The 115,343-nt window shown below is 48.6% G+C and carries 111 protein-coding genes and 1 tRNA gene (1 of these 112 cut by a window edge); 75 read left to right on the top strand and 37 right to left on the bottom strand.

Annotated features, from left to right (window positions below; genetic code table 11):
* The first annotated feature begins 97 nt into the window (after window positions 1-97).
* Window positions 98-484: a VOC family protein gene (locus EXY25_RS03300; RefSeq protein ID WP_114336440.1), complete on the top strand. Its 387-nt coding sequence runs from the start codon at window positions 98-100 to the stop codon at window positions 482-484.
* Window positions 485-559: 75 nt separating this feature from the next.
* Here EXY25_RS03300 and EXY25_RS03295 read toward each other — a convergent pair whose 3' ends face one another.
* The 5 genes from EXY25_RS03295 to EXY25_RS03275 form a co-directional block, all read right to left on the bottom strand.
* Window positions 560-1,111 (bottom strand): GNAT family N-acetyltransferase, encoded by a 552-nt coding sequence (locus EXY25_RS03295; protein WP_114336441.1) that lies wholly within the window; start codon window positions 1,109-1,111, stop codon window positions 560-562.
* 162 nt (window positions 1,112-1,273) lie between these two features.
* A complete protein-coding gene (locus EXY25_RS03290) occupies window positions 1,274-2,362 on the bottom strand; it encodes a lipase family protein (protein ID WP_130565695.1) in 1,089 nt (362 codons plus the stop codon).
* 147 nt (window positions 2,363-2,509) lie between these two features.
* Complete coding sequence (locus EXY25_RS03285) at window positions 2,510-3,097, bottom strand: DUF4234 domain-containing protein (protein WP_130565694.1); 588 nt, start codon at window positions 3,095-3,097, stop codon at window positions 2,510-2,512.
* A 102-nt stretch (window positions 3,098-3,199) separates the two neighbouring features.
* Complete coding sequence (locus EXY25_RS03280) at window positions 3,200-3,550, bottom strand: DUF4870 domain-containing protein (protein WP_114336447.1); 351 nt, start codon at window positions 3,548-3,550, stop codon at window positions 3,200-3,202.
* A 175-nt stretch (window positions 3,551-3,725) separates the two neighbouring features.
* Window positions 3,726-4,706, bottom strand: a complete 981-nt coding sequence (locus EXY25_RS03275; RefSeq protein ID WP_130565693.1) for an endonuclease/exonuclease/phosphatase family protein — start codon at window positions 4,704-4,706, stop codon at window positions 3,726-3,728.
* A gap of 219 nt (window positions 4,707-4,925) precedes the next feature.
* Between EXY25_RS03275 and EXY25_RS03270 the strand changes: the two genes are divergently transcribed.
* Complete coding sequence (locus EXY25_RS03270) at window positions 4,926-5,348, top strand: biotin/lipoyl-containing protein (RefSeq protein ID WP_114336449.1); 423 nt, start codon at window positions 4,926-4,928, stop codon at window positions 5,346-5,348.
* A gap of 45 nt (window positions 5,349-5,393) precedes the next feature.
* Window positions 5,394-5,615 carry a hypothetical protein gene (locus EXY25_RS03265; protein ID WP_114336450.1) on the top strand — a complete coding sequence of 74 codons (222 nt, stop codon included), beginning with the start codon at window positions 5,394-5,396 and terminating at the stop codon, window positions 5,613-5,615.
* 311 nt (window positions 5,616-5,926) lie between these two features.
* On the opposite strand, the gene EXY25_RS03260 is transcribed toward EXY25_RS03265, so the two are convergent.
* The 8 genes from EXY25_RS03260 to rsxA all read right to left on the bottom strand — a co-directional run bounded on the left by EXY25_RS03260 (window position 5,927) and on the right by rsxA (window position 12,010).
* Complete coding sequence (locus EXY25_RS03260; protein ID WP_114336451.1) at window positions 5,927-6,463, bottom strand: flavodoxin; 537 nt, start codon at window positions 6,461-6,463, stop codon at window positions 5,927-5,929.
* Window positions 6,464-6,769: 306 nt separating this feature from the next.
* Entirely contained in the window at window positions 6,770-7,033 is a 264-nt protein-coding gene (locus EXY25_RS03255) for an RnfH family protein (RefSeq protein ID WP_199405132.1), read from the bottom strand.
* A complete protein-coding gene (locus tag EXY25_RS03250) occupies window positions 7,033-7,716 on the bottom strand; it encodes an electron transport complex subunit E (protein WP_114336453.1) in 684 nt (227 codons plus the stop codon). The genes EXY25_RS03255 and EXY25_RS03250 overlap by 1 nt, the downstream gene beginning before the upstream one ends.
* The gene (gene rsxG, locus EXY25_RS03245) at window positions 7,713-8,339 is read right to left on the bottom strand and encodes an electron transport complex subunit RsxG (protein WP_114336454.1); all 627 of its coding nucleotides are present in this window, start codon (window positions 8,337-8,339) and stop codon (window positions 7,713-7,715) included. The genes EXY25_RS03250 and rsxG overlap by 4 nt, the downstream gene beginning before the upstream one ends.
* Before the next feature lie 8 nt (window positions 8,340-8,347).
* Entirely contained in the window at window positions 8,348-9,349 is a 1,002-nt protein-coding gene (locus tag EXY25_RS03240; protein ID WP_114336455.1) for an RnfABCDGE type electron transport complex subunit D, read from the bottom strand.
* Complete coding sequence (gene rsxC, locus EXY25_RS03235; protein ID WP_130565692.1) at window positions 9,349-10,857, bottom strand: electron transport complex subunit RsxC; 1,509 nt, start codon at window positions 10,855-10,857, stop codon at window positions 9,349-9,351. Before rsxC ends, EXY25_RS03240 begins: the two co-directional genes overlap by 1 nt.
* A gap of 9 nt (window positions 10,858-10,866) precedes the next feature.
* The gene (locus EXY25_RS03230) at window positions 10,867-11,403 is read right to left on the bottom strand and encodes an RnfABCDGE type electron transport complex subunit B (RefSeq protein WP_114336457.1); all 537 of its coding nucleotides are present in this window, start codon (window positions 11,401-11,403) and stop codon (window positions 10,867-10,869) included.
* Window positions 11,404-11,425: 22 nt separating this feature from the next.
* Entirely contained in the window at window positions 11,426-12,010 is a 585-nt protein-coding gene (gene rsxA / locus EXY25_RS03225; protein ID WP_114336458.1) for an electron transport complex subunit RsxA, read from the bottom strand.
* A gap of 407 nt (window positions 12,011-12,417) precedes the next feature.
* Here rsxA and nifL point away from each other — a divergent pair, with 407 nt between their 5' ends.
* From nifL to EXY25_RS03180, 9 genes are all read left to right on the top strand, one after another.
* Window positions 12,418-13,980, top strand: a complete 1,563-nt coding sequence (gene nifL, locus EXY25_RS03220) for a nitrogen fixation negative regulator NifL (protein WP_165419239.1) — start codon at window positions 12,418-12,420, stop codon at window positions 13,978-13,980.
* 2 nt (window positions 13,981-13,982) lie between these two features.
* Window positions 13,983-15,551 carry a nif-specific transcriptional activator NifA gene (gene nifA, locus EXY25_RS03215; protein WP_114336460.1) on the top strand — a complete coding sequence of 523 codons (1,569 nt, stop codon included), beginning with the start codon at window positions 13,983-13,985 and terminating at the stop codon, window positions 15,549-15,551.
* A gap of 174 nt (window positions 15,552-15,725) precedes the next feature.
* The gene (gene nifB, locus EXY25_RS03210) at window positions 15,726-17,033 is read left to right on the top strand and encodes a nitrogenase cofactor biosynthesis protein NifB (protein ID WP_165419238.1); all 1,308 of its coding nucleotides are present in this window, start codon (window positions 15,726-15,728) and stop codon (window positions 17,031-17,033) included.
* On the top strand, window positions 17,033-17,314 hold the full coding sequence (locus EXY25_RS03205; RefSeq protein ID WP_130565689.1) for a 4Fe-4S dicluster domain-containing protein: 282 nt from the start codon (window positions 17,033-17,035) through the stop codon (window positions 17,312-17,314). The genes nifB and EXY25_RS03205 overlap by 1 nt, the downstream gene beginning before the upstream one ends.
* Window positions 17,311-17,973, top strand: coding sequence for a nitrogen fixation protein NifQ (locus EXY25_RS03200; RefSeq protein WP_114336463.1), 663 nt, complete (start codon window positions 17,311-17,313; stop codon window positions 17,971-17,973). The genes EXY25_RS03205 and EXY25_RS03200 overlap by 4 nt, the downstream gene beginning before the upstream one ends.
* A gap of 42 nt (window positions 17,974-18,015) precedes the next feature.
* Window positions 18,016-18,741: a molybdate ABC transporter substrate-binding protein gene (gene modA / locus EXY25_RS03195; protein WP_130565688.1), complete on the top strand. Its 726-nt coding sequence runs from the start codon at window positions 18,016-18,018 to the stop codon at window positions 18,739-18,741.
* Window positions 18,738-19,424 (top strand): molybdate ABC transporter permease subunit, encoded by a 687-nt coding sequence (gene modB, locus EXY25_RS03190; RefSeq protein WP_114336465.1) that lies wholly within the window; start codon window positions 18,738-18,740, stop codon window positions 19,422-19,424. The genes modA and modB overlap by 4 nt, the downstream gene beginning before the upstream one ends.
* Window positions 19,415-20,512, top strand: coding sequence for a molybdenum ABC transporter ATP-binding protein (gene modC, locus EXY25_RS03185; RefSeq protein ID WP_130565687.1), 1,098 nt, complete (start codon window positions 19,415-19,417; stop codon window positions 20,510-20,512). Before modB ends, modC begins: the two co-directional genes overlap by 10 nt.
* Window positions 20,513-20,623: 111 nt before the next feature.
* Window positions 20,624-21,094, top strand: a complete 471-nt coding sequence (locus tag EXY25_RS03180; RefSeq protein ID WP_114336467.1) for an Mpo1 family 2-hydroxy fatty acid dioxygenase — start codon at window positions 20,624-20,626, stop codon at window positions 21,092-21,094.
* 72 nt (window positions 21,095-21,166) lie between these two features.
* Here EXY25_RS03180 and EXY25_RS03175 read toward each other — a convergent pair whose 3' ends face one another.
* Window positions 21,167-21,766 (bottom strand): Maf family protein, encoded by a 600-nt coding sequence (locus EXY25_RS03175; RefSeq protein WP_130565686.1) that lies wholly within the window; start codon window positions 21,764-21,766, stop codon window positions 21,167-21,169.
* A 124-nt stretch (window positions 21,767-21,890) separates the two neighbouring features.
* Between EXY25_RS03175 and yceD the strand changes: the two genes are divergently transcribed.
* The 17 genes from yceD (at window position 21,891) to EXY25_RS03090 (ending at window position 36,628) form a co-directional block, all read left to right on the top strand.
* On the top strand, window positions 21,891-22,397 hold the full coding sequence (yceD, locus tag EXY25_RS03170; protein WP_205695389.1) for a 23S rRNA accumulation protein YceD: 507 nt from the start codon (window positions 21,891-21,893) through the stop codon (window positions 22,395-22,397).
* Between the two features lie 20 nt (window positions 22,398-22,417).
* Window positions 22,418-22,585, top strand: a complete 168-nt coding sequence (gene rpmF, locus EXY25_RS03165) for a 50S ribosomal protein L32 (protein ID WP_114336470.1) — start codon at window positions 22,418-22,420, stop codon at window positions 22,583-22,585.
* Between the two features lie 15 nt (window positions 22,586-22,600).
* Window positions 22,601-23,632, top strand: coding sequence for a phosphate acyltransferase PlsX (plsX, locus tag EXY25_RS03160; protein WP_114336471.1), 1,032 nt, complete (start codon window positions 22,601-22,603; stop codon window positions 23,630-23,632).
* Window positions 23,633-23,636: 4 nt separating this feature from the next.
* Window positions 23,637-24,587, top strand: coding sequence for a beta-ketoacyl-ACP synthase III (locus tag EXY25_RS03155; protein ID WP_130566037.1), 951 nt, complete (start codon window positions 23,637-23,639; stop codon window positions 24,585-24,587).
* Between the two features lie 43 nt (window positions 24,588-24,630).
* Window positions 24,631-25,560, top strand: a complete 930-nt coding sequence (gene fabD, locus EXY25_RS03150; protein ID WP_130565684.1) for an ACP S-malonyltransferase — start codon at window positions 24,631-24,633, stop codon at window positions 25,558-25,560.
* 18 nt (window positions 25,561-25,578) lie between these two features.
* On the top strand, window positions 25,579-26,325 hold the full coding sequence (gene fabG / locus EXY25_RS03145) for a 3-oxoacyl-ACP reductase FabG (RefSeq protein WP_114336473.1): 747 nt from the start codon (window positions 25,579-25,581) through the stop codon (window positions 26,323-26,325).
* A 161-nt stretch (window positions 26,326-26,486) separates the two neighbouring features.
* Window positions 26,487-26,723, top strand: a complete 237-nt coding sequence (gene acpP, locus EXY25_RS03140) for an acyl carrier protein (protein ID WP_114336474.1) — start codon at window positions 26,487-26,489, stop codon at window positions 26,721-26,723.
* Between the two features lie 75 nt (window positions 26,724-26,798).
* Window positions 26,799-28,037, top strand: a complete 1,239-nt coding sequence (fabF, locus tag EXY25_RS03135; protein ID WP_114336475.1) for a beta-ketoacyl-ACP synthase II — start codon at window positions 26,799-26,801, stop codon at window positions 28,035-28,037.
* A 65-nt stretch (window positions 28,038-28,102) separates the two neighbouring features.
* Complete coding sequence (gene pabC, locus EXY25_RS03130; RefSeq protein WP_165419237.1) at window positions 28,103-28,927, top strand: aminodeoxychorismate lyase; 825 nt, start codon at window positions 28,103-28,105, stop codon at window positions 28,925-28,927.
* Window positions 28,924-29,934 carry an endolytic transglycosylase MltG gene (mltG, locus tag EXY25_RS03125; RefSeq protein WP_130565682.1) on the top strand — a complete coding sequence of 337 codons (1,011 nt, stop codon included), beginning with the start codon at window positions 28,924-28,926 and terminating at the stop codon, window positions 29,932-29,934. Before pabC ends, mltG begins: the two co-directional genes overlap by 4 nt.
* Window positions 29,935-29,936: 2 nt before the next feature.
* Window positions 29,937-30,593 carry a dTMP kinase gene (gene tmk, locus EXY25_RS03120; RefSeq protein WP_130565681.1) on the top strand — a complete coding sequence of 219 codons (657 nt, stop codon included), beginning with the start codon at window positions 29,937-29,939 and terminating at the stop codon, window positions 30,591-30,593.
* Entirely contained in the window at window positions 30,575-31,516 is a 942-nt protein-coding gene (locus EXY25_RS03115; RefSeq protein WP_130565680.1) for a DNA polymerase III subunit delta', read from the top strand. Before tmk ends, EXY25_RS03115 begins: the two co-directional genes overlap by 19 nt.
* Window positions 31,509-32,381 (top strand): DUF6279 family lipoprotein, encoded by an 873-nt coding sequence (locus EXY25_RS03110; RefSeq protein ID WP_130565679.1) that lies wholly within the window; start codon window positions 31,509-31,511, stop codon window positions 32,379-32,381. The genes EXY25_RS03115 and EXY25_RS03110 overlap by 8 nt, the downstream gene beginning before the upstream one ends.
* 20 nt (window positions 32,382-32,401) lie before the next feature.
* Window positions 32,402-33,412, top strand: coding sequence for a beta-N-acetylhexosaminidase (gene nagZ / locus EXY25_RS03105; protein WP_130566036.1), 1,011 nt, complete (start codon window positions 32,402-32,404; stop codon window positions 33,410-33,412).
* 81 nt (window positions 33,413-33,493) lie between these two features.
* The gene (gene ycfP, locus EXY25_RS03100; RefSeq protein WP_114336481.1) at window positions 33,494-34,039 is read left to right on the top strand and encodes an alpha/beta hydrolase YcfP; all 546 of its coding nucleotides are present in this window, start codon (window positions 33,494-33,496) and stop codon (window positions 34,037-34,039) included.
* A gap of 70 nt (window positions 34,040-34,109) precedes the next feature.
* Window positions 34,110-35,402, top strand: a complete 1,293-nt coding sequence (locus EXY25_RS03095; RefSeq protein WP_114336482.1) for an NAD(P)/FAD-dependent oxidoreductase — start codon at window positions 34,110-34,112, stop codon at window positions 35,400-35,402.
* Window positions 35,402-36,628: a hypothetical protein gene (locus tag EXY25_RS03090; RefSeq protein ID WP_130565678.1), complete on the top strand. Its 1,227-nt coding sequence runs from the start codon at window positions 35,402-35,404 to the stop codon at window positions 36,626-36,628. Before EXY25_RS03095 ends, EXY25_RS03090 begins: the two co-directional genes overlap by 1 nt.
* Window positions 36,629-36,644: 16 nt before the next feature.
* Here the strand turns inward: EXY25_RS03090 and gloA2 are convergent, their stop codons facing one another.
* The 6 genes from gloA2 to EXY25_RS03060 form a co-directional block, all read right to left on the bottom strand.
* A complete protein-coding gene (gene gloA2 / locus EXY25_RS03085) occupies window positions 36,645-37,058 on the bottom strand; it encodes an SMU1112c/YaeR family gloxylase I-like metalloprotein (protein ID WP_130565677.1) in 414 nt (137 codons plus the stop codon).
* 85 nt (window positions 37,059-37,143) lie between these two features.
* Window positions 37,144-38,622: a CsiV family protein gene (locus EXY25_RS03080; RefSeq protein ID WP_130565676.1), complete on the bottom strand. Its 1,479-nt coding sequence runs from the start codon at window positions 38,620-38,622 to the stop codon at window positions 37,144-37,146.
* Window positions 38,619-42,128: a transcription-repair coupling factor gene (gene mfd / locus EXY25_RS03075; RefSeq protein ID WP_130565675.1), complete on the bottom strand. Its 3,510-nt coding sequence runs from the start codon at window positions 42,126-42,128 to the stop codon at window positions 38,619-38,621. Before mfd ends, EXY25_RS03080 begins: the two co-directional genes overlap by 4 nt.
* A complete protein-coding gene (locus tag EXY25_RS03070) occupies window positions 42,125-43,012 on the bottom strand; it encodes a carbon-nitrogen hydrolase (protein ID WP_130565674.1) in 888 nt (295 codons plus the stop codon). The genes mfd and EXY25_RS03070 overlap by 4 nt, the downstream gene beginning before the upstream one ends.
* A gap of 25 nt (window positions 43,013-43,037) precedes the next feature.
* Window positions 43,038-44,078 carry an agmatine deiminase family protein gene (locus EXY25_RS03065; protein ID WP_130565673.1) on the bottom strand — a complete coding sequence of 347 codons (1,041 nt, stop codon included), beginning with the start codon at window positions 44,076-44,078 and terminating at the stop codon, window positions 43,038-43,040.
* A complete protein-coding gene (locus EXY25_RS03060; RefSeq protein ID WP_114336488.1) occupies window positions 44,075-44,644 on the bottom strand; it encodes a PilZ domain-containing protein in 570 nt (189 codons plus the stop codon). Before EXY25_RS03060 ends, EXY25_RS03065 begins: the two co-directional genes overlap by 4 nt.
* 101 nt (window positions 44,645-44,745) lie before the next feature.
* Between EXY25_RS03060 and EXY25_RS03055 the strand changes: the two genes are divergently transcribed.
* From EXY25_RS03055 to lolE, 3 genes are read left to right on the top strand one after another with little or no spacing between them, the layout of a single operon-like run.
* Window positions 44,746-45,987, top strand: a complete 1,242-nt coding sequence (locus tag EXY25_RS03055; protein ID WP_114336489.1) for a lipoprotein-releasing ABC transporter permease subunit — start codon at window positions 44,746-44,748, stop codon at window positions 45,985-45,987.
* Window positions 45,980-46,666, top strand: coding sequence for a lipoprotein-releasing ABC transporter ATP-binding protein LolD (lolD, locus tag EXY25_RS03050; protein ID WP_114336490.1), 687 nt, complete (start codon window positions 45,980-45,982; stop codon window positions 46,664-46,666). The genes EXY25_RS03055 and lolD overlap by 8 nt, the downstream gene beginning before the upstream one ends.
* Complete coding sequence (gene lolE / locus EXY25_RS03045) at window positions 46,666-47,904, top strand: lipoprotein-releasing ABC transporter permease subunit LolE (protein ID WP_338068549.1); 1,239 nt, start codon at window positions 46,666-46,668, stop codon at window positions 47,902-47,904. Before lolD ends, lolE begins: the two co-directional genes overlap by 1 nt.
* Here the strand turns inward: lolE and EXY25_RS03040 are convergent.
* On the bottom strand, window positions 47,901-48,416 hold the full coding sequence (locus EXY25_RS03040) for a DUF2062 domain-containing protein (protein WP_130565671.1): 516 nt from the start codon (window positions 48,414-48,416) through the stop codon (window positions 47,901-47,903). The two genes, lolE and EXY25_RS03040, sit on opposite strands and share 4 nt — an antisense overlap.
* Window positions 48,417-48,462: 46 nt before the next feature.
* Here EXY25_RS03040 and EXY25_RS03035 point away from each other — a divergent pair, with 46 nt between their 5' ends.
* The 5 genes from EXY25_RS03035 (at window position 48,463) to EXY25_RS03015 (ending at window position 54,770) form a co-directional block, all read left to right on the top strand.
* Entirely contained in the window at window positions 48,463-50,793 is a 2,331-nt protein-coding gene (locus tag EXY25_RS03035) for a DNA internalization-related competence protein ComEC/Rec2 (protein WP_130565670.1), read from the top strand.
* A 33-nt stretch (window positions 50,794-50,826) separates the two neighbouring features.
* On the top strand, window positions 50,827-52,569 hold the full coding sequence (gene msbA / locus EXY25_RS03030) for a lipid A ABC transporter ATP-binding protein/permease MsbA (protein WP_130565669.1): 1,743 nt from the start codon (window positions 50,827-50,829) through the stop codon (window positions 52,567-52,569).
* On the top strand, window positions 52,569-53,579 hold the full coding sequence (gene lpxK, locus EXY25_RS03025; protein WP_130565668.1) for a tetraacyldisaccharide 4'-kinase: 1,011 nt from the start codon (window positions 52,569-52,571) through the stop codon (window positions 53,577-53,579). Before msbA ends, lpxK begins: the two co-directional genes overlap by 1 nt.
* On the top strand, window positions 53,566-53,754 hold the full coding sequence (locus tag EXY25_RS03020; RefSeq protein ID WP_130565667.1) for a Trm112 family protein: 189 nt from the start codon (window positions 53,566-53,568) through the stop codon (window positions 53,752-53,754). Before lpxK ends, EXY25_RS03020 begins: the two co-directional genes overlap by 14 nt.
* Window positions 53,755-54,074: 320 nt before the next feature.
* The gene (locus tag EXY25_RS03015; RefSeq protein WP_114336497.1) at window positions 54,075-54,770 is read left to right on the top strand and encodes a hypothetical protein; all 696 of its coding nucleotides are present in this window, start codon (window positions 54,075-54,077) and stop codon (window positions 54,768-54,770) included.
* A 68-nt stretch (window positions 54,771-54,838) separates the two neighbouring features.
* Here EXY25_RS03015 and EXY25_RS03010 read toward each other — a convergent pair whose 3' ends face one another.
* Window positions 54,839-56,122, bottom strand: a complete 1,284-nt coding sequence (locus tag EXY25_RS03010) for a citrate synthase (RefSeq protein WP_114336498.1) — start codon at window positions 56,120-56,122, stop codon at window positions 54,839-54,841.
* 460 nt (window positions 56,123-56,582) lie between these two features.
* On the opposite strand from EXY25_RS03010, the gene sdhC reads away from it, so the two are divergent.
* The 11 genes from sdhC to uvrB all read left to right on the top strand — a co-directional run bounded on the left by sdhC (window position 56,583) and on the right by uvrB (window position 70,899).
* Window positions 56,583-56,957 (top strand): succinate dehydrogenase cytochrome b556 subunit, encoded by a 375-nt coding sequence (gene sdhC / locus EXY25_RS03005; RefSeq protein ID WP_114336499.1) that lies wholly within the window; start codon window positions 56,583-56,585, stop codon window positions 56,955-56,957.
* Window positions 56,951-57,301, top strand: coding sequence for a succinate dehydrogenase, hydrophobic membrane anchor protein (sdhD, locus tag EXY25_RS03000; RefSeq protein WP_114336849.1), 351 nt, complete (start codon window positions 56,951-56,953; stop codon window positions 57,299-57,301). Before sdhC ends, sdhD begins: the two co-directional genes overlap by 7 nt.
* Window positions 57,298-59,064: a succinate dehydrogenase flavoprotein subunit gene (gene sdhA / locus EXY25_RS02995; RefSeq protein ID WP_130565666.1), complete on the top strand. Its 1,767-nt coding sequence runs from the start codon at window positions 57,298-57,300 to the stop codon at window positions 59,062-59,064. Before sdhD ends, sdhA begins: the two co-directional genes overlap by 4 nt.
* Before the next feature lie 15 nt (window positions 59,065-59,079).
* On the top strand, window positions 59,080-59,793 hold the full coding sequence (locus tag EXY25_RS02990) for a succinate dehydrogenase iron-sulfur subunit (protein ID WP_114336501.1): 714 nt from the start codon (window positions 59,080-59,082) through the stop codon (window positions 59,791-59,793).
* 114 nt (window positions 59,794-59,907) lie between these two features.
* Complete coding sequence (gene sucA / locus EXY25_RS02985) at window positions 59,908-62,721, top strand: 2-oxoglutarate dehydrogenase E1 component (RefSeq protein ID WP_130565665.1); 2,814 nt, start codon at window positions 59,908-59,910, stop codon at window positions 62,719-62,721.
* A gap of 23 nt (window positions 62,722-62,744) precedes the next feature.
* Complete coding sequence (gene odhB / locus EXY25_RS02980; RefSeq protein WP_114336503.1) at window positions 62,745-63,941, top strand: 2-oxoglutarate dehydrogenase complex dihydrolipoyllysine-residue succinyltransferase; 1,197 nt, start codon at window positions 62,745-62,747, stop codon at window positions 63,939-63,941.
* Between the two features lie 95 nt (window positions 63,942-64,036).
* Window positions 64,037-65,206: an ADP-forming succinate--CoA ligase subunit beta gene (sucC, locus tag EXY25_RS02975; protein ID WP_130565664.1), complete on the top strand. Its 1,170-nt coding sequence runs from the start codon at window positions 64,037-64,039 to the stop codon at window positions 65,204-65,206.
* Entirely contained in the window at window positions 65,203-66,075 is an 873-nt protein-coding gene (gene sucD, locus EXY25_RS02970) for a succinate--CoA ligase subunit alpha (RefSeq protein ID WP_114336505.1), read from the top strand. Before sucC ends, sucD begins: the two co-directional genes overlap by 4 nt.
* A 155-nt stretch (window positions 66,076-66,230) precedes the next feature.
* Window positions 66,231-66,740: a TlpA family protein disulfide reductase gene (locus EXY25_RS02965; RefSeq protein ID WP_165419235.1), complete on the top strand. Its 510-nt coding sequence runs from the start codon at window positions 66,231-66,233 to the stop codon at window positions 66,738-66,740.
* Window positions 66,741-67,561: 821 nt separating this feature from the next.
* Entirely contained in the window at window positions 67,562-68,893 is a 1,332-nt protein-coding gene (locus tag EXY25_RS02960; RefSeq protein WP_130565662.1) for an MATE family efflux transporter, read from the top strand.
* Window positions 68,893-70,899, top strand: coding sequence for an excinuclease ABC subunit UvrB (uvrB, locus tag EXY25_RS02955; protein ID WP_130565661.1), 2,007 nt, complete (start codon window positions 68,893-68,895; stop codon window positions 70,897-70,899). Before EXY25_RS02960 ends, uvrB begins: the two co-directional genes overlap by 1 nt.
* Here uvrB and EXY25_RS02950 read toward each other — a convergent pair.
* Together EXY25_RS02950 and EXY25_RS02945 are read right to left on the bottom strand one after the other, a co-directional pair.
* Window positions 70,883-71,851: a DUF3080 family protein gene (locus tag EXY25_RS02950; protein ID WP_165419234.1), complete on the bottom strand. Its 969-nt coding sequence runs from the start codon at window positions 71,849-71,851 to the stop codon at window positions 70,883-70,885. The two genes, uvrB and EXY25_RS02950, sit on opposite strands and share 17 nt — an antisense overlap.
* A gap of 44 nt (window positions 71,852-71,895) precedes the next feature.
* A complete protein-coding gene (locus EXY25_RS02945; protein WP_130565659.1) occupies window positions 71,896-73,263 on the bottom strand; it encodes an MATE family efflux transporter in 1,368 nt (455 codons plus the stop codon).
* Window positions 73,264-73,293: 30 nt separating this feature from the next.
* Here EXY25_RS02945 and EXY25_RS02940 point away from each other — a divergent pair, with 30 nt between their 5' ends.
* Entirely contained in the window at window positions 73,294-73,911 is a 618-nt protein-coding gene (locus EXY25_RS02940) for a riboflavin synthase subunit alpha (RefSeq protein WP_130565658.1), read from the top strand.
* Between the two features lie 51 nt (window positions 73,912-73,962).
* Here EXY25_RS02940 and EXY25_RS02935 read toward each other — a convergent pair whose 3' ends face one another.
* Both EXY25_RS02935 and hxpB read right to left on the bottom strand, forming a co-directional pair.
* Window positions 73,963-74,166, bottom strand: coding sequence for a CPXCG motif-containing cysteine-rich protein (locus tag EXY25_RS02935; protein ID WP_114336513.1), 204 nt, complete (start codon window positions 74,164-74,166; stop codon window positions 73,963-73,965).
* A 55-nt stretch (window positions 74,167-74,221) separates the two neighbouring features.
* On the bottom strand, window positions 74,222-74,923 hold the full coding sequence (gene hxpB, locus EXY25_RS02930; RefSeq protein WP_130565657.1) for a hexitol phosphatase HxpB: 702 nt from the start codon (window positions 74,921-74,923) through the stop codon (window positions 74,222-74,224).
* Window positions 74,924-75,148: 225 nt separating this feature from the next.
* Here hxpB and thrS point away from each other — a divergent pair, with 225 nt between their 5' ends.
* The 5 genes from thrS (at window position 75,149) to EXY25_RS02905 (ending at window position 79,115) form a co-directional block, all read left to right on the top strand.
* Window positions 75,149-77,077 carry a threonine--tRNA ligase gene (gene thrS, locus EXY25_RS02925; protein ID WP_130565656.1) on the top strand — a complete coding sequence of 643 codons (1,929 nt, stop codon included), beginning with the start codon at window positions 75,149-75,151 and terminating at the stop codon, window positions 77,075-77,077.
* The gene (infC, locus tag EXY25_RS02920) at window positions 77,074-77,631 is read left to right on the top strand and encodes a translation initiation factor IF-3 (RefSeq protein WP_407642894.1); all 558 of its coding nucleotides are present in this window, start codon (window positions 77,074-77,076) and stop codon (window positions 77,629-77,631) included. Before thrS ends, infC begins: the two co-directional genes overlap by 4 nt.
* A 70-nt stretch (window positions 77,632-77,701) precedes the next feature.
* Window positions 77,702-77,899: a 50S ribosomal protein L35 gene (rpmI, locus tag EXY25_RS02915; protein ID WP_114336517.1), complete on the top strand. Its 198-nt coding sequence runs from the start codon at window positions 77,702-77,704 to the stop codon at window positions 77,897-77,899.
* A 14-nt stretch (window positions 77,900-77,913) separates the two neighbouring features.
* Complete coding sequence (gene rplT, locus EXY25_RS02910) at window positions 77,914-78,267, top strand: 50S ribosomal protein L20 (protein ID WP_114336518.1); 354 nt, start codon at window positions 77,914-77,916, stop codon at window positions 78,265-78,267.
* Window positions 78,268-78,335: 68 nt separating this feature from the next.
* Window positions 78,336-79,115 carry a TatD family hydrolase gene (locus tag EXY25_RS02905; RefSeq protein ID WP_114336519.1) on the top strand — a complete coding sequence of 260 codons (780 nt, stop codon included), beginning with the start codon at window positions 78,336-78,338 and terminating at the stop codon, window positions 79,113-79,115.
* A gap of 39 nt (window positions 79,116-79,154) precedes the next feature.
* On the opposite strand, the gene EXY25_RS02900 is transcribed toward EXY25_RS02905, so the two are convergent.
* Complete coding sequence (locus tag EXY25_RS02900; protein WP_130565655.1) at window positions 79,155-80,792, bottom strand: hypothetical protein; 1,638 nt, start codon at window positions 80,790-80,792, stop codon at window positions 79,155-79,157.
* 308 nt (window positions 80,793-81,100) lie between these two features.
* Entirely contained in the window at window positions 81,101-82,528 is a 1,428-nt protein-coding gene (rsmF, locus tag EXY25_RS02895; RefSeq protein ID WP_130565654.1) for a 16S rRNA (cytosine(1407)-C(5))-methyltransferase RsmF, read from the bottom strand.
* Window positions 82,529-82,614: 86 nt separating this feature from the next.
* On the opposite strand from rsmF, the gene EXY25_RS02890 reads away from it, so the two are divergent.
* Genes EXY25_RS02890 through EXY25_RS02880 form a run of 3 tightly spaced genes read left to right on the top strand, consistent with a single transcriptional unit; the run spans window position 82,615 to window position 84,923 of the window.
* Window positions 82,615-83,844, top strand: a complete 1,230-nt coding sequence (locus EXY25_RS02890; protein WP_130565653.1) for a nucleoside recognition domain-containing protein — start codon at window positions 82,615-82,617, stop codon at window positions 83,842-83,844.
* Window positions 83,845-83,903: 59 nt separating this feature from the next.
* A complete protein-coding gene (locus EXY25_RS02885; protein ID WP_114336523.1) occupies window positions 83,904-84,161 on the top strand; it encodes a YebG family protein in 258 nt (85 codons plus the stop codon).
* Window positions 84,162-84,167: 6 nt separating this feature from the next.
* The gene (locus EXY25_RS02880) at window positions 84,168-84,923 is read left to right on the top strand and encodes a Nif3-like dinuclear metal center hexameric protein (protein ID WP_281275285.1); all 756 of its coding nucleotides are present in this window, start codon (window positions 84,168-84,170) and stop codon (window positions 84,921-84,923) included.
* 11 nt (window positions 84,924-84,934) lie between these two features.
* On the opposite strand, the gene EXY25_RS02875 is transcribed toward EXY25_RS02880, so the two are convergent.
* Together EXY25_RS02875 and EXY25_RS02870 are read right to left on the bottom strand one after the other, a co-directional pair.
* Window positions 84,935-85,690 (bottom strand): ElyC/SanA/YdcF family protein, encoded by a 756-nt coding sequence (locus EXY25_RS02875; protein WP_130565652.1) that lies wholly within the window; start codon window positions 85,688-85,690, stop codon window positions 84,935-84,937.
* Window positions 85,691-85,734: 44 nt separating this feature from the next.
* Window positions 85,735-86,463 (bottom strand): type 2 periplasmic-binding domain-containing protein, encoded by a 729-nt coding sequence (locus tag EXY25_RS02870; RefSeq protein ID WP_130565651.1) that lies wholly within the window; start codon window positions 86,461-86,463, stop codon window positions 85,735-85,737.
* 258 nt (window positions 86,464-86,721) lie between these two features.
* Here EXY25_RS02870 and EXY25_RS02865 point away from each other — a divergent pair, with 258 nt between their 5' ends.
* Window positions 86,722-88,452: a glycoside hydrolase family 36 protein gene (locus tag EXY25_RS02865; RefSeq protein ID WP_130565650.1), complete on the top strand. Its 1,731-nt coding sequence runs from the start codon at window positions 86,722-86,724 to the stop codon at window positions 88,450-88,452.
* On the opposite strand, the gene EXY25_RS02860 is transcribed toward EXY25_RS02865, so the two are convergent.
* The gene (locus EXY25_RS02860; protein ID WP_130565649.1) at window positions 88,442-88,963 is read right to left on the bottom strand and encodes a hypothetical protein; all 522 of its coding nucleotides are present in this window, start codon (window positions 88,961-88,963) and stop codon (window positions 88,442-88,444) included. The two genes, EXY25_RS02865 and EXY25_RS02860, sit on opposite strands and share 11 nt — an antisense overlap.
* Before the next feature lie 249 nt (window positions 88,964-89,212).
* Window positions 89,213-89,289 (bottom strand) — tRNA-Val (locus tag EXY25_RS02855).
* Between the two features lie 241 nt (window positions 89,290-89,530).
* On the opposite strand from EXY25_RS02855, the gene pheS reads away from it, so the two are divergent.
* The 11 genes from pheS (at window position 89,531) to EXY25_RS02800 (ending at window position 100,636) form a co-directional block, all read left to right on the top strand.
* Window positions 89,531-90,511 (top strand): phenylalanine--tRNA ligase subunit alpha, encoded by a 981-nt coding sequence (gene pheS, locus EXY25_RS02850; RefSeq protein WP_114336529.1) that lies wholly within the window; start codon window positions 89,531-89,533, stop codon window positions 90,509-90,511.
* A 21-nt stretch (window positions 90,512-90,532) separates the two neighbouring features.
* The gene (gene pheT / locus EXY25_RS02845; protein WP_130565648.1) at window positions 90,533-92,914 is read left to right on the top strand and encodes a phenylalanine--tRNA ligase subunit beta; all 2,382 of its coding nucleotides are present in this window, start codon (window positions 90,533-90,535) and stop codon (window positions 92,912-92,914) included.
* A 2-nt stretch (window positions 92,915-92,916) separates the two neighbouring features.
* The gene (gene ihfA, locus EXY25_RS02840) at window positions 92,917-93,216 is read left to right on the top strand and encodes an integration host factor subunit alpha (RefSeq protein WP_114336531.1); all 300 of its coding nucleotides are present in this window, start codon (window positions 92,917-92,919) and stop codon (window positions 93,214-93,216) included.
* Window positions 93,217-93,437: 221 nt separating this feature from the next.
* Complete coding sequence (locus EXY25_RS18995) at window positions 93,438-93,635, top strand: DUF2517 family protein (RefSeq protein ID WP_114336532.1); 198 nt, start codon at window positions 93,438-93,440, stop codon at window positions 93,633-93,635.
* A gap of 218 nt (window positions 93,636-93,853) precedes the next feature.
* Complete coding sequence (gene phrB, locus EXY25_RS02830) at window positions 93,854-95,284, top strand: deoxyribodipyrimidine photo-lyase (RefSeq protein ID WP_130565647.1); 1,431 nt, start codon at window positions 93,854-93,856, stop codon at window positions 95,282-95,284.
* Window positions 95,268-95,693 carry a nuclear transport factor 2 family protein gene (locus EXY25_RS02825; RefSeq protein WP_165419233.1) on the top strand — a complete coding sequence of 142 codons (426 nt, stop codon included), beginning with the start codon at window positions 95,268-95,270 and terminating at the stop codon, window positions 95,691-95,693. Before phrB ends, EXY25_RS02825 begins: the two co-directional genes overlap by 17 nt.
* A complete protein-coding gene (locus tag EXY25_RS02820; protein ID WP_130565646.1) occupies window positions 95,690-96,418 on the top strand; it encodes an SDR family NAD(P)-dependent oxidoreductase in 729 nt (242 codons plus the stop codon). The genes EXY25_RS02825 and EXY25_RS02820 overlap by 4 nt, the downstream gene beginning before the upstream one ends.
* Complete coding sequence (locus tag EXY25_RS02815) at window positions 96,415-97,662, top strand: NAD(P)/FAD-dependent oxidoreductase (protein WP_130565645.1); 1,248 nt, start codon at window positions 96,415-96,417, stop codon at window positions 97,660-97,662. The genes EXY25_RS02820 and EXY25_RS02815 overlap by 4 nt, the downstream gene beginning before the upstream one ends.
* A complete protein-coding gene (locus EXY25_RS02810) occupies window positions 97,659-98,396 on the top strand; it encodes a DUF1365 domain-containing protein (RefSeq protein WP_130565644.1) in 738 nt (245 codons plus the stop codon). Before EXY25_RS02815 ends, EXY25_RS02810 begins: the two co-directional genes overlap by 4 nt.
* 65 nt (window positions 98,397-98,461) lie before the next feature.
* A complete protein-coding gene (locus EXY25_RS02805) occupies window positions 98,462-99,670 on the top strand; it encodes a class I SAM-dependent methyltransferase (RefSeq protein WP_246019509.1) in 1,209 nt (402 codons plus the stop codon).
* Window positions 99,671-99,742: 72 nt separating this feature from the next.
* The gene (locus tag EXY25_RS02800; protein ID WP_130565642.1) at window positions 99,743-100,636 is read left to right on the top strand and encodes an ABC transporter substrate-binding protein; all 894 of its coding nucleotides are present in this window, start codon (window positions 99,743-99,745) and stop codon (window positions 100,634-100,636) included.
* On the opposite strand, the gene sbcB is transcribed toward EXY25_RS02800, so the two are convergent.
* From sbcB to EXY25_RS02785, 3 genes are all read right to left on the bottom strand, one after another.
* Entirely contained in the window at window positions 100,624-102,039 is a 1,416-nt protein-coding gene (gene sbcB / locus EXY25_RS02795; protein ID WP_130565641.1) for an exodeoxyribonuclease I, read from the bottom strand. The genes EXY25_RS02800 and sbcB overlap by 13 nt on opposite strands.
* A 191-nt stretch (window positions 102,040-102,230) precedes the next feature.
* Window positions 102,231-103,808 carry an AbgT family transporter gene (locus EXY25_RS02790; RefSeq protein WP_114336851.1) on the bottom strand — a complete coding sequence of 526 codons (1,578 nt, stop codon included), beginning with the start codon at window positions 103,806-103,808 and terminating at the stop codon, window positions 102,231-102,233.
* 194 nt (window positions 103,809-104,002) lie between these two features.
* Complete coding sequence (locus tag EXY25_RS02785; RefSeq protein WP_130565640.1) at window positions 104,003-104,803, bottom strand: CPBP family intramembrane glutamic endopeptidase; 801 nt, start codon at window positions 104,801-104,803, stop codon at window positions 104,003-104,005.
* Window positions 104,804-105,204: 401 nt separating this feature from the next.
* On the opposite strand from EXY25_RS02785, the gene EXY25_RS02780 reads away from it, so the two are divergent.
* The 6 genes from EXY25_RS02780 (at window position 105,205) to EXY25_RS02755 (ending at window position 113,625) form a co-directional block, all read left to right on the top strand.
* Window positions 105,205-105,624, top strand: a complete 420-nt coding sequence (locus EXY25_RS02780; RefSeq protein ID WP_114336552.1) for a CBS domain-containing protein — start codon at window positions 105,205-105,207, stop codon at window positions 105,622-105,624.
* A gap of 61 nt (window positions 105,625-105,685) precedes the next feature.
* Window positions 105,686-109,546: an ATP-dependent RNA helicase HrpA gene (gene hrpA, locus EXY25_RS02775; protein ID WP_207232094.1), complete on the top strand. Its 3,861-nt coding sequence runs from the start codon at window positions 105,686-105,688 to the stop codon at window positions 109,544-109,546.
* Window positions 109,531-110,001: a GNAT family N-acetyltransferase gene (locus EXY25_RS02770; RefSeq protein WP_130565638.1), complete on the top strand. Its 471-nt coding sequence runs from the start codon at window positions 109,531-109,533 to the stop codon at window positions 109,999-110,001. Before hrpA ends, EXY25_RS02770 begins: the two co-directional genes overlap by 16 nt.
* A gap of 138 nt (window positions 110,002-110,139) precedes the next feature.
* Window positions 110,140-110,859 (top strand): YebC/PmpR family DNA-binding transcriptional regulator, encoded by a 720-nt coding sequence (locus EXY25_RS02765; protein WP_114336555.1) that lies wholly within the window; start codon window positions 110,140-110,142, stop codon window positions 110,857-110,859.
* Between the two features lie 202 nt (window positions 110,860-111,061).
* Entirely contained in the window at window positions 111,062-112,045 is a 984-nt protein-coding gene (locus EXY25_RS18945) for an OmpA family protein (protein WP_114336556.1), read from the top strand.
* Window positions 112,046-112,173: 128 nt separating this feature from the next.
* The gene (locus EXY25_RS02755; protein WP_130565637.1) at window positions 112,174-113,625 is read left to right on the top strand and encodes a tetratricopeptide repeat protein; all 1,452 of its coding nucleotides are present in this window, start codon (window positions 112,174-112,176) and stop codon (window positions 113,623-113,625) included.
* Here EXY25_RS02755 and EXY25_RS02750 read toward each other — a convergent pair.
* Window positions 113,585-114,757: a rhomboid family intramembrane serine protease gene (locus EXY25_RS02750; protein ID WP_130565636.1), complete on the bottom strand. Its 1,173-nt coding sequence runs from the start codon at window positions 114,755-114,757 to the stop codon at window positions 113,585-113,587. The two genes, EXY25_RS02755 and EXY25_RS02750, sit on opposite strands and share 41 nt — an antisense overlap.
* Window positions 114,758-114,917: 160 nt before the next feature.
* A protein-coding gene (gene rne, locus EXY25_RS02745) for a ribonuclease E (RefSeq protein WP_130565635.1) crosses the window boundary here: on the bottom strand, window positions 114,918-115,343 show its 3' end. The gene runs 2,520 nt beyond the window's last position; only the last 426 of its 2,946 coding nucleotides appear in the window; the start codon falls outside the window, past its right edge; the stop codon is at window positions 114,918-114,920.

Genomic DNA, 115,343 nt, shown 5'->3' with positions numbered 1-115,343 from the left:
TGATGAAACCTATCACGGTTAAACATTCAATGTGTCGTTGTACTAAGTGCGGTAAGTTGGCTACGGTATATATTCAGTTAACACAAGGAGGCCGTATATGTTCAGTCACGTTTTTTTGGGTGCGAATGATCTTCAGGAATCGAAGCGTTTTTACGATGCTATTTTAGGCGCGATGGGGTATGAGCCAGGCGTGATCGATGAAAAGGGACGTTGCTTCTATTTCACCGATAGTGGTGTGTTTGCCATCACTAAGCCGATTGATGGGGAACCTGCTTGCCATGGCAATGGCACCACCATTGGTTTTGCAGCAAAAAGCCCTGAACAAGCGGATGCCTGGCATGCGGCTGGGATCGCTAATGGCGGTGTCACTTGTGAAGATCCGCCGGGGATACGGGAAGGTTCTATTGGTCAGCTTTATTTGGCTTATCTAAGGGATCCCGCGGGCAACAAGCTGTGTGCCTTGCATCGTTTGCCTAAAGATTGATCGTTCGTCCACCGAACAGAAAAAGGCAGGCCATCATAGGCCTGCCTTTTTGTTATCAGAACGGTTATTCAGTGTTTAGCGCACGGTGGGGCAGGCCAATTCGAAGTACTGATTATTATTGAATTCGAACTCCTGGATCACGTCCAGCTTCGCTTTGCGTACATGGGCGGCATAAGATCTGGGGTTAATCTTATTGATAAAGGTGACCAGTATTGGATAGCGCGTCGACATCTGCTGCAATGCGAACTCGAAAATTTGCTCGAAAACACCTTCGCCACGGACTGATTTATCGACACAGACCGGGCCGTACTGGTACGAGTTATCAACACTGAGCACCTGTTCGTTGTAGGTCAGCGAAGGTAGCCCTTTGATCATGTGCGCAAACATCGGCCATTTAGACCAAAACTGCCAAGAAGCTGCCATGGCATAGGCGACGACTTCACCCTCTTTTTCTGCAATAAACAACCCACGCTCCTGTGTGATTAGTTGGGTCATCTCTTCTTTAGTGAATGGCGTGGTGACAAAACCATCCTTCTTATCCTCTTCGGCGATGGAATCTACCTGATAGCGAAAATGAAGGGACAATACGTTGTCGATATCGGCTAACTCGGCACATCTAAACTGCATCTTGATTGTTCTCGTCAGGGCGTTGGTAAATGAAACGCCAGCGATAATATCACTCCCTTAGCGGCGCGACGATCTGTGCTTTGAGTTTTGCTTAGGATTTAAGCAAAACTCAATAGTAGCTAGAGTAGTGTGCCGACAAGCATCACTACTCTAGCTAAATGACTACACAGAACAGGCCGGACAGATCGGATCGCCGCCTGCTCCGGTCATATAGCCCCCCGCACAGCTGGCGGATTGACAGGCTATACAGTGGGCAGCGCCAATTTTACTGAGATCTAAACCGAGCAGTTGCGCTTCAGCCAGTTCCGGCGTGGCGTCCTCAGATAATGCTGGATCAGCGGCGAGTTCTGCCAGCGTTTGATAGTGATCACCTAGGCCAAACAGGGCTGCCAGTATTTGTACAAAGCGATATTCCGGGATCGCCTGATAGTTATCTATGCCAACCACATCACCACTTGACGTAACAAAATCTAGTTTCCCGAGCGAGCTATAATCCCAGTTTTGGGTGGAGTGCAGGGCTGCGCATATTTTGGGGAAGTAATGACAAAACGCTTTTCCTAGTTTCGTATCGCCAATCCCCTTGAACAGGTCGACAAATTCTTGTGTCGGCGGCAAAAACGGTACTAGGTCTAAGTAGTTTTCAAGCCGAGTGACAGGCAGAGCCATGGGATAGTGGGTAACAAAATTGGTATCTCCGGGATGGGGAGATGCGAAGGTGACGACTTGGGTGGCGATGATATTCTCACCTAACATTAATCGTGCCGCACCTAGTGAAGCTAACGGCCCGCCTTTGCTGTGTCCGGTAACGTAAATGGGTGCTGAAGGGTATTTTTGTTGCAGTAATTCCACTGCGGTAACGACGTCTTCCCATAGGGTATTTAGCGCGGCCCAAAATCCTGAGTGCACTTTACCGGGCAATGGTGGGGCGGAGACTGGGGCAGAATCCACAATGTCTTGCCACCAATCCTCTAGGCTGGCGACTGTCCATGCCGGCGGTAAGGTGCCCCGGAAGGCGATGATAATCCCATCCTGATTAATTCCAACCAAGCAGGCGTTGATCTTTGGCCCGGATCCCCCGCCGGATTTTGTTGCTGAAATTGCGGTGGGTGGTGCGGTCCAATTTACTGCTGGATCGTAAATGGCTGGCGCGATGTAGCTGCCAGTTTTACTACTGATACCGTAAGCACAATTACAGGCGCAAGCGAGTCGAGAGAAAAGCGTTGGGGCAGTGTTAGCCGTAGGTGATGACATCCGTTTGTCCTTATTAATCCTTGTGTGTGAACTATAGGCTTAAGACAAGGTAGGACATTTTACAAATAGCCATTGGCTATAAGCGCCGTGTTTCCTATTAGCTAAGGAAACTAAAACCGACAGCATTGGCTGTCGGTTGGGAGGGTGTTACTGCGCTGAAATGATATTCAACGTGATCAACAATCCGAAAATAACCAAAAACCAAAGCAAGGCACCGAGGAACAACCAAAGACAATTAAAAACAGTGAGGGTGCGATTTGAATTTGCGGCGGGGTCATTGCAAGCGATATTTGCCCTGATCTGACCTTGTAGCAGTGCCCAGCAGATAATAGGGATAAATGCCAAGCTTGAATATGCCAATAGTGGCACAACAATCTCATTGCTTGCCAATTTGTCTAAAAGCCGACCAAGTATGGTCAACACCACAAAAACGGTAGCCGCAAAGCTTAGCGACTTACGGGCTGGATGGTTACCTTGTTGGTACTTATCGTCAATAACGCCAAACAGGGCATGGGTGAAGAAAATGGCGAATATAGCCCGAGGGATTGGCCAGATGTTGTCGTTATTGTGTTTTTTAAACAGACTCCAATGCTTATAAAACCAGTAGATAGAGTAAAAACCTAGGGTACCAATAAAAAGGATGACAAACTTTAACGGTGATACGACGTAGAACTCTTGGGACACTTCCGTGTTTGTATTGGAGATCTCTGGTGCTGCATTGAGAACCTCTTCCATCTCAATTTCCTCATTTTGATTTTTGTCTGTGTATCTGCCGAAAGTTGGTGACGTTAAAAACCGACAGCATTGGCTGTCGGTTTGACGTGTGTGGCAAACAGGTTATTTGATCAAACGGATCGCAAAGGGGACACGGAATGGCTTGCCACTCGATGCCGCGATAGCTCCCATGATACAAAATACTAAATGACAAATACCCACGACTGGCATCAGTAAAGCGCCGATCACGACAATCACCAAAATGGCTGATAACAGGTAACCGATTGCAGCAGTAATTGACCAGTTCAACGCTTCTTTTGCCTGATCCTGCAGGTACGGATCATCTTTCTTGATGAGGTAAAAAATAAGGCCCGGAATAAAGCCAAAAAAGATCGTACCGATCCATGTCAGTAGCGCCATGTTTTTAGTGTCTTGAGAGATCTCTGCCTCTACTTCTGTTATTTCGTCACTCATTTGATTTCCTTTCTTGTATTCCCGATGGTGGCTTGCATTGTATTTCGCAATCAGCACCACTGATTTGTCATTGCTACCTGCTTTACTCTAAAGCCTGTTTGAAATCATATCTATAACCTTATTAGTTGTGAGTTCAAACATTTGCACGCCAATGTCCGAAAAATCAGCTTTCTGGCTATAGATTAAACGTGGCAATAAAAGGTGCGTGATCTGATTCGGGATACTTGCTGTCATAAGAGAATGGCAAACTCTCGTCATGCAGGTTTTCGTTGTGTATCTCTGCGCTGATAAAGCAGGTTAACAACGACTGTGAAATGAGCATATGGTCGAGTAGGTTTTTCTGGCCGTGGTGTAGATGGCTAAACTTTGTTGAATCGGCGATATTTCTGCTGCAAGAGATCAACACGCGGTCCCGAAGGTTTAGGTTGTTGGTATTTTCCACTGCGCCGGTCATCGCCTCGATCGGCACTTCGCCAGGCGCGGCGTTAAAATCACCGCACACTACTATTTTTGCGTCAGGATCGGCATCGAATATCTGATCTACCAAAATACGCGTTTCAAGCGCTTGCCCCACGCGTTTTATTGATGACAGGAAATAGCCCTCAGCCCATCCTGCCGCGCTATGCCAGCTAAAGCCGTTCTTTTGACCTGCAACATTGGATGCCAGTCTAGATTTTAAATGCAGGTTAATCATGTGAAGTTTAGAGCCATCGGGCAATAGCAATTTGGTATGAAGAATAGGGCGTTCCCAGCTCAGATCTTTGGCTTCCATTTCTGGTGGGTTAGCGGTGACTTTCCGATACGACAGCTTGGCGATGTGGTCATTGCGATATTGATATTCGGCCTCAATTTCAAATTTAGAAAGGATCACTAAATTGCGTTTGTCGTAGGGCGTGTTTTGGGTTTTGGTAAATGCCCGATGATAGTGTTCGTATTGGGTGCCTGCCAACACGGTATCAAGCGCAGATAAAACTCGGCTTGGATTATGACTGGTATGGGCGGATGTTTCCTGACCATGAACTTCCTGTAGACAAATAATATCTGCGTTGATGCGCTCGAAAGCAGCTTTAAGAATTGGCACGCGTTGATTCAGACTGGGATTAGTTTCGTCTGCTGGCGTATCTAAATTTTCAACATTAAAGGTTGCGATCCGCATGACGGCATCCTTGTGCCTTAGTGCCGATGATTACTCAAACTATAGATCCCTCGTCTGCCTTTTGGTTGACTTGTATGCTTTGCATAGTCAAATTAAGGCGGAAGAGGTGCACCTGCAAGCCAGTTTTGACGCTGATTACCTGCAGTACAAAGCGCGTGTGCGTAGATCGATTTAGCTCCTGTTTAAGAAAGTGGTTATTTAACGTTGAAGGACTAACGCATGGAAGTCATTGTTCCGGAACTCCCTGAAAGCACTACGTCCGCAAAGGTTAGTGCGTTGAATGTCCGTTGCGGAGATTCGGTTGGCTCCGATCAAATACTCGCAGAGATAGAAACCGACAAAGTTATATTGGAAATCGTCGCTCCAGCAGCTGCAGTGGTAGCAGGGATAAATGTGTCCGCGGGTGACTTTGTCGAATCTAAGCAGCTTTTATTGGTGCTTTCTGATGTGGTTGAACATGGATCCGTTGATCTGCTAGAGGCAGATTCAGTGGATGTGCGTCAGGGCATCTCAGTAAAGCTCGAGCAAGAATACCAGCAAAAGAGCGATTCAAAAGGTAACCGGCAAGGCCACGGTTTGGGTATGATGCTGTTGGGTACCATGGTTATTGGTGCCATGTTAATTATTATTGGGCTGCAATAATCTTGTGGCTAATTCTAAGTGGAAAATGAATCAATTGAGTGACGGATGTTAAGTAGAAAGTTAGTCACCGCAGGTGTCATCATTGGGGGCCTGGCCGCAGCCTTGGTCATGTTTATCGCATGGCAATACAGCCCTCAGTGTGAGTTTGATTGTGAGGGCAACGTCGATTGGCGCAACCTGTTGATGCTGGGCGGCGTGAGCTTTTTGCAGGTATTTGTGTTTGTTGTCTGTTTGGTACTTTTTATTCGGGCGATTAAACGCTTGTAACGTGCTTGTCCTCTCTTTGAGTCAATCATCAGTTTCGCTAAGCCCTTAGATTAGGTGGGATTACACGGGGTTTAGTCGATGAACTAGAGTGTCGGTTTTGCTAGATAGCGACGTGTAGTGAGGATGGATGGTAGCGAGAACGGACTTAACGCCATCGCCTCGATTGGCAGCGGTGCTTTGTTCCCGTATGGCGTTCAAGTTGTCAGCCATGGCATGTTGAATAGCTATTGATAGAGCGTTCTGTCCACCAAGCGGCGTCAAAAACGAGTGAAGGCCGCTATAGCGGCCTTCACTTAGGGCTTAGTTGGCAACTAAACCAATTCACTTTCCAACTGTGCTAACCAGGTGGCCACACGATCAGCGGTCAGATCGCTTTGATTGTCATTATCGAGTACGAGACCGACAAAACGACCATCTTCATCAACCGCTTGTGATTCATTAAAGGTGTAGCCATCTGTCGGCCAACTACCGATGACTTCTGCACCACATTCATCGACGGCGTCGTAAAGCTCGCCCAGGGCGTCAACGAATTCGTCTGGGTAGTTCACTTGATCGCCTAATCCATAAAGGGCGACTTTTTTTCCTTCCAGATCCAGCTCGTCGAAGTTGGGCATAAACTCTTCCCAGCTTTCTGTCTGACACTCTGACGACAATCCGGGCAGCTGCCCTTCACCTAGGGTGGGAGTGCCGAGGATCAAAACATCGTAGCTGAGCAGGGTGTCTGCATCGATACGGTTAATATTGAGTGGTTTATCGGCCACCTCTGCGCCCAAACTGTTGAATATCTGCTTGGCGACTTTGCGTGTATTGCCGGTGTCGGTTCCGAAGAAAATGCCTACTTTTGCCATGGTCTGAGCTCCTTAAATGCCTGCCAAAAGGCAGCAAAAACATATCTAACTATGATATTGCAATAAGGTTGCCATGCTTGTTGTGAATATAACTCATTGAATTTATTGGTGGAGTGACTGATGTTGGTACGGCTGATGTGGCATTGTCATACGACATTGTCGGAAACAAGACAGTGGTCGTGTGGGAGCAAACATTTTGCCAAGATACGCTTTGGCAAAGTTGCTGCGCGGTCTGAGATGACGACGGCAAAAAAAGGGACGCTTTGACGCGCCCCGACTGCTCAAACTATGACGGTGTAGATTGGATTATTCGTCGTCATCATCGTCTTCCGGTGGAAGCCAAGTGGTAGGGCGATATATCTCCACTCTGTCACCTTCCACCAGTCGTGTCTCTAGCGTGGCTAGCTTGCCGAAAATACCGACTTTCTGTTGGTCTAGCTGGATCTCGGGAAACAGCTCCTGCAGGCCAGAGCGGTTAATCGCGCTGATCACGGTCGCATATTCAGGCAGATCTAGATCCATCCACACCTGTTGTTCAGGCAGAGCGTAAGCGATACTGATACGCATCATTAACCTCCTTCTACGGCAGTGACGAGTTTATTCTTGGCTGCTTTTCTCGCCGCGATATGTTGTTCGAGTAAACGTTTCGCGGACAACATGCCACCTAAGATCAGGAAGCCGCCGGGGGGCAGGATCAGCAGCAGGATGCCACGATAATCGGGGATAATGACCATCTCTAGAAACGCAAAATGTTTTCCAAGCAGCAAACTGGCGTTGGCAAATAAGGTGCCGGCGCCAAATAGCTCTCGAATGCCACCCATCAATACCAGCACCCAGGTAAACCCCAGTCCCATCGCCAGCCCGTCGGCTGCCGCGGGTAGTATGGCATTACGACTGGCAAACGACTCGACGCGGCCAAGAATGGCGCAGTTGGTAACGATTAATGGAATAAACAGCCCTAACACTTTATGTAATGGGTGAAGCCAGGCATTGAGCAGTAGATCTGTAATGGTAACCAGCGTTGCGATCATCAGAATATTGACCGGAATACGCACCGCACGGCTTATCAAGGGGTTAAACAGTGAGGCCAGTACGTTGGCTGCAACCATCACCACCAGTGAGGCCAGGCCTAGCCCCAAACCATTGGTAGCACTGGTTGTCACCGCCAGCAAAGGACACAAAGCTAAACTTTGTCCCAAAACCACATTATTGTTCCAGAAGCCGTCGGCAAAGATTTTACGGTAATCACTCATGGCGTTTCCTCCGTTGGGGAGAGATCTTGCTTGAGGGGGAGATCTTTAAGTGCGCGATGAACGCCGTTAACGATCGCTCTTGGGGTTATGGTGGCACCGCTGAATTGGTCGAATTCGCCGCCGTCTTTGCGAACGGCCCATTGCTCGTCACCTGTATTGCCAAGTGAATGGCCGTCAAAAGCGAGTATCCAGTCACTTTTGGCCAGTTCGATTTTGTCCCCTAGGCCAGGCGTTTCAGCATGGGACAGCACTCTTACGCCAAGGATCTCGCCCTGAGGATCGGTACCGATCAGCAGTGAGATGGCACCGGCATACCCCATCGATTCTGTTTTAAGTACATAGCCTGTGACTTGGCCTTGTGCATTCATTGCGGTGAACATGGCGTAGTCGTGGCCTTCGGTACTGAAATGCTGTTCTGATTTAAGGATGTCGTTTTGATATCTTTCTAAAGGCATTACTTGCGCCAACCCTGCTAACTGATCTTCCTCTGCGCGCATGGCGATTGCCGGCGCGGTCAGCAGGTTTGTCAGCAGCAGGCATAGTGTGGCCGTGCCCGTAGCACCGGCGAGCAGTGCCGTTTGATAGCTGAGTGTGTCACGCATTTTTTCGATACAAGGCAACATAGGTCCTCCTAGACACTCAAGCGGCTGCGGGTACCAAAGATCTTCGGCCGCAGGTAGTGGTCGATGATTGGTGTGGTGGCATTCATGATGAGTACGGCAAAGGCGACGCCTTCCGGGTAACTACCAAAGCAGCGGATTAACCAGATCAACAGGCCGCAACCTATGCCAAATACCCATTGCCCTTTAGGACTGGCGGGAGAAGTGACCATGTCGGTTGCGATAAAGAAGGCGGCCAGCATGGCGCCTCCAGAGCAAATATGGGTGAGGGCAGACGCATATTCGCTGGGGTTAACCAGATGGGCGATAGCGGCGGGAACTGCCAGACCAAGTATTAACGCTGTAGGCAGAGGCCAACTGATGACACGGCGCCATAACAAAAATAGCCCACCGCAAGCCAATAATACTGCGCTGGTTTCGCCCAAACTTCCGGCATGATTACCTAGCAGCAGTGCCTTCGCTGAAACCCCAATGTTGCTGTGTGCAGCCAAGGGGGTGGCGGCGCTGACACCATCAATACCGTTACCAAGCCAGCTGTCGGTGAACGCCAGTCCTTCAGGAGTCATCAGTGGAGCCGCTGTTTGATTCCATGACGTGAGTTCGACAGGGAAACAGATCAGTAGCATTACCCGCGCCAGCATTGCAGGGTTGAACAGGTTTTGCCCCAGTCCACCGTAGATCTGCTTGCCTACCATAATGGCGAACAGAGAGCCGCTGAGCGCGACCCACCAAGGTGTTGATGGCGGCAAGCTCATCGCTAGCAGCCATCCAGTGAGCATGGCTGAGCCGTCGACGGCACTGTGCCAAGGTTTGTTTTGTGGAAGCAGGCACACTGCTTCACAGATCACTGCGCTAACGCAGCAAACTAACCACACCTGAAATGCTGGCAAACCGAACAGATAGAATCCGTACAGCGTAGCGGGCGTGAGCGCGAACAGCACCAGAAACATCAGCTTGGTGGTGCTTTGGTTGCTGTGACTATGGGGACCGGAAACCGCTGCAAATTGCACCATTATGATTCTCCTGTGGTTTTACTGGCTCTGGGGGCACGTTTGCGCCGTGGAGATTTGGCTGCTTTTGCTGCCTTCGCTGCTTTTTTCTCTGCCGCCTCTTTCGCTAGCCGCAGTTGGCGTGCCTCGGTTAATTGCCGTGCTTGGCCAGATTTGTTGGTCATGGCGCGTTGCGCATTGAGTGCACCGCGGGCGTGTTGGAAATACTGCACCAATGGGATATTCGATGGGCAAACATAGCTACACGCTCCGCAGAGCAGGCAGTGATCTAGGCCAAACTCCTTGGCCCCCTCAAAGTCTGATACGCGGCTATGGGCGGACATCTGAAATGGCATTAGCCCCATCGGGCAGGCATTGACGCAGCGGCCACAGCGCACACATTCGTGACTCTGCTTCGGGCGGACTTCCTCTTCGGATAGCGCCAGTAAGCCGCCAATGCTCTTATCGATAGGAACAAATGGCGATGGCAGCGCTTGCCCCATCATCGGCCCTCCGGCAACCAGACGTGCGGCTTCCATTTTTAAGCCACCACAAGCAGCTAATACTTGTGATACCAATGCGCCAATTGGCACAACAATATTGGCTGGCTGTTCGACGGCTCCCCCAGAAACAGTGATCACCCGTTCAATGAGTGGTCGTTGATAGCGCACGGCGTGGAATACGGCTCGCGCAGTGGCGACGTTATGCACCAGCACTCCAATGCTGGTACTGAGCTGTCCGGCGGGTACTGCTTTGCCTGTGACCGCTTTGATCAGATGGCGTTCTGAACCCATGGGGTAGAGGCTAGGTACTGACTGAATGCTGACCTGTTCTGCTTCGCTACAGGCGCTGGTGAGCGCTGCTAATGCCGCGGGTTTATTGTCCTCAATGGCGATAATGGCCTGCTTGCAGCCAATGGCTTTCACCATCAACTCTACGCCGGTAACAATTTCAGGCGCGTATTCGCGCATTAGACGATCGTCACAGGTTAGATAGGGTTCGCATTCACCGCCGTTAATGACTAGCGTGTGAACCCCATTCTGTGCTGCGAGGCGGAGCTTGATACCGGTCGGGAACCCTGCGCCACCAAGCCCAACCACACCGGCCGCTAACACCCGTCGAATAATGGTTTCAGGTGATAGTTCAAATGGATTGCATGGCTCATGGGGGATCCCCCAGCGCGGATCGTCATTGGCATCAATCACCAAGGTTGCGCCTTTCAGCCCCGAGGGGTGGGCGGTGACATGGGGTTTAATTTCCCGTACTACGCCATTGACTGGGGAGTGCAGGGGAACACTCATATCACTGGCACCCTTGGCCACTAACTGGCCTTTGTAAACGGTTTCCCCTTCATTGACGATGGTATGCAGCATGGAGCCATTGCGCTGCTGTAGCCCGAGAAACACCTGCTTTGGGTGGGGCATCGTGGTAATCGATGAGTGCTGCGACAGCTCTTTATAGCCAGTGGGATGAATACCACCACTAAAGGGTTTGCGACTCAGGGAAAAACCTAGCTTATCGAATGAGAACATGGGCCACTCCTAGGCAACGTTGGGTTTCGGCCATTGCCATGTGTGGATGGCGGGGGTCACTGGTTGCATGGTTAAGCAATCTTGTGGGCAAGCTTTTTCGCATAGGCGACAACCGGTGCAGACCTGGCTAATGACGGTGTGCATCTGTTTGCTAGCGCCGACGATGGCGTCAAACGGGCAGGCTTTGAAACAACGGGTACAGCCAGAGCACTGACTTTCATCTATGTAGGCTACCCACTGGGTGTCATCGCCTTTGGCGGTGAGGTCTACGCCGAGTAGTTTGGCAATACTGGCCGCCAGGCTATTGCCTCCGGGTGGGCAGCAGTCAGGTCCTAGCGCACCAGCGACCATTGCCTCTGCGGCCTGACGACATCCAGGCTCGCCGCACTGGCCGCATTGACCCCCAGGTAATAACGCTTCGAGGTCATCTACACGGGAATCACTTTCTACTTTAAATGCCCGTGATGCCCAACCCAACAGAGCACCCAGCAGGGCACCAAGGGCAATGAAACAGCTAACAGATATGATCAATGTAAAAAGGCTCATGGTTAACTCCTTTAAGCTGTTGTTAGCTTGCCTTTACCATGCCGGCGAAGCCCATAAAGGCCATCGACAACAGACCTGCAGTAATAAAAGCGATAGGTGCCCCTTCGAATACTGCGGGTACTTTCGCTAATTTCAGTCGCTGCCTGAGTCCAGCAAACAGCACAATCACCAGAGTGAAACCGAGGGCAGAGCCAAGCCCGTAGACCAGAGTTTCGGTAAACGACATCTGCTCCTGAACGACTAGTAGTGCCACGCCAAGTACGGCGCAGTTGGTGGTAATTAGGGGAAGGAAGATCCCTAGGGACTGGTAAAGCGCGGGACTCATCTTCTGTATATACAACTCGGTGAACTGCACCACTGCTGCGATCACCAGAATAAATGCCAGGATCCGCATCACGCCTAAATCGAGGGGCTGCAACAGGGTGCGTTCAATCACCCAGGCTGATATTGCAGCGAGGCAGAGAACAAACGTGGTGGCCAATCCCATCCCTAGCGCGCTGTCGATTTTGTTGGATACCCCCATAAAAGGGCAGAGGCCGAGAAACTTAGCTAGCACCACATTGTTGACCAGTGCTGTACCGACCAGCAGTAGGAAATAGTCGCTCATAGCAGGGCTCCTGTTTAGATGAAGAAAACACAGAGATACCCAAAACCGGATTAGGGGGAACGTTGGGTACCACCTACTGCGTTCGTTGAAACCAATCGCTTGGCCTACTGACAGCTCCTTATCCCCTCTGCATGGGCTGTGCCATTGCTCGGCGTGCATCATCAAAGTGCGTTTTTCCCTTTGCTGGTGCGGTGTTAACTGGGGATATGAATAGAACGGCCCATCGATAGGCGTACTAAATGCGACAAATCTTAAGGTTAATTTGTGTGGGTTTGTCACAAATCAAACAAAGGCTTCTTTAGCTAAGCCCTTGCATACCTTGGCACCGAGATGGGAACGGTGATTGCAGTTAGGGATAACCATGAGCGATGTCGGTGACCTCGCACTTATGTGTGGTGGAGGAAAGGATGAGCAAACAGCAAGAAAGTGCGGTGATAGATATGACTCCGTTTTTTAATGGCGAAGTGGGCAGCGAAACAGCCGTTAGCCAATTCATTCAAACCGTAGAACAGGCGCCGATGGCGATTTCCATCACCGATACGGATGCCAATATTCTCTACGTAAACCCCTGGTTTTGTCAGACCACTGGCTATGGGTTGCAGGAGATTAAAGGTGAAAACCATTCCATCCTGAGTTACCGAACAACCCCTGCAGAGGTTTATCAAGGGTTGTGGAACCAGTTAAAGAAAGGGCGCAGCTGGCAGGGACGGTTAATTAATCGGCGCAAAAATGGTGAACGCTATTTGGCCGATGTGATCGTAACGCCCTTGACCGATGGTGAAGGTGAAACGACCCACTTTCTGGGGATCCACCGGGATGTCACCGAAACCCACGAATTGACCACCAAGCTGATCAATCAAAAAACCTTGGTTGAGGCTGTGCTCAATGCCGCGCCAGTGGCCATTGCCCTACTTGATGAAAACCAACAGGTTGTGCTCGATAACTTAAGTTACAAAGCGTTGGCAGCAGATTTTCAACAAGAGCCGGCGAAACAGATCATCGCCAAATTGAAAGAGGAACTGGGTGAAAATGCCACCGAGCAGCTGCGCACACGGCGCTTTGTTGAAGGACACAGTCTGAGCTTGGAGTTAAAGCAGTCTCGGGGCGAGCGCTGGTTCTACTGCAAGTTGTCGGGGTTCTCTGCGGCAGACAGTGGCGTGGATGATTACTTTGCGCCCACCGCCAGCGATTATCTGGTGTTGACCATCAGCGAACACACCAAAGAGAAGCGGCATCAGGAGCAGCAACGGGTGTCGGAACTGCAGAGGATGACGGCTGAGTCGGAAATGATGCATGTAATGCAGGAGACGTTACATGCTGCTATCCACCAGATGCAGGGGCCGATAAATATGATTGAGGCGGCAGTCACCGTGCTTACTGGCCGTTCCGGTAAATGTCCGGGGTTAGAAGCGATGGAGATGGCGCTCAAATCTGGCGCCGATGCCGTTGACCAGCTGCGTGATGCATTGCCGGATAGACCACAAGAGGCGCAGCAGCCGGTAAATATTAATCAGCTGGTACATGATGTGGCGGCGTTGAGTACCCAGCGACTGTTAAAAACTTCGATTCCGATGCAGCTCAAGCTGACCGCTACGCTGCCTTCAATTAATGGCCAACCGAGCCGGTTACGTGTGGCGATTAAGCAGCTGCTGGACAATGCCATCGACGCTATCGAGTTTGGTAAGCCGCAAAGCCGTGAGATCGAAATCCAAACCTATATGGACGATGAGTCCGTGGTGGTGCTGATTGATGATAGTGGTCCCGGTGTGCCACAAGCCAACAAAATCAAAGCGTTTCAACCCTTTTATAGTACCAAACCTGTTGCTTCAAACGGCGCCCGTGGCGTGGGTTTGAGCATAGTACAACAGGTGATGAATGAGCATTGTGGCTCCACGTTACTGCAGCGCAGTCCTTTAGGGGGCTGCCGAGCCGTTATCAGTTTACCGCGACGTGAAAGAGACAGGAGTTAGCCATGGATACGCTATTAACTCGACCGGAAAAAATTGCGGAAAAGCATCTTTCTGCGCTGTACAAAGTTAGCAGCCTGTTAGGCAATAGTCTCGACTATACGCAGACGGTAAGTCAGGTATTGCAGGTGCTTCATGATGACGCGCTGTTAAGCCATGGCATGTTGGCGCTACTGGACAGCGAAAGGGAAATGCTGGTGATCGACGCTTTGCATTCACCGGAACAAGACGCCAATCAACAGACTGGCACAGTGCGATATCGCGCTGGTGAAGGGATCATTGGTAGTGTGGTGAGTCAGGGGCAACCGATTGTGCTGGCCAGAGTATCTGATGATCTGCGATTTGCCGATAAGCTAGCACTGTATGCGCTTGATAAACCGTTTATTGCTGTGCCGTTGAAGCAGCGTGATGGCACGGTACATGGGGTATTAGCCGCGCAGCCAGAACTCGCCAGTACCGAATTGTTGGAGCATTTCACACGACTGGTAGAGATGATCGCCACGCTGATCGGTAAAAATGTGCTATTGGCAAAAAATGTCGCCGAGCAGAATGACAACCTGGTCGCTGAGCGTGATCGTTTGCGGCGCAAAGTGCGCGGCAATTACAGCTTCGACAATATGGTTGGCCATACCCGTTCAATGCGCAAGATATTTGAGCAGGTGCGCTTGGTATCGAAATGGGACAGTACCGTATTGGTGCGGGGTGAGTCAGGCACGGGTAAGGAATTGATCGCCAATGCCATTCATTATAACTCGCCACGAGCAAACGGGCCTTTCGTTAAGTTGAACTGCGCTGCACTGCCAGACAACCTGTTGGAATCGGAACTGTTTGGTCATGAGAAGGGGGCGTTTACCGGGGCGGTAAAGCAGCGTAAAGGTCGATTTGAGATGGCCGATGGCGGCACCCTGTTTCTTGATGAAGTGGGGGAGATATCAGCAGCGTTTCAGGCCAAGCTTTTGCGGATCCTGCAGGAGGGAGAATTTGAGCGGGTTGGCGGTACGCAAACGTTAAAGGTTGACGTGCGTATTGTTGCGGCAACTAACCGTAATCTTGAAGATGAGGTGCGTGCCGAACGGTTCCGGGAAGATCTATATTATCGACTCAACGTGATGCCTATCTACCCGCCACCGCTACGGGAGCGTATTGAAGATCTGCCGGAGTTGACCAAGTTTCTGATTGAAAAACTGTCCAAGGTACAAAACCGTGAGCTGTCGGTGACCGATGGCGCGATCCGTACCATGATGGGATATCACTGGCCAGGTAATGTCCGTGAGCTGGAAAATATGCTGGAGCGGGCGTCCATCATGAGTGAAGAGGGCAGTATCGATCAGGATTTGATCATGCTTGGCGGCGTTGATGCGCCGATGAAACTCTCTTCTTCTGCGCCTAACTTGACTGCCACTTTAGCTAAAACGGACCTGGAAGATCCTGAAATAGATGAACGTGAGCGGGTGGTTGCTGCATTGGAACAGGCGGGTTGGGTGCAAGCGAAAGCCGCGCGCTTGCTGGATATGACTCCAAGACAGATCGCTTACCGAATACAAACGATGAATATCAGAATGCGACAACTCTAATGTCAGGTACCTCACAAATGTGATGTTTGTGAGGTACATCACTCTCGAGTCCTTTCTTAACTTATTGAAAAATAACTATTAACGTGTTGGCGGGTCCTTTGCATTAGCTTATGTAAGTGAATTGACTGAAACGGATGGGTGACCTAGTCACCAGGATGTATGTGGAGGACTCAGATGGGCGAGCTGCTAGCAACTCAACAAGCGAAGATTGAAACGCACCCTTGTTATTCAAAACAGGCACACCAGTACGCGCGTATTCACCTCCCGGTAGCGCCCGCCTGTAACATTCAATGTAACTACTGTAATCGTAAGTTTGATTGCAGTAATGAGTCTCGTCCGGGCGTTGTCTCAAAACTGATGTCACCAGCGGAAGCGGTGGCTCGCTATCAAAAAGTGAAGATGCGGATCCCAGAAACCCGTGTCGTTGGGATCGCTGGGCCTGGTGATCCGTTGGCTAATCCAAAGTCGACCATAGCTACCTTGAAAGCGGTGGCAGCGCTACAACATGAGCTGCACCTGTGTGTCTCAACCAATGGCTTAAATCTGCTTGATCACGTTGATGACCTAAAGGCGGTGGGTGTAGACCACCTAACCATCACTATTAACTGTATCGACGCTGATATAGGCAGCAAGATCTATCCCTGGGTCTATTTTAACCATAAACGTTTACGTGGTCGTGTAGCGGCACAAACGCTGATTGACCGTCAGCTGGCTGGTTTAAAAGCGGCGGCGGACCTCGGCATGTTGGTGAAGATCAACACCGTACTGATCCCGGGGGTCAATGATCATCACGTTGCGGCAGTCGCGCAAGAGGTGAAACGCCTAGGCGCTATGTTGCATAACGTTATGCCGCTGATCGCAGAAGCGGAACACGGTACTTACTTTGGTTTAATGGGGCAGCGAAGCCCGACTGAATCTGAGATTGCCGCGGCTCGTGAAGCGGCGGGGCAGTCGATGGAGCAGATGAGCCATTGTCAGCAGTGCCGCGCTGATGCCGTAGGTAAGCTGGGGCAAGATTGTCATGCGGACCTTGATGATGACGGGTCTAGCGCGTGTGGCACTAGCGCTTTGCCGGCGGCAGAGCGATATATTGCCGTGGCCAGCCAGAGCGGCGTGCTGATTGATCAGCATTTCGGCCATGCTACGCATTTTCAAGTCTATCAACTGACTCAAGCGGGCATCGTCAGGCAGCCAGATCGCGATGTCGATCAATACTGTTTGGGTAGCACCGAGTGTGATGATGAATCCCTTAACCAACAGCAGCGTATGTCCACTTTGATCAGTAGCCTTGAGGGGTGTGATCAGGTGTTGTGCTCCCGTATTGGAATGGGGCCTTGGCAATCTTTAGAGCAGCATGGTGTCACCCCATCTACCGATTATGCAATGCAGGCTATTGATGAGGTGTTGGCAATTGAATGGCAACGGTTCTGTGAAAATTCAACACAGGGGACGGTGAGCAGTGAGATAGGGGAGGTGTGCTAATGGCTTTCGAAATCACTGCAAGTTGTATCGGCTGCAATGCGTGTAAGCTGGTTTGCCCACAAAAAGCGATAACGGTAGGGCCTAAGCAGTACGCAATTTTACCGCATCGTTGTAATGAATGTGTCGGGCACCACGCTGATCCGCAATGCGCCAGTATCTGTCCGGTTGAAACTGCCATCGTTAATGCTGAGGGACGAGCGCTGAATCCGCCCGGTAGCCTAACTGGGTTGCCTGATGAACGTAAAGTCGTCGCCTTGTCAAAAAGGAGAGCGCGCTTATGACCGCCAATACGATAGCTTTCTCATTCTCTTGGGGTAGCCTGCTTTCCCAACACCACCAAGCGCAGGTAAAGGACGATAAGAATTGGGCGTGGGCACAAGCTAATGCCTGGTCGCAAGCGAACCGCGATTTTATCAATCAAATTATTAAGGCGCAGCTAACGGGAAAGAGTGGTCTACCGTACGGCTTAGGTATGGCGATGGCTGCTTATCGGGACGTATTAAGAACCCAAGTCGATAAGCGCCTATTGGCGTTAGACCAAAGGTGGCGAGAAAACGAATGGCCTATGCTGCGGGCGCGGTCTGAGCTGCTTAATTCGTTGCACAATTCGCGCCTAGAAGAGCGGAATCAGTTGGCTCAATTACTGCTGGCACATGCCGATGAAGCGATCCCTGGTGCGGAGGTGATCGCCTTGGTTGTGGCTAGCGCTTGTCTTGATAAGGCGCATCTATGGCGAGCATTAGGAATGACTAGCCGAGAACAGCTACGTTATCTGCTAGAGCATAACTTCCCGCAATTGGCAGCAAATAACACCGAAGATATGCGTTGGAAGAAGTACTTCTACCGTTGTCTATGCCAGGGGGAAGGAGATTATGTGTGTCGCGCGCCTAGCTGTGGCGAATGTCAAAGCTATAACGAGTGCTTCGGACCCGAATTGTAATGGCGTAATTTTTCTCTGTGTTGGTTATTTCAGGGGGCGTAGATGCGCATATTGTTGATATTCTTGTGGTTAATTAATGGCTCCGTTGTTGCTGAAACCATCGTTATTCGAGTGGCCGTGGCTGCCAACTTTAATGCCACCTTGCAGCAAATTGTGGCTAATTATGAAACTGAAACCGGAACTAAGATCGAGATCAGTGTTGCCTCCAGTGGTGTGCTCTATCAACAGATCGTCCACGGTGCACCTTTCGACCTCTTTTTGTCTGCCGATGCTGTACGACCTGCCGCTTTATATGAGCAGCAACTTGCCTTGGGCAAGCCATTCACCTACGTACGTGGCGCTTTGGCGTTCTGGTGCCCAACGTGCGAAAGACTGAGCTTGGATACCGTTGCCAGTTGGCGCGCGCGGGTGGCAATGGCAAACCCCAATACAGCCCCTTATGGTGCTGCAGCTGCAGAAGTTGTGCGACATCTGCACTGGTCGTCAACGATACCTCCCGCCGTTGGCAATAGTGTCTCTCAAGCCTATCAATTTATCGCTACAGGTAATGTCGCTGGCGGTTTCGTTGCTTATTCACAGGTGATTGATCAGCCGAGTCAGGCGATAAAGCTACCTGTTGAGTGGTACACGCCAATTGTGCAACAAGGGGTGGTATTAAAGCGCAGTCAATATCCTGAGCAGACCAATGCATTTGTTAATTATCTACTAAGTCAGGGACAGCGAGAGGTGTTAAAAATGGGCTATTTGGCTACGGACGTTGTGCTATGAGCGCGGCGGACTGGCAAGCGGTCATATTAACCCTGAAGCTGGCATTACTGACGACGGTGACCTTGATGCTAATCGGCCCTATGTTGGCCTGGTGGCTGGCGCGCAAACGTTCATTTATCGCCAGTTGTGTTGAGGCGGTAGTGGCCCTGCCACTGGTGTTGCCGCCGACCGTATTAGGTTTCTATCTGTTATGGGCTTTTTCGCCGGTTAACGGTTTCGGTGCGCTGTGGTTGCAGTGGTTTGGCAGCCCGTTGGTGTTCAGCTTTACCGGATTGTGGTTCGCTTCCATCATCTATTCATTGCCGTTTGTTGTGCAGCCGCTGCAGGCGGCTTTTAGCAATTTAGGTAAGGACTATTTAGAAGCGGCGGCCACCATGGGGATGGGTGGGACAGAGCGATTTTTTCGTATTGTTGTACCCTTGACCCTGCCCAGTTTTGTGATTGCGGCCGTGCTGGGTTTTGCCCATACCGTGGGTGAGTTTGGTGTGGTGTTGATGATTGGCGGCAATATTGCGGGTGAAACCCGCGTGTTATCGATCGCGCTGTTCGATCATGTCGAGATGTTGGATTTTAATGCCGCACATCGTTTGGCTGGGCTGTTGCTGATATTTAGTATCGCCGTATTGGTACTGGTCTATGGCTTGATGAAACGGCGTCAGCAGAGGTTATTACCATGCAGTTGAATATGGCGGTAAGTCTGCAACGTGGTGACTGGCATAGTGCTTATCACCTTAATACTGAACTGTCGGGTATTACTGGGCTGGTGGGCGCGTCAGGGGCAGGGAAAACGACCTTACTGCGGCTGCTTGCTGGATTAGAGTCAACAGCGAAAGGCTGCATCTCCCTCGCTGATAGGGTGTTGCTTAGTGCCGAAGAGCAGTTAGCGAGTGAACAGCGTCACATCGGCTTTGTGTTTCAGGACAGTCGTCTGTTTCCTCATCTAACGGTCGGCGGTAATCTGCAGCTGGCAGCTAAACGGGGTTGCCTAACCCCAGAGCAAGAGTTTGATCTGCTTGGTGAGTTGGGAATACTGAATTGGACAGACAAATACCCACGACAACTTTCAGGAGGGCAGCAGCAGCGGGTTGCTCTTGCCCGTGGCCTGTTGCAAACACCTAAGTTACTGTTACTCGATGAACCTATGTCTGCGCTTGATGTGGCAACCCGTCGTCAGCTATTACCTTTACTTCGCCGCATCGCCTGTGAGTGGTCTTTGCCGATGCTGTATGTCAGCCATTCCACTGAAGAGATCTGCGCGGCTTGTGATCAAGTGGTGATGATCGACCACGGCAAGGTGGTAGCGAAAGGGGATCCACTCGTTCTGTTTTCTACGCCAGAATATAGTCGTTACCTTGATAAGCAGCATCAAGGGGCAGTGCTATTTGCCACGGCAAAATCCTACGATCCTCACGATCAACTGATGCGATTGCGTTTACATGATGATGGACCTGCCGCGTATTGGCTGACGGCTCCGCTGCCTGAGGAGGTATTGGGTGAGACGGTCACTCTCCGTATTCCCGCCAATGAAGTTGTGTTGGCATTGCGGCCACTAGCGCAATCGAGTATTCAGAACTGTGTGCCGGTGACCGTGCTGGAGATCTCGGAGCAGGGGGGAGCTGAAGCACTCGTGAAGGTTTGCCTTGGGGCGTCGCCGTCGGCGCAGTCACTGCTTATCTCGTTGTCCAGACGCGCATTGCGCCAACTAAAGCTGGTGGCGGGGCTCTCTCTTTACGCACATATCAAAGCGGTTAACCTGATTAAGATTGATTAACGCTGTTTTACCATTACATTTCGATAGCTGCACTGATTAGACCTCTGCTGGAAATATGAGCAGAGCCTGTTAAGCTTGGCCAAAAAAACAATAATAAAAAGGCGAGCTATCATGTCTAAATCTTTGAAGCAGTGGCTAAATGAATACGGCGTGAGCCATAAAAATCCAACCAATAAGGCGATTCACTGGGTCGCTGTGCCTACCATCTATTTTACTGTGTTAGCAATGTTATGGTCGATCCCTGTACCTTGGGATGGCGCTCTGTTGCCTTGGTTGAACTGGGGCTCATTAGCGATGTTGCCGGTGTTTGTGTTCTATTGGCGATTATCCTTATCCCTCGCGATCGGTATGCTAGTGATGACGTTATTGATGTGCGCAGCGCTGCTGGGTTATCAGACGTGGGTGGAGTTCCCCCTGTTTTATAGTGCCGCGATCGTTTTTGTGATCGCTTGGATCTTTCAATTTATTGGTCACGAAATTGAAGGTAAGAAACCCTCGTTTTTTAAGGATCTGCAGTTTTTGTTGATAGGTCCGCTTTGGGTGATGCATTTCCTTTACCGTCGCTGGCATTGGCCAGTGTAGATGGCAGGCAGGTAGGTAGCACTCGCCCTTGGTGATGATAGTTGTAGAAGGGCGAGTCAATCAGTTAACTAGTTAATGTTGTTTTGCCGCTTCTGCCAGCAGATCGACACCAAACTCTTTCAATATCGATGTCAGTGAAATCAGCGGCAGGCCAACCAAAGTATTGGGATCTTTGCCACTGAGAGAGTCAAACAGGGTGATCCCCAGCGCTTCACTTTTAAAGCTGCCAGCACAGTTGTAGGGCTTTTCTACCCGAAGGTAGTTCTCTATCTCAGCGATGCTGAGGTGGCGAAATCTAACCACAAAGGGCTCTACTATCGAGATACAGACGCCGGTGGCTGATTCGTAGACCGCTAACCCGGTGTAAAAAGTCATCTCTTTACCGCTGGCTTGTTGCAGTTGTTTCACTGCATTCTCATGAGTGCCAGGTTTGCCAAGGATCTGATTATCGATCACAGCCACTTGGTCTGAGCCGATAATTAATGCATCGTCAAACAGTGACGATACCGCCGCTGCTTTCTCTTCAGCGAGGCGTTCGACCAGTGCTGTCGGGGCTTCCCCATCCTGAGCTGATTCGTCAATATCTGGCGATGCGCAGGTGAAAGGGACGGATAATTTCTCTAATATCGCTTTTCTAAAAGGGGAAGTTGAGCCGAGTACTAAGGTTTTCATAGTTTCTTTTTTACGCTGATCACTGTTACCGCCTAGTATACGCCCGATTATTCTTCTACTTAAAACCTCATTTTCCTTTGACTCTGGGGTATTAGGTCATTATCATTCGCGCCCTATGCGAAAGGTGAAGTTACCCGTACGTCTAGATCCCATACGAAATTCGCAAAAGCGAACCTCGTATGATGGAGAAATAGACGCAGTACGTTTTAGTCGGCTCAGTGAAATGGCTCCGTTGTTGGCGCCGGTTTCTGTGGCGCTTAAATGCGGGATAGACGCGCAAGGCCTGGCAGTGGTGGATGCTTCCATTAAAGCTAGCCTGACACTCACATGTCAGCGTTGTAACGAAACCTTTGAACAGGAGTTTGAAGTTCATTCGCAGTTTTGCCCGATAACGGCGAAAGTGAATGTGGATGAACTGCCTGATGCTTATGAGCCAGTTGAACTTGATGAAAATGGTGAAGTTGAACTGCACACTCTGGTTGAAGATGAACTGATGTTAGCTGTACCGATTGTGCCTATGCATGACGATGCGGATTGTCCTCAGTCTTCGAAAACCATGGTGTTTGGTGAAATAGAGCCTGCTGATGAGCGTCCAAACCCCTTCGCTATACTGAATTCGTTAAAAAAGTGATTAACTGAGGAGTAGGGCAGATGGCCGTACAAAAAGTTCGTAAATCTCGTTCCAAGCGTAACATGCGTCGTGCCCACGACAGCCTGACTGGACCAACTTTGTCTGTAGATGCGACTTCAGGTGAAACTCACCGTCGTCATCACGTGACAGCTGACGGTTTCTACCGTGGTCAAAAGGTTGTCGGTTAATACCGAAGGCCTATTTTGTCACATCTAACCCTAGCGTTAGATGCCATGGGGGGCGACCATGGCCCCTCTATTACAGTGCCTGCAGCTTTGCAGGCATTGCATTCTCACCCCCACCTTAAGATCCAGTTGTTCGGCCTCGAACAAGAACTCACGCCCTTATTAGATAAGTCATTACCCGCAACTCTCACTGATCGTATCTCTATTCATCATGCTGATGACGTTGTTAGCATGGGTGATAAACCGTCATTCGCGCTGCGTAATCGGCGGCAGTCTTCTATGCGTCTGGCGCTAAACGCGGTGGCTGATGGTCACGCTGATGCTTGCGTTAGTGCGGGGAATACCGGCGCGTTGATGTCGATGGCCAAATTTGTCTTAAAGACTCTGCCTGGTATTGAGCGTCCCGCATTGATTGCTGCTTTGCCAACCGAAGTTGGCAAGCGGGTACATATGCTCGATTTGGGCGCGAACATTAATTGCGATAGTGAAACACTGTTTCAATTTGCTTTGATGGGGCATGTATTAGCGCAACAAGTTGAACAAATTGAACGCCCTAAAATCGCTTTGCTGAATATCGGTGAAGAGGAAACCAAGGGTAATGATCAGATTAAACAGACAGCACAATTACTGTTAGACAGTGACGATATCCATTTTGTTGGCTATATAGAAGGCCGAGACATTTTTACTGGTAACGTCGATGTTGTGGTTTGTGACGGTTTTGTCGGTAATGTTTGTTTAAAAACCTGTGAAGGGTTAAGCCAATTCATCATCAAAGAGTTTAAGCGTCGCTTCAAACCTAAAGGTTGGCTAAAATTTCTGCTACCTTTTGTTTTACCGACGCTTTCTCGGATGTTAAAAGGGATGAACCCCGACCAGTACAATGGCGCAAGTCTGTTAGGATTGCGCGGCATCGTGGTCAAGAGCCACGGTAACGCCGATCTTAAGGCGTTTCAGCACGCGATAGATGAAGCAATCGTGGAAATGGAACGTCAGGTGCCTAAGCGCATCAAAGATCAACTCGAAGCCGCTCTGCTGGATAAACATTGTTAATATGATGTACAGCAAAATTTCTGGAACAGGCAGTCACCTGCCTGAGCTTGTTCGTACCAATGCCGATCTTGAAGAGATGGTAGATACCACTCATCAATGGATCGTTGAACGAACAGGTATTATCGAACGTCGTATCGCCGGCCCTGATGAAACTGTCGCAACCATGGGTGCAGAAGCAGCCAAAAATGCGCTTGAAGCTGCAGGGTTAACGGCTGATCAACTCGATATGATTATCTGCGCAACGACAAGTGCAGAACACGCCTTCCCGTCGGCCGCATGTGAAATACAGCGGATCCTAAACGCGCCACCTATGCCTGCATTTGATGTGGCGGCGGCCTGTGCTGGATTTAGCTATGTATTGAGCGTGGCAGATCAATTTATCCGCACAGGCCAAGCAAAGAATATCTTGGTGATTGGTGCTGATGTCCTCAGTCGCATGGCTGACCCGGAAGATCGTGGGACTATCATCTTGTTTGGTGACGGTGCGGGGGCTGCGGTTCTGACTGCTAGTGAAGAGCCGGGTATCTTGTCTACTCACATCAACGCCGATGGCCGTTATGGAGACTTGCTGAAGATCCGCAATATGCGGCCTGGGCAAGAGGATCATGATTGGCTATTCATGAAGGGCAATGAGGTGTTTAAAGTAGCCGTCACTAAGCTAAGTGAAGTGGTTGAACAAACACTCAAAGCCAATAACCTGGATAAGCAGGAGTTAGATTGGTTGGTTCCTCACCAAGCCAACCTGCGAATTATTCAGGCAACAGCCAAAAAATTGAAGATGTCGATGGATCAGGTGGTGGTTAATCTACACAACACCGGGAACACATCTGCGGCATCTGTACCTGTCGCGCTCGATGAAGCCATCAGAGATGGTCGGATTAAGCGCGGCGAACTTCTGCTATTGGAAGCCTTTGGCGGTGGTTTTGCCTGGGGCGCGGCACTGGTTCGTTATTAAACCCATTATTCATTGATGTGAATGGTAGTTAGGTGAAGAGATTATGAGCAATAAGTTTGCATTTGTATTTCCTGGTCAGGGTTCTCAAACCGTTGGCATGTTGGCTGATCTGGCGAACAATGAGGTCGTTCAGGCCACGTTCGCTGAAGCATCAGCTGTACTGGGATATGACTTGTGGAAGCTGGTATCTGAAGGCCCGGTAGAAGACTTGAACCAAACTGACCGCACGCAGCCAGCGTTGTTGGCTAGTTCTGTCGCGCTATTCCGCCTTTGGCAGAGCCAAGGTGGTGAAATGCCGAGTGTGATGGCTGGTCACAGCTTAGGCGAATACTCCGCTTTGGTTTGTGCGGGTGTGTTGTCTTTCATCGACGCGATCAAGTTGGTTGAGCAACGGGGCAAGTTCATGCAGCAGGCGGTACCTGCGGGTGAAGGTGCTATGTCTGCCATCATTGGCCTGAGCGATGAAGAGATTATCTCTGCTTGTGAGAAAGCCGCTGAGAATGAAGTGGTGTCGGCAGTGAACTTTAACTCACCTGGTCAGGTTGTAATTGCAGGCTCCGCTGCAGCTGTGGCACGTGCAAATGAACTTTGTAAAGAAGCTGGTGCCAAACGAGCGTTACCGCTTCCGGTCAGCGTACCTTCGCACTGTGCATTGATGAAGCCCGCAGCGGAACAGCTGGCAACATCGTTGGATTCCGTAGAGCTTGCAACACCTGTTGTACCGGTTGTTAATAATGTTGATGTGGCTCAGGCCACTGACGCCGCTGAAATTCGTGATGCGTTGGTTAGGCAGTTACATAAGCCTGTGCGTTGGACTGAATCCGTGCAATCAATGATCGCCGGTGGCGTGACTGAATTCGTTGAAGTAGGACCGGGTAAGGTACTTTCAGGCTTGATTAAGCGTATTGACCGTTCTGCAACTTGTGTTGCTGTCAATGACTTTGCCAGCCTTGAAAACGCGCTGACCAAATAATTTGAGGAATTAAAAAACATGTCATTGAACTTGAGCCTGGAAGGTAAAGTTGCTTTGGTCACCGGCGCTAGCCGTGGCATCGGTAAATCAATTGCCCTGAAACTGGTAGAGCAGGGGGCTTTTGTTATCGGTACAGCAACCAGTGAAAATGGCGCCAACGCCATTGCTGAATATCTTGGTGAACATGGTGCTGGCAAGGTACTAAATGTCACTGAGCAGGCGTCGGTTGACACATTGTTTGCCGATATCAAAGAATCTCATGGTGGTGTTGATCTGTTAATTAACAACGCTGGCATCACCAAAGATAATCTGTTCATGCGAATGAAAGAAGATGAGTGGGAGTCAGTGATCGATACTAACCTGACCTCACTGTTTCGCCTGAGTAAGGCAGTCATTCGTACCATGATGAAGAAACGTGGCGGTCGTATCGTCAATATCGGATCTGTGGTTGGTACTATGGGCAACGCTGGCCAGGTGAATTACTCGGCAGCAAAAGCGGGTTTGATCGGTTTTACTAAATCTTTGGCTCGGGAAGTTGCCAGTCGCGGAATCACCGTGAATGCGATCGCGCCCGGATTTATTGAAACTGATATGACACATGCTCTTGACGAAGGTCAGCGCGGCGCTATTTTGTCTCAGGTACCAATGGAACGTCTTGGAAGCCCAGAAGAAATTGCCTCAGCGGTGGTCTTTTTGGCATCTGATATGGCTGGCTATATTACGGGCGAAACGCTGCACGTAAATGGCGGCATGTATATGGTTTAACCAAAGAACACATTTTGTTCTGCAATTTTCATAAATAACGCTAAAATCGTGGTTTGACCACTTTGAGTTCTTTAGCCAATAGCTTGAATCTTTTGGCCTATCGAATACACTAGGCAAAAATTCGCGAAAGCGTTATTTGTTCATAAAGGAAAATATAGAAAATGAGCACTCTTGAAGAACGCGTAAAAAAAATCATCATCGAGCAACTGGGTGTTAAAGAAGAAGAAGTGAAAAACGAAGCTTCTTTTGTTGATGACCTCGGTGCAGACTCGCTGGATACAGTTGAGTTGGTGATGGCTCTTGAAGAGGAATTTGATACTGAGATTCCTGACGAAGAAGCTGAAAAGATCACAACTGTTCAATCAGCTATCGATTACGTCCAGTCTCACCAGGACTAATCAAAAAGATTTCAGGAAGGCGGCGCTTAAGCCGCCTTTGTTTTTTGTAGGGTTAACTCCTTATGGAGGCAGAACGTGTCTAAACGTCGTGTAGTAATCACTGGCATGGGGATGCTTTCCCCTGTTGGTAACAGCGTTGAAGAGTCCTGGCAGGCTCTGGTAGCGGGTAAAAGCGGTATCGGTCCTGTTGAGGGGTTTGATGTTGAAGCTTTTTCCACGCGCTTTGCTGGGCAGGTAAAAGACTTCAATGTTGAAGACTATATGTCGAAGAAAGATGCTCGCAAGATGGATCTGTTCATTCAATATGGTATTGCCGCTGGTATTCAGGCAATTGAAGATGCCAAATTGGAGATTACAGACGAAAACGCAGCGCGTGTAGGCGCAGCGATTGGTTCTGGTATTGGTGGGCTAGGTCTCATCGAAAAGAGCCATGAAGCTCTGCTGGCTGGCGGTCCTCGCAAGATTTCACCTTTCTTTGTACCTTCGACCATTATCAACATGGTAGCTGGACACCTTTCAATCAAATACGGTTTGAAAGGCCCGAATATTTCTATTGTCACCGCCTGTACCTCAGGTGTGCACAATATCGGCCATGCTGCACGTATGATCTGCTACGGTGATGCTGACGCCATGCTGGCTGGTGGTGCTGAGGCCGCTTGTACGCCACTTGGCTTGGGTGGTTTTGCCGCTGCGAAGGCGCTTTCAACTAGAAATGATGAACCACAGCAAGCAAGCCGCCCGTGGGACAAAGATCGTGATGGTTTTGTGCTCGGAGATGGTGCTGGCATGATCGTACTTGAAGAGTATGAATCAGCGAAGGCTCGCGGAGCGAAGATGTACGCAGAAGTGGTTGGTTTTGGTATGAGTGGCGATGCTTATCACATGACTTCACCACCGGCAGACGGCAGCGGTGCCGCAGCGGCAATGGTAAATGCGCTGAATGATTCTGGTATTGATTACGACAAAGTCGGTTATATCAATGCCCATGGTACATCAACACCAGCAGGTGATATTGCTGAAACAGCTGCGGTTAAGTCAGTCTTTGGTGAACATGCCTATGACCTGAAGGTCAGTTCAACTAAGTCGATGACAGGCCACTTGCTAGGCGCTGCGGGTGCGATTGAAACCATCATCACAGCACTGGTATTGGAGAAGGGGATTATTCCTCCCACCATTAATCTTGATAACCCCGCCGAAGGTTGTGATCTGAATTATTGTGCGCATACCGCCCAAGAAACGGACGCAGAATATGCACTAAGCAATTCATTCGGTTTTGGTGGTACCAACGGATCCGTGCTTTTGAAGAAAATCTAAGTTACGGAAACTGTTGCTGAATAAAAAAGCCTGATACCTTATGGCATCAGGCTTTTTTATTATCTGTGATAACACTTTTGCACCTCATTAATGGCGTAGCCTCATCTCAAATTGATGTTAACGATCGCGGTCTCCAGTATGGCGATGGTTTCTTTACCACTATGTTGGTTACCGACGGCCATGCTCAATGGTGGGATTATCACTTGGCGCGATTGCAAACCAGTGCGCAGCGTTTATATATTTCCGGTATTGATTGGCATCGCTTAGAACGTGACGTTTTTGCGACCGCATCAGCACAGCCATCATCGGTGATTAAGGTGGTTATTACGCGGGGCAGCGGTGGCCGTGGTTATAGCCCGCAAGGATGTAACCTGCCCTCTGTGATTGTCAGCCAGTTCGCTGTCCCTGCACATGTAGATGGATGGCAGCAGAATGGAATAAGTTTAGGTGTCGCAAAATTTAAGCTGGGTGTTAGTCCAGCGCTGGCTGGTTTGAAAACACTTAACCGCCTTGAGCAAGTATTAGGTAGGCAAGAGGTGTTGGCGTTAGGCGTTGATGATGCCGTATTTTGCAATGTTAACGGCGATGTAATAGAGACAAATGCTGCCAATATATTTTGGCGTAAAGATGAGCTTGTATATACATGCGATCTTTGCGGTTCCGGGGTTGCAGGGGTGATGAGCCAAGTTGTGTTGGACACGCTTAGCGCAGAAAATATCCCGTTCAATGTCGTCAAAGGTACGTTAGATGCATTGCGTTCTGCAGATGAAATTTGGATAACGAACAGCGTACAACAAGTTGTTCCTGTCAGACTATTTGATGGCCGAGTGATGCAAGATTTTGCCTTTAGCCGAAGGCTGCAAGCGATCATCATGGAAGGAAATAGATGAGTTTTTGGAAACGTTTTAGTGTGTTTGTCATTGGCTTAGCCATGCTGGGTATTGTCGCCGTGGCAATAGTCTTTGCTCGTGTTGATAGCTATTTAAATCAACCGCTTTTTGTCAATGAACCGGTCATTTATGCTGTTGCTAGCGGCAGTCATTACCGTAAAGTATTGGATGAGTGGCAGCAGCAAGGTTGGATCCGCGGAGCCTGGCAAAGCCGGCTGGTTGGTCGTGTCTATCCTGAACTTGTAGCGATCAAGGTCGGTACCTTTCAAATTCAGCCCAATGCTACGCTCAGGGAAAGTTTGGCTTTACTCAGTGGCGGTGCTGAATTTCAGTATCAATTGACCTTTGTAGAAGGTGAACGTTTTCGTGATTGGCGACTGAAGCTACTGGAAGCCCCAGGCTTAAAACGCACACTGGGTGAGTTAAGTGATGCGCAAGTGAAAGAGGCGTTAGCCATTGAGTCGCCATCTGTCGAAGGATGGCTCTATCCTGATACCTATTTTTATACTCAGGGCAGCACTGATCTGGAGCTGTTGCAGCGAGCCCACGATGCAATGAAAGCCCAACTTGAATTCGCCTGGCAGCAGCGAGATCCTGATATCCCGCTAAAAAGTGCGTATGAGGTGTTAATTATGGCCTCGATCATTGAAAAGGAGACCGGCGTTGATGACGAGCGCCCTCGGATATCCTCCGTATTCGAGAATCGCCTTAGGTTAGGCATGCGCTTACAAACGGATCCGACCGTTATATACGGCTTAGGGGACAGCTATCAAGGGGATATTAAACGGGTTCATTTGCGTCAAAAGACCGCATATAACACCTATGTGATCCCTGCTTTACCGCCTACGCCTATTGCGATGCCGGGAGTTAACTCGCTGATGGCAGCCGTGAAACCGGAAAAATCGGATTACCTCTATTTTGTCGCCAGCGGTGGCGGGCGTCACTATTTCTCCCGTACCTTGAAAGAGCATAATCAAGCGGTCAGAAAATATATTCTTGGAAAATGATAATGAGTGAAGTAACAGTCCCGGGTAAATTTATTGTTATCGAAGGGCTCGAAGGTGCCGGCAAGAGCACAGCTGTCACTGCGGTGACGGAGTTTCTGGCCTCCCACGGCGTGCGCGATATCTTAACAACGAGAGAGCCAGGTGGTACGCCGTTGGCGGAGCAACTACGTAATATCGTGAAATCTCCGACCCTGGATGAATCGGTCGCTCCGGAAACTGAGTTGCTCTTGATGTATGCCAGTCGCGCACAGTTGGTCAAAACGGTTATTGAACCCGCGTTAGCCGCTGGGAAATGGGTATTGGGCGATCGCCATGACTTGTCGAGTCGCGCGTATCAAGGCGGTGGTCGCGGGATTGACGATGGTCAGATCCAGGCAATAAAACATGCAGTGCTTGGTGACTTTAAACCGGACTTAACGCTCTACATGGATATAGATCCTGAAGTAGGCTTAGCTAGGGCTCGAGGGCGGGGCGAATTAGATCGTATTGAGCTGGAAGCGCTCGACTTTTTCGTGAGAACACGAGAGCGCTACTTGACCCTAGCCAAGCAAGACCCAAGTATTAGAACCGTTGACGCTGGGGTTGCCATACCGCAAGTGACGCAACAAATAAATGATCTGCTCGCCGAAGAGGTTTTACCGTGGCTCAGCAGGTGCTAAGTGCATTGCAGATGCCTTGGTTGCTGTCAGCCTACGGTACGTTAGCTCAAAGTGTTGCAGCCAATCGTTTACCTGCGGCGGTGCTGTTGACTGGCGTTGCCGGTATTGGCAAGCGGACCTTAGCCGATGATCTCGCTTCTCTGCTTATCTGTGTTCAACCCCAAACTACAGAGCTGGGGTATCTTCGCGCCTGTGGCCAGTGTAAAAGCTGCCAATTGAAAGACGCAGGAAACCATCCTGATTACCTTTTCCTTACCGCCAATGACAAGGGCACGATCACTGTTGATGCGATTCGGGAACTGACGCGAGTTACCGCTCAAGCCACTCACCAGTCGGGTCGGCGAGTCATTGTGATTGTTGGCGCAGAAGCAATGAACAGTAACGCCGCGAATGCGTTGTTGAAGACCCTTGAAGAGCCGCCCGCCGGTACGTTTATCATAATGACTACGGCAGTTTCGAGCCGGTTATTGCCGACCATTATTAGTCGTTGCCAACATTACCCGCTATCGGCATCACCCGAGCAGGCAACCGATTGGCTACAACAACACCAGCTCAATGTTGATTTCAATGTATTGACGTTATTGCAAAATGCGCCGTTGGCGTTGCAAAACTTCATTCAATCGGAGGAATACTCTCAGTTGCAGGCTTTTTCTGCTTTGTACGCTAGGTGGCAGCAGGGCGAGAAAGGCGCCTTAAATGAGTTGAAAGAACTGATCGCTCAGGCGCCTGTCGAACGTATTAACTGGTTAATCAACTGGGTTAGCGCCGAAGCGAAACAAGCACCTTCGCCACTGGCATTGCAGTTGTCCCAGTTTTACCGCAATTTGCTGAACAGTCGTGTCGTGTTGTCACAATCTGGTATCAATCAAGTGTTACAGGTGGAAAAAGTGATCAGCTATGGAGTATTAGTCAATCGTGAATAATCTATCTCGGCCGCGATGGCGTTGGATAACACGCACGTTTTTCGTGCTGCTTGTTATCGGAACGCTGACAGCCTGTAGCACTAAAATGGTTTATAACTATTTGGACTGGATAGTGCCTTGGACGATTGACGACTATATAACGCTGGATAGCGAGCAAGAGGCATTCGTTGACCGCTCTCTCGCTCAGGTATTGAGTTGGCACCGGCAAGAGCAGCTGCCTCTGTATGCGGCAGATCTTGAGTCGCTCCGTTCTGCACTCAAGTCTGAACTCACCATCGATGAGGTCGTTGGCTTCACTAAGAAGGCGCGGGCGCACTGGTATCAACTGATAGAAGTGATGTTTCCCCCCTTGGTTGAATTTGGTCAGAGCTTAAGTGACGAACAGGCCAGACAGTTAGTTGCAACTGTGCGCGAAGAGCTAGACGAAATAAAGGCCGAACATGATGATCAGACCCTCGAGGAACGTCAGCAAGAATGGCGTGAGGGGATGGAAGAGGGACTGGAAGATTGGCTAGGTGCATTAACTGACGGCCAAATCCTACGAATTAAAGAGTGGAGTGAGACCCGAACGAGCAGTTTTGATCTCTGGATTGCATATCGTTACCGTTGGGTGGATGAGCTTGAACAAACGTTAGCGAAGCGCAATCAGCCAGCGCAGTTTCAGCAGAGTGCTGAACATCTTTTGTTACAGCTCGATGAGATCCGAGGGGGCGAGTATCTTGCCGCTATCGAAAAGAATCGGCGTTTTTACGCGCAGATGATCGTTGATATCTCCACATCAATGACAAAACAACAACAGACACACTTAGATGACAAACTTAGTGAGCTAATTAATGATTTAACTGAGTTGCATCGGGAGGAATAGTAATGTCGCAAGGTTTGCCTATGGGGCCTGTGATGATTGACTTGGAAGGAACAGTGTTGAGCGCGGAAGAGAAAGCGCTCTTACTTCATCCCGCCGTTGGTGGATTGATTTTCTTTAGTCGTAACTTCCAAAGCCGAGAACAGATCGCCAGGTTAGTGGCCGAGATCCGTAGCGTTCGGCCAGAGCTGCTGATCGCCGTTGATCATGAAGGAGGCCGAGTACAGCGCTTTCGTGACGGATTTACCCATATTCCAGCAATGGCAAAAATTTTTGCAGCGTGTGACGGTGATATGGCAACGGCGTCATCCTGGGCTACGCATTTTGGCTGGTTGATGGCCTCAGAGTTATTGGCGGTTGATATCGATATTAGTTTTGCACCTGTGCTTGATCTGAATGGCATCAGTGAAGTGATTGGTGATCGCGCTTTCCATAGTCAACCTGCACAAGTGGCTTCGCTGGCATCGGCGTTTATTGATGGCATGCATCAAGCGGGTATGAAAAGCACCGGTAAGCACTTTCCTGGTCATGGTTCGGTGGCTGCAGATAGCCATGTGGCAGTGCCGGTTGATGAGCGCCCAAGTGCGATGATCCGCGACTATGATATGACCGTGTTTAGTCGCTTATCTGCGGATCACAAGCTAGATGCGATTATGCCCGCCCATGTGATATATCCGGATCTTGATGCACTGCCAGCAGGCTTTTCACCTTACTGGTTGCAAACAGTGCTGCGCGGCGAACTCGATTTTGACGGTGTTATTTTCTCTGACGACCTGACGATGGAAGGCGCCAGTGTTATGGGCGACTATCATGAGCGTACCGCAGCGGCTTTAACTGCTGGTTGTGATATGTTGTTGGTTTGCAATGATCGAAAAGCTGCAGTTGAGGTGTTAGATTCGGTGCAGAAATTGGCACCATCTTACTCCCCACGTCTGCCGAAGATGCGTAAGTCTGCGGCGCCAAGCTGGGCAAATTTGACCGCGTCACCGCGATGGCAGCAGGTACAGGCGATCATTTCGGAAAATTTTGCTTAACTTATCTTTTGACTCAGCGCATTCGTAGATTCGATTTATTCGCCTATATTCAGAAAGCTGGCGCAAAATTGGGAGCAGAAAATGATTATTTACCTACATGGATTTGATTCGACAAGTCCTGGCAATCACGAGAAAGTGCTACAGCTTAAATTTATTGACCCTGATGTACGCGCCGTGACGTATAGCACCATGCATCCAAAGCACGATATGAGCCATCTACTGAAAGAGGTGATGCGGGATGTCCGAGAAGCGGGGGATCCTAATCCGCTGATTTGTGGTGTGGGATTAGGCGGTTACTGGTCTGAGCGGATCGGTTTTCTGGCGGGAATAAAATCGGTGATCATTAATCCCAACCTTCAACCCGAAGTAACGATGGAAGGGAAGATCGATCGGCCGGAAGAATACAAAGATATAGCCGGTAAATGTGTGTCTGAGTTTCGCAACAAGAATAAGGGACGTACCTTAGTCGTTTTGTCTCGAAATGATGAGGTGCATGACAACACGGTTAGCCATGATGCCTTGGCGCCATATTACGATGTGATTTGGGACGAAGAGCAGAGTCATAAGTTCAAAAAGCTCTCGCCCCATCTGCAACAGATTAAAGCATTTAAGGAATCGAGCGAATAGCTTAAACTATGTGACAGCTAGCATGTTTTGCGGGCCATTTGGCCCGCTTTTGTTTTTTTAGGAGCGCCGAATGAGCGAAATTAAGATTGTTGTCGTTGGTGGTGGTGCCGGTGGTTTGGAGTTGGCAACTAAGCTGGGACGTCGTCTTGGTAAAAAGGGCAGAGCGGAGATCACCCTGGTTGACAGAAAACGTACCCATATCTGGAAGCCGTTATTGCACGAAGTGGCTGCAGGTTCGTTAGATGATGGTGTTGATGCGCTTAGTTACCGTGCTCATGCCCGCAATCATCATTTTCAATTTCAGCTGGGTGCTTTGTCGAGAATAGAACGGGACAGTAAGCAAATTGTTCTTGCGCCGATGAATGACGAGAAGGGCGAAGAGCTTATGGCTGAACGCACGCTCGATTACGATTACTTGGTGATCTCGCTAGGTAGTGTGTCCAATGACTTTAATACCCAAGGCGTTAGAGACAATTGTATCTTCCTTGACTCGCCTGAACAGGCTAGGCGTTTTCACCGTGAGCTACTCAATGCGTTCTTGAAAGTGGGTGGCGGCAAGAATGAAACCCTCGATATCGCCATTGTAGGCGCAGGCGCTACAGGTGTAGAACTGTCTGCAGAGTTACATAAAGCGGCGGAAGAAGCCGCGCTGTACGGTGTTAAAGATGCCGGACGCGATAAGTTGAATGTCACTTTGGTTGAAGCTGGGCCTCGCATCTTGCCTGCACTACCTGAGCGAATTAGTGGTGCTGCACACAAAGAATTATTAGATCTGGGTGTTGCAGTAAAAACCGCCACCATGGTGACGGAAGCTACCAGTTCGGGTTTGAAAACCAAAGATGGTGATGAGATCCCTGCACAGTTGATGGTGTGGGCTGCAGGTATTAAAGCGCCAGACTTTCTCGCAGAAATTGGCGGCTTAGAAACCAACCGTATTAATCAGCTGGTGGTTAAGTCGACGCTGCAGACAACTAACGATGATTCAATTTATGCATTGGGTGATTGCGCGAGTTGTATTCAGGAAGACGGAAAGCCTGTCCCTCCACGTGCTCAGGCCGCGCATCAGATGGCCTCTCACGTGTATAAGAATTTGCTCGCCCAGTTAGAGGGTAAGCCGCTGACAGCGTATGAGTATAAAGATCATGGTTCGCTTGTTTCTTTAAGCAAGTACACCACGGTGGGAAGTCTGATGGGCAACCTGACGAGAGGATCAATGCGAGTTGAAGGGCGCGTAGCGCGATTCGTTTATATCTCTTTGTATCGTATGCACCAGTTTGCACTGCATGGCTGGTTTAAGACGTTATTGCTACTACTGGTTGGTCAAATCAACCGTGCGTTACGTCCAACGTTGAAATTACATTAATGAGTAAATACGCGTCTTCAGTATTGATCAACGTACTCTATCTCGGGCTCGGCCTGTTGTTCTCGTTCAGCGCTCAGGCATTTAAACCTGAGCCCCCTGAACGAGTACCAGGCCTTGGTGTTGCCGTGCCTGATTCGGATATCGACAATAAGCTGAAGCATTATTGTCGTCCTATCGCGGCGTGGAGTAGGCCTGCATACATGTTGTGCCTAGAAGCGGGGGTGTCAGTCAATCTCGCGATCCGTGAGTATCATGCAGCGGAGTGTTCGGCACAGGATAATCGTGGGATATGTGAACAGGCGCGTGGGCTTTATCAGCGCAATTTTCGGCTTTGGGATGGCTCAGTAGACAATGTTGGTCGTGCGCAGGCACAGCTGGGCGCGGCAGGGCGGAAAAAGGTCGCAGCTTCTGCTGGTGTTGCCCAGTGTAAAAATCGTTATCAGCAAGCGATCGATAGTCACCGAACAAAACTTGATCAAATACTGCTTTGGCTGGAACAAAGGAAGCAGGTTACGAGTGGACTTTCGGCGGAAAGCTTACTGCTGTTGGAGCGCAATGCCAGCGAGAAGTTAAGCCTTAGTGGTTTTAAGCCGCCGGTCTCTTCCCCTACCTGCCAGCAAGCGATGAAAGGCTCCCATGCCAAGCTCGTGCAAGAACAAAGTGAAATACGTAAACAGTTAAGTGCTAAACAAGTCTCATGGCGAACTGAAGCAGAGCGCTTATTGGCCGTTCGTGCTTGCGAACAGCCGACGAAAAGGCGAATTCTGGCTTTACAGCAGCAATACCTGCAATCGCATCAGTCTGAATCAACAGCGATAGGACTGGCACTGCTGCAGCCATCGGGGTTCGTGTTTGCTAAAGGCAACAGGTTCCGCTTTGACCGCCATATTGCTGATCTCGCCAAGTTGGCAGTTGCTGATCCGAACACCTTAGTTGGTGACGACGAGGTGCTGCTGGTTCAGCAAAACTGTTCCGTGAGCAGTGAGTTGCAGTTGCAGCGTATGGCGCAAACCCAGCGGCAGCAGTGGTTCCTGTTGCAGCGTGACCTCTGGGTTGTAGATTACCTAGCAGCAGGTAAGCGCTTGCCCGAATTGACACCTTCTAATACAAAGGTTTGGTTGTTTAGCGGGCTTGGGTTGCTGTTTATTACGATCGTAGGTGTCTGCATCTATCCGCTTACTATTGCGCGCATCAAGGCCATCATGCGGAAGCGTAAGTCCGAGTGATCGCACCTAAGCCAAGCTATGACGTTTTTGGCGTTATGGGATGCACTGTGACTTCATAAAGCTCTATGGGGAGCCCGTCAGGATCAGCGAAAAAGGTATAGCGCTTGCCGGTATATTCGTCGATTCGGATCGGCTCACTATTTATGTCGTGATCACTTAGGTATGCCACCATCTCATTCATTGAGCTGACTGCAAATGCAAGGTGGCGTAAACCTTGTGCTTCGGGATAGCTTGGTCTCTCTGGTGCATTAGGAAAAGAGAATAGCTCGATCTGCGTACCATCTGGCAGGCCCAAGTCCAATTTGTATGAACGGCGCTCTGCACGATAGTTTTCTGCGATGATCTTTAAACCAAGTATTTCACAATAGAAATGTTTCGAGCGCGGATAATCGGAGCAGATGATCGCCATATGATGAACGCCTTTAAGCATTTGCATTTCTCACTATTCTGATTGGCGAAAAAAAAGCGCCAGATTGTCTCCTGGCGCTTTTAAAACAGAACTAACTGAACCTCAGTTAACTCGCCGGTTGCGTGTCACTTGCTGGGGCTGCTACTTCTGTAGGTGTTGTTGCTTCTACCGCTGCACTTGTATCTAGGTCTGTAGGCGTTGGCGGCTCACGATAGTCGTGGGGGCGTATCTGTACCAAAATCCCCACCAAAGGATGGTCAAAATAGTGCAATTCGCCACTACGTAATCGACGACTTTGGCTTAGACGATACCTATAAAGGTAACCCTCTGTGGGCTTTGTTGTTACCAGCGTACCGCCAGCTTCAGGATCTTCCTGTTGGGTTAAAGGTAGAGTTTCTGCTGCCAAACTTTGCTCAAGGTTGTCGATGGCAAGTATCGGCTCAGGTGTCGCTAGCGGATCTGTCATTTCGAGGTTGTCAGCACTGCCATCGGTTGATGATGGATTCTCAATCAGCAACGGTAGTTCACGTTCACCGGCAATGCGGTAGTCGAAATCGGCATCGATATAGAGGTAGTGTTCCAGATAGACGCGGAACAGCCCGTCTAGTTGCCACAATGGCATGATTGGTGCGTCAGCAGATTCGACTTCCACTTGCGCAGCCATCGCTGCCGCTAGTTCCGTTTCTTGGGCAGCCAGCATCTCTGTAATGTTGGCTTGTACTTCTTCAGTGGTTAATGGCTGTGGCGCTGCAGGGGCATCGGCGTTAGCACCCGGTGCTGGGTTTTCCGATGCTGCGTTGTCACTGATAATGCACTCACCATCGATAGTCACTGTCCCCACGGGACAGGGTGCTTGATTGGTTGTTGCTAGTTCAGGCTTATGGCGCAATGTACCATCAGCTAGAAATTGGTCAGTAAAGTCCTTACCAGCAAACAGATGCCATTTTGCGCTCTGCTTGCGTGGCACCATGGCTTGACGCCAACCGGTATGTAACATCATTTTGAATTCTGGTCGCCGTTCAATAACTTTACGCTGGGCGACTAATTGCAGCGATTGGTCATCAATCAGGTAGGGGGTGACATCAAAGTCTGGTAGCGCTGGGGCAACGACAATCTCGGGAACGTCTGTTTTAGCGTATGTAGCCGGTGCGGCATCCTCTAGCTCACTCGGTGGACAGGGCTGCGGGATCTGTTCGCTGTCGCTTAAAGGCGCCTTTGTTTCGCCTGCTACTTCTGGCGTACCTGCTTCAAGGCTGTCTGGTGTTGCTGCAGCGCCGTCCATAACGGGATCTGTTGTCAGCTGATCCGCTGGGATGCAGTAGCTGTCGTCGACAGGTGCTACTTCCTCTGCGGGGAAAAGCAGTGCAGACAGCAGATCTGGTGCATTCTGAGTGTCGAGTTTATTGGCTTCTGAAGGCCAATGTTCATTAACGCTGTCGGCAGGCACGTTGCGGCTAAATAGGATCACTTCCACCTCGAACCAACGGGGTTCTTCCTCTTCGGCAACGACGCTGGCGGAGAAAAGTGGCCCTGCCATTAATACGGCTGGTGCTAATGCCAGCGTCAGGATCCGGTTTCGCTTCATCGAGCTCTGTCCTTTTTATGTTTTAAATCGCTGTGATTGCTGAATTCTGCCAGCATTTGCTCTACCAATACCAGTCGTTGTTCGCTGGTTTGTGAAGGTATGATAAATCTAAACTTGTCGGCACCTTCCAGCCTATATTGTGCAGGCTGTGTTTGGATGAGACGAATGATAAACGTTGGATCGACACATGTCTTGCTAGCAAACTCAACAACACCTCCTTTTGCATGGGCGTCGATACGTTTAATGCCGAGTTTTTCCGCCAGCAAGCGCAGTTCACTAATCTTGAATAGATTCTTGGCTGGCGTTGGCAGTAGGCCAAAACGATCGATCAGTTCGACCTGCAATTCATCTAGGGATTGTTGATCTCTGCAACCGGCGATGCGCTTGTAAAATGACAGGCGCAGATTTACTTCAAAAATGTAATCATCTGGCAGCAGGGCAGGGATCTTCAGTTCAATTTCAGTTTGCTTACCAAGATCATCTTCGAGGTTGATCGGTTCGCCGTTCTGCAGTGCATCAACGGCGTGCTCCAACATCTCCATATATAAACTGAAACCTATGGCCGTTATTTGCCCACTCTGATCTTCACCGAGCAGTTCGCCAGCGCCGCGGATCTCGAGGTCGTGGGTCGCTAACGCAAAACCAGCACCGAGATCTTCAAGCTCCGCAATTGCTTCTAAGCGTTTCTGCGCATCTTTTGTCAATCGTTTCGGCGGTGGTGTGAGTAAATAGGCATAGGCTTGGTGATGAGAACGCCCGACACGACCTCTAAGCTGGTGCAGTTGAGCTAAGCCCAGCTTATCAGCCCGATCCATGATGATGGTATTCGCACTTGCTACGTCAATCCCCGTTTCTATGATGGTGGTACAAAGCAAGATGTTATAGCGCTGATGGTAGAAATCAGTCATTACCTGTTCGAGCTCACGCTCCCGCATCTGGCCATGGGCAACGGCGATGCGGGCTTCTGGCAACAGTTCGGTTAGCTCTTCCATAGTGCGTTCGATGGTGTCGACGCTGTTGTGAAGGAAGTAGACTTGGCCGCCGCGGAGTAGTTCGCGCATGACGGCTTCTCGGATCAGGTGGTTGTCCCGTTGCCGAACAAAGGTTTTCACTGCTAATCGCCTGGCAGGCGGGGTGGCGATGATAGACAGATCTCGCATGCCACCTAGCGCCATATTTAGTGTCCGCGGGATCGGTGTGGCTGTTAATGTGAGGATATCAACGTCTGCACGCAGGGCCTTGATCTTCTCCTTTTGGCGAACGCCAAACCGGTGTTCTTCATCGACAATTAGCAAGCCTAAATCGTTAAATGGGATCTGTTGCTGGAGCAGCTTATGCGTCCCGATCACTATATCAACTTTACCTTCGCCCAGTTGGTCTAGCACTTGTTGAGTTTGCTTCGCTGTGCGGAAGCGGGAAAGTACTTCGATGCTAACAGCATGGCCAGCAAATCGATCGCGGAAGTTGTCGTAATGCTGTTGGGCAAGCAGCGTGGTCGGTACCAGAACGGCGACCTGTTTGCCATTGCTAACAGCGACATAAGCGGCGCGCATCGCTACCTCTGTCTTGCCGAAACCAACGTCGCCACAAACCAAGCGATCCATCGATTTTGCTGCTGACATATCGTTGATTACCGCGGCGATAGCGCTCTTCTGATCCACGGTTTCCTCAAATGGAAAGCTTTCGGAGAACGCTTTGTAATCATTATCGAGATTGAAAGCGACCCCTGAGCGCGCGGCGCGATTGGCGTAAATTTGCAGTAACTCGGCGGCGACGTCACGGATCTTTTCTGCGGCCTTACGCTTAATTCTGCCCCAGCTTTCGTTGCCCAATTTATGCAAGGGCGCGTTTTCTGGCTCCGCACCGCTGTATCGACCAATCATATTGAGTGAGGTGACTGGCACATAGAGCTTGGCGTTGCCGGCATACTCTAAGGTGACAAATTCACTGGTCATCCCGCCAGCTTCCAAGGTCTGTAGACCGGCGTAGCGACCAACGCCGTGATCCATGTGGACAACCGGCTGGCCAATTTGTAGCTCAGCCAGGTTTCTTATCAGCTGATCTGGTGACAATGCGCGGCTGGATTTCTGGCGCCGGCGCTGACGAACGCGATTCCCGAATAGTTCGGTTTCGGTGATGATGGTGAGTGGCACCGATGCCAGTGTGACGCTGTGCTCAAACGGCGCGACCAAGATGCCATAAGCATCTTTACTGGCAACAAACGCCATTATTGATTGGATTTTGTTTGGCCGTATGCCCGCTTTATGTAAAAGGTCTAACAGTGCTTCTTGGCGGCCTTCCGACTCAACGACAAACAGTACCTGTGCTGAATGCTCTTTCAGATAGTGCTTTAGGTGAGTGAGGGGCTCGGCATATTTGTGATTAACGGCGATGTCAGTTACCGCATTGGCCGCCAGATTAAAGCGGCCGACTTTACTCGGCTGAGAAGCGGTGGTCAGTTGTGCGCGAGGCCAACGTTTACACTCAGCAAACAGTTTTTCCACTGGCAGGAATAGTTGGTCCGGTTTAAGCAATGGCCTGAGTGGATCGATGCTGCGGTCGTCATAACGCAGCTGCACATCACGGGCAAAATGTTCGGCGGCAGCAACAAGATCCCCGACCTGCAACAGTTGCGCGCTTTCCGGCAGGTAGTCAAACAGGTTTCCTGTTTGTTCGAAAAACAGTGGCAAATAGTACTCAATGCCGGCTGGCATCAACTTCTTACTTACCTGCTGATACAGTGATTCTTTGGCGTTACTGACGGCAAACTGTTCACGAAACTGAGTGCGGAAACGTTCAATGGCAAACTCGTCCGTGGGGAACTCATGTCCCGGCAAAAGGTTTATCGCGTCGATCGGGGCTTCCGAACGCTGGCTTTCTGGGTCAAACGGCCGGATCGAATCGACTTCATCGTCAAAGAAATCGATACGGTAGGGCACAGTGCTGCCCATGGGATAGAGATCCAAAATGGATCCTCGGACGCTGAATTCACCATGCTCCAACACCTGTTGTACGTGGTGGTAGCCGGAATAGGCGAGCTGCTCTTTAAGCTTGTCGAGGGGCAGGCTCTGTCCCTTATTCACAAACAAGGTGTGACCGCTTAAATAGCTAGGCGGTGCGGTTACCAAGCTCAAAGTGGCAACGGGTACGATTAAGGCCATCTGTGCATCAATCTGCTTGGCCTGCTGCAGCTTATACAGGGTTGATAAGCGTTGTGAGATGATATCCTGATGTGGCGAAAAATTATCGTAAGGTAAGGTTTCCCAATCGGGAAACAGTAATACCTCAACCTCTTGCGCCAGCAATAGGTGAGTCAGCTCAGATTCCAAACGCAGGGCGGTAGGCGTATCCGCAGTGATGATCAAACTGATCCCTGGATGACGGGACACCGTTTCCGCCAATGCGAGCGATTCAGCGGTTGAAAGCGCTTCGCCCCAAAGTTGGATATCCCCAGCTTTGCCGAGTGTTGGTGGATTAAGTAGGTTGAATTGGCTCAATGTACTCATGCGTCCCTAAAACGTTTAGTAAGATCTTGATAATCATCGATACGGCGATCGCGAAGGTAGGGCCAGATGCGGCGCACGGATTCACAACGTTCCATGTCGATAGTCGCGGTTAACAGCGTCTCCGTTTCCTTGGCATGAGCCAGAAATTCGCCCTGAGGGCCAGTGATAAAACTGTTGCCCCAGAACTGAATGCCTGGGTTGCTGTCAGCAGGATCCGGCTCATGGCCGATGCGGTTACAACTCAACACCGGCAAGCCATTAGCGATGGCGTGACCGCGTTGCACTGTGATCCAAGCATCTAACTGGCGCGCTTTTTCTGCGTCGTCATCACGGGGATCCCAACCTATGGCGGTCGGATAGATAAGCAGTTCGGCGCCGGCCATTGCCATCAGCCTAGCGCCTTCCGGAAACCACTGATCCCAGCACACCAATACACCAAGGCGACCCACTGAGGTGTCGATGGGCTCAAAGCCAAGATCGCCAGGGGTGAAGTAAAATTTTTCATAGAACCCAGGGTCATCGGGGATATGCATTTTACGATACTTACCGGCGATCGAGCCATCATTCTCTAGTACCACGGCGGTATTGTGGTAAAGGCCCGCGGCACGCTTTTCAAACAGCGACGCGACAATGACGATGTCTAGCTCTTTAGCTAGAACACCTAGGGCGTCAGTACTTGGGCCGGGTATGGTTTCTGCCAAATCAAAGTAATCAACATCTTCCTGCTGGCAAAAATAGCGACTGCGATGCAGTTCTTGCAGCACCACCAATTCGGCGCCGCCGGATTTAGCCTGACGGATCAGGTCGCAGGTGTGCTGCAGGTTGTCATTTAGATTGTTGCTACAGGCATGCTGAAGCAGGGCGACATTGAGAGTGCGTGACATATTCTTTGCTCCTTTGCTAGCGCCGTTAGGCGAGCGTGCCTTTTGGGATTTGCATAGTGAGACAGTGCAGGCTACCAAATTGCGCTATCACTGCTTGGCAATCGATGCCTATGATTTCACGTCCAGGGTACGCTTGCGCAATGACCGCAAGTGCTTGTTCATCGGCTGGATCGTCGTAAATAGGCACCAGCACCGCGCCATCTATAATCAGATAGTTTGCATAGGTGGCGGGCAAACGCTCGCCCTCACTACTGTATTTGGCTTGTGGCCATGGCAAGGGGAGTAAACGATAGTTAGCGCCGTGGCGGTTTCGTAGCGCCTTTAGTTCTAATTCCATTGCATGTAGTTCTGGGTAGTGTTCATCGTCTACCTTGTCACAGGCGACATACACCAGGGTGTCGTTGGGTGCAAAGCGTACCAGTGTATCGATATGACTATCGGTGTCATCACCTTCGAGCGCGCCGTGACTGAGCCACAGGAAATGGTCGGCGTAGAGTAGTTCATTTAATCGCTGTTCTATCGCGGTTTGATCGAGCCCAGGGTTACGATTTGGATTGAGCAAGCACTGCTTTGTGAGCAACAGTGTACCATGGCCGTCCGTTTCGATACCGCCCCCTTCAAGCACCAAATCAATGTTGACTATGGCTGCCTTGAACAGCGCCTGTTCGGCCAGTTGTTGATTGATCTGGTTGTCTAGTTCGCTGGGATATTTTCCGCCCCAACCGTTGAAGGTAAAGGAGAGTGGTTGCATCTGCTGGCCATCAAAAACAGTGATTGGACCATGATCCCGCGCCCAACTGTCATTGCTTGTAGCGATCAGGATGCGTACACGGCTCATAACGACACCGGCATGGCTCAACAGTTTAGCGATATGCGCGCGCAGAGGCAGATCTCTGGCGACGATAATCAGGCGCTCAAAGCGGGTGATCGCTTTCGCCATATCAATATAGACGGGCTCGATATGCTCAAGCTGCGTAGCCCAATCTGTCTGGTCGTGGGGCCAGGTCAGCAATACCGCGTCTTGAGGCGCCCACTCCGCGGGCAGATAAGCAGCGCGTTGGATCACCCATTGTCTCCTTTACGTTGTTCGGCGCGTTGTTTTAACAGCTTTGACTGAACATGCAAAGTTGCTCTGATCAGCATCTCGTGATCTTCTTCTCTGAGGGTGACAAATTTTGCACCAATTAGATGACTGTCAGCGTCCTGGTCACAACTGATCACTTCGGCATAGGCGAAGACGGCAGCGGCTTCATCGTGAAGAAATATTTTTACTTGGATTAATCGGCCAGCCACCAATGGCTGTGCTGATGTATAGCAAAACTCACTGGCACCAAAACTTACGGTGTGGTGGCGCAAATCAGGATCGTCTTGCATCGACAGCAGGTAGCCCATGATTACGTTGATTTTGCGTGCTTGTAGTTCAAGAAAATTAGATATCTCATCGGCGACGTCGCCCATGTTTCGTAACGCGCGCACGGTACCCTGATCCAAAGTGGAGACTTCAGAAGCCAAGCGGAATGGCTCTGGGATCTCATCAATGAGCTGCTGCTGATCGGGGATCGGTGTCGCCTCCGGCATCACAATCACGTTGATAGGTAGTCGATAAGGTACAGAAAAATATTGATCAGTCATGGGCTATCGGTGCCACTTGCTTGTTATCTCTAGTGAATAGATCTTATTATCCCCCCTGTTTATGCATACATACAACTAAAGCGTCTACCGCAAAGGAACAGATGTTTCATCCTGCCAGCTTATTTATAGGTCTAAGATACAGCCGAGCCCGCAAAGGGCATGGGTTTATCTCCTTTATTAACTTTTTTTCTATCACCGGTGTGATGCTTGGTGTAGCCGCCTTAATTATCGTCACCTCAGTGATGAATGGGTTTGAGTCGGAACTGAAACGCCGTATTTTGGGCATAGTGCCTCAGGTGACTATCCAAGCTGAAGATGGCTCGCCAATCAAAGCGTGGCCAGATCTCATTGAACAGTCTTCGACGATTGCACATGTGAAAGGGGCGACGCCGTTTATTGCTAGCGAGGGGATGGCACAAAGCCGTAAAACCCTTCGCGGGGCGATGATTTATGGCGTATGGCCAGAGCAAGAAACGGCACTTTCCACCATCGGCAACCACATGATTTCAGGAGAACTTGGCTGGTTGAAAAGTGGTGAGTTTGGTGTGGTGATTGGACGTGGTATGGGCGCCAAACTGGGCGTCAATGTTGGTGATTCTATTCGTTTAATGGTTGCTGAGGGCAGTGTATTTACCCCGATGGGAAGAATGCCAAGTCAAAGGCGTTTCCGTGTGGTGGGTATGTATGAGGTTGGCGCCGATATCGATACTTTTGTCGTGTTGATCCATGGTGATGACGCTGCCCGTTTGACCCGCAAACCAATCGGTAGCGCCGAGGGGATCAGGTTATATCTGGATGATGCTTTTCTGGCTGACCAAACGGCGACCAAGTTAACTAGCCTATTACCAGCGAAATGGCAGGTGGATACCTGGAGCCGAAGTCAGGGGAAGTTATTTTCGGCGGTGAAAATGGAAAAGAATATGATGTGGTTGCTGCTGTCACTGATCATTGCCGTCGCGGCGTTTAATATCGTTTCTGCGTTGGTGATGCTGGTTGGTGAAAAACGCGCCGAGATCGCGATCCTTAAAACCTTGGGCTTAACCCCTGCTGGCGTGCAGACTGTTTTTCTTTTTCAGGGCATCTACAACGGTGTCGTTGGTACTTTGTTGGGGTTGATTATCGGCTCGGCGATTGTGTTGAACCTTGATGTGTTGACGCCGATATTAAATCTACCCCTGGTACCTGCGCCGGGCCTTGGCAATCGCTCAATGCCTGTTGAGTATCAAATTGAGCAAGTGGCCATGTTGGCTAGCGTCGCGGTGGCGCTTTGTATCGCGGCCGCTTTCTATCCCGCATGGCGGGCATCTAAGATCCAACCTGCGGAAGCATTAAGATATGAGTAAGCCGTTACTGGTCTGTGATTCGGTATCTAAGACCTATCAAGAAGGTAAGTTAACAACAGAGGTATTAAAAGGCGTTAGCTTGTCGGTCAATGAGGGTGAGATGTTGGCGATTGTCGGCTCTTCGGGCTCAGGCAAAAGCACCTTGTTACATCTGTTAGGGGCTTTGGATACACCGTCGGAGGGGAAGGTGATCCTTGATGGCGATGATATCTATCAGATGAGCGCCACACAGCAGTGCCAACTTCGTAATAAAAAGCTCGGGTTTGTTTATCAATTTCATCACCTATTACCGGAGTTCAATGCGTTGGAAAATGTGGCGATGCCACTGTTGATCGGCGGTGTTTCAGGCAGCGATGCACGTAAAAGGGCGGCAAAAATGTTGGAGCGCGTCGGCTTGTCGCACCGTGAGAAACATCGGCCGTCGGAACTATCCGGTGGTGAACGTCAGCGCGTCGCTATTGCCCGAGCATTGGTGACTGAGCCACGCATTGTGTTAGCTGATGAGCCGACGGGTAATCTCGATTCCAATACTGGTGAAGCAGTGTATCAGTTGATGTTGAGCCTAAATGAAACACTCGGTACCAGTTTTATCGTCGTGACCCATGATTTGGCGCTGGCAGGGCGGTTGCACCGTAAGATATCGCTGGTCAACGGTTTGCTTGAGGAGCCAGCACACTGATGCAGCATTTGGCACTTTGGATCGCATTCCGTTTTAGTCGCGCTCGGCAACGTAATCGGTTTATCTCTTTTATCTCAGCTTCCTCGACCTTTGGTATTGCGCTTGGGGTGATGGTGTTGATCACCTTACTTAGCGCTATGAATGGTTTTGAACAGGCACTTAAAGATCGTTTACTTTCGGTGGTTCCCCACGGTGAAGTAACTGCTGTGAGGGAGCCGATTGTCGATTGGAAATCACTATCGGCATCCGCGATAGCCGATCCCGCCGTGGTTGCCGCTGCGCCCTTCGTGAAGTTCAATGCGATGCTTGAACGAGGTGGCAAAATGAAGGCGATTGAATCTCGTGGCGTTGATCTCGATTATGAATTAGATGTGTCGGATATCGGCGCGTATTTGCTGCCTGAGCCTGCAGACACCTTGGTTGATAATGAATTGTGGCTGGGTAAAACCATTGCGGATGAGCTGTCGCTTGCTGTCGGCGACAAGGTGATGATGCTGATCCCGACGCTTGATCCGCAGATGAGAATGAAGCCGCCAAAGCGTAAGATGTTTGTAGTGAAGCGCTTGATCCAGATGGGTGGTGAACTGGACGCGAGTGCCGCGTTAATCTCTATTGATACCGCTGCAGAATTGAGCGGGTGGCAAGGTGGTGTGCAGGGGATCCGCTTTAAATTTGGTGATGTGATGGCTGCGCCCCGCTTGGTAAGGAACGCAGCCTATGAGATGGCGCATTACCTCTATATCAGTGACTGGACACGTACCCAAGGGCATCTATACAGCGATATCCAATTGGTCCGCGGGATCGTCTATATGGTGTTAACCTTGGTTATCGCTGTCGCCAGTTTTAATATCGTGTCGACGTTAGTGCTGGCGGTACAGGATAAGCAGTCAGAGATAGCGATATTGAAAACCATGGGCACGACAGATGCTATGGTGATGAAGATCTTTATCTTACAGGGGCTATTTAACGGCGTACTGGGAAGTCTGATTGGAGCGGGACTCGGTGTCTTGATAGCCAGTTCGTTAGGGCAAATTGCGCAGGGTGTAGAGCGGCTGTTAGGGCATAAGCTACTGGACGCCGAGATCTACTTTATCGACTTTCTGCCGTCTTTGCTTAGTATCAGCGACGTCGTGTTTACCGTGATTGTTGCGATTGTTTTGTCTCTGCTGGCAACACTCTATCCGGCATGGAAAGCGAGTAAAATATTGCCAGCCAATGTGCTTGGACAATCGGTCTAATTGCGTCGCTGCCTGCGTTGGCGCAGGTGGCGAACTACCGAATAACGCCACAGTAATCTAATAGCAAAATAGCCTATTGCCCCTGACACCACACCACAGATCAAGCAGCCTAGAATAAATGGGTAACCTAGGTGAGCAAAACTGTCAGCTAAACCTTGCCAAGAGAGTTCAAAGCTAAACGCCTTTTCACTGCCTCCAGTGATCCATACACCCACCAGATAGGCGCTATAAAATAGCGGGGGCATAGTGATTGGATTGCTGATCCAAACCAATGCCACTGATAACGGCAGATTAACCCGGATAAAGATTGCGATAGCGGCGGCGGTCACCATCTGAAATGGGATCGGTAGAAATGCCACAAACAGACCTATGGCAAAAGCGCCAGCCGCAGAGCGCCGATTGAGATGAAACAGGTTCGGATCGTGCAGTAGGGTGCCGAACATCTGTAAGTACTTATGGCTTTTGATAGTTTCATGGCTGGGCATGAACCGCTTTAACGTCTTTTTTGGCATATAGTGTGTAAACCCAGTCTCAAATTTCTTATTAACAAAAGCTACTGTGCAATCAATTTTTATCGGATTTCTTATTGGCGCCATCACGGCTGCGCAATCACCTTGGGTGGTTGACCCCGTTTGGTTCAGTTGCAGTATTTTATTGCTGCCCTGGTGTCGTCAAAAGTGGTGTCGAACCTGCCTAGCTTTGCTCGTCGGAGTCTCTTGGCTCTGTCTATTTAACGCCAATTACGCAGCTAATATTCTACCCGATGAATTAGCGGGGCAAGACATTACCACAACTAGTGAGATCATTTCATTACCACGGCGCATTGACGATGGTTGGCGTTTTATGGTTCGGCTAAAAGCGTACGAGTCGTCTGACAGTATAGGATATCCATTTGCACCGCCAATTTGGCAAGGAAAGGTCAAGCTAAATTGGTATCACACCGAGCTCACGCCAAAGCTTGGCGATGTTTGGCAGTGGCGGGTGCGCCTAAAGCCGCCTGTGGGCTTCGCCAATGACGGGGGGATGGACTATGAAAAATACCTGGTGAGTCAAGAGGTACACGCCGCAGGATATATTCGCGGCGAAATTCGACAGTTAACAACGGCTACGAACTATCGAGAGCAGCTACGTGCAAAAATTAGTGCTCTCGTTCAATCGTTAAGCCATAAAGATCTGATATTAGCTTTGACGTTAGGTGATCGTAGTTTGATCTCTAGTGACCGCTGGCAGCTGCTTAGTGTAACTGGCACAAGCCATCTGATCGCGATATCAGGTTTACATATCGGACTGATTTTTCTCCTCGCTCATAAGTTGCTGACCGCTGTCATGGGCTGGGTGCCCTACCTATCTAATCGGATCACTGTAAAAGTACCACTGGTTATCTGCTTAGCTTTGTCGGTGAGCGGTGTATACGCGCTGTTGTCAGGTTTTGCATTGCCAGCACAACGAGCATGGTTTGGGATAGCTATTTGGTGTGCTCTTTCTTGCTTACATGTGCGGATCAGTCGCATGACTGGGCTACTGGCATTGATGGCGCTATTCGTTATTGTTTCACCCGCGGTGTTATATGGCGCGAGTTTTTGGTTGTCGTTCGGGGCTGTTGCCAACATCGCTTTGCTGCACTGGTGGTGGTGTCGCAGGGAAGGGCAGGCTATTTCACGCAAAATAGCTGAGCTACTGGTGATGCAATTGGGGCTCTCTGTGATGATGATGCCACTGACTTTGTTGCAGCTTGGCTTTGTTGCGCCGCTAACGCCAATAAGTAACCTGTTGGTTGTGCCATTAATTACGTTTGTAGTTGTGCCTTTGTTGCTTGTTAGTGTGGTTATATTGCTGTTTTCCACAGTGCTTGCGGGATCCATGTTTGTGTTTGTCGACCAGATTTTGGTTCTGTTTACATGGTGGTTGAATTGGCTCAGCTCTGGTGGCATAGGTACCTATATACTGCCCATCATCGTTGCTTGCTTACTGTTTTCAGCCGTAATACTTGTTGCTGTTAATCGCCGTTTTTGGCCATTAGCGCTTTGCTTGGCTAGCTCACCGCTATTGCTGGCATTAAGAACAGTAGATCCAAGCCGTTGGCAGATTGAGGTGTTTGATGTGGGGCAGGGACTGGCGGTGGTCATCCAGCAAGGGGACGACGTACTGCTTTATGATACGGGAAACCGATATAAGAGTGGCTTTGTTGTTGCGGAACATACAGTGGTGCCTTGGCTAATTCAGCACAACATTAGCCGATTAACCTACCTAGTATTAAGCCATGATGATATCGACCATGTTGGTGGGGCCGAAGCTGTTTTAAGTAAGATGGATGTTGGCACTTTGATATCGCCAACGGTCGGGTCTCATCGTGATCTGTCTAGCGAGCAACTAGAGCATGTCCGTTGCCAGGCCGGGCAAACACTGTTTTTGAACGAGCTTGAGATAAACATGCTCAGCCCGTATCTTCCTTTAACTCGTAACAAGAACGATCGAAGCTGCGTGTTACATATCTCTGATGGCCGCCATAGTTTAATGTTGACCGGTGACATTGAACGTTCAGCTGAACTGGAAATGTTGCGTAATGGCGCGACTCTTCCCAGTAATGTCTTGCTGGCACCCCATCATGGTAGCGGTAGTTCCTCCTCTTTGGCTTGGTTGACTGCTGTTGCTCCCGATTATGCGGTGTTTAGTCGTGGCGCCTATAATCGCTATCGGTTTCCCGCGGAAGAAGTGAAAGAGCGTTATCATGCGTTAACAGTGGAAACACTCGATACAGCTTGTAGCGGTCAAATCAGTATTGAAGTGACAACTGAAGGCCTTAGTGTGGCGCATTATCGCCAAAGAACAGGCGTATTTAACCATGCTAAGTGGTATCAACGTTTGTCCGGGTGCCGTAAGGCACGGTAGAATAACCTGTTTTTTCTAAGTGATGAGAACGCCATAGTGAGCGAAACTACGCAACAATCGAATTTTAAGCGCCTTATTTCCTATATGAAGCCCTATAAGCTGGGTTTCATCGCTGCCATTGTTGCGATGGTCGGTTACGCCGGTATCGATTCATTATTTATCTATTCCATTAAGCCTTTAATTGATGAGGGCCTGACAAATAAAAACCCCGGAGTGCTGACCTACGCGCCGATATTTGTGGTGGGTGCGTTTTGTCTTCGTGGATTATTTAATTTTGTCTCTACCTATTGCTTGTCGTGGGTAGGTAGCAACGTAGTGATGACGATGCGGCAATCACTGTTCGATCATATGATGCGAATGCCTGTGCCCTATTTTGATTCGCAAACTACCGGTCAATTGATATCCAAGATCACCTATGACACCGAGCAGGTCGCAAATGCTGCGAGCAAGACCTTGGTAATCATCGTTAAAGAAGGTGCGTTTGTCGTCGGTATGCTGGCTTTGATGTTTTATCAGAGCTGGCAGTTGTCACTCATATTTTTACTTATCGGTCCGATCATCGCTGTGGTCGTGCGTTTCGTCAGTAAGCGGTTTCGGAAAATTAGTCGTCAGATCCAAAATGCGATGGGTAATATCACCACCTCCGCCGAGCAGATGCTAAATGGCCATAAAGTGGTGTTAACGTTTGGCGGACAAGCGATCGAGTCTGAGCGGTTTAGAAAGATCAGTAATAAAACCCGCCGCCAAAATATGAAAATGGTTGCTGCCAGTGCCATTAGCGTACCGGTGATTCAAATTATTGCCTCTTTCGCCTTAGCCACAGTGCTGTTTGTTGCAAGTTTTGACAGCATGATGGAAACCCTCACTCCTGGCACCTTTACCGTCATTATCACCTCTATGATCATGTTACTACGGCCCTTGAAGCAGCTCACTTCGGTTAATAGTCAATTTCAAAAAGGGATGGCTGCTAGTGCCAGTATTTTTGCCGTTTTAGACGAAGAAGAGGAAACTGATAACGGCACGAAAGAGTTAGCAAGAGCGAAAGGTGACTTGCGGATTAACGACGTCACATTCACCTATCAAGGCAAAGAAACACCCGCGTTAGAGAACATCAACCTCAGCATTGAACCCGGGCAGACGGTGGCATTGGTCGGGCGTTCCGGGAGCGGTAAGTCAACCATTACTAGTTTGTTGACTCGTTTCTATCCCTATCAGGATGGCACCATTACCCTTGATGGCATTGAGGTAAATGATTTTAAATTGGCCAATCTAAGAAGCCAGTTTGCTACCGTATCCCAGCACGTTACGCTGTTTGACGATACTATCGCTAACAATATTGCTTATGCCTGTGATGACAGTGTTACCCGGGAGCAAATAGAGGCAGCGGCTAAAAGTGCACACGTTTTAGAGTTCGCGCAATCTATGCCTGACGGCTTGGATACCCAAGTCGGTGAAAACGGCGTGATGTTATCTGGCGGTCAGCGCCAACGCATAGCGATAGCTCGCGCATTGCTGCGGGATGCGCCTATTTTGATCCTCGATGAAGCGACTTCCGCCCTCGATACTGAGAGTGAGCGTCATATTCAGGGGGCTTTGGAGGCGCTACAGGCTAACCGCACCAGTCTGGTCATTGCCCATCGGCTTTCAACCATTCAGAACGCCGATAAGATCGTCGTACTTGATGGTGGTCGGATCATCGAACAGGGCACTCATGAGGTGTTGCTTGCGAAAGATGGTGCGTACGCTCAACTCCATAAAATGCAATTTGGTGATTAATGCTGTCACCACTTCCTAAAGCCTGGTACGACGGCAGCCTATGGCCCAAACTATTGGTTCCTTTTTCTGCGCTGTTCTACATGATAAGCCGATTACGGCGTTGGTTTATTTGCCGTTATCGCCAAGTCGAGCCAAAGGTTACGGTGATAGTCGTTGGCAATATCAGTGTCGGAGGCACAGGCAAGACCCCACTGGTTATTTGGCTTTGTGAACACCTTACGGAAAAGGGCTATCGTGTCGGTGTTGTGTCGAGAGGATATGGTGGCAATGCGCCGACTTACCCATACCATTTGCAAGCCGATAGCCGAGCAGAAGAGGTTGGTGATGAACCACTGTTGATTGCTCGCCGGACGGGCGTGCCAGTGGTCGTTGGTGCAGATCGGTTGGCAGCGATAGAATTGCTGCTGCACAGTACGGACGTCGACCTGGTTATCAGTGATGATGGGCTTCAGCATTACCGTATGGGGCGGCACATTGAGATCGCTGTGATAGATGGTGACAGGCAATTAGGTAATGGTTTGTTGTTGCCTGCTGGCCCTTTACGGGAAACGAGTCGGCGTCTCTCGGAAGTGGATTTTATTATTCAAAATGGTGGTGAGCTGGGTACCGAAGCAAAGGGGCGCTACCAGATGTTACTTGAACCTGATCCCCCCGCACCTGTTGATGGTAAAGCTGAGCAAGTACCAATCGAGCAGCTGGGCTCTCTCGCTTTAGCGGCAGGCATAGGAAATCCACAAAGGTTTTTCTCATTGGTGACTCAGCTCGGCGGCAATGTAGTCAAAGAGACACCACTAGCAGATCACTGTGGATTCAATCCGGAATTGCTGCTTCAACTTCAGGGGGAGGCGGCCTGTTTGCTGGTCACTGAAAAGGACGCAGTTAAGTGTCAAAGCAACGGTCACGTAAATTTGTGGTATTTACCCATCTCTGCGCAGCTACCAGATCATTTTTTGTCGCAGTTATGCGATAGGATTAACCAGGAAGACAGAGTTAACCATGTTAAAAGATAAGAAATTATTAGAAATAATCGCTTGCCCTTGTTGTAAGGGAAAGCTGCTATTTACTCCAAGCAAAGACGCGCTACTTTGCCGGTTTGATAAGCTGGTGTTTGCTATTGATGATGGCATACCCGTGTTGCTAGAAAGTGAGGCGCGCACCGCGACTGAAGCTGAGATGGCGGGATAACATCAAACGTTGCCACAAGCTGCGTAATATATTCAGTTAGTCTTTAGCTATCTATTCAGTTGTTTTATAACTTCAGAGCTTGCTTACCCTAACTATTCAGTCAATATCCGGCAAGTTAGCTGCCGGTATAGCACGGCGACTATCTGTTTATGAGTCATTTTTTAACCAATAGTAGACCGATGAGCCAAATCAAGGCATAGTGACGTAGATCACCTTTTTTGGTGTTCCTGAATAGGGCGTCGCAGGTTGCGGCTTTGCTATATCGATAGCAGAACAGCAAAGCTAGCTGTCAGATATTTATATTGTTTTAGGAATAAAATATGGTTGAAGCGATTACCGGAATGTTGTTAACGGTTGTGGGCGTAGTGGTATTGGCCAAACAAGTTGCATTAAGAAATCATTCCGGCAGGCGCTATTTTGACTCTCTGACGCGAGGGAAAATGCTGTGTTGGAAGAGTGAAGAGTTGATGCGTGTTCGCAGAAGCCTGCAGTATGGAAAGATTTTTATTGGTTTTCTAGCTTTCATACTGCTTTCGGTACTGTTGGGGGCAATTTCGGCCCATGTTATACCTTCTACGGCCTATGTTGTTTTAACTATTACTATTTGTATTCTCTGGGCGTCTCTGCAATTTCCGGGTGAATTTAAGAAAGAGTTTTTTTCCGGTAAGCCACTGTTGATGGTGTGCATTCTGTTGCCTTGGCCACTGCTATTGTTGGATTGGATGGTCGACCTTCACCCTGGAATGTTGTTCGGTTTTGTCAAGGACCTGCAGTTGTTTGGGGTGAGTGATCCAAATCGTTTTCAGCTTGCTTTCTATCTTTCTTGTTTGCTGACCTGCATTGTGTTTTGTTTGCGGATTATTATTTTGCTGGCGATGTCGTTGCCTGCTTTGGTGTTAGCCAACTGCTATCGCGTGCAGCAAAGAGTTCTGCATTGCTCTCATTGGTGTTGGCGTCGTAGCTCTGTGGCTGTTGTTGCTATTTTGGCTGGGGTCTACCTCAGTTGGATCGGTTAACCATCACTGGTTTTTTTAGACAAAAAAGGCAGCCGAAGCTGCCTTTTTTAATCTTTGAGCAAGACCAATCAACGTTCTTCTGTTGATTTGAATCCTTTATCTATTTCACCGATATATAGCTGGCGTGGACGGCCGATCTTCTGGCCTGCGTCACTCATCATTTCATTCCAGTGAGCTATCCAACCAACCGTGCGTGACAGCGCAAAAATTACTGTGAACATATTTGTCGGAATGCCAATCGCTTTCAAGATAATACCAGAGTAGAAATCTACGTTAGGGTAGAGTTTCTTCGAAACGAAGTATTCATCTTCCAGCGCGATCCGCTCAAGCTCCATCGCTACATCAAGCAGAGGATCTTTGATCTTTAACTTATCGAGAACTTCGTGACAGGTTTCGCGCATCACAGTTGCTCGTGGATCATGGTTCTTGTACACACGGTGACCAAAGCCCATCAAGCGGAAAGAATCATCTTTATCCTTCGCGCGTTCGATAAACTCAGGAATGCGGTCAACATTACCGATCTCTTCAAGCATGTTGAGGCAAGCTTCATTGGCGCCACCATGAGCTGGGCCCCATAGAGAAGCAATACCTGCCGCGATACAAGCGAACGGATTAGCACCAGAGGAGCCGGCCAAGCGAACGGTCGATGTTGAAGCGTTCTGCTCGTGATCAGCATGCAGGGTAAATATTCGATCCATCGCTTTAGCAACGATAGGATCTGGTGTGTATTCTGCACACGGTGTAGCGAACATCATGTAAAGGAAATTCTCTGCATAGCCGAGATCATTTCTAGGGTACATGAATGGCTGACCGACATTGTACTTAAAGCACATTGCGGCGATTGTTGGCATTTTAGAGATCAGTCGGTAGGCTGCGATCTCACGGTGACGTTCATTGGTGATGTCCAATGAGTCGTGATAGAAGGCTGACATGGTACCAACCATGCCACACATGATAGCCATCGGGTGCGCATCTCGGCGGAAGCCCTGCAAGCATCGTGTGAGTTGTTCATTCAGCATCGTGTGTTCGGAAACAATACGGCTAAATTCTGCATATTGCGTTGCATTGGGCAGTTCGCCGTACAACAGCAGATAGCATACTTCGAGATAGCTAGCGTTGTTCGCTAAATCGTCGATAGCATAACCGCGGTGTTGCAGGATGCCCTTACTACCGTTGATGAAGGTGATCGTAGACTCGCACGATGCGGTCGAAAGAAAACCTGGGTCAAATGTGAAATAACCATATTTGCCGAGGGTTCTGATATCTATTACGTCATGGCCCGCGGTACCGGAAAGCACGGGGAGTTCTATCTCCTGGCCACCGACGTGAAGAACTGCTTTCTTCTCCGTCATTTCAGGATTCTCCTTATTGGAATTGTATGATGCTCCCAAAATTAAGCGCAGTATTATTAACCGCTGCATAGGGCAGCTGTCAATTATCTATGCATTAAATCCCGTCTTGGATGCATAATTTATCATTTTTACAAGTTAGTACCTGATTACAACATCTCTTGAAACAAAGATCTATTTCAGAGGTGAATAGAATTCTCCCTGATACAAATCAAAATTTAAAGAATTGTAATAAAAAAATGTCGTGGATATACTGCCCACACTACGCCCTCAAACGTAGGCAGAATGCGGCTTTGGCGCGCCAAAATGGTGCTTTTCAAACAACTGTTTGTCTAAAATGTGATCCGCATATCATTTTTGGGGTAATAACTTTATATCCCGAAAGTAATATGATGGTTAGGGCGTAAAAAAATACGACATTAAAAAAATAAATAGAGGCTCTTAAGGGCCGAGTGAGTCGGATGTGAAAAAACAAAGACCCGTTAATTTAGACCTAGCAACAATTCGCTTTCCAGCGACGGCCATTGCGTCGATATTGCACCGCGTCAGTGGCGTCATTATGTTTGTTGCGATTGCTATTCTACTTTGGCTACTAAATATTTCTCTTACCTCAGAATCCGGATTTAATGAAGTAAAGGCGATGATTGATGGCTGGTTTGTTGGTTTTGTCCTGTGGGGCATTCTGACAGCGCTGGCATATCACTTTGTCGGTGGCATTCGTCACTTATTACAGGATCTTGGATATTTTGAAGAACTCGAAAGTGGTATTCGCTCTGCCCATGTAGGTTTTGCGCTCACCGCTGTTCTGTCTGTTTTGGCGGGGGTATGGGTATGGTAACTAATGCTGCTATGTTAGGCCGAAGTGGCGTGCATGACTTTGTCTTGTTACGTGCGTCGGCGATTGTTTTAGCTCTCTATTCGATTTTTATTGTCGGTTTTGCTCTTTTTACACCAGAGATGACCTACGGCGTATGGCACGGCTTGTTCAGCACATTAGCCATGAAGGTTTTCACTTTTCTCGCATTAATCGGTCTGCTTGTGCACTGCTGGATCGGAATGTGGCAAGTGTTAACTGATTACATAAAGTGCTCGGCGCTGCGTGCCGCATTACAGTTCTTCATTAATTTAACTGCAGTTGCTTACGTCGCCGCAGGTCTGTTTATTCTCTGGGGGGTCAAGTGAGCATTCCAACATTTGAATTCGATGCCGTCGTCATCGGCGCCGGTGGTGCCGGTATGCGCGCCGCACTGCAAATTTCTGAAGAGGGCAAGTCTTGCGCTTTACTCTCCAAAGTCTTTCCTACTCGTTCACATACGGTCTCTGCTCAAGGTGGCATCACCGTTGCGTTGGGTAATGCCCACGATGACGATTGGCAATGGCATATGTATGACACGGTAAAAGGTTCCGATTATATCGGTGATCAGGACGCCATTGAGTACATGTGTAAAACCGGCCCAGAGGCGATCATTGAATTAGAAAAGATGGGACTGCCTTTTTCTCGCTTTGAAAATGGTCGTATCTATCAACGCCCATTCGGTGGCCAATCAAAAGCATTTGGGGGCGAACAGGCCGCACGCACGGCCGCTGCCGCTGACCGAACTGGTCATGCTTTATTGCACCTCCTTTATCAACAGAACATTAAGAACAAGACCAAGGTGTTTAGTGAGTGGTACGCACTGGATTTGGTTAAGAACCAAGATGGGCACATTGTTGGTTGTACCGCCATTGACATCGATTCAGGACAGGTTGTCTATTTCAAAAGTAAAGCGACGGTATTAGCCACTGGTGGTGCTGGTCGGATTTATGCTTCAACCACTAATGCGCATATTAATACTGGTGATGGCGTTGGTATGGCGCTGCGTGCCGGGGTTCCGGTTCAAGATATGGAGATGTGGCAGTTTCATCCCACAGGTATCGCTGGCGCGGGCGTGTTGGTGACTGAAGGGTGTCGCGGTGAAGGTGGCTATCTACTAAATAAAGATGGCGAACGCTTTATGGAACGCTATGCGCCAAATGCCAAAGATTTGGCTGGCCGTGACGTTGTTGCGCGTTCGATTATGACGGAGATCCGTGAGGGGCGCGGTTGCGATGGCCCTTGGGGCCCGCATGCTAAATTGAAACTCGACCATTTGGGCGAAGAGGTACTTGAGTCCCGTTTGCCTGGCATTTGCGAGTTATCACGCACCTTTGCCCATGTTGATCCCGTGAAAGAGCCGATCCCAGTGATCCCAACCTGTCATTACATGATGGGTGGTATACCTACTCAGGTGAGTGGCCAGGCGATCACTGTCGATGCGCAGGGTAACGAGAAGCCTGTAGTTGGTTTGTTCGCTGTCGGCGAGATCGCTTGCGTATCGGTTCATGGGGCAAACCGCCTTGGTGGCAATTCACTATTGGATTTGGTGGTGTTTGGTCGTGCGGCAGGTAAACACTTGGGTGAAGCGCTTGATGCCATGAGCGAATCCCGTGATGCCTCTGAGTCAGACTTGGAAGCCAGCTTAGCGCGTATGAATCGCTGGAACAGCACCCAGCAGGGTGAAGATCCGGTGCAAATTCGTAAAGACCTACAGCAGTGTATGCAGTTGAATTTCTCAGTGTTCAGGGAAGGCAATGCGATGGCTGAAGGCATGAAAGAGTTGGGTGAGATACGCGAGCGTTTAGCTAATGCGCGACTTGATGATACGAGCCAGCAGTTCAACACCCAGCGAATTGAATGCATGGAATTGGATAACCTGATGGAAACGGCTTACGCCACAGCTAAATCTGCCAATTTCAGAACGGAAAGCCGTGGCGCACATAGCCGTGAAGATTATCTCGAACGAGATGATGGTAACTGGCTGTGCCACACCCTCTATATGCCTGAGTCAGAAGAGATGCTTAAGCGAGATGTCAATATGACGCCTAAGCTGCGTGATGCGTTTCCGCCAAAAGCTCGTACATACTAAGGGAGTATCGCAGTAATGAAAGTCGTATTTTCGCTATACCGTTACAACCCGGACGTAGATAACGCGCCAAGCATGAAGGATTACACACTTGAAGTGCCTGAAGGCTCAGACATGATGGTGTTGGACGCTTTGATCTTGCTGAAGGAGCAAGATCCGACATTGGCATTTAGACGGAGCTGTCGTGAAGGCGTTTGCGGTTCCGACGGTGTCAATATGAATGGTAAGAACGGCTTAGCTTGTATTACCCCGCTGTCAGATCTGTTGGTTGGCGGCAAAGTGATTCTTCGGCCGCTACCAGGATTGCCTGTTGTTCGTGATCTGGTGGTTGATATGGCTCAGTTCTATGAAAACTATGAACGTATCAAACCGTACCTGATTAACGATGGTAAACAGCCGCCAGCACGCGAACACCTGCAGAGCCCGGAAGAGCGTGCCAAGCTTGATGGCTTATATGAATGTATTCTCTGTGCATGTTGTTCAACGTCATGCCCATCGTTCTGGTGGAATCCCGATAAATTTGTCGGTCCAGCAGGTTTGTTACAGGCGTATCGCTTCCTTGCTGATAGTCGTGACACTGCCACAGATGAACGTCTGTCAGAATTAGACGATGCATTTAGTGTATTTCGTTGCCATGGCATTATGAATTGTGTCAGTGTCTGTCCTAAGGGATTAAACCCAACGAAAGCTATCGGCCATATTAAGTCGATGCTTTTACAGCGGGCTGTTTAGTAGTTAAGACGTCAGGCATTTGTGCTTGGTTTACGTACGACTAAATAGCTATTCGGTTACGAATGGCTATTTTTTTGAGAGTTACACCACCGGCCAGGGGTGAGAAAACAAGAGATGGAAGAAGTCGCAATGCAGGCGTGGTGGGAGTCCAGCCACTTTGCTGGAGCCAATGCAGCCTATATAGAGCCGCTGTATGAAGCCTACTTAGAAGATCCTGATTCTGTTGATATAGAGTGGCGACGTATTTTTGATAAGTTGCCGATAGTTAAGCCTGAATCGACAGAACAGTCACACATTAAGATACGCGAGTATTTTCGGACGTTAGCTAAAGAGGGCAACCGCGGCGGCGGGCAAGTCTCAGATCCGGAACTAGATGCAAAGCAGGTGAAAGTCCTGCAGCTCATCAACGCGTTCCGTTTTCGCGGTCATCAACACGCAAACCTAGATCCCTTAGGGTTATGGCGCCAGGAACGAGTCCTTGACCTTGATCCGAGCTTTCATAATCTTGAAGGTGACGATTTTGAGCGCGAGTTTAATGTTGGTTCATACCAAGGTGGTAGGGAAACCATGCCCCTTGGAGAGCTTATTGATGCACTGAAGCAGACCTATTGTGGTTCTATCGGTGCAGAATATATGCATATCACTTCGACAGAAGAGAAGCGCTGGATCCAAAGCCGTTTAGAGCCGAAGCATGCAGCGGTTCATTTTTCAAAAGAAGATAAGCTTGAGTTTCTTGCTGGCTTGACCGCAGCCGAGGGATTAGAAAAGTACCTAGGTGCTAAGTTTCCTGGCGCTAAACGTTTCTCATTGGAAGGTGGTGATGCACTTATTCCGATGCTTAAAGCGTTGATCCATCATGCCGGTGAAAACGGTGCGAAGGAAGTGGTTGTCGGTATGGCGCACCGTGGCCGACTTAACGTTTTAGTAAACGTGTTAGGCAAGAAAACGGGCGAATTATTTGATGAGTTTGCCGGGAAGCATTCAGGTGGTTGGGGGTCTGGTGACGTTAAATACCATCAGGGGTTCTCATCCGACTTCGAAACGGAAGGGGGTAAGGTTCATTTAGCCTTAGCTTTTAACCCGTCGCACCTGGAAATTGTAAATCCTGTGGTATTGGGTTCGGTTCGGGCACGTTTAGACCGCCGTGGTAACCCTGATACTAATACTGTGCTGCCTATTACATTGCATGGCGATTCGGCGATAGCCGGGCAAGGTGTCGTGCAAGAAACCTTTAATATGTCCCAAGCGCGGGCGTTTAAGGTTGGCGGTACCGTGCGTATCGTGATCAACAATCAGGTTGGTTTTACTACGTCTAATCAAGAAGATACCCGTTCAACACAATATTGTACCGATATCGCTAAGATGGTGCAGGCGCCTATTTTCCACGTTAATGCTGATGACGTTGAAGCGGTGGTCGAAGTGACCAAACTGGCGCTGGATTTTCGTAATACCTTCAAACGTGATGTGTTAATCGACCTCATCTGTTATCGCCGTCATGGCCATAATGAAGCGGATGAACCTAATGCTACTCAGCCGTTAATGTACCAAAAGATCCGCAAACATCCGACGCCGCGTAAGCACTACGCTGACCGTTTGATGGCTGAGGGTACTTTGGAGCAGAGCGAAGTCTCACAAATCAACAATGATTATCGTGAGTCGCTGGACCAGGGCGAGTGCATGGTTAAAGAGTGGCGGCCGATGGAGTCACACTCTGTCGATTGGACGCCATACCTTGGCCATGATTGGGATGCGAATTATGACTCTACTGCTTCAGTAGAACGGTTACAGCATTTGGGCTCGCTGATGTGCAGTTACCCCGAAGGTCATAAACTGCAATCCCGGGTTGCCAAAATCTATAATGATCGTTTAGCCATGATTAATGGTGAACGTGCGCTTGATTGGGGCGCTGCAGAAACCTTAGCTTACGCCACGCTGCTGGATGAAGGTTATGATATTCGTTTAACCGGGCAAGATAGCGGCCGTGGAACCTTCTTTCATCGGCACGCAGTATTACACAGTCAGCAAGATGCAACGGCGCTCATTCCGTTGAAACACCTACATGAGAAGCAGGGTAAGTTCGAAGTATTCGATTCGGTATTGTCGGAAGAAGCGGTACTTGCATTTGAGTATGGTTATACCACTGCTGAGCCTCGTGGCTTGACGATATGGGAAGCGCAATTTGGTGATTTTGCCAACGGCGCACAGGTCGTTATAGACCAGTTCTTAAGTTCCGGTGAGCAAAAATGGGGACGTCTATGTGGTCTAACGCTGCTGTTGCCTCATGGTTATGAAGGACAGGGGCCAGAGCACTCATCTGCAAGGTTGGAGCGTTTTCTACAGCTGTGTGCTGACCATAATATGCAGGTGTGTGTACCGTCGACTCCTGCGCAGGTATTTCATATGCTTCGGCGTCAGGTGCTTCGTAAGATGCGCCGGCCACTAATCGTCATGTCACCTAAGTCGCTGCTGCGTTTGCCTGCAGCTAGCTCTTCTTTAGATGAGCTGTCAAACGGGCGTTTCCACAATGCGATACGTGAAGTTGAGGATATCGTTCCGAAAAACGTAGAGCGTGTCGTATTGTGCTCTGGCAAGGTGTATTACGATCTGGCTGAACAACGACGTAAGTCCGAGATTAATAATATTGCCATCATCCGAATCGAGCAGCTCTATCCTTTCCCTCATGAATGTCTGGCTGAAATTTTTAAAGACTATCAGCATGTTAAAGACTTCGTTTGGTGTCAGGAAGAACCTCAGAACCAAGGTGCTTGGTATTGTAGTCAGCACCATTTCTGGACTGCTATTCCGAAAGGAGCCTCTTTGGTATACGCCGGGCGCGAAGCATCGGCAGCACCGGCGGTGGGTTACGCCTCTGTACATATTGCTCAACAACAGGCGTTAGTGAACGACGCACTGATGATTGATAGCTAATTGCTAGGAAGGAACGAATAAAAATGACAATCGAGATTAAAGTCCCGGTACTCCCTGAATCAGTTGCTGATGCCACAGTTGCGACCTGGCATAAACAACCTGGAGAGGCAATTGCTCGTGACGAAAATATCGTTGATATCGAGACTGATAAAGTTGTTCTCGAAGTAGTAGCGCCTGAAGACGGTACCTTGGTAGAGATCATCCATCCCGAAGGTGACACTGTGTTGGCAGAGCAAGTGATTGCTAAGTTCAAGGCGGGTGCAGTTGCAGGACAGGAAGTGGCTCCAGCTCAAGCAGCACAGGCACCGGCAGCCAGTGAGGCCGCTGAAGCTGCTTCAAATGATGTCTTGAGTCCTTCGGTTCGCCGTATCTTGGGTGAGAAAGGTATCACTGAAGCGCATGCCATCGCGGAAATTAAGGGCACAGGTAAGGGCGGTCGCATCACTAAAGAAGATGTCGACGCCTATGCGGCAAAAGCGCCGGCTCCAGCAGGTGCTGCCGTAGCTGCAGTCGCGCCTGGGCGCAGCGAAAAACGCGTGCCGATGACTCGTTTGCGTAAGCGTATTGCCGAACGCCTGCTTGAAGCAAAGCAGTCTACAGCCATGTTGACAACCTTCAATGAAGTTAACATGAAGCCAATCATGGATATCCGTAAGCAGTATCAAGAACAGTTTGAAAAGAAGCACGGTATTCGCTTGGGCTTTATGTCTTTTTATGTGAAGGCTGTGACCGAAGCATTGAAGCGTTATCCAGAAGTAAATGCATCCCTTGATGGTGATGATCTGGTTTATCACAACTATTTCGATATCAGTATTGCAGTATCAACGCCCCGTGGTTTGGTGACGCCAGTACTAAAAGATGCAGATACGCTGTCGTTAGCACAAACTGAGGACGCCATTAAGCAGCTGGCGCTTAAAGGGCGTGATGGTAAGTTGACTGTTGATGAGATTATGGGTGGCAACTTTACCATCACTAACGGTGGTGTGTTCGGCTCACTAATGTCGACGCCAATCATCAATCCGCCGCAAAGTGCGATCCTGGGGATGCATAAGATCCAGCCACGCCCTATGGCCGTTGATGGCAAGGTAGAGATTTTACCTATGATGTATCTGGCGCTGTCGTACGATCATCGAATTATCGATGGCAAGGAGTCGGTTGGCTTCTTGGTGACGATTAAAGAACTATTAGAAGACCCAACACGTCTTTTATTGGATCTCTAAATTTAAGTTTGCCCCGCTTTAGCAGGGTCAATAAAGAGCTGAGGGCATATAAATGCCCAGGCTATGTTCCCATCATTCAAACTGGATAATGTCCAATGAACTTGCATGAGTATCAGGCAAAACAACTGTTTGCCGAATATGGACTGCCTGTCTCCGAAGGTTTCGCGGTAGATACACCGCAAGCAGCCGTTGAAGCTGCTGATCGAATCGGCGGTGACATGTGGGTAGTAAAATGTCAGGTACACGCCGGCGGTCGCGGAAAAGCGGGCGGTGTAAAACTGGCGAAGAAGAAAGACGAAATTAAGGCCTTTGCCCAAGAGTGGTTAGGTAAGAATTTGGTCACTTATCAAACTGACGAAAAAGGTCAGCCTGTTACTAAGATTTTGGTTGAATCATGCTCTGATATCGACCAAGAACTCTACCTGGGTGCCGTCGTTGACCGAGCCACGCAGCGTGTTGTTTTTATGGCATCAACTGAAGGTGGCGTAGAAATTGAAAAGGTAGCGGAAGAAACACCTGAACTCATTCATAAAGCAATGATTGATCCTTTGGTTGGCCCGCAAGCTTATCAAGCGCGTGATTTGGCTTTTAAATTGGGCCTTGAGGGACAACAGATACGCCAGTTCACCAAGATCTTTATGGGACTGGGTAAAATGTTCACCGATTATGACTTTGCCCTTTTGGAGATCAACCCGCTGGTTATCACTAAACAGGGTGATCTGCATTGCTTAGATGGCAAGATCAATATCGATAGCAACGCTATGTATCGCCAGCCTAAACTGCAAGAGATGCATGATCCTTCGCAGGAAGATGCTCGTGAAGCGCATGCAGCCCAATGGGAACTGAACTACGTAGCGCTTGATGGCAGCATTGGTTGTATGGTCAATGGTGCGGGCTTGGCAATGGCGACGATGGACATTGTAAACCTGCATGGTGGTGAGCCAGCTAACTTCCTCGATGTTGGTGGTGGTGCAACGAAAGATCGCGTGGTTGAAGCATTCAAAATTATTCTGTCTGACGACAATGTAAAAGCTGTCTTGGTGAATATTTTTGGTGGCATTGTTCGTTGTGACTTGATTGCGGATGGCATCATTGGCGCAGTAGAAGAAGTGGGTGTCGAAGTGCCAGTAGTGGTTCGTTTAGAGGGCAACAATGCAGAGTTAGGTGCTAAGAAATTGGCTGATTCTGGATTAAACATTATTGCAGCAACTAGCCTGACTGACGCAGCTCAGCAAGTGGTTAAAGCAGCGGAGGCTAACCAATGAGTGTTTTGATTAATAAAGATACTAAGGTTATCTGCCAAGGTTTTACCGGTGGTCAGGGTACTTTCCACTCGGAGCAGGCCATCGAGTATGGTACGCAGATGGTCGGTGGCGTAAGCCCAGGTAAAGGCGGACAGACGCATTTAGGCCTTCCTGTATTTAATACCGTCAGCGAGGCTGTGGCAGCGACTGGCGCAACAGCGTCAGTTATTTATGTACCAGCTCCTTTTTGTAAAGATGCGATCCTTGAAGCAATTGACGCTGGTATTAAGCTGATTGTCACTATTACTGAAGGTATACCAACATTGGATATGCTGGAAGTGAAGATCAAGCTTGACCAATCTGGCGTACGCATGATTGGACCTAACTGCCCAGGCGTCATTACACCGGGTGAATCTAAGATCGGCATCATGCCTGGTCATATTCATAAGCCGGGTAAGGTGGGTATTGTTTCCCGCTCTGGAACGTTGACCTATGAAGCGGTTAAACAAACAACCGATGAAGGCTTTGGTCAGTCAACTTGTGTAGGTATCGGTGGTGACCCTATCCCTGGCACAAACTTCATTGATGTTTTGGCTATGTTTGAGAAAGATCCTCAAACTGAAGCTATCGTGATGATTGGTGAGATTGGTGGTACAGCAGAAGAAGAAGCAGCGGCCTTTATTAAGGCTAACGTGACTAAGCCAGTCGTTTCCTATATTGCTGGTGTTACAGCGCCCGCAGGCAAACGTATGGGCCATGCTGGTGCCATCATTGCAGGCGGGAAAGGAACAGCAGACGAGAAATTTGCTGCCCTTGAAGACGCTGGCGTTAAAACAGTACGTAGCCTTGCTGATATCGGTGCGGCACTAAGAGAGATTGCTGGCTGGTAATTTCCGGTGCGCTAATTTCTGAGAGGCCACCTTAAGGGTGGCCTTTTTCGTTTCTGTTTTTGCCACGGCTGCGCAGGCGATAAAAGTGAGCGAAAGAGGATCACTCTTTTAGCGGTCTCTATTTGCACTATTAGATATTTTGTCTGGAGAGTACATTGGCTATTTGGGAGCGCTGTCGCGCATGGGTGTTTCAACTCCTGTTCTTTGTCTTGGTATGGTGGGTTGTTCAGTGGCTTTATACCCAGAAGCTGCTCGACGTGGGAGAAACGCTTCCCGCCTTTGAGCTTGTTACGCTGGAGCAGGAGGTTGTTTCTAGTGATTCGTTACGAGGGCGTCCAACATTGCTCTATTTTTTTGCCCCCTGGTGTGGCGTATGCCACTTCAGTATCGATGCGGTAGATGATCTTAAGCTGAGTAATCCAAATCTGAATGTCATTGCGGTAGCTTTGGACTATCAGTCAACGACGGAAGTCGATGAGTTCATTGCTCAACATGATTTAACTATACCAGTGGTTTTAGGTGACAGGGCGATGGCTAATGCATATAAAATCACTGCTTTCCCTACCTATTACACGATAGATTCTACAGGCATTGTCGTCTCAAAGGATATGGGGGTAACAACTTCGGCCGGTTTGTTGGCCAGAACTTGGTTGGCAAAACAATAAGTGGCGGATTTTTTTACATTCCCTAATCATATTGCGCTAGAAAATGCGCTGTAAACTTCTTTTAAAGTTGCTTAGGGAAGTGTTTGTCGATGCTTCATCGAATTGTCACATTTTACAGCTATTTTTAAAGGCTTTTTTGCGCAAGCCCGCGTCCTGTCAGTGCCTCAGAGAGGTTGGCTACATTTGCACAAAATTAGGGCAATTTGGCTGCAGGCCGCGTCGTTTCTGGGCTGAAGTCAGTTATCCACCAAAACTGTGGATAAGTGTGTTGATAGCTATGTTACACATGCCTAGAGGCCGCATTGTTACGTTTCGAATTGCCGATTTGTTACTATTGCTTGGTGGTTTTAAGGTATTGATTGTAAATTGTTTTTATAACTATTTGTTCGTTAGGTAAACGCAGTGGTTAAAAATTGTACAGCTTCTTGTTGTTACATTGTCGCTGTGCATTACTTTCTTAAAACAATAAAAAAACAAGAGATTTTTTTGAATTTTTCGTTCCATAGTCTAGATTGTGTGAGCTTTCTCATGTCAAGGGCTTTTAGGCTAAAGATTGTAGCGAAAATGAGAAAATAAGGCGCTAGATCAAGTTTAGTTTGCTCATCGCCTGCGCTCAGCCCAATATTCTTTAAAGATTCATATACTCTGTTAAATAGTGATCTTTTTAGGTGTTTGTCCGTTAATGATTTGCGAACCTTAAATTTATTCATCTTTTTGTCATGATTTGTGACCTTTTGATTTTGTTCTGTAGCAGATGAGATGGGTGATCCGAGCAGTTAAACCATGTATATTCATAACCCCTGATTTGTTTGGCCTTCTGAATGCAAAATCTGCTCTCATCCCCTATAGCACCAACCTTAAAACGTATGACTTTACCCATTTGCCTGGGGATGGTGATGCTGATGAGTTTTAATTTGGTGGACACTTTTTTCATTAGCTTGTTGGGGACTGAGCCATTAGCGGCAATTAGCTTTACCTTCCCTGTGACCTTTTCAATTATCAGTATGGTGATTGGCTTAGGCATTGGTACTTCAGCAGTGCTCGGGCGATTTGCGGGTCAGGGAAAATCAGAAGAGGCCAAAGCCCATGGTACGGCCGCCATCTATTTAACCGCCTTGTTGGTTGCAAGCTTATCTTTAGTGACCTTTTTGCTTGCTGATGAGATCTTTTCACTTCTAGGCGCTTCTGACGCGCAGATACGCTTAGTCATGGAGTATATGAACTTATGGCTTTTAGGTAGTGTGTTCTTGGCCTTGCCTATGGTCGGTAATGCTGTATTTAGAGCTAACGGGGAAACTAAGCTACCGAGCCTTTACATGGCGCTTGGTGGTGCGATCAATGCGGTGTTAGATCCGCTGTTGATATTTGGTATTGGGCCATTCCCAGAGATGGGGATCAGCGGGGCGGCGTTAGCCAGTGTCATTTCATTTTTTATCGGCTCTGTCATTATCATCACCGTACTAGCAAATCGTCATGGTTTAATTAATTGGTTTCCGTCTGCCGGACTCCTCCAAGCTTGGCAACGCATTTTGAATATTGCTTTGCCTGCGGCAGGTGCAAATATGCTCACGCCGTTGGCTATGGCCGTCATGACAGCTATGGTTGCAAGTTACGGTGCTGCTGCGGTGGCGGCGTACGGCGTTGGTACTCGTCTAGAGTCAATTGCCAGCCTTGTTGTGTTGGCCTTGTCTATGTCATTGCCACCGCTAGTGAGCCAAAATCATGGTGCAGGTAACTGGCTTCGAGTCCGAGAAGCTTACTTGTTGGCGATTAAGTTTGTAATGATTTGGCAAGGGGTTGTTTACCTTCTTTTGTTGGCTACAGGTGGCTTCATCGCTAGCGCGTTTAGTCAGGATGAATCTGTTGCCGATATCATTATATTGTTTATCTTAATCCTTCCATTTGGGTATGGTTTTCAAGGCGTGACGATTTTGACAAACTCCAGCTTTAATGCGCTCCATCAACCTCACCGAGCACTGTTACTTAGTTTTGCGCGCTTCTTCCTCTTCTTTGTGCCTTTGGCTTATTTGGGGGGGCAGTGGTTTGGTATCCAAGGCCTGTTTCTCGGTGGTTTGGTCGGTACCATACTGACCGGGGTGATTGCTTTCTGTTGGTTTCGCAAACAGCTTAATTTACATCTGCAGGAGGCATAATGAGTAAGCCTTTTAAGCTCCATTCCCAATTTGCACCGGCCGGTGATCAGCCGCAGGCAATCGAAAAGTTGATTGATGGTCTGGAAGCGGGATTAGCGCACCAGACCTTATTGGGAGTAACGGGTTCAGGTAAAACCTTTACCATGGCGAATGTGATCGCTGAGCTAAACCGGCCAACTTTAATCATGGCTCACAATAAGACATTGGCGGCGCAGCTTTATGGAGAAATGAAAGAGTTTTTCCCTAACAACGCTGTTGAGTATTTTGTCTCTTATTACGATTACTATCAGCCCGAAGCCTACGTGCCGACCACGGATACCTTCATCGAAAAAGATGCGGCCGTTAATGCTCATATTGAGCAGATGCGTCTATCTGCAACTAAAGCCCTGATGGAGCGTCGAGATGTTATTTTGGTGGCCTCTGTGTCCGCCATTTATGGCCTTGGGGATCCGGACGCTTACTTAAAAATGCTATTGCACCTTCGTGTTGGCGACATGATTGATCAACGCGCGATCCTACGCCGTTTGGCGGAGCTGCAATACACTCGCAATGACGTTGAGTTCCAGCGTGCTAATTACCGGGTGAGGGGAGATGTGATTGATATTTTTCCGGCCGAGTCAGATAGAAATGCAATCAGAGTCGAATTGTTTGATGAAGAGATCGAGCGCTTAGTCGAATTTGATCCTTTGACTGGCGCGCAGGAGCGAGTGTTACAGCGTTATACCATCTACCCTAAGTCTCATTACGTGACGCCGCGGGAACGGATACTGGAAGCCGCTGAATCGATAAAGCTAGAACTGAAAGAGCGACGAGAGCAGTTGCTATCGATCAATAAACTGGTTGAAGAGCAACGCATTTCGCAGCGTACTATGTTCGATATCGAGATGATGAACGAATTAGGCTATTGCTCCGGCATTGAGAATTACTCACGTTATTTGTCTGGTCGCACACCGGGCGAGCCACCACCAACGCTGATTGATTATCTACCGGCAGATGGGCTGGTTATTTTAGATGAATCCCATGTGACCGTGCCGCAGATCGGAGCCATGTACAAGGGCGACCGCTCCCGCAAAGAAACCTTGGTCGAGTTTGGCTTTCGTCTCCCTTCGGCCTTGGATAACCGGCCGCTACGCTTTGAAGAGTTTGAGACGATCGCACCGCAAACTATCTATGTCTCGGCAACGCCGGGAAAATATGAGTTAGAGCGTTCAGGCGGTGATGTGATTGAGCAAGTTGTTCGTCCTACGGGCTTGTTGGATCCGGAAATCGAAGTTCGTCCAGTGGCTACACAAGTGGACGATTTGATGTCAGAAATAAATCAACGTGTGGCGCTCAATGAGCGTGTATTGGTAACGACACTTACCAAGCGTATGGCGGAGGATCTGTCGGAGTATTTGGACGAACATGGTATACGCGTGCGCTATTTGCATTCTGATATTGATACCGTTGAGCGGGTAGAGATTATTCGGGATCTGCGTTTGGGTGAATTTGATGTGTTGGTAGGTATCAACCTATTACGAGAAGGTTTGGATATGCCAGAAGTGTCTCTGGTTGCCATTCTGGATGCGGACAAAGAGGGCTTTTTGCGCTCTGACCGTTCATTGATTCAAACCATGGGGCGTGCAGCACGTAATGTTCGGGGTAAAGCTATCTTGTATGGTGACAAAATCACCGGCTCTATGCAGCGTGCGATTGATGAAACGACTCGCCGTCGAGCTAAGCAGGAAGCACATAACCTTGAGAATGGCATTGTCCCAACTGGGCTTAATAAGAAAATTGCTGACGTTATGGATTTAGGCCAGAAGTCAGGTAAAAAACAGAATAAAGCGTTGGCTATTGCCGAGCGAAAGGCGAGTTATGTACCTGCAGATCCTGCTCAGTTGGCGAAGCAGATCGCCGAACTAGAGGCAAAGATGTATGAACATGCAAAAAATTTGGAATTTGAAGAGGCCGGGCGTATACGTGATCAAGTGAAACAGTTGCAACACTCTATGGTTGTAAGCTGAGCCCGCAGCGATGAAATAACTTTTGCCAAGTTTGCTGCTGGTGTTTAGCGGCTGTTTTGATACGTTGATAGTAACCGTCATCACTGGTCAATAAACCTATAGTGTTGCTCACGTCAGTGTCACCATACAGTGGACTTAGTAACGGCTTCACCTCCTGCAGTTCTCGTAATAATTGCGAGACTACTGGTTGTACGGTGGTTGCATAGTAACCACGCAAATACCCTTTAAGCCTTTTCGCAGCGGGGCTTGGCTTGTTGTCTACACAAGTGACCTTGGGTAGTTTATCTCGTAATAACGCATTGGTGATGGCGAGCCAAGCAAGGGTGTTCTCGCTGTCTATAGCTAGCTGTCCCAGATAGTGATTGCCTTGGAGCTGGTGCAGTATTTGTTCAAAAGATTGATCTAGTTGCTGGGCAAACGTTATTGTTTGATGCATCTGTTCGTTTAGCCGGGAGAGACCTTCGATAGCAGTGGAACGGCCGCGGCGGGGCAAGTGGCGCTGGCTTGGCGGTTTAAATAGGCCGCGAATTATTGGATCACTCCAAAGTACCTTTTGCCATACACTGGCGAGTTGTTCCTGTTTGGTTTCTCTCAGCGTTTTTAACCATTTTATTTGCTCATTGCTTTGCTGCTGTTTAAGGCATAGCTCCAAGGTTGTGAGCAGTTGTGTCTCATAAATCAGTTGTTGAGACGCCGTCATTACTTTCCCTAAAATGCTATTTCGCTCTCCCATGCGTAGTGTTAAGCCACATTCTCTGTACTGCCAGATCTCTGTCATGCTGTAGCGGATCTCTTGTAACGGGGGCGTCTTGTCCGCAGCGGATGGAAGGGGAGAAACGGCGGAGATTAAGGGAGGGGTTAGCTCTAGGTGCTCATCTCCTAGTAACCGGTTGAGGCGAATATGGTTTTGATAAAGAGCCTCGTCGGCGGGCGAAATTTTGCTGCAGCTCAACAACAAAAAGCTGCAGCACAAAAGGTAGATGAGTTTGGTTGTTGCTATCGCTTTTGCCAATGGCTTTTAACTCGATATTGATTCAGACGCAGGCCAAACAAAATCGCCGCGGAGCTAAGGCCTGCAATAAAGCCGATCCAGAATCCTTTCGCCCCCATCGCAGGTACCATTATGTCTGTCATACCCAAGATGTAGCCGATCGGTAAACCGATGCCCCAATAGGCGGCGAGTGTGATGATAAATATCGCCTTACTGTCCTTATAACCGCGCAGAGCACCTGCGCCTATTGCTTGAACTGTATCCGGTAATTGATAGATCGCGGCAAGTAACAACAGGGACGCTGCCAAGTCAATGACATGATTGTCGTCAGTGTAGACATCTGCGATCAGGTTTCTTAGGGCTACAGTCGCAACGGCAGTGACTAAAGCTATTAGTAGACCAAAGGCGATGCCACTTTTTACGGAATAAAGCGCATCTTCGGATCGTTTTGCGCCTAGATTTATACCAACACGTATCGTGACAGCCATGCCAATTGACAGCGGGATCATAAATATCATCGAACTAAAGTTGATCGCTACTTGATGTCCGGCTACATGAGCTGCTCCTAATGGGGCAACCAGCAGAGCAACCACAGCAAACAATGAGACTTCAAAAAACAGACTCAATGAGATTGGAATGCCGAGCCTTAAAAGGCTGCGGATCTGGTGCCAGTGCAATGCCGGTATGACTTCGACTAATGACACTTTCTTGTAATGCGGATGCCTGCGAACATACAGCATCATCCCTAGCATCATGCACCAGTTAACAATGGCCGTTGCCCAACCACAGCCTGCGCCCCCAAGCGCTGGCAGACCAAACTTACCGTAGATAAAGACATAGTTAGCTGGCACGTTAAGGATCAGTCCTAGTAACCCAATCAGCATGATGGGGCGCGTAAAGTCCATCCCCTCAGACATGTTTCGTAGTACTTGGAATATAACAAATGCGGGTGCCGACCAGACAATTCCTTTGAGGTAGCCAAGAGTAAGCTCAGCCAAATGGGGATCATCAACCATGCTTTCAATAATGATTGGCACTACGGGTGAGCAGAGCAGAAGTATGGCAACCATGGCCAGCCCAAGGTAGCCTGTTTGCCAAACAGCATTGGCTATTTTGTGCTGCGCTTGTGCACCATAGTAGTGTGCAGTGATAGGTGACAGCGCCATAATTAAGCCTTGAACCAGCAATAGCACCGGTAGCCAGATGCTTGTTGCGACGGCAACAGCTGCGAGATCTGTCGGAGATACTGTACCTGCCATCGTCGTGTCGATAAATGACATGACCGTAGTGGCGAGGTTGGCGGCAAATATCGGCAGACATAGGCGTAGGATCTGCCTTATTTCGCGCGTAAACTTAGCGCTGATTACTTTCATTCTTAACCTAATAAAACTTCTTGGAGGCGCATGTTTACAGGAATCGTGCAGTGTAGTGCAAGGGTCAGTAGTTTTGAACATAAAGCTAATATTAGCCGTTTGACGGTTATGCCGCCGGACACCTCTTATTTACAGCGTCTTACGACTGGTGCAAGCATCGCGATTAATGGTGTTTGCTTGACTGTGGTTAGCTTTGATAGTGAGTCAGTGAGCTTTGATCTGATCAACGAAACTCTGCAACGTTCTAATTTGGCTCAGCTAACCCTTGGTTCGTTTGTGAATTTTGAGCGAGCAGCAAAATGGGGTGACGAGATAGGTGGTCATCTTTTATCTGGGCATATCCAAACCCAAGGCGTTGTTGAACAAGTGAGCGAGTGTGAAAACCAATATGATATCGAAGTTAGTATCGCGCCTGAATGGCACAAGTATGTGCTGGAAAAAGGCTATATAGCTGTAGACGGAATTAGTCTTACTGTCGGTAAGCTGACGGAAAGAGGTTTCTGGTTGCACATTATCCCGGAGACGCTGCGGCTGACCACTTTAGGTAGTAAACCTGTTGCAAGCGGCGTTAATTTGGAGATCGATGCTCAGACGCAGGCTGTCGTTGATACGGTTGAAAGGATGCTGATGAACACCAAAAACGTTTAGCGCTCGATAATTCTCGAGTGACGCTTTTGGAACCTATTTGGCACAAAAGCGTTAAAACAACTGCTCGTCGTCACCATCCACTGCGACCGTAGTTGTGCCGTCGGCAGAGGAATGGCCAACCGTGATATGAATACTGCAACAGCAGGCTGGACAGTCTTCATAGTAGTCTTCATCACCGCCAGTACTGTCTATTTCTGCGGTGTAGTGATGACCACAGTGGGGGCATTCAATTTGTTGCTTTAGTAGCGGATCCATGATGCCGCTCCCGTGCTCAAGTCATTCCTGTTTTAGTATGGCTCTTTCTTACTGTTTATGCCTTAAGTCGGGGAAGCCACTCTTCGATTGCCTGATTCAGCTCAACCAATGATGAGAATTTTGCATCTGCGATTGCGAACTGTACCAGTGGGGCTTGGCTTGGCTCAGGCACGGCAAAGGTTGTCATTCGAGCCGCTTTGGCTGCGATGACGCCGTTGATGGAGTCCTCTATTGCAATGCATCGGGTGGCAACGACTTCTAATGCTTCAGCTCCCTTCAAATACACTTGTGGGTGCGGTTTTCCTAGGGCTAGATGTTCCGCGGATATCAGCGCTTGGAACTTATCTTTAATTCGAAATTTTTGCACCACTGCGTCAATCAGTCGCATTGGTGAAGAGCTGCAGATAGCTAATGGATATCCGCTTGCAGATAAGCGATCCATCAGCGGCAATACGCCAGCCATTGGTTTGGCTGTTTGTTCTATCTGTGTAATCACCCGATCCATAATTGCATCCTGTAACACCTGGGACGGGGTGTCGAAAGTAAAGCGTTGCTGCCAATAAGACACCACTTCGTCGATCCGCAACCCCGTGGTTTGATAGGCCATATCTTCGGTTATGGGCACGCCGTACGATTGAAATGCTTGTGCTTCTGCAGCCCGCCATAAGGGCTCCGAATCAACGATGACGCCATCCATATCAAAAATGACAGCATCATAGTTTTCGCTCTGTTGGTGCGAGGCGGAATTGGTCGTCATAAGGCGCTCGTTGTAATATCTGGTTGTGTTTGGTTAGAACCCATTAAGAACCAAGCAAATGGTAATAGTTCAAATTGCATTTGCTACGCTCTTTTCTTATAGTGGGCGGCTATTAAAGACAATCTCGTCTAAGCACAAAAAGCATCCTCATTTGGGATGTTTTTTGTTTTTTAATTGCATGTGGCCCTTGGTGTGGGTCACCACTGTAAATAAGGATTCTAATCAATGCCTGTAATCACTCTCCCTGACGGAAGTCAACGTGTCTTCGAATCGCCCATAACTACTATGCAGCTCGCGGCGGATATTGGTCCCGGTTTAGCTAAGGCGACCATTGCTGGCCGTGTTAATGGTGAGCTGGTGGACGCTTGTGATGTTATTAGTAGTGACGCCGAAGTCAGCATTATTACGGCGCGAGACGACGAAGGTGTTGAGATCATTCGCCACTCCTGTGCGCACTTATTAGGGCATGCCATTAAGCAGTTGTGGCCAAATTGTAAAATGGCCATCGGGCCGGTGATCGACAATGGCTTTTATTACGACGTTGATCTTGACCATGCGTTGAGCCAAGACGATCTGGATGCGTTGGAAAAACGCATGTTACAGCTGGCAAAAACTAATTACGACGTTGTGAAGAAAAACGTCAGTTGGCTGGAAGCGCGAGATACGTTTGAAGCTCGAGGTGAAAGTTACAAAATCGAGATTTTAGACGAAAACGTGCCAAAAGATTCACAACCCGGCCTTTATCATCATGAAGAGTATGTTGATATGTGTCGTGGACCTCATGTGCCAAACATGAAGTTCTGCCAGCATTTTAAAGTTCAAAAAGTTGCTGGTGCTTATTGGCGCGGTAATAGTGACAATAAAATGTTGCAGCGTGTTTATGGCACGGCGTGGGCCGATAAAAAGGCGCTTAAAGCGTATTTGAAACGCTTAGAAGAAGCTGAAAAGCGTGACCACCGTAAGATCGGTAAAGCGCTGGATCTGTTCCACTGGCAGGAGGAAGCGCCTGGTATGGTGTTTTGGCACGCCGGTGGCTGGACCATTTTCAAAAACCTTGAAGATTTCATGCGCGGCCAGCTGGTGAAGTTTGGTTATGAAGAGATCCGTGCGCCATTGATTCTGGACGTGACGTTGTGGGAAAAGTCCGGTCACTGGGATAAGTATGGTGACATGATTTTCTCTACCGAATCGGAAAAGCGCGATTATGCGGTGAAACCGATGAACTGTCCTGGTCACTTACAGATCTTTAATCAAGGTTTGAAGTCGTATCGTGATCTGCCATATCGCATGGCCGAGTTTGGATTGGTGCACCGTAATGAGCCGTCTGGATCATTACATGGTTTGATGCGTGTTCGCTCATTCACTCAGGATGATGCTCACGTATTTTGTACTGAAGACCAAGTTCAGCAAGAAGTGTCGGCGTGTATCGAGATGGTGTTTGATACATACAAAACGTTCGGTTTCGATGAGATTGACGTCAAACTGTCTACGCGTCCTGAGCAACGTGTTGGATCTGATGAGGTTTGGGATAAGTCAGAGCAAGCTTTGGCTGATGCTTTGGCGGCAAATGATCTTCAATATCAAATTCAGCCAGGCGAGGGCGCCTTCTACGGCCCGAAAATTGAGTTTACCTTGTACGACTGTCTTGGTCGCGCTTGGCAATGTGGCACCATCCAGCTCGATTTTTCTATGCCCGGACGTCTTGGTGCATCTTATATCGGTGAAGATGGTGAACGTCATGAACCTGTGATGATCCACCGTGCCATTTTGGGGTCGCTTGAGCGCTTTATTGGTATTTTGACAGAAAACTACGCGGGTTATTTCCCTGATTGGTTGGCACCAACACAAGCAGTCGTCATGAATATTACTGATAAACAGGGCGATTATTGCGATGAAGTGGTTAAAAAGTTGAGATCTGAAGGTTTTAGAGCAAATGCGGACTTGAGAAACGAGAAGATAGGCTTTAAAATCCGCGAGCACACTCTAAAACGCGTTCCTTATTTATTAGTAGCAGGGGACAAAGAGGTGGAATCTGGTCAAGTGGCTGTTAGAACTCGCAGAGGTAAAGATCTCGGGGTGATGCCAATTGATGATTTCATCAACCTGCTGAAGGCCAGCGTTTCTGAGAAAAGATTAGATATCGTGGAGGAATAGCCATTAAAGGCAAAGGTGGAAGAAGAGGGCCGCTGCAACAGAAGCCCGCAAACCGTTTGAACGAAGAGATCACTCTGTCAGAAGTACGCCTCGTAGGCGTAGAAGGTGAGCCTCTTGGTGTTGTTACTATCACTGAAGCGTTAGAAGCTTCAACTGCCGCAGGCATGGACTTGGTGGAAATCAGTCCAAACGCAGAGCCGCCGGTATGTCGAGTGATGGATTACGGTAAGTTCCTCTACGAGAAGAGCAAGGAACAAAAAGAGCAGCGTAAGAAAACCAAACAGATTCAGGTTAAGGAAGTTAAGTTCCGACCTGGCACAGATGAAGGCGATTACCAGGTAAAACTGCGCAACCTGGTTCGTTTTCTTGAGGCGGGAGACAAGGCTAAAGTCACACTACGTTTTCGTGGTCGTGAAATGGCCCACCAGGAGCTCGGTATCAAGTTATTGAACCGAATTAAAGAAGACCTGGTTGAGATTTGCCAAGTGGAGTCATTCCCTCATCGAGTGGAAGGTCGCCAAATGGTAATGGTACTCGCGCCAATTAAGAAGTAACTCAGGCCTACAAGTGATCGAGAGGTCCGCCTGTTTTGCTATGTATTAACGCTCAATGCGGAGTGGCAAAATGCCAAAGATGAAAAGTAACCGAGGTGCTGCAAAGCGCTTCAAAAAAACTGGCTCCGGCCGTTTTAAACATAAACAGTCTCACCTGCGTCATATCTTGACCAAGAAGAGTACTAAGCGTAAGCGTCAGCTTCGCGCTATGCACTTGGTTGAGAAATGTGATACTAGATCAGTGCAGCGTATGCTGCCATACGCGTAAGGGGAGACTGAACTATGGCACGAGTAAAACGTGGTGTTGTAGCGCGCGCGCGTCACAAGAAGGTATTGGATCAGGCTAAAGGTTACTACGGTGCACGTTCACGTGTTTACCGCGTAGCTTTCCAGGCTATTACCAAGGCAGGTCAATATGCATACCGTGACCGCCGTCAGCGTAAGCGTCAGTTCCGTCAGCTGTGGATCGCGCGTATTAACGCGGCCGCTCGTCAGAATGGTCTTTCATACAGCCGTTTCATCAACGGTCTGAAGAAAGCATCTATCGAGATCGATCGTAAGATCCTGGCAGACATCGCTGTATTCGATCAGTCCGGTTTCGCGGTACTGGTAGAAAAGGCAAAAGCGGCTCTGTAAGTTAAGAGAAAGCTTTATGAATAAACGGGAAGTGTTTTCACTTCCCGTTTTTTGTGTCTGGAGAAAAGATGCTCGTAGATTCCCACTGCCATCTCGATAAGCTTAAGCTTGATGAGTTCGATGGCGATTTGGCAAAAGTGATAAGTGCGGCAAAAGCACAGAGTGTGGAACACATGCTGTGTGTTGGCATTACGCTAGAAACATTTCCTGAAATGCTGCGTCAAGTTACCGGTTTTCCAGAAGTATCTGTTTCCTGCGGGGTTCATCCGTTAGATCAGGACTCTATTTGGCAGCAAAGCAAGTTGCTAGAGCTAGCGTCAGATCCAGCCGTGGTTGCCATTGGTGAGACAGGGCTAGATTATTTCTACGCTGCAGAGTCAAAAGAGAAGCAGAAATTAGCGTTTGCTGGGCATCTTGAGGTTGCCAATACGCTTAAGAAGCCGGTGATTATTCATACCCGAGATGCAAAAGAAGATACTTTAGCCATCATGCGAGCCGGTGACGCTGAACAAGTTGGCGGTGTATTGCACTGCTTCACCGAAAGCTGGGAAATGGCGAAAGCTGCCTTGGATATGGGATTCTATATCTCTATTTCGGGGATCGTGACATTTAGAAATGCGTCGGCGTTAAGGGATGTGGTGAAACAGGTGCCTTTGGAACGCTTGTTAGTTGAAACGGACTCTCCATATCTGGCGCCAGTGCCACATCGAGGTCGACAGAATCAACCTGCTTATGTGCGTGATGTGGCGGAATTTGTTGCAGACCTCAAGGGTGTCTCGTTCCAACAATTGGCCAGTGCCACAACTGATAATTTCTATCGCTTATTTAGTCAAATTAATAGAGGCTGATTAGCGTAGTGGGGGAGTTAAACTCCCCCTATGTCAGGCTTAGGCTTCTTCTTCGTATTTCTTTAGTAACGACTCGAGTAACTCCCGGTCATTTCCTTCTTGCAGTTTCATCGCTAATACTTCTATATCTGTCATGATACGATCGCGTTCCCTCACTGCATTTTCTTTCGCCCCCATTGCGTTAGCGAAGCGCTCTTCAGCCTTAGATAGCTGCTCTAGCAACTCGCTGCGTTCTGAATTTAAAGCGTGATAATCGCGTAGCTTGGCACTTAACTGTTTACGCTCATCCTCAAACTCTTCAATGTCACTACTGAACTTGCTTTCTATGCTCTCTTTGTCAGTGACTAATTTGTCGACTTGTTGTTGTGTCGCGGCTAACTTTTTCTGTAACTCGGCAGTTGAATCTTTATACCCAGCGACCTCTTGTTTTGCTTTCTCATAGGCCGAGCTATGTTTTTCCAAGGCTTGTTGCATTGCTTGCAACTTAGAGCTGAGTTCATTGTTCTCCTGCTGACAGTTTTTGAGTGTCACTAGCTCTTTTTTCAAAGCATCCAAACTGCTATTTGCCTCTGCAAGAGATTGATTACTTTGCTTGAGTTCTATTAGTTCGCTTTCTGTTGTTTCCAGTGAACAACGCTGTTGTTCTATCGTGCTTTCATGACTGCGGAGTGACGCTTCTATCTGCGCTGACTTAGTTGCTTCAGCTTCTATTCTCTCTTTATATTCCGCCAGAGATGTTTCTTTCGCTTCTAGTGCTGCGCTCAACGAACTGATTTTCTCTTCCAGATGAGCAGTTTTTTCTTTCAGTGAAGCTTTCTCTATTAAGCTCTTTTCTTCGGTTGAGTGTTTGCTGCTTAACTGTTTTTCCAAGACGCTATTTTGTGCCTTTTCCGTCTCTAAGGATTGCTCTAGGGATGCGATTTGGTCATTTGCTTTTTCTATTTCAGATTTTAATGTCGCCAGTTCTGCATCTTGCAGGCCACTCTTACTGTCAACGTCTGTGCTAACTTGCGAAAGCTCTTGCTCTAATTGTGCGATCCGATCCTGATCTACTTTTGCTTCAGTTTGATGAGACTTTTTCTGTTGCTCTAACTGTTTACAAAGGTGATAGATCTCTGTTTTTGCCGCTTCAAACTGCTTATGGTACTGATCTGCGTGCAGTTTTTCTTTTTCTGCACTTTCTCTGAGCATTTTAGTGTTTAACTGAGACGACTTTAATGTGGCGATCTCGATACGAGCCTTGCCAAGGTTTTTCTGCAGTAACTGCTCAGAACTGACTTTACTCTTCAGTTGCGTTTCCAGAGAAGCGCTGTGCTTACTCAGAGCTTGAAACTGCTTCCGTAATTCAGCGATATCGTCAATATCTGCAACCGCGGCGTCTATTTCCGCTGACGATGTGCTGACGGAGCCTTTAGTTACGGCGGCTAAGGACAATGCTTGCTGCCACAACTTGGCCGTTAAAATATTTAGTTCGGCCGGAAGCTCAGTGACCGTTTTGTCATCGCTGAGCAGCACGTGGGATTTGGCTATTACGTCACTAACAGTGCCGGGTTGAAAACCCGCTTGTTCGTTAATACGGTTTAGCGTTGCAGGCTTGCACTGGCTAAGCGCATTGGACATGACTTCCAGTAAAGAGATTAGTTGGGGATCTTTTTCAGCGTTTTTTTGCTCACTCATGGCCGTTCATCAGTTCCGGTTGGTAAGAATTTGCCATTTATCTCTCTTACATTAACAACCTGTTATCGAGAGTTGGCTAAACAGGTTTCATGTTACTGTTAAAGATAGAAAAAAATTGTGATGTTGTGGGCAGAAAAAATGCTCGGGACTATTCCGGGTCCCGAGCCTAGGGGAATGGCTCTATGGAAGAGCCGTGCGCTAACTAAAAAAACACAAAAGAACTTGGTCAAACTCGTTACTTTGTTGCTTTAGCTAGCTTCAAGTGTAGACATAGATATTTAATGCACCCAAATTTTCACTTCAGCGCATTACTTAAAAGTCAGACCCTGGTCACGTACCAACTCTCTTGGCAGCTTGTTCTTTAAGCGTGATCCCGTCACCCTGGCTAAACCGATCGGTGTGCCGCGATAGGTACAGATGATATCGCCCCGTTTTGCTTGTGAACGATTTTCTATATCCTTGCCCATAAAATAGGCTTCCGCTTCGGGCGGCGATAATTCATGTTTATTTATCGCTGTTGAGCCAAACGCTATAGCAAATTCATGGGAGATACGTAATTCCTTTCTATGTTGTTCACCCACCTTAATACCGAGTCGGTCAAACTTCATTTTAGGGATCATTGGTAACAGAGCATCGGGAAACAGCCATATCTCTCTGTCTCGCTGCCAAAGGCTATGCCCATCTAGGCTGCATTCATATTGGGCTGTGATCTCCGTTTGAATTTCTGCCTGCTGTTTACGACTGGGGCGGTGGAATGGAAATTTTGCCGGCATCTCTCTGGGGGCTAATAGTTTATTCGGGCATTCTCCATGTTTGCGGAAAGCTGAAACGAAAAAGCCCTCGCTGTCGTAATGGTGTGGCCAGATATGTAAATAGCCTTCTGGGGTTGCAGCTATTTCGGCGCCATCGAAAAGTTCATTTAGTGGGATAACGTCTATTGCATCGCGATAGGTATTAAGTAGATGCTCGCATACCTGCTGATTTTCCTGATGATTAAGGGTGCAGGTAGAGTAGATCAGCGTGCCACCAGGTTTTAGTGCCTTAAAGGCACTCTCCATCAATGCTTTTTGAGTATCACTTAGCTCTACAACGGACTCTTCTGACCAATTCTTAAAAGCATCGGGATCCTTGCGAATGGTGCCCTCACCAGAGCAGGGAGCGTCGAGCAAGATGGCATCAAACATTTGCGGCAAATACTCGCCAAATACGCGGCCGTCATAATGGGTCAGCGCGCCGTTTTTAACGCCACAACGGACGAGGTTGGAATATAGGCCTTTGATCCGGCTACCTGAATACTCATTGGCAACAAGTACGCCTTTATTGCTCATGATCGCGGCAAGTTGTGTTGTCTTTGAGCCGGGGGCGGCTGCCATATCCAGTACTTGTTCGAATGGGCGTTCGCCGACCGCATATGCTAACGCCATTGGTGGCAGCATCGAGCTGGCTTCCTGAATGTAGAATTGCCCATTCATATGCTCAGCAACATTGCCGAGTGGCGCTTCGTTGTCGTGATCGATCCAATAGCCATCCCGGCACCAAGGGATCGACTTCATTGTCCAAGCATGCCGGTCTGCAATGCGTTGGTCATCATCGTGATTGGTTTTTAGGCGATTAAAGCGGACACTTTTTCGCAACGGCCTTAAAGTTGCTTCCAGAAAGGCTTTCATTTCTTCCGGTGGAAGTATTTCTTTAACTTTTTCAAGGAAATCTGTGGGCAGAGTCGTAGGCGTCTTCACTGGGATATGTCATTCTTTTTAAGCTTAAACAAGATCATACCATAGGCAGATGAGGGCAGCTTGAAATCGATGGTGAGAAATAGGATATGTTGAATTTTTTTTGGCTGGCCATGTTTCTTATCGGTGCTGTGTCGGCGATAGGGCAGTGGCTCATAAAGAATGATAGCCAGGTGTTCTCACGCGTGATCCAAGCCCTATTTGATGCTGCGAGTTTGTCGATGACCATCGGTATTGGTTTAGCGGGCTTGCTCTGTTTCTGGTTGGGTTTAATGAAGGTGGCGGAAGCTAGCGGAGTTATCCGCGGTTTGTCGCGGCTGCTAGCCCCCTTGTTTGAAAAATTGATGCCGGAGGTACCAAGGGGCGACCCTGCGATTGGCGGTGTCACGATGAACCTGGCAGCAAATATGCTCGGTTTAGATAATGCGGCAACGCCATTGGGCATTAAAGCGATGCAGCAGCTGCATGAACTAAACCCGAACAAAAAAGTGGCATCTAACGCGCAAATACTGTTCTTAGTATTGAATACCTCCTCTGTCACCATATTCCCCGTTACCGTGTTTCTCTATCGGGCACAGATGGGCTCTGCAGTCCCTACCGATGTGTTTATCCCTATACTCTTAGCCACTGCTGCATCGACCCTGTCTGGATTAATCGCAGTGGCTGTTGTGCAGAAAATCAATTTGTTTAATACAGTCATTATTACCTACGCTGCGGCATTGCTGCTTTTGCTGGGTGCGCCTCTTCTATATCTAATGTCGTTGTCGGCGAATGCAATGGCTAATGGCTCAGCGTTTATTGCCAACTTTACTTTGCTTGGTGTTATCTGTGCGCTGCTCTCGACCGCTTGGTACAAGAAGGTCAATGTGTATGAAACCTTTGTTGAGGGGGCGAAAGAGGGGATTGAGCAAGCATTTAAGATAGTCCCTTACTTGGTCGCCATGCTTTGTGCGATCAGCGTGCTAAGGTCATCTGGTGCGTTAGATAGTTTGATCGATGGCATTCGTTATCTCCTCTCTTGGTTTGCTATCGATACGCGATTTGTTGATGCATTACCGACGGGTCTACTTAAACCATTTTCGGGTAGCGGCGCCAGAGCGTTAATGATCGAATCCATGGATACCCATGGCGCGGATAGCTTTGTCGGTCGTCTCAGCTCTGTCATGCAGGGCTCTACTGAGACAACTTTTTACGTACTTGCCGTGTACTTTGGCGCGGTTGGTATTCAGCGTGTTCGGCATGCCGTGACTTGTGGATTGATTGCGGATTTTGCGGGTATGACGGCAGCTATTGGTGTTTGTTATTGGATGTTTGGTTAATGCTTGCTAATCAGTAAGCAAAGATAGTACTGTATAAAAAAACAGTTAAGGGTCAAGTTATGGCTGTCGTAGTAAAATATGTCGTAGTAAGAAATGGTGAGGAAAAGATGACGTTTACCAGCAAGAAGGAAGCCGATGCTTATGATCGTTTGCTTGATATCGCTGATGCAATGTCATCGTACTTGAATGAAAGTGAATTAGGGCTTGGAGATGACCTTTGTGATGCTGTTGGCCATTATTTGGCGATGAACAAAGACACGGTTGTGCAATTACTTAAGAGCGGTAAATTGCCCAGTGCCCCTGAGTCAAAAAAGTAGGTGGTAATGAGTACTGCAATGGATAGAAAGACACTGATACGATATTTGGATGACTTTCTGGTTGTCGATCAATTTAGAGATTATTGTCCTAACGGCTTGCAGGTTGAAGGTTCACCTGTCGTGCAAAATGTTGTTACCGGGGTAACAGCCAGCGCCGCCTTGATTGATAAAGCGATAGCCTTAAAAGCAGATACTTTGCTGGTACATCACGGCTATTTCTGGAAGGGCGAATCTCCAGAAATTGTTGGGATCAAAGCGAATCGCATCAGAAAGTTAATCCAGAACAACATTAACCTAGTGGCTTACCATCTACCGCTCGATGCCCATCCTGTTGTTGGCAACAATGCGCAACTCGCAAAGCTGCTTGGTATCGCTCAAGCAGAGAGTTCTGATCCGACAAGCGTTCTCGCTACAGGCGCATTTTCGCCGCCAATCAAAAGTGTTGAGCTAGCAGAGCGGCTTAGCCAAACGCTTAATCGAGCACCGTTGCATAGTGCTGTGGTTGATGAGATTAAGAGCGTGGCGTGGTGCACTGGTGGCGGTCAAGACTTTATTGAGCAAGCCGCCGATTTGGGGTGTGATGCGTTTATTTCCGGTGAAGTTTCTGAACGTACTGTTCTTCTTTCGCGAGAGCTAGGTATTGATTTTTTTGCCGCCGGTCATCACGCGACAGAGCGTTACGGCATTAAGGCGCTAGGTGAACACTTGAATGAGAAGTTCGGTCTGGATGTCAGTTTTGTTGATATCGACAATCCTGCATAAGCCGTGATGGCTTAGTGGCCGCCTAGCCATACCCACAAACGCCCCATATATTCGTACCAGGCTTGGCGAGTTTTCCTCATCTGGTCACTATCGGGGCGGTAGTACCACCAATCTCTCGGTTTATCAGGGGTTCCCCGAATATCAGCGGGGACCGGGTAGGGATCTAGTCCCTGGCGTTTAAACAAGTTCACTGCTCTAGGCAAATGGCTGGCCGAAGTGACCAGCGCAAACGGTGCTTGTTTAATAAAGGATGCTGTCGCAATAGCTTCTTCTGATGTGTCCCTTGGTGAAGGTAAGACAACTGCATTCTGGGCCGGAAGTCCTAGGGAAATCGCTACATCCCTCATAACGATAGCGCTGGCGGTATATTCCGCTCCGCCATATCCGGTGAATATCATAATACGGTTAGGTTTTTGATAGAAATGCCGTAGCCCTTCAGTTACTCGTTTAAGCGCGCATTCGTATAATCTTGCTGAAATAACATCGATGGGTAGGCTTTGGTGCCCGCAACCAAGCACAACAATATACTTAGTGTCTTCGGGCAGAGAGAGCACCGCAGGGTACTCTTTTTCAACCGCCGCGATCTGGTAATCACCGGCAGGGGGAATAGAGGTAAAAACGATCAGCAACAAGGTGATTGCAAGCAGGCTGGTGACTATTCTATGGCTGCCAGATTTAATCGCCATAATTAGCGCGACTAAACATAGAAGAAAGATAATGGGCAGAGGAGAGATCCAAGCTGCTGCTAATTTTTTTAATATAAACATCTACTACTCTCTCGAATTACCTATTTTCGTCCCTGAACATCATCTCACTCTCTATCTATCCAAAAGCTTGAGTCTGGCAGTGGGGTGTCGTCACTTAAGAATGGGTTATTTAAATGGATAACTTTTCTATCTTTTAACTGCGCTAGGTGGATCCACTCACCAAAGGCTTCAAAAAAATGCTTCTCAAATGAGCCATTGGCTTTGGCTATTTTTAGTCCCGCGAGCAGGCGTTTTGCAAGAGCGTCATCGCTGCTATTGACGAAAAAATAGCGCGGGAAAGGGTAGTATAAAGCCAAGTGTTGCTCCACTGCCAATCCTGGATGTTGCCCCTTAAACCGTTCTATCTCTTGCCAAGCTTCATTCAAGCCTCTGGGGAAATAATCAACACGCCGCTGCTCGACCATATTGAATAGTTCTTCATATTCCGGATGGCCGATCACCGGGATCTGGTTTGAATACAGTATTTGCATATCTGCCCAGTGCAAACCAAAGCCAGCGATCATGTTGTCTCTGAGTTGGTCGATATTTTCAACTCTACTAAACTTGTCTTGGCTCTCTTGATGGATTAATAAGATCCGATAGCCAAGAAGCCCGCCAAGGACAGGGAACTTCACCGATTGAAACCGTAGTTCTCTTTCTCTGTTTGTGGGCACAAATGCGACATCAACCTTTCCTTGCTCGAGCAAGCGCAAACCTCGAGCTTCATTCACCTTTTGGTTGAAAGCGACAGCTTTTGCTGGTCCATACTGTTCGGCAGTATTGTCCAGCGCCATCTGTAGAAGCTCTATATCATAAGAAAATCGTGCATCATCTTGAAAGTAAACTACTTGCTTTACCTTTTCTGCATGCGCATTGATACAGCAAAAAGCTAATAAAACTATCGAAATTTTTGTAAGGCGTGACTGGCTCATATAGTGCCTCGATGACTGACAAAAAGGTTAGGATATATTTTGCTATACCAATATAGTTATAAAGAACTCAGTTAGTTGACTAGATGATCACAAATTAGATTTGGATCGACAGGAAATATTATGACGTTGCACTCACTTACCGAATCTTCCTCGTCCATTACTAGTGGGAATAACGCGGCAGACCACTTCTTTCTGCTTCGACCGTTTGATGAAGGGGTAATGACTGCTGAGTTAACCAATCAGACTGGCCGTTATCAGACCGTAGACAAAGTGGTTATTTATGATTGGCAACATGGTCTGAATGATGATGCGCTCTTATACGGTGAAGGCTTTCAAATGTTATCGCAAACCGGCGGAGTGCTTGCTAAGCCTGTTGATATTGGTCGTTGTGATGATGGTAAAGCCTATCGGCTGTATGATCCTAATCGAGAACAACGCGTTTACAATCTCTGCGTTCTCAATTCCGGCAACCAATTCATATTGCTTGGCTTTGTCTCTTGTCATCGCTTCGCTGGCTATTTTTCTTTGCGGCATGGAAGGATCGAGGTCACGCTGGATCTGGAAGGGGTGACTCTTGCGCCCCATGAAACAATCCAGTTAGAAGGCTTTTGCTGCCTTGAGGGGCAATACTTAGATCAGCTGCTATCGCAATTCGGTCAATTGATGCAGGTCGCTCATCCCCGAGCGCTTCCAGAGAAGATCCCCCAAGGGTGGTGCTCATGGTATCACTACTACGAAAATGTCACGGCGGATGACGTTCGAGAAAACTTGGCAGAATTAAAGTCATACCCTGCATTAGAGTTCATTCAAATCGATGATGGCTATCAAGCGTTTATGGGGGATTGGCTGACTCCTTCTGACAAGTTTGACGGTGGCGTTCCTGCGCTGATAAAAGAGATTAAAGGCCAAGGGAAAAAAGCTGGGATCTGGCTGGCGCCTTTTATTGCCGAACGCGGATCACGTCTGTTTAAAGAACATCCTGAATGGTTTGTAAAGCACCCCGAAACAGATCAACCGCTAGCGGCAGAAGAGGTGACTTATGGTGGCTGGCGCTGTACGCCGTGGTACATGTTAGACGCGACGCAGTCAGAAGTTATTCAATACCTTAAGCATGTGGTTAGTACAATGAGAAATTCGTGGGGGGTTGACTATTTTAAGCTCGACGCGAACTTTTGGGGGGCCGTTCATGGGGGAAAATTGAGCCGGGAAAACGTGACACGCGTTGAGGCTTATCGTTTGGGCATGCAAGCGATTAATGAAGCTGCCGATGGTGCGTTTATTCTCGGCTGCAATGCACCCATGTGGCCAAGCGTTGGGCTAGTCGACGGTATGCGTGTGTCCGACGATGTTGAGCGGCAGTGGTATCGCTTTAATCAGATACGGCGTGAGACCTTCTATCGTAATTGGTGCCACGGAGCATTGTGGCTCAATGATCCTGATTGTTTGGTATTTAGGGATATACCCGGTCAGGTTGCAAACCAGGCAAACTATCGTCTGCATTTAACAACTATCATCGCTAGCGGTGGCATTCTGATGCTCGGTGATAGATTAAACGCGCTTACCACCGAGCAAAAGTCTTTCGTAAAAGAAGTGAGCCGGCTAATTGATCAAGGCTATGGTGCAGCGCAGTTCGTTGGTCTTGATCAGCATGTTGGTGTGGCGAACTGTAGTGGTGGACGCTTAGTCACATTGACCAATGGTGGCGAAGAAGCTCTGACACTATCAATTGCCCTGCAGAGTGAAGAAAGCTGCAACGTCATTGTGGGCGCAGAAGTGAGGCTGGAAAGTGATTGTGTTGTTGTCGTTCTCGACGGCTATGATGGCGCTGTTATTGAATTAACTAAAAGCTGATATCAATACCGACGGCGACATTACTGTCGCCATGGTTAGGAATTGCGCCAGAGCTAAACATCGTTTGAACCGTTACATCTTTATTGATTAGGTAACTGGTACCAAAGCCGATTGCAAAATCTTTATTCAGTACGCCTGTTTGCTCACCAGCGTAGTAGTGATAGAGCGGGTCATCAGCGCCTATGTTTAGCAAGTCATTTCGTTGCTTGTCATAAAACTGTCCAAAGAGTTCAACTTGATAGCCATCATCTAGATAGGGAATGGCAACCATTGGCAGAGCGACCATTTCATACAGTTTTGAATCTGGGAAGTAGCTCTCCTGGGCTGAAGGTGCGAATTTTGCCTTCTGGTATACGTCACTCAGTGTATTAGTGATTAGCTCATAAGCTGTCGCTGGAAGCGAAAGCGGATCTTGCTTAGAGGTAGGCATCGGTGTTTGCTGATCGTAGGCCGACATAATGAACAAACGTGACCCGTCGAATATTTCGACATCCGCCGCGTTCGCGCTCAAGGAGCAACATGTTGTTAATATCGCTACGATACCTGTCAGGGACTGCTTAACCACTGAGATACACCGATTAATAAACTTTAGACGTGTTAAATGTAAACAAATTTAACAAATCAATCAAAGGGGAATTGATTAAATATTGCTCGGGATCACGAGTGAATTTGTAAGCTACGAAAAACAAAGGGATTTAAATTTTTATGATGTAAAATATTTTGACACTGAAATTGGTTGAAACGAGGCGCAAGGGGAGTTTGGTGCGTCCTAGTGGATTCGAACCACCGACCTCTACCATGTCAAGGTAGCGCTCTAACCAACTGAGCTAAGGACGCTTTACTGCTGCTGTTTGAAGCGGCTCGTATAGTAGCAAATGAATTTTCCTGCGCAAGCAGTTTTTTTGTTTTGACAACTGTTTGGTGATTTATCAGTCGATGGGAATGCGCCAGCCTCATGTTGCAGATCATAAAGTCTGTTTAAAACTGGTCAGTATTGGTGTGGATCAGTTAGAATTCCTGCCTTTATAACGACATAAACTGGGATCTGCGCGTTCTGCGTATAGTTCGGTAACTATCCATGCATAATCTGGAAGCAATTTCTGCTGAGGCGCTAGAAGCGATCTCAAAAGCAGACGACAACGCAACGCTTGAGACGTTGCGTGTCGAATACCTTGGCAAAAAAGGTAAATTCACTGATCTAATGAAAGGCTTGGGTAAGCTAAGTCCTGAAGAAAAGCCCAAAGCAGGGCAGGCGATCAACCAAGCAAAGCAAGCGATCACGGGAGCAATGAATGCTCGCCGCGAGATGTTAAAAGAGCAAGAGCTGAATATACGACTCGCCAGTGAGTCGATTGATGTCACCTTGCCTGGTCGTCGCGCTTCAACCGGTGGCTTACACCCTGTTAGTCGCACTATTGCTCGTATCGAAAGCTTTTTCGGTGAGTTAGGTTTTCAAGTTAAGCAAGGCCCAGAGATTGAAGATGGCTTTCACAACTTCGATGCATTAAACATCCCTGAGCATCACCCTGCGCGAGCGGATCACGATACCTTCTATTTTAACCCTGACATGATGTTGCGGACGCAAACTTCTGGGGTTCAGATCCGCACCATGGAAGTGGAAAAGCCGCCGTTACGCATTATTTCTCCCGGTAGAGTTTACCGCAACGATTACGACCAAACCCATACGCCAATGTTTCACCAGGTTGAAGGTTTGATGGTCGATGAAAATGTCAGCTTTGCTGAGCTAAAAGGTATTCTCCACGATTTCCTTCGCGCCTTTTTTGAAGAGGATCTGGAAGTACGTTTCCGTCCCTCTTTTTTCCCGTTCACTGAACCGTCTGCAGAAGTGGATGTAAAGGGTAAGAACGGCTGGCTCGAAGTCTTAGGTTGCGGCATGGTGCACCCTAACGTCCTTCGCTCCGTAGGTATCGATCCTGAAAAGTATACGGGCTTTGCTTTTGGTATGGGAGTCGAACGACTCACCATGTTGCGCTATGGCGTTAATGACCTTCGCGCATTTTTTGAAAATGATTTGCGCTTTCTTAAGCAGTTCAGCTGATAGCCGAGGAGAACAAGAATAATGAAATTCAGCGAACAGTGGTTGCGCGAATGGGTATCACCAAAATCAACGAGTGATGAGCTGGCTGAACAGATCACTATGGCCGGCTTAGAAGTGGATGAAATTGTCCCTGTAGCGGGTGAGTTCACCGGTATCGTGATTGGCGAAGTGGTCAGTTGCGCTAAACACCCTGAAGCGGACAAGTTGCAGGTTACCAAAATTGATGTGGGTGACGAGGAGTTACTGGATATCGTATGTGGCGCCGCGAATTGCCGCCAAGGCCTTAAGGTGGCTGTTGCCACCGTGGGTGCGGTATTGCCAGGTAATTTCAAAATCAAGAAAGCAAAACTCCGCGGCCAGCCATCGTTTGGCATGCTTTGTAGTGAAGAAGAGCTGGGCATGGCAGAGAGTGCCGACGGTATTCTTGAACTTCCTCTTGATGCGCCTGTCGGCCAGTCTGTGCGTGATTACCTGCAACTGGATGACTCTGTCATTGACGTCGACTTGACGACCAACCGTGCTGATTGCCTGAGCATTGCTGGCCTGGCACGGGAAGTAGGTGTTCTGAACCAAATCGATGTGCAGGGCCCAGTCAGTAATTCGGTTGAAACCAGCATCACTGATGTTTTTCCTATTTCAGTGTCGGCAACAGAAGCATGTCCACGCTATTTGGGTCAGGTTATAAAGAGTGTCGATGTCACTGCATCGACGCCTTTGTGGATGGTTGAAAAGCTACGTCGTTGTGGCATACGGTCTATCGATCCAATTGTCGATATCACCAATTATGTGCTGTTAGAGCTTGGCCAGCCGATGCATGCCTTTGACTTAGCGAAGTTAGACGCCGCGATCACGGTGCGCATGGCTGAAGCGGGTGAGTCGCTAACATTGCTTGATGGCAATAGTGTTGAGCTACGAGACGATACGCTTGTTATCGCTGACGCGTCAGGTCCTGTGGCAATGGCAGGCATATTCGGTGGCGAGCGCACGGGTGTGAATGCAGACACGCAAGATATTTTACTAGAGTGTGCGTTTTTTAGCCCGCTAGCTATTACCGGTAAAGCGCGAACTTATGGTTTGCACACCGATTCCTCTCATCGATTTGAGCGTGGTGTGGATCCCGAGTTGCAATATCGCGCGATGGCGAGAGCGATTGAGCTAGTTGTCGAAATATGTGGGGGGCAGGTAGGCCCTTTGATTGACCGCACTGAAGCATCTCATTTGCCGACACGAAATACTATTGAGCTGCGTCAGAGTCGTCTGGCTCGATTATTAGGATGTAGCATTCCCAATGAGCAAGTTACTGAGATCTTACAGCGCTTGGGGATGTCAGTTGAACTGATTGATGGTGGCTGGTCAGCGGTTGCTCCGAGCTTCCGTTTTGATATTGCTATCGAAGAGGATCTCATTGAAGAGATCGCTCGTGTTTATGGCTACAACAACATACCTAATATTGCCCCAGCGGGAAGCTTAGTGATGGGCGACCATCAGGAAGCTGCGCTGCCTTTAGCAGAGATGAAAAAACTGCTTGTTAGTCGTGACTATCAGGAAGCGATTACATACAGTTTTGTTGATCCTAAGGCGCAAGCAGTGTTGCATCCTGAAGCTGAAGCAATCGTATTGCCGCATCCTATCTCGGTTGATATGTCTGCTATGCGCGTTAGCCTTTGGTCTGGACTCCTACAAGCCGTTAAATATAACCAGAATCGCCAGCAGACACGGGTTCGTATATTTGAAAGCGGTCTTCGCTTTTTGCCAAACGGAGAGAATTTACCGGATCAGCAAGGGATGATCGCTGGCGTTATTACCGGGGGCAAGGTTGATGAGCATTGGGATGATGTGTCATCGAATGTCGACTTCTTCGATTTGAAAGGTGATGTAGAAGCGTTATTGTCGTTAACCTCTGATGCAGAAACATTTAGTTTCAAAAAGGAAGTGAATCCAGCCCTTCATCCAGGGCAATCTGCTCGGATATATCGTGGTGATGTTGCCGTAGGTTGGTGTGGTGCTTTGCACCCGCAAGTTGCGGATAAGCTTGGTATTGATAGCCAAGTTTTCCTGTTTGAGTTGTCATTAAGCAGCGTATTGCAGCGAAAAGTACCTGAAGCTGCGCCTGTTTCACGCTTCCCTGCCAATCGCAGAGATATCGCGATTGTCGTTGAAGAGCAGATAAATGCTGCAGACTTAATAAATGCCTCAAGGAAAGTTGGCGGAAATCAGTTAGTTGGCATAGACTTGTTCGATGTATACAGGGGCAAAGGTATTCCAGACGGACACAAAAGTCTCGCTTTAGCGCTGCGCTTACAAGATAACGAGCGAACGTTAGAGGAAAACGAGATGGCTGCCATCGTGCAACGCGTCGTGGACACCCTGTCCTCAGAATATGGTGCTTGTTTGAGGGACTGATAATGGCGTTGACCAAAGCTGACATCGCTGAACACTTGTTTGAAAAGATTGGTTTGAGCAAACGGGATTCAAAAGAGATGGTCGAATCTTTTTTTGAAGAGATCCGTTCGGCGTTGGAAAGTGGAGAACAGGTAAAGCTGTCTGGTTTTGGCAATTTTGAGTTGCGAGACAAGAATGAGCGACCTGGTCGAAATCCAAAAACTGGCGAAGATATTCCAATTTCTGCACGCAGGGTGGTGACATTTCGCCCGGGGCAAAAGCTCAAAAGCCGTGTTGAAGATGCTATCGACGGTGGTGAATAGTTTTAAATTAGTTAAATTGATGTACTAAAGAAAAGCCACCTTCGGGTGGCTTTTTTGTATCTTTGTTTTGATGACTACTTCTAAAGGGGTGGTTGGTGTAACAAAACTACATTAGGTGCTCATCAAGTGTGATCAACTGCAAATAATTAAATAATTCTTGTAAACTGACTTTGCTTTAGTTACAGTGTGACCAACTTAACACTAAGGCAACGGATTGAGACATGTATATGCGTTATAGCTTCCCTAAAGTTGTGGCACGTCGCATGTTCGTATTGGTGTTAGGCGTTATAGCTTTTCCTTTTGTGTTTAATACGAAAAGGGCTCAGCTGTTTAGTTATCTTCATCGCTACTGGCTCAAAACCAGTGATAAGCCGGTTTGGATGACTCAGTCACAGAGTGTTTTTCGTAAGATTTATTAGCCTTTGAGAAGCAATTGCTTCTATTGAATTTTTGCGCGGGAGTCTTTACTCCCGCTTTTTTTTGTCAAAAATTCAGCTCCGACCAATATTCTCTCACCCTGATCACCTAAAATTAGCCTACCGCGACTGATCCGAACCAGCGTTTCTGCCGTTAACCTTTTGTGTTGTATAAACAAATATGCTGTTGTAGGCGATGTTGATCGGATAAGGGTAGTCAGTTGGCGAAATTAGTTTGGTTCCGAGACGATTTAAGAACGTTGGATAACCCCGCACTCTTTCATGCCTGTGAAAAGGATGAAGGCCAGGTCTTTGCTATTTACGTTATTTCTCCGACGCAATGGCTGCGTCATCACTGGTCTCCGAGCCGCATCGGATTGATTCGACGTCGTATAGAAGCTTTAACTGCCGAACTTGCCGCCTTAAATATTGGCCTTACTGTGTTGATGGCTGATACCTACAGTGAGATTCCAGAGCTAATTGCCAGCCATTGCCAGGCGAACGATATAGATCATCTATTTATCAATAAAGAGGTCGGCTTTAATGAAGGCAAAAGAGATCGCGAGGTTAAAGCTGCCTTGCAACTGCTAGGTGTCGCTACGGTCGCTTATGATACAAGAGCAATACTGCCTCCAGGGTCGGTATTAACAGGGAAGGGCAAGCCATTCTCCGTGTTTACGCCATTTAAAAAGGCATGGCTGCGCCTTTTCAGTAGTGCCGGGGTTAGCTGTTTGCCTCGACCTAAGGCGAGGCAGTGTCACACCCTGTCGTCTAGCAATAATGAAGCGTCTAGTTGGCCTGAAAATATAAACGTCAATAATAGTCAAACAGTAACTGAAGAGCAGATATTAGGTACCTTGCGCCAGTTTGTTGCTGAGAAAGTTAATGATTATCATACAGATAGAGATGTGCCATCCATTGCCGGTACAAGTGCTTTAAGTCCGTTTTTGGCAATAGGAGCTATTTCTGCAAGGCAATGTATTGCCAGATTGCTATATCAGGTCAGCGGTGATCTCAGTGCATTGTCCGAGGGCGAAAATGTTTGGCTAAGCGAACTGGTCTGGCGAGATTTTTATCGTCATTTGATTGAAGCGTACCCGCGATTATCCATGCACCGTTCGTTTAAGCCTGCTTACGACTCGCTACAGTGGTGCAATGATGCACAGCTATTTCAACAGTGGTGCGATGGATTAACTGGGTATCCGTTGGTTGATGCTGGGATGCGACAACTTAAACATACCGGTTGGATGCACAATAGGCTAAGAATGGTGGTTGCCAGCTTCCTTACGAAACACTTACTCATCGATTGGCGCTGGGGAGAGCGGTATTTTATGCAGCAGTTGGTCGATGGTGATTTGGCTGCAAATAACGGTGGGTGGCAGTGGGCGGCAAGTACCGGTGCGGATTCTGTGCCTTATTTCAGGATCTTCAACCCACTTCTGCAGGCAAAACGTTTCGATCCGGACGGCAGTTTCATTCGTAAGTGGGTGCCAGAACTTAAATCGTTAGCCGTACCGGAGATCTTTGAACCGCACAAAAAGGGTAGAAACCTTTTGGCAGGAGATTACCCCATGCCTGTGGTTATTCATGCGGAGGCCCGTCAACGAGCGCTGGCGTTCTATAAAGGAATCAATGATGCAACCTTACCTTAAACGTTTCGAAACGCTGTTTACTAACCTTACTGTTGATAGTTTGGCTCAGTTGGATTCAATCTATACAGAAGAGGTTGTGTTTAAGGATCCCGCTCATACTGTTGAGGGGTTAGATGCTTTAACTGCGTACTTCTCAGGTTTATGCAATGACCTCACTCACTGTCGCTTTGAGATCTTCGAAAGAGCCTTCAACGACAACGTCTGCTTCTTGCAGTGGCAGATGTCATTTTCTCATCCGAAATTGCAGCAGGGAAAAGAGATTCTCGTGCCTGGCTGCAGTGTCCTTAAGTTTAACGACAATGGGATTTATCAGCACACCGATTTCTTTGATATGGGAACGATGCTTTACGAACAAGTGCCGCTATTGGGTGGTGTAGTTAACTTCCTCAAGCGACGCTTGGCTGCATGAGGATCCTGATAACAGGCGCTACCTCGGGTATCGGGCGGCAGCTTGCGCTAGATTACGCAGAGCTTGGTCACGATGTTATTGCATGGGGCAGAAATATAGACGCGCTCAAGCAACTTGAAGGGGCAAGCATAAGGACCCAGAGTGTTGACCTATTGGAAAGCGACCAGGTAGTAGATGCTGTTGAAGCGATGGCGGAAACAGGTTTACCGTCGTTAGTTATTATGGCGGCGGGTGGTTGCGAATATATTAATGACGGCAAGTTAGACACCGCGCTATTTATGCGGATGTGGCAGGTTAACTTCCAAAGCCAGGTTGATTTACTGGCTTTGCTAGCCCCGCATTTAGCCGAAGTTACAGACGCCCAAGTCTATATTGTCGGGTCATCTGCGCGTCTGTTTCCGTTCCCCCGTGCAGAAGCTTATGGCGCTACCAAGGCTGCGCTAAATTATTTTGCTCGTTCATTACGTGTTGACTGGCTAAAGATGGATATTAGCGTAGGCCTGGTTGAGCCAGGCTTTGTTGATACGCCGCTTACCCGTAGGAATGATTTTTCGATGCCGCTCCTAATGCCAGTAGAAGAAGCCTGTCGTCGGATCCAACTCGGGATCGCTAATCGTAAGCCATTAATCACTTTTCCTAGACGGCTGATCTGGTTTTTGCGACTGCTCGCCTGTCTACCCGAGTCTTGGCAGTTAGTAGTACAAAAAAGGTTAATTAAAGTATGAAGCGTATAGCTATCATTGGCGCCGGAATTTCAGGCTTAGTTACGGCGAAACTGCTTTCGCGAAAGCATGATGTCACCCTGTTTGAGAAGAACCACTACATTGGTGGCCACACGCATACTGTTGATGTGGAGGTGGGTGGTAAAAGCTACGCGGTAGATACAGGCTTTATCGTATTCAATGACCGTACTTATCCCAACTTTATCCGTTTGCTTGATCAATTAGGGGTTAAGTATAAGCCCACAGAAATGAGCTTCAGCGTCAGTAATAGGCAGTCTGGCCTTGAGTATAACGGCCATGACCTAAATACGCTGTTTGCTCAACGTAAGAACCTGTTTAGCCCAAAGTTTTATCGATTAATTAGCGAGATACTCCGTTTCAACAAGCTATGTAAGGCACAATCTCAATCCAGTTTGGGTCATGATTGCCTTGGTGATTTCCTTTCTAAGCATCAGTTCAGCGACTTCTTTCAGCAGCATTACATTCTACCTATGGGGGCAGCGATTTGGTCGACCAGCATAGAAGGGATGAAAGCATTTCCGTTGACCTTTTTCCTGCGTTTCTTCCTAAATCACGGTTTGCTGGATATTAAAGATCGTCCCCAATGGTATGTCGTTGGAGGGGGATCGCGCAGCTATGTCGAACCACTCGTTCGGCAAATAGATGGTGATATCCAACTGAATGCGCAAATCTCATCGGTGCAGCGTTTGGAATCCGCCGTCATCGTGAGATTTGCTGACGGCAGTGAGCAACAGTTTGATGAGGTGGTTTTTTGCTGCCATTCAGATGAAGCCCTATCTCTTCTCGCTGATGCCGACGCGAATGAGCAGGAAATACTTTCTGCGCTTGCTTATGCTGATAACGAGGTGGTTTTACATACTGATCAGTCATTGCTTCCGCTGGAAAAGCGCGCATGGGCGAGTTGGAATTACCTGATGGATGGCGTAGATACCGAGTTACCGCAGCTCACCTACAATATGAATATCTTGCAGGGGATAAAGTCGGACGAAACCTTCTGTGTCACGCTTAACGCCACGACAAAGATCGACGCCAGCAAGGTACTAAGAAAATTCACCTATGCTCATCCACAATATACGGTCGCTGCGGCTAATGCCCAAACCATGTGGGGGCAAATTAGTGGTTGGCGGCGTAGCCACTTTTGTGGCGCGTACTGGTTTAATGGTTTCCATGAAGATGGCGTGAATAGTGCTTTAAGGGTCGCAGAAGCATTTGGGGAAACACTATGATAGGTGAGGGGTTATATCACGGTTGGGTTGCGCACACTCGCTTTGCGCCCAAGCGCCACAGCTTCAGATACTATCTGATGATGCTTTATCTAGATTTGGATAACGAAGGGAAGTGGCCAGCCCTGCGGCCTTGGTTGGGTGAGCGTCGGTTTAGTGTGGCGAAATTTTGCGCTGATAGGCACCTTTCCCACCGGTCAGAGTCACGGCTGAAGCAGCGTGTGCAAAGTGAAGTTAATGCGTTAGGCGGCGAAGGAACACTAGATAAAGTTTTTGCACTGTGCCATCCGGCGTACTTTGGTTTTCATTTTAGCCCGATTAATCTGTATTACTGCTACCGCGGTGAAGCGCTCGTTTATATCTTAGCTGAGGTCAGCAATACACCTTGGAACGAACGGCATAGATATCTGATTGACGCAGATAATCCTTCGTCAGCGGAAAAAGCATTCCACGTATCGCCGTTTATGGAGATGGATCAACGATACGAGTGGGCCATTGCAGAGCCAACAGCAACACTTGGTTTTGGGGTGAAGAATCTGCAAAGTGACACAGTGATGTTTAATGCCAACATGCAGCTTAAGCACCAACCGTTAACCCGAACTAATCTAAAACGTATCTTCCTACGTATACCGCTGATAACGTTCAAAATCGTCTTTGCTATCTATTGGCAAGCATTGAAGATTTGGCTTAAAGGTGTGCCTTTTATAGGTCACCCATCTGGAAAAGAGGTGCATTGATGACACGGGAAAAACGCTTACTAACAGACAAACTCTATCAAGGCACAGACACTGCGAAACCTTCTATGCGCGATAAGTTCGCCAAGCAGCTGGTATTTCGACTTTTCAACGAAGTAGAGCATGGCACTGTCATGTTGCTGGACGGTACCGACAGTTGTCGCTTCGGCGAAGGAGATGCTGATGTCACGCTTGAGATACTCGACCCGTCAGCGTACCGAGCCTTTGTTTTTGGTGGCAGTATCGGAGCGGCTGAGGCATACATTCGCGGTGCGTGGCGGTGTGATCATTTAACCCGCTTGATCCAGATTTTTGCCGCGAACCTCCCTAGGTTAGAAAGATTAGAGGCTAAGTTTAGCTGGCTGCAGTCGCCACTGCGTGTGCTCAGTCATTGGCGCCGTCGTAATAGTAGGCGGAACGCGCGTCAGAATATCGGTGACCACTACGATCTGAGTAATGATTTTTATCAGCTATTTCTCGACCCGAAAATGATGTATTCCAGCGCCATCTATCGTACCCCAGACACCAGCCTTGATGAGGCAGCGGAATATAAACTGCAGGTGGTGTGCGAAAAGCTAGCTTTGCAACCGTCTGACCACCTGCTTGAAGTAGGCACTGGCTGGGGTGGTTTGGCCATCTATGCGGCGGAACACTATGGTTGTCACGTAACCACGACAACTATTTCGGATCAACAATATCAATTTGCACAGCAACGGATCAGAGACAAAGGGCTTGAACATCAGATCACTTTGTTAAAGCAGGATTATCGCGAGCTAACCGGCAAATATGACAAAATCGTATCCATTGAGATGATCGAAGCGGTTGGCCACCAATATTTACCGAGCTACTTCGAAAAGATATCGTCGCTACTGAAGCCGCAGGCGACAGCATTAATTCAGGCAATTACGATATCCGATCAACGTTATGTAAAGTACGTTAACAGCGTTGATTTTATTCAAAAATATATATTCCCTGGCGGTTGTTTGCCATCTGTGGAGCGCCTCTCTACCCAGGTTTCCCAGCACAGTGACATGGTGATCAGGCAACTGGAAGATATTGGTCTGCATTATGCGACAACACTGGCACATTGGCGGGAAGGATTTTTTGCCAACCTTGATGCGGTACGCGAGATGGGGTTCTCCGAACAGTTTGTGCGCCTATGGCAATACTATCTCTGTTATTGCGAAGGTGCGTTCAGAGAGCGGGTGATTAGTACGGTGCAAGTGGTGCTAAGTAAACCAGAACATCGAGCTGATCTCGCTTTCTCAGTGAAATAAGCGGAATAACTAACGTTTGTTGGGTTCGCTGCTAAGATAAATTTGATACACAACTTAGCGAGCCAAAAAACCTTGAACTGGCTGAATTACCTAACGCTTATTGTCTTTTTTTGTTTTACATCCGGTGATCTGCAAGCAGAGGCCACAGACAATAGCGGTAAAAAAACGGTACGTTACCTTTTAGGTCACGACGAGGTACGCTTGCCGGATCTGTACCCGCAACATTTACTCCAAGCGGTAATTGAAGGTTGCGGCTCTGGTTACCAACTTGAACGGTCCGAGATCTCCATGTTGCAGGGGCGTGCGGCAATGGAAATAGCGGAAGATCCTGGCAGTTTAAGTGTTGTCTGGACGATGACCTCCAGTGAGCGCGAGTCGCTGTTAAAGCCCGTCCCTATTCCTATCTATCGCGGCCTGCTTGGTTTTCGCGTGCTGGTTGTGCGCCGCCAGGACCTAGCTCGTTTTAGTCACATCCGAACAATAGAACAGTTAAAAGAACTGCGCGCAGTGCAGGGGTACGATTGGCCGGATATTGAGATATTGCGTGCTAACGGGTTACCGGTTGATGGTTACGGCACAACATCTGAGATGTATCGTTTACTCAAAGAAGGGTTTGTTGATTATTTTCCCAGAGCGGTTATTGAAGTGGATAGGGAGCTGGAAGTACTGAATGATGATAGTTTCGCAGTTTTGCCTGATATCGCATTGATATATCCCACCGCAGGTTATTTCTTCACTAATCATAGCGATATCGAGCTGAACAGCTGTCTTACCCAGAGTATGGAAAAGATGATCGCTAGCGGTGACTTTATGACAATGTTTGAGCGTTACTTTGGCCAAAGTCTTAGGCGCTACCGTTATGCAGAGATGGCCACAATTGTATTAGCCAACCCTCTGCTTGAGACGACGCGGCCTATCAATAGAAAGTATCTCGATCATGTCGCAACAGAGGTTTACAAAGACTGAGCGTAATCATACAGCGCATGTAAGATCGCCATTTTCTTCTCATTGTTTTGATGTTCCATCGCCAACGCTTCAAGTTCATGACTAAAGGTCTGAATATCTAACGTGTAGGGGTTGGGCGCAGCAAGCCTTTTTTCTCTGAATGCCTGCCATCTAAGCTGTTCCTGTTCAGATAAAAGGTGAGGGTAGTTTCTGGCCTTAAAACGAAAGAACAGTTCAGCGAGCTGAGGGTCTTCGAAGTTCGGTGTGATAGCGGGTAGATCTTCAACCTTAGTTTGGTGAATCACCTCCATCGTCGCCTTGTCATGATTGCTGGCAAAACCTTGGTAAAGATTTAGGTCTACATCGTCAACATGTCCCTCGTAAGGGGCTTCATAGACGTCAGATAGGGTGTGTTTGATCTGGGCGTTGCTTCGCCACCAGCTAAGGTGCTGTAAGCACGCATCTCGGTCAATCCCTAAGCGCTCAGCATTCTCTGCTGTCAGCATCTTCGCCGGCGCCAATACCGGGCACTTATTCAGATGAACGAGTTTGAGTGGCGGTCGATAGAGTCCGGCATCTGCTTTGGCATAAAGTGCTTCCAATACCTGCTCAGTGCCCATCTTTAACAAAGGGGTCGGATCGCAATTAAGATCGGCAACCACAATGCTGTTCTTGTTTGTCGGGTGAAACATCAGCGGCAGTACCCAGCTACAGCACCCTTGAGCTGCGGGGATCTTCGAAGAGACGTGTAGTAAAGGCTGCATTTTTACAACGTCAATGAGCTTGGCGAGCTCTCGCTTTGATCTCAAGCCATATAGGTAATCATACAGTCGTGGCTGTTTTTCTTTTATCAATTTGGCCATCGCAATGGTCGCACGCACATCTGACAGCGCATCATGGGCCTGACCGTGAGCGAGACCGTTCGCTGCAGTGAGATGCTCTAACTTAAAGCTGGGGGCACCATCTTCCCGCGTCGGCCATTCGATACCTTCGGGGCGCAGTGCGTAGCAGGTACGTACCATATCGATAATATCCCAGCGGCTATTACCGTTTTTCCATTCCCGGGCATACGGATCCATCAAGTTACGATAAAGGGTATTGCGGGTGACTTCGTCATCAAAGCGGATGGTGTTGTAACCGGCGCTGCATGTACCCGGCACACTGAATGCTGCATTCACCCGTTTAATAAACTCAACTTCAGGGATCCCGTTGGCTAATGCCAATTGCGGCGTTATCCCTGTTACTAAACATGCCATTGGTGCCGGCAGCACATCATCCGCTGGCGCACAATAAAACATCAACGGCTCGTCGATCTCGTTGAGATCTTCATCTGTACGGATCGCCGCGAACTGAACTGGGCGGTCACGTTTAGGATCAGCGCCAAAGGTTTCATAATCGTGCCAGAGGATCGTGTTCTGTTTCATGGAGTGTTTTGTTGTTCTTTTGAATTTATGAGTAGGTGATTGTGCAACAATAACTGGCTAAGCGGCGAATTCATTGCGCACCAGTCTTAATGCTTTGCTTATAAGTGCACTATACCACTTTACTCGAAACAGTCATCAGAGGTAATTGCCGAAGCGTGAGTACCGCTTCGGCAATTCGTATCGTGTTATTACTACGGCGTGTAATAGGTAGCGGCACCAGGGCCTACAGGTAACCCTATGACGAAAACCCACAAGAAGAAGAACAGGCTCCAGCCCAACATAAAGACGATGGAATAGGGCAGCATGGTGGCCACCAAGGTACCGATCCCTAGGTCTTTTTTGTAACGTGCTGCGGTCGCCATAATTAAACCAAAATAGCTCATCATTGGCGTGATCAAATTGGTTGTTGAATCACCGATACGGTAGGCCGCCTGAATAGTCTCAGGGGCATAGCCCACCAGCATCAACATGGGCACAAATATCGGCGCGGTCACCGCCCATTGCGCAGATGCAGAGCCCAACATCAGGTTGATAAAACCGCAGACCAGAATAAAGGCAAAGAACAGCATCGGTCCGGTCATGCCGATGGACTGTAATACCTCTGCGCCCATTACCGCGGTGACGGTACCAAAGTTGGTGACTTTGAAGAACGCAACGAACTGGGCGGCAAAGAAAACCAGTACGATATACATACCCATGGTGCTCATTGATTCGCTCATTGCATGGATTACGTCGCGGTCTGTTTTCATTTTGCCCACTGTACGGCCGAATACATAACCGGGAATGGCAAAGCAGATAAAGATGAAGGCGACGATCCCTTTAAGGAACGGGGAGCCCGCGACCGCGCCGGTGTCGGGGTGACGCAGAATGCCACTCTCCGGTACGATCGTCAGTGCCAGCACAGCGCTTAGTACCAATACGGCGATACCGGCGTTTTTGAGCCCGCGCTTCTCATCGGCGGTGAGTTGGTATTGGCTGGTGTCGTCTTCCTGAACTGACTCATCACCTTCGCTGGGATCCCACTTACCTAATTGCGGTTCAACTACGCGTTCTGTCACTACGGTGCCAAGCAGGGTGATCAAAAAGGTGCTGGCCATCATAAAGAACCAGTTTACTTCCGGGCCAACAACGTAATCTGGATCGATCATCTGCGCGGCTGATTCTGTGATCCCAGAAAGCAGTGGGTCGACCGTGCCGATCAGCAAGTTGGCGCTATAGCCGCCGGAAACACCCGCAAATGCAGCGGCTAATCCGGCCAAGGGGTGTCTGCCCAATGATTTAAAAATCATCGCCGCAAGTGGGATCATCACGACATAGCCGAGTTCTGATGCTGTATTAGAGATGATGCCTGAAAACACGATGATCACGGTCACCATACGTGGTGAGGCGCTCATTACCATTCCGCGCATCGCAGCAGAAAGCAGGCCAGCCCGTTCAGCGATACCTACGCCTAGTAACGCAACTAACACAGTACCCAGGGGGGCAAAACCGGTAAAATTCGGCACTAAACCCGTCACTATGATAGCCAGACCTTCAGCGCTCAGTAGGCTGAACACTTCTATCGTGGCACCTTCCGTACGGGGGTCAGATACGCTTAGCCCGAAGTAAGAGGCGATACCCGAGGCGACGATCACTGTGAGCGTGAGAATGGCGAACAGGGTGATCGGATGGGGCAGGAGGTTACCAAGAAACTCGACACCGTTGAGGAATCGGCTGAACAGGCCGCTTTGCGTGCCAGGCTTAGAATGTGAATTTTCAGGATTTGTCATAAAGAAGAAGTGGTCATCAGTTAATGCAAGCAATTAACATACGCATTCTCAATCTCTATCTCCAGTAGTAACGTGGAATAGGTGCTGAAAGGTAGTGGAATTTGCCGGTTACAGTGTAATTATCGCTGTATATACAAGTGGTGTAGTCGTTTGATTTAAATGCATTATGTTGCAGGGGCTTTGTTAGCTGTTATTCATTGGCTAATCTTCATTGGATAAGCTAGACAGAAGAAATGGATTAGATTGACCGTGGCGTGCACGAACATGGGGGCGACCAGATTTCTATAATAATGGTAAGCCAATGCATATCCCAACCCGGCTATGCCAGCCAGAATCACCCACTGCCAACCCCCAGCGATATGGGCGATAGCAAAGGTGAGTATCGCCAGTACCAAACCGAAACGACCTAACTGTTTGCTTAGATAGTGTTGCAGCAGCCCACGAAACATCACCTCTTCAGCCGTGACTGTAATACCGATATTGATGAGCACAAACCAGTACCATTGCGCTGGCAGTTTGAGATCCCAATCTAACACGTCCATTAGATAACCGGCGCTCGCAGTCGCTAAAACAGTGGATAGGGTGATTAGGGCAATTGGCTGCCAACCAAGCTTGCTGGAGTTAGCGGCACGGGTCTGCTGCCTATCGCGTGTTAACAGTAACGGTAATAGCACGATGGCGATCAGTAGCTTGTCGTAGTTAAACGTTAAAGAGTGCGGCACTGCCCCTGATGAGATTAACCGCTGTTGCCAAATCGGTTGGTTATAAAAGCCCGGCAGTAGATGCAGCATTAAAGCGGCGCTGATCAGTAACATCGACCAGACAAATAGCGGATTGTTGCCATGACTTTGGCGGCTGAGGTGATGTGCTAAGCCTAAAAATGTTAGTGATGCTAGCAAACCATATAGGTCAATAGCCCCGAGCAGCAGTGCCGTGGTAAACAAGCCAAGCGATGCAATGAGGCTGTAATGGGTTAACGTTGGATAGTTGGCCATATTGGTGCTGTTTCGGCGTATTACGCGTGAGATCCACAGGCAAGTTAGGTATGGATTAAGCTAACCCGTCCGCACCATTCTGCCAAATATATTAACTTACCCGATCATCGTTTTAATGATGTCTGGTTGTCTCAGGCGTTACTCCTAAGGCTTGGATTGATATGTTAAGGCGGTGATAGCGCAATATCGCCGTGGGTTATTGGCAATGAGAATTGTTAACGCATTCGTGATCTGTTCGAGGTGTTGGGGCAAAATTTATACACCCTTGAGCTAGCGGCTGTTATAAAAGGACAAAGTAGCGATCAGGCGGCCATATTAAGACAAATAAATCAGCCTGGTCTAAGCTTGCGATAGCGCCCCAATATTTGGACAGGACGCATCGCATAGACATGGGGGAAGTTATGCAATCATTAAAAGTAAAAGATCACATGGATCGTCGACCTGTCACCTTTGAACCTGGTCAGACAGTGGCTGAGGCTGTGCAACGACTGCTCACAGCGCAGCGCATTGGTGGCCCGGTTATTGATGAACAGAAGAAGCTGGTTGGCTTTATTTCACAGCAGGATTGTTTAAGAGCTGCGGTGGAAGCTTCCTATCACTGCGAGGGCGTCGCATTGGTGAAAGAGCTAATGCGTACTGAGGTGCTGACGGTGAGTCCGGAAGACTCCATTTTGGAGTTGGCCCAGCAAATGTTGGGACAAAAGCCTAAGTTGTATCCAGTGGTTGATGATTATGGTCTTCTTATCGGCTTAATCGCTCGCCGTGACATTCTGCGCGCCTTGTCGACCCATCTCGATACATGCTTTGGTAAAGCCAGTTAAACTGAGGCTTTCACCACCATCCCAAGCTTGGTAGGATCGCGCCACATTTTTTGATGTGGCGTTGATCGTGCAAGCTGATACTTTTCTGGACACCTTATCACTCCTTCCTAAACAAGCGCAGGCCGGTTTGCGGCGACGCTTTGAAGGCTTAAAACGCATTGACGACGGCAAGCGTCGGGAAAAGATCCAGAAATCACTTAATGCCGATCTGGAAAAGGCGATCATTCGTGCGACATGGAATGAATCGATATCATTCCCTGAAGCCTTACCTGTATCTGAGCGCAAGCAAGAGATAGCCGAAGCGATCCGTGACAATCAGGTGGTCATTGTTGCCGGTGAGACAGGCTCAGGTAAAACCACCCAGATCCCAAAGATCTGTCTCGAGCTAGGCCGCGGTATTGGTGGCATGATCGGTCACACTCAGCCTCGTCGTTTAGCGGCACGCAGCGTCGCAGATCGCATCGCTGACGAGCTGGCCACATCCCTTGGCGATGTGATTGGTTTTAAAGTCAGGTTCTCTGATCACACTCAGCCACGGACGCGGGTTAAGTTGATGACAGACGGTATTCTGCTTGCAGAGATGCAGAATGATCGCCTGTTACGGCAATACGACACGTTGATCATCGATGAAGCACATGAACGCAGTCTAAACATCGATTTCTTGCTCGGCTATTTGCGACAACTGCTGCCTAAGCGCCCCGATCTAAAAATTATCATCACCTCTGCCACCATTGAAACTGAACGCTTCTCCAAACACTTTAACAATGCGCCGGTGATCACTGTCTCTGGCCGTACCTTTCCGGTAGAGATGCGCTATCGCCCGCAGGTTGAAGGCAAGCAGGTGGACCCGTTGCAAGGGATCTTTGATGCTGTCGATGAGCTACAGCGGGAAGGTCAGGGCGATATTCTTATTTTCCTCAACGGCGAACGCGAGATCCGCGATACCGCAGATGCCCTGAATAGAAGGCAGCTACGAAATACGGAAGTTTTGCCGCTTTATGCTCGTCTGTCGGCGCAAGAGCAGCAACGTATCTTTAAATCGCACCGCGGGCAGCGCATTGTGTTGGCGACGAATGTTGCAGAAACATCCCTGACGGTGCCAGGGATCCGCTATGTGATTGACCCGGGCACCGCACGTATTAGTCGTTACAGCTATCGCACCAAAGTGCAACGCTTGCCTATTGAGGCGATCTCTCAGGCTAGCGCCAACCAGCGGGCAGGACGATGTGGCCGTGTTGCCGCGGGTATCTGTATTCGTCTGTATAGCGAAGAAGACTTTCTTGGTCGTGCGGAATTCACCGATCCCGAGATCCTGCGTACGAACCTAGCCGCCGTTATCCTGCAGATGATTGCGCTTAAACTGGGGGATATTCAAGCCTTCCCATTTATGCAGCCACCGGATCAAAAGCACATACGTGATGGTATTAAGCTGCTTGAAGAGCTGGGTGCGGTGGTTGGTACGCAACAGAAATTGACCCCTCTCGGCCGCCAGTTGGCCCGTATCCCGGTGGACCCTAAGTTAGCTCGTATGGTGGTGGCTGCTAATGACTTCGGCTGTTTGGATGAAGTACTGATTGTGGCATCGGCATTGTCGATCCAGGATCCCCGAGAACGGCCGATGGATGCAAAACAAGCATCCGATGAAAAGCATCGTCGTTTCTATGATAAGGACTCTGACTTTTCAACCTTGGTTAATCTCTGGCGCTATATCAAGCAACAGCAAGAGGAACTGTCGTCAAGCCAGTTTCGTAAGTTGTGCAAGAAAGAGTTTCTTAGCTATGTGCGCGTCAGAGAGTGGCAAGATCTGCACTTTCAACTCCGGCAAAGTTGTCGCGAGTTGCATCTGACCATGAACGACACAGAAGCCAGCTATGACAACCTTCACCAAGCGTTGCTAACCGGCTTATTAAGCAGCATTGGTATGCTTGATAAGGAGCAGGAGTACCTGGGCGCACGCAATCGGCGTTTCTATCTGTTTCCCGGTAGCGCCTTAGGTAAGCAGCGTCCGAAGTGGCTGATGGCTGCGGAGCTTATGGAAACCAGTCGGCTATTTGCCCGTGTCGCCGCGAAGATCCAACCGCAGTGGGTTGAGGCTGCAGCGCAGCATTTAGTTAGCCGTACGCACAGTGAACCCCACTGGAGCAAAAAGCAGGGCAACGTGTTGGCATTTGAGCAGCAAACACTTTATGGCCTGCCTATCGTTACCAAACGTAAGGTGTTGTTTGGCCATATCGATGAAACTGAATCGCGGGCGATCTTTATACGGTCAGCGTTGGTTGAGCGTCAGCTGGGTAGTAACTTAGCTTTCTATCAAAAGAATAACGCGGTAATCGACGTCATTCACAAGGAAGAGGAGAAGATCCGCCGTCGTGATCTTTTGGTGGACGACGATCAATTGTATGCGCTTTACGATGCCGACCTGCCAGCAAATATATATGCTCGTGTCACGCTGGAAAAATGGTATCGCCAAGCCGTCAAAGATAACAAACAGGTGTTAGTTTACGACCGCGAGACCTTGTTGCAGAGGCATGAAGATGATCTCAGTCAGCTATATCCTGACCAGTGGCGTAGCGGCAATATCGACCTCAGTCTTAAATACCTGTTTGAGCCAGGAAAGAAGATCGATGGCGTCAGTGCCGAGATCCCGGTGGCGGTGCTAAATCAGGTTGACGAGCATACCTTTGCCTGGGGCGTGCCTGCGCATCGTGAAGCATTACTGGTGGCGCTAATTAAGTCGCTACCGAAACCGATACGGCGCAACTTTGTGCCTGCCCCCAATTATGCCAAACGGGTGTTAGATGAAGCGGTACCTGAAGATGAGTCGCCGCTTGAAGCGCTGACGCGGGTATTGCGCCGCGCAAGCGGAATAACGATACCTGATGAAGCATGGAACTGGGATTTGGTGCCCGATCACCTGAAACTTAATTTTAGGGTGGTTAATGAACAGGGGCAGGCGCTGGCCGAAGGGGAAGATCTCGACGATTTAAAAGCGAGCCTACAGGACCACGTGCAGCAGACGCTTAGCGATGCCGCGGATGATGCTATTGAGCAAAGTGGTTGTGTGACGTGGGTGTTTGATACCTTACCTGAAGAGTACGTGCAGCAAAAACGTGGGTACGAGGTGCGTGCCTTTCCGGCGATCGTTGATGAAAATGACTCAGTAGCGGTGAAACTGTTTGATAATAAATCAGCAGCTGACGAAGCGATGGCTAACGGCGTGCGGCGCCTGCTATTAATGAACGTGCCATCACCGATTAAATATCTTCGTGATGGCTTACCTAACAAAGCTAAATTGGCGATGCATTACAATCGCTTTGGCAAGGTACAACAGCTGGTTGAAGATTGTATTAATGGCGCGGTAGACAGTTTGGTTGCGGATCCTGTTACTGTGCGCAACGAACAGACGTTTAAGCGCTTACTAGAAACAGTTAAAGCAGAACTTGCTGACACCACCATGGCTGTGGCGTTACAGGTTGAGAAAGTTCTAACATTGGCTAATCAGCTGCAAAAACAGCTTAAGGGTAAGATGAGCCTGGAAACTGTGCGTTCTCAGGCGGATGTAAAGGCCCAACTTGAAGCGTTGGTTTACCCTGGGTTTGTCGCTGATACCGGGGTGACGCATTTGCAAGAGTTACCTAGATACCTGCAAGCAGTGGTCAAACGTTTAGAGAAGATGCAGGTTGACCCGCAACGGGATCGCTTGCATCAAGTCACCCTGGATAAGGTGCAAAATGCGTTTGATCTGGTGCAACAAAAAGCACAAAAAAAACCAGGGTTACGCAGTGAAATGGAACGCCTGCGTTGGATGCTTCAGGAGCTTCGTGTCTCGTTATTCCATCAGCAGCTGGGGACGCCATATCCGATATCGGAAAAACGTGTCATGCAGGCGATCGATGAGGTGAAGCGGTGCCATCAGTTGTAATTTCTGCTATCGCGGCTTCCCATACTTATCCTCTTAGAAGCGCTGTATTACGTACAGGTTTACCTGTTTCTACCTGCATCTTTGCCGGCGATGATGCAGCGACAACCTACCACTATGGTGCTTTTGTTGCGCAGCAGTTGGTGGGTATTGTATCGATCTATCGGGTCGACAACGAAGAATTAATCGCACAGCAAGCAGATTTCAGTTGGCAGTTGCGCGCCATGGCTACGCATCCTCAAGTGCGTGGTCGCGGTGTCGGTAAGGCTCTGGTGCAACATGCACTGGCGCAGCATGGCAGCAGCGCGCCGCTTTGGTGTAACGCCAGAAGTCATGCCTGTGGCTTCTACCAAAAGCTTGGATTTGCGGGTATCGGCGCGTCGTTTGAAATTCCAGGGGTTGGTCCACATCTAAAAATGATGTTTGTAGAGCACAGCAGTGGCTCGGCTATTGATTGATTGTTGTGCCACTTTGATGGCGTTAAGATCAAAATTTGGTGAATTGTTGTAAGGCCTGACTGGTATTTGTAAGGGAGAGGGCGCTAAACTCGCTCCCCATATTCTGGTCGCCACTAAATACAGAGAGAATTAAGTACTATGGGAAGAGCGTATCAAAACCGTAAGGATTCGATGGCAAAAACGGCTGCGGCTAAAACGAAAGTTTATTCGAAGTACGGCAAAGAGCTTTATGTTGTTGGCAAAAATGGCGGCACGGACCCGGATACCAATCTCACCTTACGTCGCTTGATCGAAAAGGCAAAGAAAGATCAGGTGCCTGCCCACGTTATTGAGCGTGCCCTAGATAAAGCCAATGGTGCGGGTGGCGAAGACTACGTGACAGCACGTTATGAAGGTTTTGGTCCTGGCGGCTGTATGGTGATTGTTGATTGTTTAACAGACAACGGCAAACGCACTTTTTCTGATGTACGTAACTGTTTCACAAAGAACGACGCTAAGTTAGGTTCACCTGGCGCCGTTGCCCACATGTTTGATCATCTGGCGGTATTTATCTTCGCTGGTGAAGATGAAGAAGCGGTGTTGGAAACATTGATGATGGCTGATGTCGATGTCACCGATATTGAAGCTGACGATGGCAAGATCACTGTTTTTGCTCCTGCAGCCGAATTCTATAAGGTGAAGTCGGCGTTGTTGGAAGCGGATGAAGCGCTTGAGTTTGAGGTTGACGAGATCAGTTTCGTGCCGCAAACCGCGTGTCCTGTCAGCGGAGAGGATGCCGAGGTATTCGATAAGTTTCTAGCGATGCTGGAAGATTGTGATGACGTACAAGAGGTGTATCACAACGCGGAACTGGCTTAGCCTTACCTCTCTGACATGATAAGTAAGGGCGCCTGCTGGCGCCCTTACTTATTCTCCTGTTCTTCCTCGCTTCATTAACCTTTTATGACACCAAGCCCTAACTTTGTAACACTCGGCAAAAAGTCATCTATGCTATTGATAGTTGCGCGTTTGTCTTGATCGCGGACGGCACTTTTCTAATTGACTTGATGGGGAAATGTAGATGTTGAAAAGGATTGGGGAAAGAGTGTTGATTGTCACGGGTCTCATGGTCGGGCTGGTGGCTGGTTCTGTCGCTGAGGATGGCCCGATTGACGCAGCAGAGGCCTATGTTCTTGGCGCCGATGGCATGGTGGTATTGTCGGGCACTGGCGCTTGTGTACGCCACAGCGGTTGGAGTGAAGAAAAGGCCAAGGTTGTTGGCTGTGACGGTTACGCACTTAGCACCGATGTTGAGTTTGTTAAAGGTGAAGGTGATGGCTTGATCACCGGCTTATCACTGCCACAGGCGGAACTGTTTGCATTTGACAGCGCAGAGATGGGGGAAGAGGGTAAGGCCTATCTGTTAAGTCGAAAGGCTGAATTGTCAGAGGATTTCAACGGCGTCTACTCAGTAACCGTCATTGGTCATACCGATAGTACCGGCGACGAGACTTATAACCAGGATTTATCACTGCGCCGTGCCAATGCCGTCGGTGACTATCTTAAGTCGATAGGTGTACCGGAAGGGCGTTTGAATACCCTCGGTCGTGGCGAAAATGATCCTTTGGTTACGAATGATACCGTTGAAGGTCGTGCCCAAAACCGTCGTGTTGAAGTTTTTGTAGTGGGTGAACTGCGCGCGTTGGATCGACTAGTATTCCCAAGTATCGCTTTGTTTGAACGGCGCAAAGGTGAACTGACAGGTGAGGGTGTTGGCCTCATGCGAACTCACATAGAAGAGGCTAGGGAGTTACTGCGTAGCGCAGCCTTTATTGAGATCGTTGGTCATACGGATGATGTGGGTGACGATGATTACAATATGGCTCTCTCAGTTGAGCGCGCAGAATCTGTCGGGCTCTATCTTATTGAAGCTGGTGTTGATTCGTCCAAAATTGTGATGCGTGGTGCAGGTGAAACAATGCCAGTCGCAACTAACGCCACAGAACCAGGAAAAGCACAAAATCGTCGTGTAGAGGTACTGATCTTCGGACGAGGTCGCTTCTAATTCGTAAGTTGTATCATTCAGTGAAGGTTGAGCGGGAACGCGTTGCGCTCAACCTTCATTTACTCCCTCATTAAATCATCGTATCCTAATCTTTTAGTTTTAATTTCCCGTATTCCTGAGGTTCAAGGATGAGTAGTTGTAGTTATCATGCCGATAAACAAGGTAGTTGGCATTGTCCTTCCTGTATTAAAAGCTTTTGTACAACCTGTTTTCCTGGTGGTGAAAAGAACTTTGATGGTACGTCTGCGCGCTGCCCGCTTTGTCGTAGTGAACTGACATTCAGCGTTGAAGATGAGGATTTGCCGCCGTTTTGGCGTATCAGCTGGCAGTTTTTCCGTTATCCGTTGCAGTTGCAGCCGATGATCCTACTCGGGCTACTGTTCCTGGTGACACAGATAGCGATGTCCGATCTCTCTGCTACTGTCACGGAGCAAGCTGGACAGTTGGTGGTTGGCGGCGTGTTAGCGCTGGCGCTGTTTATTATGGTTATTCATTATGGCCTAGCGATTATCGCAGCGTTATCTGAAGAGCAGTGGCAGGCGCCAAAGCTGTTTGATAGTGAAAGCAATATCTTGCTCACTTTTAAACTACTGGTTGCGCTGTTTGTGATGTACTTTTTTGCGGGCCTCCTGTCTATGGTCTCGCACTCTTTAGCCGTTATTGCTTCTGTGTTGGTGACACTATCGATACCCGCTGTCACTATGGTTATTGCCCTTACGCATAGTTTACGCGATGCCACGAATCCGGCGATCCTTGCTAGGGTGATGGTACGTATTGGCTGGAGCTACTTATTGCTTTGGTTTGCCTACACGGCAGTGTCGAACGGTGGTACTGCGTTGGTTTGGCTATTTGAGGGGACTGAATCTATCAAGTTTCTTGTTACTCTTTTGGTGGTGGGTAGCGCGTATTTTTCACTCGTTGCGTATGCCATGATGGGATACACACTCTTCGTTAATCGTAATAAATTGGGGCTAGGCAACGCAGAGCAGCAGGGGGTGTCGTTGGAGCCTGCTGAATACGACTGCCAACGTGTGCTTGGTTACTCCCATCTATTGTTGTTTGAAGGCCGCAAAAAACAAGCATTTGAAATGGTTAAAGATGGTTTGCGTCGGTATCCAAATGAGATGCGCTTAAGAGAGCGTATGCACCGTTTGTTGATGTTGAGTGAACAAACGGTGCTGCTTGATAATCATTCCCAACGCTACCTAGCCCTATTGCATGAAAAAGGCAACATCGGTGCCGCAGCCAGAACATTGGATGAAGTGATCACTAAGATCCCGGGTTTTGAGCCTGAGCCAGAACTACGCTATGCCATCGCTAATATCTATTTTCAGCAGGGGCGCTTTGATAAAGCGGAAGCATTGATCGGTGAACCTGAATCTTGGCCAGCAAGTTATACAGATCGCGCCGGGCTCTATCTGTTACTTGCAAAAGCGGGATTAGAGAGCGGTAGACCGCTGCAAAGCGTTGCCGAATTTGCGGCTACCGCAGGTAAGTTAGCAACACCGGCAAGCCAACAGCAGCTGGAAGCGCAGCAACTTAATCAGATGGCGCTGAAGATGGCTGAGCATTCAGAATAGTGCGGATTGCTGCAGCCTCTGCGTTATGGGCTGCAGAGGCTGTTATGAGTAGAGGCAAGAGTGAAGCGTGTGCGTTGGTTGCAACATCTGTCGACCATAGATTTGAGTTGACCAGTTCGGTGATGACATGACTTGCTGGTTTATGGTCGTTATGTATTAGAAGCGTGTAAACCAGATCTATACGCTCTTTTGCTGTCCATAGATGGCTGTCGCCGAGCAGTACCGATTGATGTTCCTGCCATATTGGGTACGCCCAACCAAATCCTACAGAGGCATCACTTTGAAAAGCTAAAAGCAGTCGGTAAAGCGCTACTATTTGTGCTTCACTGACGCGCTTTGCGAGCGTGAACGCGTAATACCATAATCCTTCATAAGTAGGTTGTTCTTTTAATTGCTGACGGCAAACAGCCAAAGCTTCAACCAACCTCAGCTCGTTTTCTAGCTTGATTGCCTTTGCCGATATCGTTAATGGTGCGGCGCTCGCTTCAATGTCGCTTTGGTTAATACTTGACTGCACGCGCCGATGAAATAAACCGCACCAGCTACCGATGATATAGAAAGCGGTACCCGACATAAGCCCAAAGGCGTGTGCCATATATGCGACATTATCATCACTAAGAGCGGCACTTAGTAGCTCATAGCCAAGCCAAACAGGCAGCAGAACCAACGCCGGTGCGCGGAAGCTAGTGACGATAGGACCCAAAACGGCAAAGTACTCACGCCGGCGCCATCCATAAACCGCCAAATAGATTCCCATCAGTCCTGATATGGCCCCTGAAGCCCCAACCAATGGTGTATTGCTGTCTGTGTGGAGCAGCGCAAATCCCCATCCGCTGCATACGCCAGTAAAGAGATAAAGAGTGAAAAAATTTAAGGCGCCTAAGTGCTTTTCCAAAGCGCTGCCGAATATCAGCAGAAACAATAGATTTCCCAGTAGGTGAAGCCAGTCGCCGTGGAGATATTGATGAGTAACCAATTGAAACCACTCCATCTGGCTAGGTATTAGCGCATATTTGGTAATCGTGGCATCTGTTTCAGTTGAAAACACGGCGAAGCAAAGAAAGGCGATGGCGATCGTCACAAAGGGTGGTTGGTGCCAGTCAAGCTTATCTTCCGTTGGGACAATCAACATAGTCTTATCTTAATGTCGTTCAATAGTGCGTGTGCTGAGTGAGGTACGTATTTAACTCAACCTAAATATAAAGGATCTAGTGAATCACTAGGCTGTACGCCATCAGTGGAAATTAAAAAGCCGTGCTAAATAGCACGGCTTTTTGCTTTGGCAACGGCCCTTAGATTGCAGGTTTGGTTGGACCTGCTGTAGCCTGATCTTTGGCTTTTAACGTCGATACGCCTTGACTGCCGCCGGCACCTTGGCCGAAACGGCGCTCAATAATCGAGGCATCAACACCTGATAATGTCGCAGGTGTCGGCTTCGCCATTTGACTAGATACCGCAGTTGCGTAGCGACTGACTGGAGTGGTAGAAACGACAATATCATCGGCTGATTTAGCGTCGGAGCTAACTGGCTCTGCTGCTGCCTCAACTACCACAGGCGTGTCACTTGCGACCACTTGCTCTGTGGCTTCCGCTTCTGGCTCAATCGCTGACTCGACTACTTCGCTAGCTTTGTCATCAGACGTAACCGATGCGTCTTCAGCGGCTTTTTCAACAACAGGATCTGTTGTTACGTCAGATCCTTGCTGTGCCTCAACCTC

Origin of the sequence: Corallincola spongiicola, from assembly GCF_004284785.1 — a bacterium.
Taxonomy (GTDB): Bacteria; Pseudomonadota; Gammaproteobacteria; order Enterobacterales; family Neiellaceae; genus Corallincola; species Corallincola holothuriorum.
Note: the sequence above shows the minus strand (reverse complement) of the source record. Positions and strands in the feature narration are given on the sequence as shown.

What these genes read in the sequence shown, in the direction of transcription:
- EXY25_RS03300 (WP_114336440.1), top strand. Translation starts at nt 98, where the DNA reads ATGTTCAGTCACGTTTTTTTGGGTGCGAATGATCTTCAGGAATCGAAG.
- EXY25_RS03295 (WP_114336441.1), bottom strand. Translation starts at nt 1,111, where the DNA reads ATGCAGTTTAGATGTGCCGAGTTAGCCGATATCGACAACGTATTGTCC.
- EXY25_RS03290 (WP_130565695.1), bottom strand. Translation starts at nt 2,362, where the DNA reads ATGTCATCACCTACGGCTAACACTGCCCCAACGCTTTTCTCTCGACTC.
- EXY25_RS03285 (WP_130565694.1), bottom strand. Translation starts at nt 3,097, where the DNA reads ATGGAAGAGGTTCTCAATGCAGCACCAGAGATCTCCAATACAAACACG.
- EXY25_RS03280 (WP_114336447.1), bottom strand. Translation starts at nt 3,550, where the DNA reads ATGAGTGACGAAATAACAGAAGTAGAGGCAGAGATCTCTCAAGACACT.
- EXY25_RS03275 (WP_130565693.1), bottom strand. Translation starts at nt 4,706, where the DNA reads ATGCGGATCGCAACCTTTAATGTTGAAAATTTAGATACGCCAGCAGAC.
- EXY25_RS03270 (WP_114336449.1), top strand. Translation starts at nt 4,926, where the DNA reads ATGGAAGTCATTGTTCCGGAACTCCCTGAAAGCACTACGTCCGCAAAG.
- EXY25_RS03265 (WP_114336450.1), top strand. Translation starts at nt 5,394, where the DNA reads ATGTTAAGTAGAAAGTTAGTCACCGCAGGTGTCATCATTGGGGGCCTG.
- EXY25_RS03260 (WP_114336451.1), bottom strand. Translation starts at nt 6,463, where the DNA reads ATGGCAAAAGTAGGCATTTTCTTCGGAACCGACACCGGCAATACACGC.
- EXY25_RS03255 (WP_199405132.1), bottom strand. Translation starts at nt 7,033, where the DNA reads ATGATGCGTATCAGTATCGCTTACGCTCTGCCTGAACAACAGGTGTGG.
- EXY25_RS03250 (WP_114336453.1), bottom strand. Translation starts at nt 7,716, where the DNA reads ATGAGTGATTACCGTAAAATCTTTGCCGACGGCTTCTGGAACAATAAT.
- rsxG (WP_114336454.1), bottom strand. Translation starts at nt 8,339, where the DNA reads ATGTTGCCTTGTATCGAAAAAATGCGTGACACACTCAGCTATCAAACG.
- EXY25_RS03240 (WP_114336455.1), bottom strand. Translation starts at nt 9,349, where the DNA reads ATGGTGCAATTTGCAGCGGTTTCCGGTCCCCATAGTCACAGCAACCAA.
- rsxC (WP_130565692.1), bottom strand. Translation starts at nt 10,857, where the DNA reads ATGTTCTCATTCGATAAGCTAGGTTTTTCCCTGAGTCGCAAACCCTTT.
- EXY25_RS03230 (WP_114336457.1), bottom strand. Translation starts at nt 11,403, where the DNA reads ATGAGCCTTTTTACATTGATCATATCTGTTAGCTGTTTCATTGCCCTT.
- rsxA (WP_114336458.1), bottom strand. Translation starts at nt 12,010, where the DNA reads ATGAGCGACTATTTCCTACTGCTGGTCGGTACAGCACTGGTCAACAAT.
- nifL (WP_165419239.1), top strand. Translation starts at nt 12,418, where the DNA reads ATGAGCAAACAGCAAGAAAGTGCGGTGATAGATATGACTCCGTTTTTT.
- nifA (WP_114336460.1), top strand. Translation starts at nt 13,983, where the DNA reads ATGGATACGCTATTAACTCGACCGGAAAAAATTGCGGAAAAGCATCTT.
- nifB (WP_165419238.1), top strand. Translation starts at nt 15,726, where the DNA reads ATGGGCGAGCTGCTAGCAACTCAACAAGCGAAGATTGAAACGCACCCT.
- EXY25_RS03205 (WP_130565689.1), top strand. Translation starts at nt 17,033, where the DNA reads ATGGCTTTCGAAATCACTGCAAGTTGTATCGGCTGCAATGCGTGTAAG.
- EXY25_RS03200 (WP_114336463.1), top strand. Translation starts at nt 17,311, where the DNA reads ATGACCGCCAATACGATAGCTTTCTCATTCTCTTGGGGTAGCCTGCTT.
- modA (WP_130565688.1), top strand. Translation starts at nt 18,016, where the DNA reads ATGCGCATATTGTTGATATTCTTGTGGTTAATTAATGGCTCCGTTGTT.
- modB (WP_114336465.1), top strand. Translation starts at nt 18,738, where the DNA reads ATGAGCGCGGCGGACTGGCAAGCGGTCATATTAACCCTGAAGCTGGCA.
- modC (WP_130565687.1), top strand. Translation starts at nt 19,415, where the DNA reads ATGCAGTTGAATATGGCGGTAAGTCTGCAACGTGGTGACTGGCATAGT.
- EXY25_RS03180 (WP_114336467.1), top strand. Translation starts at nt 20,624, where the DNA reads ATGTCTAAATCTTTGAAGCAGTGGCTAAATGAATACGGCGTGAGCCAT.
- EXY25_RS03175 (WP_130565686.1), bottom strand. Translation starts at nt 21,766, where the DNA reads ATGAAAACCTTAGTACTCGGCTCAACTTCCCCTTTTAGAAAAGCGATA.
- rpmF (WP_114336470.1), top strand. Translation starts at nt 22,418, where the DNA reads ATGGCCGTACAAAAAGTTCGTAAATCTCGTTCCAAGCGTAACATGCGT.
- EXY25_RS03155 (WP_130566037.1), top strand. Translation starts at nt 23,637, where the DNA reads ATGTACAGCAAAATTTCTGGAACAGGCAGTCACCTGCCTGAGCTTGTT.
- fabD (WP_130565684.1), top strand. Translation starts at nt 24,631, where the DNA reads ATGAGCAATAAGTTTGCATTTGTATTTCCTGGTCAGGGTTCTCAAACC.
- fabG (WP_114336473.1), top strand. Translation starts at nt 25,579, where the DNA reads ATGTCATTGAACTTGAGCCTGGAAGGTAAAGTTGCTTTGGTCACCGGC.
- acpP (WP_114336474.1), top strand. Translation starts at nt 26,487, where the DNA reads ATGAGCACTCTTGAAGAACGCGTAAAAAAAATCATCATCGAGCAACTG.
- mltG (WP_130565682.1), top strand. Translation starts at nt 28,924, where the DNA reads ATGAGTTTTTGGAAACGTTTTAGTGTGTTTGTCATTGGCTTAGCCATG.
- tmk (WP_130565681.1), top strand. Translation starts at nt 29,937, where the DNA reads ATGAGTGAAGTAACAGTCCCGGGTAAATTTATTGTTATCGAAGGGCTC.
- nagZ (WP_130566036.1), top strand. Translation starts at nt 32,402, where the DNA reads ATGGGGCCTGTGATGATTGACTTGGAAGGAACAGTGTTGAGCGCGGAA.
- ycfP (WP_114336481.1), top strand. Translation starts at nt 33,494, where the DNA reads ATGATTATTTACCTACATGGATTTGATTCGACAAGTCCTGGCAATCAC.
- EXY25_RS03095 (WP_114336482.1), top strand. Translation starts at nt 34,110, where the DNA reads ATGAGCGAAATTAAGATTGTTGTCGTTGGTGGTGGTGCCGGTGGTTTG.
- EXY25_RS03090 (WP_130565678.1), top strand. Translation starts at nt 35,402, where the DNA reads ATGAGTAAATACGCGTCTTCAGTATTGATCAACGTACTCTATCTCGGG.
- gloA2 (WP_130565677.1), bottom strand. Translation starts at nt 37,058, where the DNA reads ATGCTTAAAGGCGTTCATCATATGGCGATCATCTGCTCCGATTATCCG.
- EXY25_RS03080 (WP_130565676.1), bottom strand. Translation starts at nt 38,622, where the DNA reads ATGAAGCGAAACCGGATCCTGACGCTGGCATTAGCACCAGCCGTATTA.
- mfd (WP_130565675.1), bottom strand. Translation starts at nt 42,128, where the DNA reads ATGAGTACATTGAGCCAATTCAACCTACTTAATCCACCAACACTCGGC.
- EXY25_RS03070 (WP_130565674.1), bottom strand. Translation starts at nt 43,012, where the DNA reads ATGTCACGCACTCTCAATGTCGCCCTGCTTCAGCATGCCTGTAGCAAC.
- EXY25_RS03060 (WP_114336488.1), bottom strand. Translation starts at nt 44,644, where the DNA reads ATGACTGATCAATATTTTTCTGTACCTTATCGACTACCTATCAACGTG.
- EXY25_RS03055 (WP_114336489.1), top strand. Translation starts at nt 44,746, where the DNA reads ATGTTTCATCCTGCCAGCTTATTTATAGGTCTAAGATACAGCCGAGCC.
- lolD (WP_114336490.1), top strand. Translation starts at nt 45,980, where the DNA reads ATGAGTAAGCCGTTACTGGTCTGTGATTCGGTATCTAAGACCTATCAA.
- lolE (WP_338068549.1), top strand. Translation starts at nt 46,666, where the DNA reads ATGCAGCATTTGGCACTTTGGATCGCATTCCGTTTTAGTCGCGCTCGG.
- EXY25_RS03040 (WP_130565671.1), bottom strand. Translation starts at nt 48,416, where the DNA reads ATGCCAAAAAAGACGTTAAAGCGGTTCATGCCCAGCCATGAAACTATC.
- lpxK (WP_130565668.1), top strand. Translation starts at nt 52,569, where the DNA reads ATGCTGTCACCACTTCCTAAAGCCTGGTACGACGGCAGCCTATGGCCC.
- EXY25_RS03020 (WP_130565667.1), top strand. Translation starts at nt 53,566, where the DNA reads ATGTTAAAAGATAAGAAATTATTAGAAATAATCGCTTGCCCTTGTTGT.
- EXY25_RS03015 (WP_114336497.1), top strand. Translation starts at nt 54,075, where the DNA reads ATGGTTGAAGCGATTACCGGAATGTTGTTAACGGTTGTGGGCGTAGTG.
- EXY25_RS03010 (WP_114336498.1), bottom strand. Translation starts at nt 56,122, where the DNA reads ATGACGGAGAAGAAAGCAGTTCTTCACGTCGGTGGCCAGGAGATAGAA.
- sdhD (WP_114336849.1), top strand. Translation starts at nt 56,951, where the DNA reads ATGGTAACTAATGCTGCTATGTTAGGCCGAAGTGGCGTGCATGACTTT.
- EXY25_RS02990 (WP_114336501.1), top strand. Translation starts at nt 59,080, where the DNA reads ATGAAAGTCGTATTTTCGCTATACCGTTACAACCCGGACGTAGATAAC.
- sucA (WP_130565665.1), top strand. Translation starts at nt 59,908, where the DNA reads ATGGAAGAAGTCGCAATGCAGGCGTGGTGGGAGTCCAGCCACTTTGCT.
- odhB (WP_114336503.1), top strand. Translation starts at nt 62,745, where the DNA reads ATGACAATCGAGATTAAAGTCCCGGTACTCCCTGAATCAGTTGCTGAT.
- sucC (WP_130565664.1), top strand. Translation starts at nt 64,037, where the DNA reads ATGAACTTGCATGAGTATCAGGCAAAACAACTGTTTGCCGAATATGGA.
- sucD (WP_114336505.1), top strand. Translation starts at nt 65,203, where the DNA reads ATGAGTGTTTTGATTAATAAAGATACTAAGGTTATCTGCCAAGGTTTT.
- EXY25_RS02960 (WP_130565662.1), top strand. Translation starts at nt 67,562, where the DNA reads ATGCAAAATCTGCTCTCATCCCCTATAGCACCAACCTTAAAACGTATG.
- uvrB (WP_130565661.1), top strand. Translation starts at nt 68,893, where the DNA reads ATGAGTAAGCCTTTTAAGCTCCATTCCCAATTTGCACCGGCCGGTGAT.
- EXY25_RS02945 (WP_130565659.1), bottom strand. Translation starts at nt 73,263, where the DNA reads ATGAAAGTAATCAGCGCTAAGTTTACGCGCGAAATAAGGCAGATCCTA.
- EXY25_RS02940 (WP_130565658.1), top strand. Translation starts at nt 73,294, where the DNA reads ATGTTTACAGGAATCGTGCAGTGTAGTGCAAGGGTCAGTAGTTTTGAA.
- EXY25_RS02935 (WP_114336513.1), bottom strand. Translation starts at nt 74,166, where the DNA reads ATGGATCCGCTACTAAAGCAACAAATTGAATGCCCCCACTGTGGTCAT.
- hxpB (WP_130565657.1), bottom strand. Translation starts at nt 74,923, where the DNA reads ATGACGACCAATTCCGCCTCGCACCAACAGAGCGAAAACTATGATGCT.
- thrS (WP_130565656.1), top strand. Translation starts at nt 75,149, where the DNA reads ATGCCTGTAATCACTCTCCCTGACGGAAGTCAACGTGTCTTCGAATCG.
- rpmI (WP_114336517.1), top strand. Translation starts at nt 77,702, where the DNA reads ATGCCAAAGATGAAAAGTAACCGAGGTGCTGCAAAGCGCTTCAAAAAA.
- rplT (WP_114336518.1), top strand. Translation starts at nt 77,914, where the DNA reads ATGGCACGAGTAAAACGTGGTGTTGTAGCGCGCGCGCGTCACAAGAAG.
- EXY25_RS02905 (WP_114336519.1), top strand. Translation starts at nt 78,336, where the DNA reads ATGCTCGTAGATTCCCACTGCCATCTCGATAAGCTTAAGCTTGATGAG.
- EXY25_RS02900 (WP_130565655.1), bottom strand. Translation starts at nt 80,792, where the DNA reads ATGAGTGAGCAAAAAAACGCTGAAAAAGATCCCCAACTAATCTCTTTA.
- EXY25_RS02890 (WP_130565653.1), top strand. Translation starts at nt 82,615, where the DNA reads ATGTTGAATTTTTTTTGGCTGGCCATGTTTCTTATCGGTGCTGTGTCG.
- EXY25_RS02885 (WP_114336523.1), top strand. Translation starts at nt 83,904, where the DNA reads ATGGCTGTCGTAGTAAAATATGTCGTAGTAAGAAATGGTGAGGAAAAG.
- EXY25_RS02880 (WP_281275285.1), top strand. Translation starts at nt 84,168, where the DNA reads ATGAGTACTGCAATGGATAGAAAGACACTGATACGATATTTGGATGAC.
- EXY25_RS02875 (WP_130565652.1), bottom strand. Translation starts at nt 85,690, where the DNA reads ATGTTTATATTAAAAAAATTAGCAGCAGCTTGGATCTCTCCTCTGCCC.
- EXY25_RS02870 (WP_130565651.1), bottom strand. Translation starts at nt 86,463, where the DNA reads ATGGCGCTGGACAATACTGCCGAACAGTATGGACCAGCAAAAGCTGTC.
- EXY25_RS02865 (WP_130565650.1), top strand. Translation starts at nt 86,722, where the DNA reads ATGACGTTGCACTCACTTACCGAATCTTCCTCGTCCATTACTAGTGGG.
- pheS (WP_114336529.1), top strand. Translation starts at nt 89,531, where the DNA reads ATGCATAATCTGGAAGCAATTTCTGCTGAGGCGCTAGAAGCGATCTCA.
- pheT (WP_130565648.1), top strand. Translation starts at nt 90,533, where the DNA reads ATGAAATTCAGCGAACAGTGGTTGCGCGAATGGGTATCACCAAAATCA.
- ihfA (WP_114336531.1), top strand. Translation starts at nt 92,917, where the DNA reads ATGGCGTTGACCAAAGCTGACATCGCTGAACACTTGTTTGAAAAGATT.
- EXY25_RS18995 (WP_114336532.1), top strand. Translation starts at nt 93,438, where the DNA reads ATGTATATGCGTTATAGCTTCCCTAAAGTTGTGGCACGTCGCATGTTC.
- EXY25_RS02825 (WP_165419233.1), top strand. Translation starts at nt 95,268, where the DNA reads ATGCAACCTTACCTTAAACGTTTCGAAACGCTGTTTACTAACCTTACT.
- EXY25_RS02820 (WP_130565646.1), top strand. Translation starts at nt 95,690, where the DNA reads ATGAGGATCCTGATAACAGGCGCTACCTCGGGTATCGGGCGGCAGCTT.
- EXY25_RS02815 (WP_130565645.1), top strand. Translation starts at nt 96,415, where the DNA reads ATGAAGCGTATAGCTATCATTGGCGCCGGAATTTCAGGCTTAGTTACG.
- EXY25_RS02810 (WP_130565644.1), top strand. Translation starts at nt 97,659, where the DNA reads ATGATAGGTGAGGGGTTATATCACGGTTGGGTTGCGCACACTCGCTTT.
- EXY25_RS02805 (WP_246019509.1), top strand. Translation starts at nt 98,462, where the DNA reads ATGCGCGATAAGTTCGCCAAGCAGCTGGTATTTCGACTTTTCAACGAA.
- sbcB (WP_130565641.1), bottom strand. Translation starts at nt 102,039, where the DNA reads ATGAAACAGAACACGATCCTCTGGCACGATTATGAAACCTTTGGCGCT.
- EXY25_RS02790 (WP_114336851.1), bottom strand. Translation starts at nt 103,808, where the DNA reads ATGACAAATCCTGAAAATTCACATTCTAAGCCTGGCACGCAAAGCGGC.
- EXY25_RS02785 (WP_130565640.1), bottom strand. Translation starts at nt 104,803, where the DNA reads ATGGCCAACTATCCAACGTTAACCCATTACAGCCTCATTGCATCGCTT.
- EXY25_RS02780 (WP_114336552.1), top strand. Translation starts at nt 105,205, where the DNA reads ATGCAATCATTAAAAGTAAAAGATCACATGGATCGTCGACCTGTCACC.
- EXY25_RS02765 (WP_114336555.1), top strand. Translation starts at nt 110,140, where the DNA reads ATGGGAAGAGCGTATCAAAACCGTAAGGATTCGATGGCAAAAACGGCT.
- EXY25_RS18945 (WP_114336556.1), top strand. Translation starts at nt 111,062, where the DNA reads ATGTTGAAAAGGATTGGGGAAAGAGTGTTGATTGTCACGGGTCTCATG.
- EXY25_RS02755 (WP_130565637.1), top strand. Translation starts at nt 112,174, where the DNA reads ATGAGTAGTTGTAGTTATCATGCCGATAAACAAGGTAGTTGGCATTGT.
- EXY25_RS02750 (WP_130565636.1), bottom strand. Translation starts at nt 114,757, where the DNA reads ATGTTGATTGTCCCAACGGAAGATAAGCTTGACTGGCACCAACCACCC.